This is a genomic window from Rhizobium sp. J15 (assembly GCF_002531825.1).
GTDB lineage: Bacteria > Pseudomonadota > Alphaproteobacteria > Rhizobiales > Rhizobiaceae > Rhizobium.
Genome location: NZ_NWSX01000022.1, coordinates 1 through 90,620, shown reverse-complemented (window position 1 = coordinate 90,620; position 90,620 = coordinate 1). Strand labels below are relative to the sequence as shown.

The following is a 90,620-nucleotide window of genomic DNA, read 5'->3' as shown; positions in this document are numbered from 1 at the left end:
AATCGAGCAGGATTCAAAAATCGCGCCCGACGCTCTAAAGCGGACACATCCTCTTTCTCAGCGGAGGCCGGAAAAACGGGATCACCAGAACCCAGCATTCGGCCGAACCGGCACCGTCACCGGCCGATCGTCGCGACGGAGCCGCGTATCACTAGGCTCGTTGCGACCTGCAGACGCTCGACGGCAAGAGGGGCTCGCTCGATGCGGGCGACCAGGCGCTCGCCGGCGAGCTTGCCCATCTCGTAGACGCGCTGGTCGACGATGGTGATCGGCGGAACGGTGACGCTGGTCCAGTCGGCATCCAGGAAGGAAATCATCGAGACGTCGTTCGGGATCGAAAGCCCAAGCGACTGCAGCGATTTGAAGATCCTGAGCCCGACGAGGCTGTCCGATGCCAGGAGCGCCGTCGGCGGTGACGCGTCCTGGAGCAGGCGTTCGATCACCGCGTCCGTCTGCCGCTGGTCCGTGGCGCCGAGCCTGACATAGTGAAGCGGGTTCGGCAGGTCCGCCTCAGTCAAAACGCCGACAAAACCCTCGACGCGTTCGCGTACCGCCGAATTCGAGATCCGTCCGATGTCGGTCAGCCCGCCGTCCTCCGCTTCCATGGCCGAGACATAAGCGAGCCGGCGATGTCCCTGCCCGATGAGGTATCGGGTTGCGGCGGTCGCGGCGTCGCGGTCGTCGCCGGTCACGGCGTCGACATCGAGTTCCGGGATGCTGCGGTCGAACAGCACCAGGGGCACGCCGGCGCGGCGGACCTGTTGCAGATGCTCCATGCTGTCGCAGCGGGCGGGTGTGACGATCAGCCCGTCGACGCGTTTGCCGATCAGCAGGTCGACCGCCGATTTTTCCGCTCCGAGTTCTTCGCCGGAATTGGCGATGATGACGTTGAAGCCGGCAAGGCGGGCCGCATCGGTGATGCCGCGCACGGCGAGGCTGAAGAAAGCATTCTCGATATCCCCGACCACCACCCCGATGATGCCGGACCGTCCGGTGCTCATGCTGCGGGCGAGTTCGTTCGGGCGGTATTCGAGCGCGGCGGCTGCCGCCATGACCTCGTCCCTGATCTTGTCGCTGACGACGCCATAGCCGCCGAGCACGCGGGCGGCCGTCGCCTTTGAGACGCGCGCCGCCTTCGCGACGTCGGCGACCGTGACTGAACGTTTCGGAGCAGCGGAATCTTCCATGGGGCAGCACTACAAGAGTTGTTGACGGCCGGTCAATTGACAGATATCAAATATGCTTTGAGACCGGTCTCTTTATAAAGGAGACCGGTATCTTGTCCAGACGCCTCTGCCGAGATCGGCAGGGCGGGGCAAATCCGAATGCCGACAAGAGCATCCTTCAGAGCGGAGAACGACCATGAAGCCTTTTCAATCTTTCGCAGCGATCGCGGCACCCGTGCGGGCCGGCCTTCTGACATGTCTGCTGGCAATGGGAGCCGGTTCCGTGGCCGCGGCGGAAAACCCCTATAATCTCATCGAGCCGGGGACGATCAGCGTCGGCACGATGGGCGACGCCAAGCCCTATACGTTCGCGACGGCGGACGGGCAGTTCACCGGTTTCGATATCGAACTGTTCCTCAACGTCGTCTCCCGTATCGGCTTTCCCAAGGACAAGGTGACGTTCACCGGCCAGGAATTTTCAGCCCTGCTGCCGTCGGTCGCAAACGAACGGTTCGACGTGGCCGTCGCGGCGATCGGAACCACCGAGGCCCGCAAGAAGACGGTGGATTTTTCCGATGGTTATCTCGCCGGCTACCTCTCCGTGCTGACGCCGGATGCGGCGATCAAGGATGCGGGCGGGCTGAAGGGCAAGCGCCTCGGCGTCGTCCAGGGAACCCTGCAGGAAGTCTATGCCGCCAAGAATTTCGGCGAGACCGATCTGGTGAAATTCCCCGACAACAATTCCGCCGTCGCCGCGCTCAACAACGGCACGATCGACGCGCATTTCCTCGACTACGAGGCCGCCAAGCAATATGGCGAGCGCTATCCGGCGCTGAAGGTCGCCGTCAACATCCCCTCCTTCGACGCGCCGGCGGGCTTCGTGATCCACAAGGGCAATGACGCCTTCCGCACGGCGCTGAACGGCGCGCTACACGAGGCGATGCAGGACGGCACCTGGAAGACCCTCTACGAAAAATGGTTCCCGGGCTCGCCGATGCCGGACCAGTATCTTCCCAAGAAGTGAGGCTGCTCGCCGTCCGCTGACGAACGGCTGACCCTTGCCGGCTGCATGTCCGGCAAGGGCTTCGATGGGGATTGCAATGAACTGGCTTGAAAATCTGCGCCGCAGCTTCCTCGACTGGGATGCGATGGCCGAGGTGCTGCCGAGCATGATCAGCGTCGGCCTGAAGAATACGCTGATCCTGGCGGCCGCCTCGACCGTGCTCGGCGTCGTCATCGGCATGGTGCTGGCGGTCATGGGCATCTCCCAATCCCGCTGGCTGCGGCTGCCGGCGCGCATCTATACCGATATCTTCCGCGGGCTGCCGGCGATCGTCACCATCCTGATCATCGGCCAGGGCTTTGCCCGGATCGGACGGGATATTTTCGGCCCGTCGCCGTTCCCGCTCGGCATCCTGGCGCTCAGCCTGATTGCCGGCGCCTATATCGGCGAAATCTTCCGCTCGGGCATCCAGAGCGTCGAGCGCGGCCAGATGGAGGCCTGCCGAGCGCTCAGCATGAGCTACGGGCAGGGCATGCGCCTGATCGTCATCCCGCAAGGCATCCGCCGCGTGCTGCCGGCGCTGGTCAATCAGTTCATCGGCAACGTCAAGGATTCGAGCCTCGTCTATTTCCTGGGTCTGCTCGCCTCCGAGCGGGAGATCTTCCGCGTCGGGCAGGATCAGGCCGTCGTCACCGGCAATCTGTCGCCGCTGCTGCTGGCGGGCGTGTTCTACCTCGTCATCACCGTGCCGCTGACCCACTTCGTCAATTTCATCGATGCGCGGCTGCGGCTGGGAAAACAGGGACATGGCTCTGGGGCTGCGAGCGGATTGGTCGAGGTGAGCGAGTTGCAGGCGGCCGCCGAACCCGCTGCCGCCGACAGGCCGCGCTTCAAGGGTGGGGCGCTCGGCATCCGCGATCTCAGCATGGCTTACGGCGAACTCGACGTGCTCAAGGGCATCGATCTCGACATCGCGCCGGGCAGCGTCACCTGCATCATCGGCCCGTCCGGCTCGGGCAAGTCGACGCTGCTGCGCTGCCTGAACAGGCTGGTCGAACCGAAGGGCGGCGACATCCTGCTCGACGGCGACAGCATCCTCGCCATGAAGCCGGAGAAGCTGCGCCGGCGCGTCGGCATGGTGTTCCAGCATTTCAACCTGTTTCCCGATCACACCGCGCTCGAAAACGTCATGCTGTCGCTGACGAAGATCAAGAAGATACCGAGACAGGAGGCGCGGCGCATCGCCGAGGCGCGCCTAGCCGAGGTCGGGCTCGCCGCGCGCAGGGATCACCGTCCGTCCGGCCTGTCGGGCGGGCAGCAGCAGCGCGTCGCCATCGCCCGCGCGCTCGCCATGGATCCCGAGATCATTCTCTTCGACGAAGTGACGAGCGCGCTCGACCCCGAGCTGGTGAAGGGCGTTCTCGATCTGATGGCGGCGCTCGGCCGCCAGGGCATGACGATGGCGGTCGTGACCCATGAGATGGGATTTGCCCGCCGCGTGGCTGACCAGGTGGTGTTCATGGACGAGGGACGGATCGTCGAGGCAGGTTCGCCACAAGAGATCTTCGACAATCCGAAAAGCGAGCGGCTGCAGCGCTTCCTCGCGGAAGTCCTCTGAGACGGCCCCCAGGCGCCTGATTTCGTTCCAGTGAAGCAAAAGCAGGAAACAAGGTTATCGACATGAATGCTTCCCCCAAACCTTCGAAGGTCGTCATCATCGGCGGCGGCATATTCGGCGTCTCGACAGCGGTCCATCTCGCCCGGCTGGGGATCGCCACCGTGCTCGTCAATGACGGGCCGCTTGCCAATGGCGCTTCCGGCCGCTCGCTCGCCTGGCTCAATTCGGCGCGCAAACGCTCCGATGCCTATCACCGGCTGCGTCTTGCCGGCATCGACCGCTATCGCACGCTCGCCGCCCGATATCCCGATGCGCCCTGGCTGCGCTTCGAAGGCGGCCTGACCTGGGATGCGGATGACGCCAGCAACGAGATCGCCGAAATCGTCGATTATGAGCACGCGCTCGGCTACCACGCGCAATGGCTCTCCCCTGATGAGATCGGCGGGGCCACACCGGGCGTCGACGCGAGCGCCGTGACGCCGCAAGGCGCGATCTTCAACCCGGGGGAGGGCTGGGTCGATCTTCCCTCGCTGATCAGCATTCTCGCAGAGGAATTCCGTGTCCTCGGCGGCGAGATCGTCACGGATGCCGGACGCGCGACGGTCGAAATCGAAGGTGCGCGCGTCTGCGGCGTGACCGCTGCGGATGGCCGGCGCTGGGAAGCTGAGTCCGTCTTGCTTGCTGCGGGCGGCGCCGTTCCCCAGATCGTGGCCGAGGTCGGCGAGACGATCGAGGACGCGACGCCGGTCGCCCTTCTCGTCAGGACCAAGCCGGTCCGCCACCCGCTGAAAGCTGTGCTCAACACGCCCCGCGTTGCCATCCGGCCGACACCCAATGGCGGTTTCGCGCTCGATTCCGCCTGGTCGGAGGAAGAGGTCGGCATCAAGGCGGACGGTAGCTATGAGGTCAGGCAATCGACGCTGGACGGGCTGCTGCGCGAGGCTTCGAAGGTTCTGGAAGGCAACCCCGCGCTCGAAATCGAGGATTACGGCGTCGGCCCGAAGCCGATCCCGGGCGATGGCGAGCCGGTTTTCGGCGAACTGCCGTCGATCTGGGGGTATTTCGTCGCCTTCAGCCATAGCGGCGCGACGCTCGGCCTGATTGCCGGCGAATTGCTCGCCGACGAGATCGCCACCGGACGCCGCCACCCGCTGCTGGCGGATTTCCGGCCGGAACGCTTCAGCCCGCCGGGGCAATGAAATCGTCTTCTGCCGGCGGAAGGGATCAATTTCGGCCATCGGGCGTTCTGCCGTGAGGAAACATGGGAGACGCATCATGTTCAAGAACGAACCCGCCGGCACGAACGACAGGCTCGACGATGCCGGCATTCCGCTGACAGATAGAGGAGAGGCCGAGATCAATCCTGACCTCGTCAGGCGCGAGGGTTTTGCGAGCGAGGCGGAATACCGTGCCTATCTCGCCACGCTCGGCCAGGATGTCCCGTTCGAAGCCTATGTCGTGGAAACCGTCGAGGTCTCCGAAGGGCATGCTCTCGAAGGCCGTCTGCGGGAGTTGCGGGAAGAGCTCGAAAATCTCCGGGCCAGGCTCCATGTGATCAGGGATCAGGCCGCAACCGTCGTGACGGAAAACGTCCGATGGGCCGATGCCAGCGCGCATGCGCAGCTCGGCGACCGGCCATGGCTCAAGCTGGCGGGCGCGATGGCGGCGGCATTCGTCGTCGCGCGCGGCATCCGGCGGCTGCCGCTCGGAACCGTGGCAACCACGGCCCTGCCGCTCGCTGCCGCCGCCCTGAACCGGAAATTGGCGAAAGCCTGATGCCGGGACATATGAGTTTTCGAGCGGGGTCATGTTCTGTTTCCCTTGATTTGAACCGGGATTCCGATTTAAGGCGACCAGGCCTAAAATCTGGGGATCCCGGTGAAAATCGATTAGGCTAGAATGTCGTTTCAAATCGCGGTGGCCGCACCATATCCTTGGTCTGGGTCAACAGCCGAGGATGCCTGATGAGTGCAACAGCCCACGAAGCCAGCAGCCACCATGGTTCGCGACAGTTCGCGGGGCTTCTGATCGGTGCGGTCGGCGTCGTCTATGGCGACATCGGCACCAGCCCGCTTTATGCCTTTCGTGAGGCGCTTCGGCCCTTTGCCCATGATGGCGCGGCTCCGCACGAGGTGATCGGGCTGATCTCGCTGATGATCTGGACGCTGACGATCATCGTCACCTTCAAATACGTGCTCTTCCTTCTCAGGGCCGACAATGACGGCGAGGGCGGCACGCTTTCGCTGCTCGCGCTTCTGATGAAGAAGACGAAAAGGCACGCGACGATCTTCTTCTTCGCGGGCATCATCGGTGCGGCCCTTTTCATCGGCGACGCCATGATCACGCCGGCACTCTCGGTTCTTTCGGCGCTCGAAGGCCTGAAGCTGGTGACGCCTGTTTTCACGCCCTATGTGCTGCCGATCGCAGTGGCGATCATGCTCATGGTCTTTCTGGTGCAATCGGTCGGAACCGCCGCCGTGTCCAAGCTGTTCGGGCCGATCACGCTCGTCTGGTTCGTGGTCATGGGCATTGCTGGCCTGCTTCACATCGCCGACGATACGTCGATTTTCGCCGCACTCAACCCGTTCTACGCCTTCGACTTCATCACCCATGCGGGCTTCGTCGGCCTCGTCATCCTCGGCGCGGTATTCCTGACCGTGACGGGCGCGGAAGCGCTCTATGCCGATCTCGGGCACTTCGGACGCAAGCCGATCCAGGTCGCCTGGTTCGCGGTGGTCTTCCCGTCGCTTGCTCTCAACTACCTCGGACAAGGCGCCCTCGTCCTCAAGAACCCGGCTGCCGCATCCGATCCGTTCTTCCTGCTGTTTCCGGAATGGGCGATGCTGCCCGCCGTACTCCTGGCGACCGCCGCGACGATCATCGCCAGCCAGGCTGTCATAACCGGCGCCTTCTCGCTCGCCCGCCAGGCCATTCACTTGGGCTTCCTGCCGCGTCTGGAAATCTGCTTCACCTCCGCGTCTAACACCGGCCAGATCTATGTGCCCGCGGTCAACATGGTGCTGCTGATCGGCGTGCTCGCCCTGATCTTCTCTTTCGGCAGCTCGGAATCGCTGGCAACGGCCTACGGGATCTCTGTCACGGGCGCCATGGTGGTCACCACCATCCTGTCGTTCCAGTTCCTTCGCGCCGTCTGGGGCTGGACGGTGCTCGCCGCCCTTGCCGTCCTGCTTCCGCTCTTCGTGCTGGAGAGCGTCTTCCTCAGCGCCAACCTCCTGAAGATCCACGACGGCGGCTATGTTCCGGTGCTGATCGCCGCCGTGCTGATCGCGATGATGTGGACTTGGAAGAAGGGAACGCTGCTCGTGCGGGACAAGGCCGCGCGCAACGACATTCCGCTTGCCCAGTTCGTCAGGTCGATCGAGCGCAAGTCGGAACATAGCCCGGTCGATGTCCCGGGAACGGCGATCTTCCTCTCGAGCGTTCCCGACATGGCGCCCAGCGTTCTGCTGCACAACATCAAGCACAACAGGGTCCTTCACGAGCAGAACGTCATCCTGAACATCAGGACGGCGTCGCGGCCCTATGTGCCGGAATCCCAGCGGGTGACGATCGAGCGGATCTCGCCCCGCTTCAGCAAGATCCAGCTGAATTTCGGCTTCATGGAAGATCAGAACGTCTCGGCGGCCATGCCGCTTTGCCGGCAGGCGGGATTCCAGTTCGAGATCATGTCGACCTCCTTCTATGTCGGGCGGCGCAAGCTGGTCGGCGATCCCAATACCGGTCTTCCCCGCTGGCAGGACCGCCTGTTCATCGCCATGGCCGGTTTCGCCATCGATCCCTCCGATTATTTCCAGCTGCCGAGCAACCGCGTCGTCGAGCTCGGCGAGCAGATGGTGATCTGACCGGCCGCCATCTTCTTGCCGAAGTGTGCGTGAAATCTTGCCTTTCCTGACGCGTGTCGCGCAAAAGTGTGGTGCGGTTTTGCGGCAACGACATGCGTGAAAGCAAAAGCCTAAAGCGCAATGAGCGGATCTGAAAGATCCCGACGCGCTTTAGAAGGAGGCAGGCATGGCTGGATATGACGACCGCTACGTCGAGATCACGACGCGCCTTCGCTCGGTGCAGTCGTTCTGCGACTTCCTCTCGCAGGGCGCAACCGTGCGCGTCGCCTTGTCGGAGGGCGCGCCCTACAAGGATGTGACATCGGCTCTCCTGGACCGGAACCGCAGGGAGGCCGAAGCGCTCGCCCGCACGCGCCGGCAGCTCTATCCCGAGCTTGCCGACGAAGACGTGATGCCGCCGCTCTATAGCCGTCACTGACGCGCCGTCGACGGCGCGTCGTGTTCGTCGAGGTTGGCTGAATTGATGAGCCTTCTAATGCTGGCGGTGTGACGGACTTCAATGGTGGGACTGTCCGCCGAAGTCTCTATCTGTGTCGTTAAAGCTCAGCCGAGAGCATGGTCGATACGATCGACGTGATGCTGAGGCACATTGTTGCCCGGCTCTTCGGCCGCGGCAATTTCATCAATTGTCAGTCCGGTCGCGATTGCAAGGTCTTCCAGACTGTAACCCTTTGCAAGCCGCGCCTGTTGAAGGCGCAGCGCAAGCATCGTATTGCTGCTGGCAAATTGATCCATATTCGTCTCCGATTAAATTGCGTCAATGAACTCGCGGGAAGGGCAATCTGTTCCTTGCGAGCCTTCGCTTAAAGAAGCGTATCAGCCTGCCAAAAAGGCAGGCTCGGGGTTTTCCCAAGCCTGCGCCCAGCTGAGCTGGCCGCAGCCGTTTCTATATGGGTCAGATGATGAAGCTTATCAACCTCTTGAGGCGGCCCCATTCATCCATCCTTAAGGGTAGGGCGCTCTCGGCAAAGCGTTCAGGCGCTCCGAGCCTGTTTCGAAACTTGCCGGCACGGTCCGCACCCCGTCCGCCATCGAACGCATCTTTCGGACATTTCGCGCGTTTGCAGCCTACCAACAACAAATCGCAGGCGTCGCGATGAAGGCATTGGCAGCCGGTTTGAACCCCGCATTTGGCGATCTCGCTCCTTCGGAACGGCAGGCGATGCTGGAGAAGCTGGCCGTGACACTGGAGCGGAATGCGAGGTGGGCGGCGCAGGAAGGTGATGACGCGCTTGGGACCGCGATGCTCTCGGTTGGAACGGCGATCCTGTCTGTCGCCGGAGATCTGGCTGCAACTGATGCCGTTCTGGCTGAAGATGTTGCGACACGCGCCCTCGGGCTTATCACCACTTTTCACTGCAGGCATCCGCAATATCCGCTAGGGCCGATGCTGCATTGATGAGATCCGCGCGATTCCGCCCAACGCCCGATGGTCAGGCGAAACCGATTTCCGCAAGCAGCGGGAGATGGTCCGAGGCGACCCTCGTCAGCCGGGTTTCCAGAACTTTTGCCTGTTTGACGACGAGATCGCCGGTCACGAAGATGTGGTCGAGGCGCATCAGCGGATAGCGGGAGGGAAAGGTGGCTTTCGGCGCACCCGGGCCGGCGAGCTGCGCATCCTTCAGCGAGCGGGCGACGAGCCGGTAGGTGGCGGAGGAGGGGATGGCGTTGAAATCGCCGCAGAGGACGGTGGGAAGAGGCGTTTCCGCCGTTCCGTGCAGCCAGCCGGAATTCAACAGCGTCGTCATCTGGCGGATGCGCTCGCGGCCGCGAAGGCCGAGATGGGTGTTGACGACGAGCAGTTTCCTGTCGCCAACCATGATCTCGACGGAAAGCGCGCCCCTGGCTTCGCCGATCGAGGGCAGCGGGCCGGCCTTGACCGCGCCTGTCGGCAGGGCGGTGATAATGGCATCGCCGTATTGTTCTTCGGCGACCGACAGCGCCGGATGGAAATGCGCCTGCATCTTCAGAAGCGAGGCGATCACATGCGCCTGGTCGATGCCGCCGGTCCTGCGCCTGCCGACGTCCACCTCCTGGAGCGCGATGATATCGGCCCCCGTCTCGGCAATGACGGAAGCGATGCGGCCGGGATCGAGCTTCCGGTCGCTGCCGATGCAGCTGTGCACGTTATAGGTCAGGAGTTTGATCGGTTTGTTCGGCATGGCCCACTGAAAGCTTGTTTCCCCGAGGGGGACACAGAACTCGTCCTCCCCGGGGGAACACAGAACTCGTTTGATCGTTCCAGAAGACGAGCCCCGCCGCCCGCACTTCGGAATGGATGATCGATGAGCCTGAAAAGCATAATCTTGAATGGACTGCTCGTTGCCGCGCTTTGTCTTGCGGTCTTTCTTCTCTACCGGATTTTTCAGCAATATAGCCTTGATGAGATCGTCCAGTCGGTTCGCAGCATTCCATTTTCGACCTTCTGCACGGCGCTTCTCTTTGCGGCTGCTTCCTATCTCTGCCTCAGTTGTTTCGATTTCCTGGCGATCCGTTCGCTCGGCAAATCCTTGCCCTATCGGAAGATCGTGCTCGCCTCCTTCATCAGTCTTTCGCTCGGCCACAATATCGGCTTTGCGGGGCTGAGCAGCGGCGCCTTCCGCTATCGCTTCTATTCGCGCTGGGGGCTGACGACGGAGGATGTGGCGAAGATCATCCTGTTTTGCGGCGTCACCGTGGGGCTTGGGCTCGTCACGCTCGGCGGGCTCGCGCTGACCATCAATCCCGATGACGCGGCACGCCTGCTGCGCGCCGATGCGGCAAGCACCCGCATCTTCGGGCTGCTGGCGCTGATCGTGCCGGTCGTCTATGCGGGCCTCGCGTTTTTCATTCGCGGACGGCTCAGGCTGTGGCGCTGGTCGTTTCAGCTGCCGCGCTTCCCGATCGCGGTGGCGCAGGTGGCTGTCGGGACGATCAATTTCATGCTGGTGTCCGCCTGCCTGCACCAGATGCTCTCGACCTCAGGCGACGTGGCCTTCTTCCGGTCGGTCACGGCTTACGTGCTCGCCAATTCGGCGATCCTCGCAACGCATATACCGGGCGGTCTCGGCGTGCTGGAGGCGACCGTTTCCTATGTCGTGCCGCAGGAAGCGTCGATCGGCGCGCTGATCGCGTTCCGTTGCGCCTATTTCTTCATCCCGCTGATGCTCGGCACGACGCTTCTTCTCGTCAGCGAAGTCGTCTTCCGCCGGTCAGGCGGTGGTGCGGGAGAAGAAGCGGAGGAGGGCGCCGAGGCCCAGTCTGTGTAGGAGCAGGAAGGGCCGGCCCGGATCGAAGATCGCAGTGCCTGTGACCGGCGAAACCCTGCCGGACAGCTCGACGGCAAATTCCCTGAGGCCCGGAGGACCATTGTTCAGCGCGTCGATCGCCGCGATCACCGAACCGCTCTGCGCGTAGGCCGCGGCAAAGGTCTCGGGGGCCTTTCCGAGATATTCCGCCAGCAGGCGATTGCGCAGATCCGCGATTGCGCGCCGATGCTCGCCGTTGCTGGCTTCAAGTAAAAGATCACATTCCGAATCAAGACCTTCCGAGCGATTGTTAAGGTTGGAGGAGCCGATGCGCAGAAGCTCGTCGTCGGCGATCATCAGTTTCGAATGGATGAGCACCTCCACCTCGCCCTCTTTCCCCGGCGCAGGCCCCGGTACGACTGGGTAGTAGACGCGCAGTCGGTTTGCGCGATCGGCGCGCTTGAGGCGGCGGATGACGCGGTCGCGATTGCTGCCCATGACGAGTTTTTCGATCAGCCCATGCGAGCTGCGCGTACAGATGACGACCACTTCAGGTCCGTCCTGCTCCTGCAGCCGCGCGGCGATGGCGTCGGCGACACGGAAGGAGGCGAGATATTGCGCCTCGATATAGAGCTGGCGCCGCGCCCGGGCGATGATATCGAGCGTCGAGGCGATGCCGTCGCAGATGCCGCAGCGCAAGGTGGTCGACGGCTCCGTCAGCACGAAGCGGACCGGGATGTCCCGCAGCGAAAAGGCAAGATCCTCAGGCCAGGAGAAGGGCGCGCGCTCGGCAAGCGGCGAGTGCTTTTCGCCGGTGGCGTTTTCCCAGCGCCGCCTGGCGATATCGCCGATCAGCCGGGCGGCGTCGCCGGTGACCATCGCCTGAACGTCATGCAGCGGATCGTAGGAAACGCCTTCGGGATCGCGGCGCAGCTTCTCTCTTGCGCGGTGGCGGCGGGTGTCCCATCGCCGCGACGTCAGGTCGATGCCGCCGATGAAGGAAACCGCATCGTCGATGCAGACGAGTTTCTGATGATGGCAGCCGCGAAAGGCGTCCGGGAGATCGAAGCGCAGGTCGATCCTGGCGTTCCTAGGGAAGTTCTTCTTGCGAAGCACCTGCAGCGATTTTTCCGAATAGATCGGCCCAAGCGCCCAGATGAGGATGCGAATTTCGAGCTCTGGATTTGCTTCCGCCAGCGAATGCAGCAGGTCGGCCAATGTTTCGTCGGATTTTCCCGGTTCCAGCAGGATGTCGGGATTGAAATCCCATCCGATGATCCAGACCCTGCGCCGCGCCTGTCGCAGCGCGCGAGAGACTTCGGCGAAATATTTGTTGCCGTTGATCAGGAAGGCAGCCTTCGCAGCACTGCCGTCGAGGCGCAAGGCGCTGCCCTGCTGTTTTTCGTGATCATCCCCATGCCTTGATTTTACCTGGGGCAAGCTCGGGTCATTGAACATGGTTTCGAATGCGGTCATGATTGCCTCGGCCTCTAACGGGTAGCAAACGCACGGAATTTTCCCGGGTTCCCGATGGCAGGCGAGGCGGCTGCGATCTGCGGCCGCCGGCCAAGCGAAATGCAAGGAAATGAGATGTCACAGCGAGCAGGCAGCGCCGATCTTCCCCTTCACGGGGGACGCGTGCCGCATTGGCTCGGCGACCGGATGACGCGGCTCGGCGCCCTGATCACCGAGGCGATCGTCCATCATTACGGCCGTGACGAATTCCTGCGCAGGCTCGCCCATCCCTTCTGGTTCCAGTCCTTCGGCGCGGTCATGGGCATGGACTGGCATTCCTCCGGCATCACGACCAGCGTTCTCGGCGCGCTGAAGCGCGGGCTGAAGCCCCGCGCCGGCGAACTCGGCCTGCATGTCTGCGGCGGCCGCGGCGCGCATTCGCGCAAGACCCCGCAGGAGCTCGTCTCGATCGGCGAACGTGTCGGTCTCGATGGCGAAGGGCTCGCGACCACGAGCCGTCTCATCGCCAAGGTCGACAGCGCCGCCCTGCAGGACGGCTTCGATCTCTACCTGCATGGCTTCATCGTCGCCGATGACGGCCATTGGGTGGTCGTGCAGCAGGGCATGAACGGCGACAAGCGGCAGGCCCGGCGCTACCACTGGCTCTCCGAAGGGCTCGAAAGCTTCCTCGACTCGCCGCATGCGGCAATCGAGGGACGCAGCCAGGGCGAGATCGTCAATCTTGCCGACAAACGCGCGGAACGCTCGCGGCGCGGCCAGCTCGATCTTCTGGCGACGCTCGGCCCCGACCGGATCGTCCGCGAGGCCGCCGCACTGCTGCGCGCCGAAGAACCGGCGGCCGAGCCCGCCGAGCAGCCGATGCTGCCGCATCTCATCATGCCCGCCCATCACGATGTGCGCGAGAGCGACGTCAACATGCGCCGCCTGCACGGAAATCTGGCCGCCGCGGCCGATCGCGGGCCGGCGGATTTCCAGCAACTGCTGCTCGTCCCCGGCGTCGGCGCACGCACGGTGAAGGCACTGGCGATGGTGGCGGAAGTCGTGCACGGCGCACCCTGCCGCTTTTCCGACCCGGCGCGCTTCTCGATCGCCCACGGCGGCAAGGACCGCCACCCCTTCCCGGTGCCGCTCAAGGTCTATGACGAGACGATCGGCGTGATGAAATCGGCGGTGATGAAGGGCAGGCTCGGACGCGAGGAAGAGCTGCAGGCGCTGAAGCGCCTGGACGAGCAATCCCGCCAGATGGAACGCTACGTCACCGGCCCCGACCTCAAGGAAATCATCGCCGGCGAATTCCGCCAATCCGCCGATTTCGGCGGCCGCAGCGTCTTCGGCTGGGAGCCGCCGGCGGCCGCGGACGATTGATCTCAGTGGCCGTCGGGCGGGACGGCTTCGGCCGGAACCGTCTCCTTCAAATTCTTCCGGTGGAAGATGAAAAGCCCGGCGAAGACGATGATCGCGGCGCCGATGACGATCTGCATGTCGGGAATGTCGTTGAAGAAGATGTAGCCGAGCACGATCGCCCAGAGCAGCAGCGTATATTGCATTGGCGCCAGCAGCGATGCCGGCGCGAGCTTCAGCGAGCGCGTAATCAGCAGATGCGCGCAGGTGGCGACGACACCGAGCAGCAGCATGCCGGACCAGTCGACGAGCGTCGCCGGCTGCCAGTTGCCGATGCTCAAGCCGATGCCGGTGACGAGGGCGGCGACCGTCTGCCATGTCACCAGCGTCGTGTCGCTGGTCGAGCGCAGATAGCGGCTCATGACGAGCGACAGCGCAAAGGAGAAGCTGCCGGCAAGACCGAAGAAGGACGGAAGCGACAGCATCGCGGTCGACGGACGAAGCGCGATGACGACGCCTGCGAAGCCGACGAGAACGGCGAGCCAGCGCCGCCAGCCGATCTTTTCTCCGAGAAAGAAGTGCGAGAGTGCGGCAATGTAGATCGGCCCGGCCATATAGAAGGTCATGACGTCGGCGAGCGGCAGATAGGCGACGGCCGCATAGAACAGGGCGACATCGCCGGTCGCCATGGCGACCCGCATGAACTGGAGGCCCTTCTGTTCGACGCGGAACAGGGCCATCGGCCCCTGCCGCAGGATCATCGGCCCGAGCACGATGAAGGCCCCGACCGAGCGGATCACCAGCACCTGGCCGACGGCAAAGCTCGTCATCAACCATTTGCCCATCGCATCGTTCAGCGCAAAGAGCAGATCGCCGAGCAGCATCAGCACGACGCCCGTCATGATCAGGTTTCCGGCACCGACGACGGCCGTCTTGGTCTTCATTCCTCGAATCCTCGCAAAAACGGCCGCGCATGCACGACCAAGTGCGGCTTCGGCCTTAACGCCGCCGATGTCAACCGTCCGTTTGAAAAGCCGGCATGCTGCGAGACGATGCTGCGTCGATGTACAGGCGTGCGGCGCTGCGGGCTGGTCCCTTTGCGGTAGGTCAATGAGCAATTTCAAGTCTTCTCTACAATGCAATCGGTGCAGAAGAGGGGTGCGATGATCGTTAACATCCTCAAGCGTCGGCAAGTCGTCGAAGCACGCGGTGAAGCTCAAGCGATCTACTATTCGCTTGCAAACTATCGCAGCGAGAAAGCGCTTCACGTCCTCAACAGCGCAGCCATCAGTGCGCGGCTTCAGGAGGATCTCGGTTGCAGCAGCGAGGCAAAGTCCAGATGCTGATGCGAGGCTGGCGTCAGGCCAAGGCGTGGATATTGCCATTGGTCGCACTGGCGCTGGCCACCGGCGGGGGTGCCAGATTGGCAGGGCAGCAGGACCTTGCTGGGCAGTTGTGGGCAGCCGGAACGGTTGTGGTCTTCATCATCCTCATCATCGATATCGGAAAAGGTCTGCTCAAAAAGGAATTCGGCCTGGATCTCATTGCGGCGCTGGCGATGGCGGGAGCCTTGTTCCTCGGGGAATATCTGGCCGGGATCGTGGTTGCACTCATGTTTACCGGCGGGCAGTTTCTGGAGAATTTCGCCCAAAACCGGGCTGGTCGGGAAATGACGGCGCTGCTCGGCCGCATGCCAACCAGCGCAGTCCGCTACGAAGAAGGAGGACTGCGCGAGGTTGCCCTGTCCAATATCGTGCCCGGCGATCGCATTCTGGTGCGCCGCGGCGAGGTTGTTCCTGTTGATGGCATCGTTTCCGGGACGGTCGCTGTTCTCGACGAGTCCGCGCTCACCGGCGAAGCGCTGCCTGTCCGACGAAAGCCCGGGCAGGCAGTGATGAGCGGCTCCACGAATGGTGGAGATGCTTTTGATCTTCAGGCGACCAGCGAGGCCGCCGACAGCACCTATGCCGGGGTCATCCGGCTGGTGGAAGCCGCGCAAAAGTCGAAGGCGCCGATGGTCCGGTTGGCCGCCCGGTTCGGCCTCGGATTCCTGGCCTTCACCTTGGTTATCGCCGGCTGGGCATGGGCGTCGACGGGCGATGCCTTTCGGGCTCTTGCCGTCATTGTCGTTGCGACGCCCTGTCCGCTGATCCTTGCGGTGCCGGTTGCCATCGTCTCCGGCATCTCGCGTTGCGCAAGGAAGGGCATCCTGGTCAAGGACGGAGGCGCTCTCGAAGCGCTCGCGGCCGCAAAGGCATTCCTGCTCGACAAGACCGGAACGTTAACCGATGGTCGCGCCCGGCTGATCGAGATGAAGGTGCGCGGCGATCTCGACCCTGCAGAGGTCCTGAGGCTGGCGGCATCGCTGGACCAGAGTTCTTCTCATGTGATGGCCCGGGCTCTCGTGGCCGCCGCCCGAGAACGAGGGCTGTTGCTCGATATGCCCACCGACGTTCGTGAAGCGCCCGGTTCGGGTTTGGTGGGGCGCATAGGCGGTCGAGAGATTGTCGTTGGAGGGTGGGGCTTTGTGCGCGCGAAAGTCGAAGACTCGGCTTTCACCCGGGAGGTCGAGGCTTGGATACGGCGCGAGGGAACAGTCGCGATCATCGTGGCGGTCGATGGCGCGCTTGCCGGAGCCATCCTGCTGGCGGATCAGATTCGATCCGAGGCAGGTTCCGTGCTGCGACATCTGCGCGAGGCCGGCGTCACGCGCATCGTCCTCGTTACCGGCGATCGTGCAGATCTTGCTGAAGCCGTTGCCGCGTTTGTGGGTGTCGACGACGTCATCAGCGACATGAAACCTGAGGACAAGACAAATGCTGTCGAGGCGGAGAAGGCGAGGGGCCTCCCCGTTGCGATGATCGGGGACGGCGTCAACGACGCGCCTGCGCTGGCGGCGGCCGATGTCGGCATAGCAATGGGCGCGCGCGGCGCTGCCGCCTCATCCGAGGCGGCAGATGTCGTAATCCTGGTCGACCGTCTCGACCGTATCGTCGATGCTCTGCGCATTGCACGCCGCTCGCGCGCGATCGCGCTGCAAAGCGTGTATGCCGGCATCGGCCTTTCGATTGTTGGCATGGTCGCGGCTGCATTTGGCTATCTGGCGCCGGTGGAAGGGGCGCTTCTGCAGGAAGCGATCGATGTCGTGGTCATTCTGAATGCACTTCGCGCACTGGGGCCGCCTCTCTCGTTCGGCGCCTCATCCGCCGGGCTGAGCGGCAAAGATCTCTTCGGACTGGAGGCTGAGCATACGGCGCTGGCGGACGTCATCGACGATATCCGCATCACGGCCGAGCGCATACATCGCCTTCCCAAGCCGCGGGCACGCGACGAGCTTGGACGGCTCGATCGCGAGCTATGCGAACGTCTCCTTCCGCATGAGAAACAGGATGAACAGGTCTACGCGCGTCTTCGGCGGCAAAGCGGGGCGCCCGATATTCTGGCTGGGATGAGCCGAACCCACATGGAGATCCGTCGGCAAGTCCATGAGCTGAGCGCCTTTTGCAAGGCCTTTGAAGGCGGAGTGCCGACGGAGACGCAGCTCTATGAAGTGCAACGGCTGCTGCATGGCCTCGAGGCCATCACGCGCCTGCATTTCGCACAGGAGGAAGAGATCTACCGGTCGCTGGAAGCCGAATGAGCTTCGCTGTTCTGCAACTACTGTGGTGTCGAGCGCAGTAGGGGCGCGTTCTGCTGATTGTGATCGATCATCGGCTTGACCAGCAGGATGCTGAAGATGGCGGCCAGCATCAGGATGACGACGATCAGCAGAAGATGATCGACGATAAGCCAACGCAGCCAGCGTCTGGCGGAAAAATGGTTCATGGCGGTTCCCTGGATATTGCCGACCCCGGAACGTCGTCGACCGCGATGCCTATTCCTGTCGCAGCGCGTGCTGAGTTTCGTGGGTGCGAGAGCTTGCCAATCGTTGATGCCTGCGTTGCAGAGCGTGAGCCCCATCGCAAGTTCAACGGCCCTCACCCGAAGCGTGAACGCTGCGACATCGATCAGAGATAAAACCCGGGAGGCGGCACCGGCATATCTGGGGGTGCGACGACCTGGACCCGGTCATCCACCCGTTTCACCCCGGTCGTGTTTTCCGCCGCAACGTGCAGAGCGGTCTTTTCCCGGGAGTCGAGCACCCGGCCCTCGAGGGTGACGACGCCATCGGCGACGGATAGACTGACGGAGTCTCCCCATTTTTGCTTCGCCAGTTCAGCTTCGAGCGCATTTCGAATGTCGCTGTCGGTTCGCGTCGAACAATGGCTGGTCATCTCGCGCACGAGCGCTGCCATGATGTCGAAGCGGGTGACGATCCCGATGACTTTATCGCCTTCGACGACAGGAAGGCGCTTGACGTTTTTCTCGGCCATGAGCTCGGCGGCGGTTTCGACGGATGCGTCCGGCTGAATGGTCACCGCCGGAGAGGACATCACTTCTGTGACGTCATTCCCGAAGCTTTTCGCATATTCTTCCGCAAGCAGGCCGCGAGACGAGAAAAATGCGCGCCAGAGGCCGTGATGAATCTCGGTGTGGATTTCCCCGCGCCGCAGGAAATCACTTTCGCTGATGATCCCCAGCAGGCGTCCCTCGCCGTCGACAACGGGCAGGCCGCTGATGCGGTGGTCCAGCATCGTGTTGGCGGCCTCCCAGATCTTGGTATTCGGCCCGATCGTCGTCGGACCGGGAGTCATGATCGATCGAACTTTCAGCATTTTTCTGCCTCCTTTATTGAAAGCAGGATACGGCCGCTCGAGCGGCGTTTCGTTGATCGCTGTCAATTGACGTCGCCGCAGTTTACGCAGCGGCATGTCACCTCAACGACCTGCGGAACTCGCGCAGCGAGAATGCGAACAGCAAGGCTGTGATCCCCGCGAAATGCCTGTTCGGTGCGGACTGCATGATCGTCTGTATCGCCTGAGGCATGCTTTCGCGCGGCGCAACGCCATTGATCCCGACCCGATGATCTCGACTGGTCTGTTGGGCCGATGAGGTCGCCTTGGCGGGATGCCCACATTGTCCGGCCGGGCTGGTCTGTTGACCCAGATCAAGGAGGCGTCTGGATCGCGACGATAAGCTTGAGGAGGATCAGAGGAGCTTGCGATGTTCGACGACGCAGTGGAGATGATGAACAGGACAATGCCTGCAGCAACAGGGCACTTTTTCCCGGCGGCCTGCAAATGGAACATCGAGGCATATAAGGCCATTGCGCGCTTCCAGGTCGAGCTGCTCACCTTTTACGGGCGCCGGCTCCAGCTATACCAGGCCTTCCTGGATGATTTGGTTGAGAGCGTCGAACTCCACGATACGTTCGAGGTCGTGGCTGACTTTACGCAGAATGCAATAGCCGAAGGCCCGCGGGAGTCAGCGCGATTGGCCAGGATCATATCAAGAATGGGATCGTCGACGACGAAGGTTATGCGCGAGCTGGCGGACGACACGATTGAAGACATGGGTGCCCAAACCTGCTCGTAGGATGCGCCGAAACCGCATCTTGCGAACCGTTTGATGCGCGTCCAGGGCGGAGCGTGACCCGTCCGGGCAGTCTTGGTTAGACGGCGGCTTGTGCGCTGTCCCTGCAACGGGAGGATACCGATGAAGAACGAAGAGACGGAAGCAAGGCTGAGAGCCTTGAAGGCGGATTTAGAGCGGCGGCTCTCGGCAATCGACGCCGATCTTTCCGCCGCCTTGGACCCGGATAGTGCTGATCGGATCACCCAGCTCGAGAATGATCAGGTGCTGACGGAAATGCGAAGGGAAGGGCGAGAGGAGATCGCATCGATTGATGCGGCGCTTGAGCGCCTGAAGCGCGGAACTTTCGGTCGCTGCGTCAGATGTCTCTCGCCGATCGAAGCCGCGCGGCTGGATGCCATCCCTTACACGCCCTACTGCGTGACCTGCGCGCGAGCGGCGGGCTAGGTGTGAAACGCGCCGGCATCGTCACGATCAAGGGGCATAAAGCGATCGCAGAGAGCGAGGTAGTCCCCACGTTTTTCTTCGCGATCATCTCCGTCGGAGGTCATGATTTGCGCCTCATCAATGCACCAAGCGGGTGTCCGCGTACTGTAACCTTACGAGCGAAGCGAAAGGAGCGGCCCATGTCACTGGGTTTAAGGGAGCTTACGCTGGCTGAATGCCATGCCGTGTTGGAACAGGCGCGATTTGGACATCTGGCGTGCTGCAAGGGTGATCAGCCATATGTCGTGCCAATTTACTTCTCCTATGGGAAGGGCGTCGCCTATTGTTTTTCGATGCCCGGCCGCAAGCTGGAATGGATGCGGGAAAACGACAAGATCTGCCTGCAGGTGGATCAGCGGCTGGGCGCGGGTTGGGCGAGCGTCATCGCTGAGGGAAGGTTCGAGGAATTTCCCGACACCGACCTCTGGCGCGACGAACGCCTTCATGCCTGGGAAATGCTGCAGAAGCACTCGGATTGGTGGGAAGTCGGGTCGCTGAAGCCGAAAGAGCTTCCGGTCCTTGCTGAATCCCCGCACATTTTCTTCGGAGTTTTTATCCGCGCCCTGTCGGGTCGCGCAGCTTTCGCAGCAGACTAGCCCTTTTGTCTCCATACGTCAGACGGGGCCAAATGACTGACGTTTTGCCAGCCTATGGACAATCACGCTCCAGCCGGCACCCTCCGCCAAGAATGAGGCGAAGGCTGATGCGCGTCGCCGAAACTTTAAAGCTCGCCGACACGCATGAACAGGGAAGGCAGCCGTCAGGGCCCGGCGCAGCGTGGTTGCCTCAATGAGCCATGAATATCGGCATCCTGCTTTTTTCGATCATGCTGCGGGTTACGCCGCCGAAAAGCGTTTGCTGCCAGCGCGGATGGTTGTAGGCGCCCATGACGATCAGGTCGGCTGATACATCGACAGCATGCTGCCGCAGGATCTGGTCGGCCGCTTGGCCGCCGCTCGCGATGCGATCGACCTGAACCCGGACGCCATGGCGTGCGAGAAAAGCGGCAATATCGGCGCCGGGTTCCTCGCCGTTCGAGCGCATTTTGGCGACAGGGTCGACCATGGTGACATAAACCGTATCCGCTTGCTTGAGCAGGTCGAGTGCCTGCCGGGCAGCACGGGAGGCTTCATCGCTCGAATCCCATGCCAGAAGCACCGATCTCGATGACGGGTTCATTGCCTTCATTCCGCGGTTTATCAGGATCGGGGTCGGCGATTGGAACAGCGCGCCGTCGATTATGCGTTTGCGGAGCTGGTCGTCTCGGGCGGCCTGCCGGCCAATCAGCACCACGTCGGCGTAAAGCGCCCTTTCGGCAATGTCTTCGTCGGCCCAGGCAAATTCCGTGTAGACGTCCTGGACCTCATGGGAGGTGTCACTCTGTGCGAGGATCTCCTTGATCTCCTCCGTCTTCTGGGAGAGCGCGTCGATTTCGCGCTGACGCTCTTCAATCCACACCGTAGAGACGGCATGGTAATCGCCGATCATCGGAGGCGCTCCCAGAGAGATCAGCATCGCATTGAGATGCGCGCCGTGAGCGCCGCAAAAGTCAATCGCGCTTTTGAGATCTTCCTCGAACTGATTGACACTGAGGATGCTGAGTACAGTCCTGATCGTCATGTCGATATACCTCGCTGGTTGGATACCATGAGGATATCAGGTGAGATGGCATCTTCCTTGACCTTCATCAAAGCGTTTCCGATTTTGACCTTGTAGGTTCCTTGCTGACCGGCAGGAGCGATTATGGACATCTCCATTCTAGAGTTTCACGGAGCTGCGGGCTCGGTCACGAACGGGAGACGGTAATGCTTTCGACGGAACGAGACTTCAGGCGGGGCGGCGAGCGTTTTTCCGTTCCTTCGCAAGGGGAAATCGAAGGCCGGCTTCTCATGTTCGAGGTGGTCGCCGTCACCTGTTTGCAGGAGCTTCTCGCGAAAACGGATTCGCGCATGGTTTCCAGACTGCGCCGAAGGCTGATCCGCAATCTGGAGGAGAAGTGCGCGCCGTTGAAACTGTGCGCCGCCGACGAAACGGCCGCAAAGGAATTCGCGCTTCAACTGCTGAAGGCCGCTTGTGAAGAGGCAGAAAACGAGAGGTAGGCCCGTCAGCCCACTCAACTTCAATGCCGAGTCGTCGCGCCGACGAGGCGCTGGCTGTCGTCAGCGGACACAGGCTCTGACGGTCGGGCCGCTGCGTGTGATGGCGAAGCAGAGCCCGAGCATCCGGATGCATGGACCGCTCTTCTATGGCCTTCGCCGGGCTCACCCGGGCGACGGCGACACCGCCATTGGTCGAGAATTCGAATCCCATCAAGGCGAGCGAATTTGAAACCTACCTTGAGGCGTATGGCTTCATACCGGGATCTGGCTGCCGTCATTGCGATAGACTGGCACAGCGAGGCGAGGTCGGAGGCTGGTATGGCGACCTCATGCTAGTCGTCTTCCAATATTCTCACCGGCCGATCCCATTGGATGAGCACGACGCAGCCGGTGTCGCTCCAGACCGAATGTTCGGTGCCGGGGGCGTTGACGATATAGCTGCCGCTGCGGTAATCGCCGGCCTCGTCGGATTGTACGCCATCGAGAACGAGAATGGTTTCCAGTCCCTCATGCCGGTGGCGAGGAACGCTGGCGCCGGCCTCGTATTTCAGAAGCGCCACGCCGGGCTGGTCACCCTCGAAGGGGCGGATCCAGTGGATCGTTACCTGATCGCGGAAAGGGCCGAATTCCAATTCCTTCCAGCCGCTTGACGTCAGAAGTTTGCGGGTCGTTTCAGGCATGGGCGATGCTTTCCAGGATATCGTCGACATGGGCGGTCCAGCCGACGATCGCGCCCTGGGCGCGGATCATGGCGATGGCGGCGGCCTTGAATTCGGGAAAATAGCTTTCCGTCGCCTCCTCCGCGAGCAGGCACTCATAGCCGCGATCGTTCGCCTCGCGCATGGTCGTCTGCACGCAGACCTCGGTGGTCACGCCGGCAAAGACCAGTTGCCTGATGCCCTTTCGCTGCAGCACGTCCCCGAGGCCGGTGGCATAGAAGGCGCCCTTGCCGGGCTTTTCGATGACCTCTTCGCCGTCGATCGGAGCAAGCTCCGGCAGGATCGCCGTTCCGGGCTCGCCCGCTATGAGGATGCGGCCCATGGGACCGTCGTCACCGATCCTGAGCATGGGATTGCCGCGGTCGCGTTTTGACGGCGGCAGGTCCGAAAGGTCGGCGCGGTGGCATTCCATCGTATGGATGACCGGCAGGCCGGCATTGCGGAAGCCCTGGATGAGACGTTTGACATCGGGCACGATCCTGCCGATGCGGCTGACGTCGTTGCCGAGGCTTGCGCCGAAGCCGCCGGGCTCGGCGAAATCGCGCTGCATATCGATGACGATAAGGGCGAGCTGGTCGTGCCTCACCGGAAAAGCAAAGGGTTCTGCCTTGATCTCGGCCATCAATGATGCCCCGCCATGTGGGCGCCGATGACGGCGATATCGGCCGCACGCGCCGGTGTCTCGTAAACCAGCCTGCCTTCGGAAATAACCATGATGCGGTCGGACATCTCGAGCAGCTCGTCGAGATCTTCGGACAGCAGCAGGACCGCCGTGCCGGAATTGCGGGCCTTCATGATGCGGGCCCGAATTTCGGCGACAGCCGAGAAGTCGAGGCCGAAACAGGGATTCGAGACGATCAGCAGGTCCACCTCGCCGGTCAGTTCGCGGGCGAGTACGGCGCGCTGCACGTTGCCGCCTGAAAGTGCCGCGATCGGCGAGGATGAGGAGGCCGTCTTCACCTTGAAATCCGAAATCAGCGCCGCCGCCCGCTTTTTCATCTTGCCCTTGTTCAGCCAGACCGCATCCTTGCCGTCGGCTTTCAGGTCGAAGGTCCGGAAGGCGAGATTCTCGCTGACCGTCATGCGTGGGGCGCAGGCGTTCTGCAACGGCTCCTCGGGGATGAAGCGGACGTTGTTTCTGCGGGTCTCGGGGCGCGTTGCGCCGTAGGTCTCGCCATTGACGCTCACGCGGCCGCTGTCGGCCGGCCGCTGGCCGGCGAGGATTTCCGTCAGCTCTTTCTGACCGTTGCCCGAAATGCCGGCAATGCCGACGATTTCGCCGGAGTGGACCATGAGATTGTCGATCGCGATGGTCTTGAGGCCAGAGCGGTCCGGCGCCTTGACCTGTTCCACCGCAAGGACGGGCCTGGCGTTTTCGGAGACGGGAACGCGGCTGTCGAGCTCGGCAAGCTTCATGTCGCCGATCATCATGGCTGCCATATCCGATGTCGAGAGGTCGCCGACCTTGCCGGTGCCGACCAGCCTGCCGCGCCGCAGGATCGAGACGGCATCGGCGAATTTCGTCACCTCGTGGAACTTGTGCGAAATCATCAGCACGGTCAGTTCGCCGCGCTCGGTCATTCCCCTGATGAGACCGAGCATCTCATCGGCTTCGGCAGGGGTCAGAACCGAGGTCGGTTCATCGAGGACGAGAAAGGAGCGGCCGAGATAGAGCTGCTTGAGGATCTCCAGCTTCTGCTTCTCGCCGGCGGCAAGCTCGCTCACGGGGCGGTCCAGCGGGATCCTGAAAGGCATGCGGTGCATGAAGGCGGCGAGGTCCTTCCGCTCCTTCGCCCAGTTGATGATGGCGGGCACTTCGGCGCGGCTGATGACGAGGTTTTCGGCGCCGGTCAGCGACGGGACGAGCGTAAAGTGCTGATAGACCATGCCGAGGCCATAGATGGCGGCGTCTTTGGGTGAGGCGATGGCCACTTCGCGGCCGTCGACGGAAAGTGCTCCCGCCGTGGCGTGGTAGAAGCCCATGATGCATTTGACGAGGGTCGATTTGCCGGCGCCGTTTTCGCCGAGCAAAGCATGGAAGCTGCCGGCGGGCACCTTGATCGAGACATGGTCGAGCGCCGTGAAACTGCCGAAGCGCATCGTCATGTCGAGCGTATCGATGCCGACGGCTTTGCCGGCCTGTGGGAGAGGCGTGTCGCGGACCGTGCTCATGGCAGCTGGCTCACAAGCGTTTGCGAATTGGAGACGGAACCGAAGACGCCACCCTGCATCTTCACCATCTTGATGGCGGCGAGATGGTTGCCGTAGTCGGTCGCGCCGCAGCAATCTTCCAGCAGCAGGCATTCGAAACCACGGTCGTTGGCCTCGCGCATCGTGGTGGAGACGCAGACATCGGTGGTGATGCCGGTCAGGATGATGTTTGCGATGCGCTTCTGGTTGAGGATCAGTTCAAGGTCGGTGGCGCAGAAGGAACCCTTGCCCGGCTTGTCGATGATCGTTTCGCCTTCGATCGGATAGAGTTCGGGGATGATGTCCCATCCGGGTTCGCCGCGGGTCAGGATACGCCCGCAAGGACCTGGATCGCCGATCCCTGCGCCGATCCGCTGCGAGCGCCATCGTTTGTTGGCCGGCAGGTCGGCAAGGTCGGGCCGATGGCCTTCGCGTGTGTGGATGATGTGATAGCCCTTGGCGCGCATGGTGGCCAGCACGCGTTTGATCGGCTCGATCGGCGCCTGGACGAGCGACAGGTCATAGCCCATGTGATCGACATAGCCGCCCTTGCCGCAGAAATCCGTCTGCATGTCGATGATGATGAGGGCGGTGTTCTCTGGCCTCAGATCGCCGTTATACGGCCAGGCATAGGGGTCGGCGTCGATATAATGTCCTTTGGTTTCGACCATGGCGTCCATCGTCTTCTTCTCCTATTCGCCTGCGAGTTTGAATGTGCCGCGGAGGTGGTGCGGGCGTTCCGATCCGTTCGATGTGCCGATGCGCCGTTCCTTCCTCATTTCGTCAGCGACAGCGCGCCCGGCGCACCTGATAGCGAGCGGGTGGGCGAGGAGGTGGCGATCATGATGACGAGGGTGAGCACGTAGGGTGTGGCGTAGAAGAGATAATAGCCCTCGGTCACGCCGACCGATTGCAGCGCCGGTCCGAGCGCGCCGGCGCCGCCGAAAAGCAGGGCGGCAAGGAAGCAGCCGATGGGATTCCATCTGGCGAAGATGACGAGGGCCACGGCCATCAGGCCCTGACCGGAGGAGATGCCCTCGTTCCAGGAGCCGGGATAATAGAGCGAGAGATAGGCGCCGCCGATCGCCGCCAGCGAGCCGCCTACGGCGGTGGCGAGCAGTCGCACGCGGTCCGGATCGATACCCATGGCCCGCGCAGCATCGGTACTGTCGCCGACGACGCGCAGGACGAGACCGATGCGGGTATTCTTGAACGCCCACCAGAGAAGGAAGGCGAGGGCGGCTCCGAGGAGGAACAGCACGTTGATGTTCAGCGCCGCCTGGATCTGCGGCAGACTGGACCAGAAGCCGAGCGGAATTGCCGGCAGATGCGGCGCAGCCGGCTGGATGAAAGGCTTGCCGAAGAAGAAGGCGAGACCCAGGCCGAACTGCATCATGGCGATGCCGATCGCGATATCGTTGACCTTCGGCCATTTGCAGATCCAGCCGTGCACGAGGCCGAAGATCGCGCCTGTCGCCATGGCCGCGAGCACGCCTAGCCAGGGGGAATCGCTCATGACGGCGACGGCATAGGCCGTCATCGCGCCGAAGACGAGCGTGCCTTCGAGGCCGAGGTTGATGCGGCCGGAGCGCTCGGTGATCGTCTCTCCCAGGCTGACGAAGATGAAGGGGGTGGACACGCGGATGGCGCCTGCGAGGATGGCGAGGGGCACGCCCCAGATGCCGATGCCGGTCTCTTCCATCAGAGGCTCCTTTTCCAGAGGTCGGGATTGAAGATCTTGAAGCGGCCGTAGAAGGTCTCGCAGAAGAGGATGACGAGGAAGAGCATGCCCTGCAGCACCAGCACGGTGGCATCGGGCAGGCCCATGCGGCGCTGGATCAGGCCGCCCGAGGCGTCGATGCCGCCGAGCAGGATCGCGACCGGAATGATCGCCAGCGGATTGTGGCGGGCCAGGAAGGCGACGAGGATGCCGGTATAGCCGTAGCCGGCGGCAAGAGAGGCATTGGCGCTGCCCTGCACGGCGGCGACCTCGATCATGCCGGCAAGCCCGGCGAAACTGCCGGCGATCGCGGTGAAGCCGGCGATCAGCCGGCCCACGGGCAGTCCTTGAATCTGGGCCGCGCGCACGTTGCCGCCGGCAATACGGGCGGCAAAGCCGTAACTCGTTACTTCGATCAGGATCCAGGAGAGAATGCAGGCGACAATGCCGATGACAAGGCCCCAATGCACATCCATGCCGGGGATGTTTCCGAGCATATAGTCGGCCGGCAGCGGTTTGGTCGAGGGCTTGTTGAGGCTGGCGGGATCTCGCAGCGGCCCTTCGACGAACTGGTTCATCAAGGCGATGGCGATATAGGAGAGCAGCAGCGACGAGATGGTCTCGTTGACGCCGCGATAGTGGCGCAGGAAACCGGCAAGGCCGATCCAGATGCCGCCGACCACCATGGCGGCGATTCCCATGAGAATGAGGGTCAGGAAGACCGGCGCCGAACCGGCGAGAGGCATGGCCATGGCAGCGGCAGCAACGCCGCCCAGCACGACCGCTCCTTCCCCGCCGATGATGACGAGGCCGAGGCGGGCGGGCAGGGCGACGCAGAGTGCCGTCAGGAGAAGGGGTGCGGCACGGCTTAAGCTGTTCTGCACCGAAAACCAGCTGCCGAAGCCGCCGGCATATATGAGCTCAAAAAGCACCGCCGGCGACTTGCCGATCGCCAGGATGAACAGGGAGAAGAGCGCAAGACCGATCAGGATGGCGGCAAGGCCGATGACAAGAGGTTCGGCTTTTCGCGCGATCCATTCGAGGATGGGGCGCAGCGAAACCGGTTTTTCCGCGATGGATATTGCGGGATCATTGGCCTGGACGGTCATGGCGCTTCTCCCTTTTCGGTTTACGCCGTGGACCCGACGACGCCCTCGACCAGATAGTTCATGCTTTCGAGCTCGATCGCGTCTTCGGCGTAGCTCTTGTCGGCGGTCACGACCGTGCTGCCCTTGTTGTCCTTGAGCGGGCCCTTGAAGACCGAGAAGCCGCCTCTCATCATCTCGGCATGGGTGGCCTCGAACACCTTGCGCCCGGCTTCGGAAACGCCGGGGCCGAGTGCGCTCATCTTGACGAAGCCGTCCTTCAAGCCGCCGCGCACGAAGTTCCCGAGCTTTTCGCCGGCCTGGGCCTTTTTGACGAAGTCGCTGTAGACGTTGCCCCAGGCCCATTCGGCGCCGGTCAGGTACTTCTCGGGCGCGAGCGGGCTCTGGTTGGCGTGATAGCCGCAGACGAAGGCGCCGCGGCCGGCCGCCGTTTCGACCACGACCTTCGGGCTGTCGACATGGCAGGTGATGACATCAGCGCCCTGGTCGACCAATGCGTTGGTGGCTTCGGCTTCCTTGACGGCGAGCGACCATTCGCCGGTGAAGATCACCTGGCAGGTAATGGTCGGATCGACGGAGCGTGCGCCGAGCAGGAAGGCATTGATGTTCTGCAGCACCTGCGGGATCGGCTTGGCGGCGACGAAGCCGATCTTCTTGCTTTTCGTCGCATGGCCGGCCGCGATGCCGTTCAGATACTGGCCCTGAAAGATGTAACCGAAATAAGAGCCGGTATTGGCCGGGTGCTTGCTTTCCTGCCAGAGGCCGCCGCAATGGCGGAACTGGGTATCGGGATATTTGGCGGCCATCGCCAGCATGTGCGGATCGAAGTAGCCGAAGGAGGTCGGGAAAAGCAGAGCCGCGCCATCGAGGTTGATCATCGATTCCATCGTCTTCTGGACGTCGACCGTCTCCGGCACGTTCTCTTCCTCGACGACGGTGACGCCGGGCAGCGCCTTGACGGCGGCTGCACCCTCGGCATGCGCCTGGTTGTAGCCATAGTCGTCCTTCGGACCGACATAGATGAATCCGACGGTAAGGGCGCTCTGGGCAAGGGCGCGCGAGGAGAGGAGGCCGGGCGCGGCGCCGGCGAGGGCAGCGGCGGCAGAAGCCTGAAGAAAATTGCGGCGGTTCATGGAAAGGAGTTTGGTCATTGGAATGCTCCCCTTATGGCGGTTCTGCCGGTTCATTGGTTACGGGGAAGTGTATGCAATGGCCGTGCCAGATATTAAGGGTTTGATTTTGCTACGGTAATTTTAAAGCGGTTCGACGGGTGTCATAAGTGTATGCAATTTCACCGGCTTAAAGTATAAAATTTATGCAAAGCCTATAAAATCAGCTGAAATTCAACGTTATAAAGAAAATGAGATTATTTCCCGTTGCGGATTAATTAAGTTTTTCAAATGAAAACAATGTATTGTTTCCATGTTTGACTTTGCTTCGCGGACAATGCATGTGTATGCAACATGACCAAGGATCAGAGTGACTCATTGAAGCAGATCCGGCGCCGGGAGATCATCCGGGCAGGAACGACCGTCGAGCAGATGGTGCGGGCAATCGCCGACATGATCGTGACCGGGCAGATGCTGCCGGGCGACAAGCTCGACGAAATTTCGCTGGCAGCCCGTTTCGAAGTGTCGCGCACCCCGGTGCGCGAGGCGCTCCGGGAACTCGGAGCGATGGGGCTTGTCGAGCGCGAACCGAACCGCAGCGCCGTCGTCACCAATGTGACGGAAACCTATCTGCATTCGATGTTCGAGGCGATGGCGGAGCTCGAGGGCATTTGCGCGCGGCTTTCCGCCGAGCGGATGACGATCGAGGAACGGCGCCTGTTGGAAATCGAGCACCGCGCCTCGGCCCGGCTCGTGCGTCAGGGTGCTGACGAAGAGTATGCTGCCTATAATACCGAATTTCATAGCCGGCTCTATCGCGGCGCGCACAACGAGCACATTTATGAACTGGTAACGCAGAGCAGGGCTCGGCTTGCGCCTTTTCGCCGCGCGCAGTTCCGGCTGTCCGGCCGGCTGGCGAAATCCTATGACGAGCATGACGTGATCGTGACGGCGATCATGCGGGCGGATGGCGCGGCGGCCGCGCGCGCGGCCTATGCCCATGTGGAAATCGTCAGCGATGCCAGCGCCGTCTTTGCGGCCGCTGCCGAGCGGAAAGAGCACGGCGCTTGAAGTCGGGCAGGGTTGCCCAGGAGTTGAGGGAAACCGCGCTATGCATCCTTTCCTATCCTTGTTATTCAACCGGATGGAACGATGCGTCGTGTTCCGCTTCAGCAGGAAGTGCCGATGAAGAAGATTTTCAATCCGCCGTCCGTCCATCGTCCATTTGGAAATTACAATCACGGGCTGCTGGTGCCGCCGGGCGCTGCACTGCTCGTTGTCTCGGGCCAGCTCGGCATCGGTCTCGACGAGGAGGTGCCGGAAGATATCAGCGCGCAGGCCGAGCTTTGTTTCGAAGCGATCAAGGCCATTCTTGCCGATGCGGAGATGAGTTTTGCGGACGTCATCCGCATTTCCGGATTCGTGACGAAGCGTGAGGATTTTCCGGCCTATATGGCGGTGCGCGATCGCTATACGCTCGATCCGAAGCCGGTCTCGACGTTGATCATCGTCGGCGGGTTCACCCGGCCGGAATTTCTCGTCGAAGTCGACGTCACCGCCGCCAAAATATTGTGATGACGCGTTTCAGAACCGTTCCATCGCCGTCTGCACCTTTTCCAGAAACCGCGCCCGCGTTTCAGGCGTGCAATTGTTCATGTCGTAATGAGCAAGGAAGGTGACCGGCCGCAGTGGATTGATCTGCGCTCGCAGCACGCGCTTGACGATCCTCTTCGGCGGATTGCCGGCCACGAAGGCGCGGAATGGGGTTGCTCCGTAGGTCAGTACGGCGGCGAGCTTGGTGATATGGCGTAGCCTAGATTCCACCTTGCCGTCGACGAGTTCGAAAGAGACGCCCGGGAGCCAGACGCGATCGAAATAGCCTTTGAGGATTGCCGGGAACCCAAAATTCCAGACAGGCGTCACCAGCACCAGCCCTTCGGCCTGTTTCAGCCGATCGACATAGGGCTTTACCAGTGCGGTATTGCCGGGATAGTCGTGATAGGCGAGCCGATCGTGGCGTGAGAGAACGGGATCGAATTTCTCGGCATAGAGATCGCAGGCATCCACCTCGTGACCGGCTTTGTGAAGGCTTTCCAGCGTCTGTTTGTAAAGCGCCTTGCCGTAGCTTTCCTCGACCGGATGCGAGTGAAGGACGAGAACTCTCATGAGGCCTCCATGACGCTCGCAAGCCCTGGGAAGAGATAGTTCTTGCCGGCATCGAAATCGAAATCCGGGTTCTCCCAGGCGATCATCTTGCCGGGATTCAGGAGCCCCCTCGGGTCGGTCTCGTGCTTGAAGGCGAGCTGCACCTTGTCGGTGCGTTTCATGCCGCCTTCCTCGAGCGTGTAGCGGTGCGGATTGAAGATCGGGCAGCCGTGGTCCTGGTGGATCCTGATGATCTCCTCGAGGCGTTCCTCCGAGGTATAGCGTACCAGCGGCAGGCCGGAGCACTGGATCTGCCCGTCGAACCTGATGAATTCGAGATGGCCCGGCACTTCGTCCCCGAAGATCTCGACCATCTTGGCGACCTTGGCCACGTGATCCGGCCCCGGATACTGAACCTGCAGATAGGTAAAGTTGGGATCGACCTTCAGGGCGCGCAGCGTCGTGTGATTCCAGGCAAGCTCATAGGCATGCGGAATGCCCTTCATGCTTTCGACCGTATCGGACCGGAAGACGACCTCGCCCTTGTGCGCGGCGGCGAAGGCCAGGAACGCGTCCATTGAATGCGGCGCGATCATCAGCACCACCACCGACTGGCCCTTGCGAATATAGGGTTTGTGGCGCGTGAAATAATCATGCGGAATGGGTGCGGCGATCGGCGCGATCTCCTTGACGAGGATACCGTTGCATTTGGCGAGCGCATCCGAGAAGCGCACGGCCGCCATGAAGTCGTCGTAACCGACGAGCACGTCGACCCAGTCATAGGCGGGCGCCAGCGGCATTTCGATCTCGGTGATGATACCATTGGTGCCATAGGCATGGCTGACCTTCTGCAGGTCCCAGCCGGTGAGGTCGAGCACGCGCGGTTCGGCTTCCATGGTGACGACGCGCAGGCGCAGAATATTGCCGAGATCGCGCAGGCCGCCCCAGGTGATCGAGCCGACGCCGCCGGAGCCGCCGGCAATAAAACCGCCGACGGTCGCCGTCTGCGCCGTCGACGGATGGAAGCGCAGCTCCTGGCCGGAATGGGCCTTGGTCTGCCTGTCAAGCTGGGCAATCACGATGCCCGGTTCGCAGATCACCCGGCCGGGATGGATTTCCTTGACCTTGTCCATGCCGGCAAGGTTCAGGACGATGCCGCCGGAAAGCGGCATGGCCTGGCCGTAATTGCCCGTGCCGGCGCCGCGCGGCGTTACCGGCACGCCATGGGCGAAAGCCACTTTCAGCGTGCGGATGACCTCTTCCTCGGTCTTCGGGGTGACCACGAGGTCGGCCGTCACATTGTCGAGCTGCGCCTTCAGGATCGGCGAATACCAGTAGAAATCCCGGCTCTTCTGGCGCACCAGCGCCGGATTGTCTTCGACGGCGATGCCTTCGAGTTCCTTCTTGATCGTCTGATAATCCGGCATGTCAGGCTCCAACGACGCTGTCGAGTTCACGATAGTCCGGCAGGCTGCGGTCGATCACCTTGCCGCGGCGAAGGACGACGCGGTCTGACTGCGGACGGGAAAGAAATTCGCTCCAGCGCCGGGCGCTGAAGAGTACGAGATCGGCCGGAGCTCCGATGGCGATGCGGCCCATATCGGAACGGCCGAGAATATCGGCGGGCGACGTGGTGACGATGCGCGCGGCCGTGTCCAATGGATGATCGAGATGCAGGATGCGCACCGCCTCGCGGAATACTTCCACCGGGTCCAGATCGCCGTAGGCGTAGAAGGGGTCGCGGGTATTGTCGGAGGCGACCGCCGTTGCCACGCCGGCGGCGGCCAGTTCCTTGAAAAGGGTAATGCCGCGCCAGCGCGGCGTGCGGCCGAGGTAGCGGTCCTGCAGATACATGTTGCACATCGGCAGCGAGACGATGGAAATGCCGGCCTTCGCAACGAGCTCGACCGTGCGCTTTGCGGCCTCCTCGTCCTGGCGGGCGAGCGAGCAGCAATGGCCGGCCGTTACCTGGCCTTCGAACCGGTTGCGCAGCACGGCCTCGGCAATCGCCTTCAAGGTCTCGGCAGCGGGATCGTCGGTCTCGTCGACGTGGAGGTCGACATCGAGGCCGTTGTCGGCGGCAGCCCTGAAAAGCACATCGAGCTGGCTGTCGAGATCGGCGGTCATCCGGGTGACGCCGCCGATCAGGCCGCCTTTCTCGCGCACGACAGCAACCAGGTCGGCGAAAAAGGCCGCATCCGCCATATTTTCCATCGGGAAGAGCGCCACTGCCTGCAGCGCGATCCGGTCCTTCCATGCCTCGCGCATCTCGGCAAAAACCTCGAAGGAAATGCGGTGCTGCGGCGCCAGCGAATCGAGATGCGTGCGGATCAGGCTGGTGCCGTGCGCATAGGCCGAGCGCAGCGAGAAGTCCATGCGTTTCCAGACATCTGCCGCGGACCAATTCGCTTCGCGGTCGGTGCGCACGGCCTCCAGCGCGCCCATGAAAGTGCCGTCCGCATTGGCGTTGCGCGGCCATATATGCCCCTTGTCGAGGTGCGTGTGCATGTCGGCGAAACACGGCCAGACCATGCCTTCCTTCAGGTCGGATCTCGCGAATTCCGCCGGCGTTTCGCCCGCCGGCAGCAGTGCGGAGATGATGCCATTGGTGATGACGATATCGGCCTTGACCAGACCTTCGACGGCAGGCGCGTCAAATCCGACGGTGGCGGCGGCGGGAAGCGTCGCGTTGCACAGTGCGAAGCGGCCGGCATTGGGCGGAGAGATGAAGGGATAGGTCATCAGTTTTCCCGTTTCAGGCTGCTCTCATGCCAGCGATGCAGGGCAAGCCAGGAAATGAACGATGTGACGGCAAAGATCGCGACGCCGAGAAGCGAAAGCATCAGCAGCGCGGCGAAGAGGCGGGGGATGTTGAGCCGGTACTGAGCTTCGAGAAGCCGGAAAGCTAGCCCGGAACCCGCACCCGCCGATCCTGCCGCAAACTCCGCGACGACGGCGGCAATCAGCGCCAGACCGCCGCCGATCCGGAGGCCTGTCATGAAATAGGGCTGGGCGGCGGGCAGCTTAAGATAGAGCAGTGTCTGCCAGCGGGAGGCGCCGTAGAGTTCGAAGAGGTTGATGAGATTGTGGTCGACGCTTTTCAGCCCCTGGACCATGTTCGACAGGATCGGAAAGAAGGCGACGAGGAAGGCGCAGATCAACAGCGCCACCTGCGTCGAGGGCGCATAGATCAGGATCAGCGGCGAGATCGCGACGATCGGCGTCACCTGCAGAATGACCGCGAGCGGATAGAAGGCGAGTTCGATCCAGCGCGATTGAACGAGGAAGATCGCAAAGCCGACGCCGCCGACAAGTGCCAGCATCAGCGATAGGAAGGTGATTTTGGTGGTGACCCAGAAGGCAGGGACAAGCGTGGCCGAGTCGGTCACGAAAGCGTTCGCCACAGCCGCCGGACCCGGCAGGATATAAGGCGGCACCCCTGACAGCTTCACATAGGCGTACCAGATCAGAATGAGGAGCGCGATGACGAGCAGTGGAACGGCGATGCGCAATGCGAGATCGCGGCGCCTGGCGCTCGCGGCATCCGGATGGGGCGATGCGTCGGTCTCGTCGCTCATCAATGATCTCCAGCCGAATTGATTGCGCCGATGAGCGAATGGGAGACCGTCTCGCAGGCCTTCCTGTATTCTTCGGAGCTGCGGTAATAGGCATCGCGCTCCAGGCTCGTGCTCAGCGGCACATCGGCGTGGACCCGGCCGGGCCTTGCCTTCATCACGACGATGCGGTTCGAGAGATAGGCCGACTCGAAGACGGAATGGGTGACGAAGATGACGGTGATGCCGGTCGTCTTCCAGAGCCGCAGCACGTCGTCGTTGAGCTTCTGGCGGGTGATTTCGTCGAGTGCGGCGAAGGGCTCGTCCATCAGCAGAAGTTTCGGTTTCGTCACCAGCGCGCGGCCGATCGAGACCCGCATCTTCATGCCGCCGGAAAGTTCGCGCGGATAGGCTTTGGCGAAATCCTGCAGACCGACCGTGGTCAGTACAGCCATGATGCGCTCGGAGGCTGCGGCTTTCGAAACACCCCTCAGCCTCAGCGGCAGGTGGACATTGTCGAATACGTTCTTCCAGGGCATCAGCGTCGGCTCCTGGAAGACGAAGCCGATGTCGCCCTCCGGCAGGCCTTTCGAATTGATGCGCGAACTCGGCCAGTCGATCTCCCCCGATGTCACGTCGCCGAGGCCGGCGATGATGCGCAGCGCCGTCGACTTGCCGCAGCCGGAAGGGCCGAGGAGGCTGACGAATTCGCCGCTTTCGACGGTGAGCGACATGTCCGAAAGTGCGACGGTTCCGCTGGAAAAGACCTTCGAAACCGAGCGCATGACGACCAATGGCCGCTTGCGCGTCTCTTGCGGGGATACGGCTTGGGCTTCTGCTAGCGGCATTGCCTGTCTCGTTCATGCGGGGAGATGCAATCCGCCGCAGCCGCGGCGGATCATCGGGATTGCGGCCGGCTTACTTCTTCATCGCCATGCCGGTGCTCTTGCAGACGAATTTCGTCGTGAACGCCTTGGTGTAATCCGTCTCCGGCTTGAAGACCTTGATCGCGACCATCTCTTCGAAGAACGCCTTGTAATGTGCATCGGTGATGCAGCCGATGCCCTTGTCCAGGCTGTCGCCGGACTCGATGATGCCGTATTCCTTCATCTTGGCGATCGAATAGGCGATCTGACCATCCGTCATTTCAGGATTGTCCTTCTTGATCAGTTCGTTCGCCTTGCTGTTGTCGCCGTAGAGATAGTTGTACCAGCCTTCGATGGAGGCATCGACGAAGCGCTGAACCACATCCGGCTTGCTGTCGATCATCGTCTGCGTCGTGGTGATCATCGTCGAATAGGGAGAGTAGCCGTTGTCGGCGAGCAGGAAGACCTTCGGTTCGAAGCCGGCCTGCTTCTCAATCTCATAGGGCTCCGAGGTGAGGTAGCCTTGCTGCGCGGACTCCTTGTCCGCGAGGAACGGAGCCGGGCTGAAATTGTAGGGCTTGTATTGCTCGTCCTTGAAGCCTTTGAAATTCGCCTTCATCCATTCGAAATAGGTGAGGTAGCCGTCCTTGCCGAGAAACAGCGTCTTCAGCTTGGCGAGGTCCTCGAATTTCTCGATGCCGGCGTCCGGGTGGGCGATCAGCACCTGCGGATCCTTCTGGAAGATCGCCGCGACATCGACGAGCGGAATGCCCTGTTCGACGGCTGAGATTTCGCCCTGTGGGCCGCCCATGTAGAAGTCGATCTTGCCCGAGATCAAAAGCGCGCTGTTTGCCGCGTTCGGGCCGCCCTGCACGATGGTCACGTCGAGGCCGTGTTTCGCATAGGTGCCATCGGCGACCGCCTGGTAAAATCCGCCGTGTTCGGCCTGGGCCAGCCAGTTCGTGCCGTAACTTACCTTGTCGGCCGCATGGGCGGAGGCCATGGCGGCAAGCGCGCCGCCAAGACCGGCAAGTGCGGAAAGGCCCCAGTTCTTCAGTGCATCGGCCATGATCAGCGTTCCCCTTCTGAGCGCGGAACGCCCATCGCGACGTTCCATTTTCTTCATAGGAGCGGTTGCGTTGCTCTTTGAAAAGCATCAAATTTCGTGCGCAACGATGCCTTTTCGGCATCTCAGGGAAAGCTTGTGCCTAATTTGTGCGTCTGCTTTATTTTTATGCAACGAGGTTGCAATGCTGCATTCCAGAAAGCTTATCTACATCAATGAGATCGCCCGCACGGGCTCGATCCGCAAGGCGGCGGCGCGGTTGAACGTGGCGTCGTCGGCGATCAACCGGCAAATTCTTGCGCTGGAGGAGGAGATGGGCGCGCCACTCTTCGAGCGCCTGCCGCGCGGTCTGCGGCTGACGGCCGCCGGCGAACTCTGCATCGAACATATTCGCGAGGTGCTGAAGAATTACGAGCGGCTGGAGGGGCGCATCCGCAGCCTGAAGATGCAGCAGGCCGGCAAGGTCCGCATCGTCACCACGGTTGGCCTGGCGGCAGGTCCGCTGCCCGACATCATTGCCCGGTTCCAGTCGGAGCATCCGCGTGTCTTCATGCAGTTGCGCAACGACGCCGGTACGATGACGGTCAACCCGGTGATCTCAGGCGAGGTGGATATCGGCCTTGGCTTCAATATTCCGGCAACGCCCGGCATCCGCACGCTCGGCAATTTCGATATCCCGATTGGCGTCGTCCTACCACCCGGCCATCATTTGATCGGGTCCGGCCCGATCAACCTGGCGGATATCGTCCAGGAGCGCCTGGTGCTGGCGCAGCAAGGCACCAGCCTGCGCGATGTGATCAATCTGGCGCTCGCGCGCCTCGACGTGCATGTCGAGCCGGTGCTCGAAACCAATGCCTCGGAGATGCTGAAGAAGCTGGTCAAGTCGGGGGCGGGGCTGACGATCCTCAATCCGCTCGACGTCATCACCGAATGCCGCCAGGGCGAACTGGTCTTCCGGCCAATCGCGGAGCCGCATGCCCGCCACCAGCCGATGAAGCTTTTTGCCCGCGCCCGCGCGCCGCTCGATTCCGCGACCAGCCTCTTCGTCGAATATCTCCTGGCTGAACTCGCCGGCCTGGTGGAGGAATTGCAGGCCAAAGGCCACATCGCGGCGGAAAAAGCCGCAGCGATATGAGCCGCGCCGCGGCGGAGACCTTATCTAGAATAGAGATTGGAAAGCGGGTAGCGCTTCAGGTCATGGAGCAGTTCGATGAACCCGCTGACCTGGTGGCGGCAGATCGCTTCGCCCTTTTCGGCCGTGCCGAGCGACGCGTCGCCGACGACGCCGTTGGGATTGAGGTCGTGGGCGATCCAGGCGAGAGAATGCGGCGGCAGCGGCTGGATGTATTTCGATTGCCCGCGCATCCACTCCGCCTTCGAGGTGAAGTTCTCCGCCTTGTCCATCCGCACCAGGTCAGGCCGGAAATGGAGCATGAGCGAAGTTTCCACCTCGCCGCCGTGGATGCCGTATTTCAGCTCGTGTTCGCCGATCATCCCCTCCGGGTGGCCGAAGCGGCCCCATTGCGTGGAGACGACGGCCATCTGGTGACGCACGCGCAGTTCGCGCGCGACGATGCTCATGATGTCGACGTTGCCGCCATGCGAATTGACGATCACCATCTTGCGGATGCCGGCTTCGGCCACCTTGGCGCCGATCGCCGTCCAGACCGGAATCAAGAGTTCCGCGCTGAGCGACAGCGTTCCCGGCCCATAAACATGTTCATTCGCCTTGCCGATCTCCTGCGTCGGCAGAACAAGGAAATCGAGATCGGCGGGCTTCTGCTTTCGAAGCTCCGCCAGCATGCCGTTGGCAATCGCAACATCGGTCGCGATCGGCAGGTGCGGACCGTGCTGTTCCGTAGAGGCGATCGGAAGGATGGCAATGGTCGTGTCGGGCGAAAGGCCGGCGAAATCGCCGGTATTGAGTTCGTTCCAGTAGAATGGCATCGCCATCGCCGCACCTCTCGTTGCTTTCAAGCAGTGAGTAGGGAAAATTATTGCGCGCGAAAAGCATCAATTTGCGGCCGGACCGATGCCTTTTTGAGGCTTGTTCGCCGAGATCGCGCAGGTTCTGGCGATGAGACCTCTTAGAAGGAGCTGCGCTGCCTTTGACAGAAATCCTTGCATTCTCTCTCCCTTCACGCCGCCGGACTGATTGAGCGAACATAGTTGCGCCAGCCGCCGAATTCGGTGATCTCCCGGCCGCCCGCGACCGCATGCGCCTCACACAAGAATCCCGTGATGCAACTCGCGTCGTCGAGCGTGATCTTGCCGACGCCGAGCGGCGCCGGAATGTTCTGGACAAACTGAGCGAATGCGGCCGGTGGCAGCGCCCAGACCTCGATCTCCACGCCATCGCCGGCAAAGCCCGGATCGCGCACCAGCCCGGGCTTGGGCGGGATCGTGCCGCTGAGGGCGAAGAGGCGGTAGCTGCCATCCGTTCGCCCTGTTCTCAACTTGTATCCACCCGTCCGCGTCAGCTCATGGTTCAGCGGCATGTCAGTCAGATGTGCACCGACGACGACGATCGGGACGAAGTCGTCGGCCGGGGTCGGAACGCGGCTTGATTCCGGCAGCGCGATGTTGCGGTCCTTGCCCATTCCGGCCTCCGCCGCGCGGTGCAGGGCGTCGGCAAAGGGCGCCAGCGCATCGTCGGTGAAGGCGGGTCCGACCAGCATCACGCCTGCGGGCAGATGACCGTCTGCGTCAAAGCCGGCGGGAATGGCGATCGCCGCGCAATCGAGCAGGTTGGCAAAATTGGTATAGCGGCCGAAATGGCTGTTCTTGACGATCGGGTCCGCCTGCATTTCTTCGACGCTGTAGGTCGTCGGGGATGTCGGCAGCATCAGGAAATCCACCTTCTCCCATTCGGCTCTTGTTTTCTGCCGCAATGCTTCCAGCTTGTAGCGGCCCTCGAAGGCGTCGACGGCATCGTAGGCCTTTGCCCCTTCGATGATGGCTCGCACCGTCGGGTCGAAGTCGCCTTCATTCGTTGCCAGGAATTCCTTGACCGCCGCCAGCCGCTCGGCAACCCAGGGGCCGTTGTAGAGCAGTTCGGCCGCCTGCCGGAATGGCGCGTAGTCGAAAGGCACGATCACCGCACCCAGCGACCGCGCCCTTTCGATTGCCGCGTCATAGAGAGCCTCCACGTCCCTGTTGCCGTAAAATTCCCGTTCCGCGCTGTCGAGGACGCCGATGCGCGGGCGCGTCGTGGGCAGGCTTGCGGGTGTGGCTTGCCGTGAAAACGGATCGCGGGCGTCGTAGCCTTCCATGATCTGGCGGATGGCGATGCCGTCGCCGACCGTCGCGGCGAAGACGGTGACGACGTCGACGCTGCGGCAGGCCGGCACCACGCCGACATTGGGCACCAGCCCCGGCGTCGGCTTGATGCCGACGAGATTGTTGAAAGCGGCCGGCACGCGGCCGGAACCGGCCGTGTCGGTTCCGAGCGAGAAGCTTGCCAGACCGGCCGCCACCGCGACGGCCGAACCCGAGCTGGAGCCGCCGGAGACATAGTTGCGGTCGAAAACCGAACGCGGCGCGCCATGCGGCGAGCGCGTGCCGTTCAGCCCCGTTGCGAACTGGTCGAGATTGGTCTTGCCGATTACCATGGCGCCGGCAGCCCGCAAGCGCGCGACCGTTGCCGCGTCCGCCTGCGGGTGATAGGCGAAAGCCGGGCAGGCAGCCGTCGTCGGCAGGCCGGCGACGTCGATATTGTCCTTGACGGCGAAGGGAATGCCCCAGAGCGGCAGGCTGTTCGGTTCGGGCGCGCGGGCCACCAGCTCGCGGGCACCGGCGCGCAATTCCTCTTCGGGCGTCATCGTGATGAAGATGGCCGGATCGTCTGACGCGCTGCATCTCGCGATGATCTCGTCCACCAGCTCGAGCGGGGAAAGGCCCGCCGCATAGGCGGACCGCAGCGAGGCAAGATCGAGAATGGTGGGGAGCATCAGATTTCCTCCAGAATGACCAGCACATCGCCGGCTTTGACATTGCGACCAGGGCCGGCGCGCAGATCGCGGACGCGGCCGCCGGCATGTGCGGTGACGTTTATTTCCATCTTCATGGATTCGATGATGGCCAATGTGTCGCCGGCGGCCACCGGCTGCCCCTCTTCGACGAGGATCTTCCAGACGTTGCCCGGCACGGCGCTTTCGACACCGAAGCAACCCTGCGGTATCTCGCCGGCAAGGCTGGCGCCGGCGCCTTCATCGACGGTGAAGCTGTCGAGGCCGAGTTCCTTCCAGCGTTGCCGCTCCGTTTCGAAGGCAGCCTGCTGCTTCGCTTTGAAGGCGCCTATGGCGGCTGCCTCGCGGGCAAGCCCGGCCTCATAGGCGGCATAGGAGAACTCGCTTTCGTCTATCCTGACCGGATATCCTCCGTGCGGAAAGGCGGCGCGGGCTTCGGTCAGCTCTTCGTGGCTGACGGGGAAGAAGCGGATCTGATCGAAGAAGTCGAGCAGCCACGGCTTGTCCTTGGCAAACACCGGCGTCTGCCTCCATGTGTTCCAGACCTGGATGGTACGCCCGAAAAGCTGATAACCGCCAGGGCCTTCCATGCCGTAGATGCACATGTAGGCCCCGCCGATGCCAACGGCATTTTCCGGCGTCCAGGTGCGGGCCGGATTGTATTTTGTCGTCACCAGCCGATGGCGCGGATCGACCGGTGTCGCGACCGGTGCGCCGAGATAGACATCGCCGAGCCCAAGCACGAGATAGCTGGCGTCGAAGACGATATCGCGCACCGCCTGTTCATCGGGCAGGCCGTTGATGCGGCGGATGAACTCGATGTTATCAGGGCACCAGGGCGCGTTTGGCCGCACCAGTTCCTGATATTTGCGCATGGCGAGCTCGGCATCCGGATCATTCCAGGAAAGCGGCAGATGGACGATGCGGCTCGGCACCTTGACGTCTTGCGCGGCCGGCAGGCCCGCCTCGATCTCCGCCAGGAGGCCGAGCAGGCGCTTGCGGGTCAGCGCCGTGCCGTCATAGTGTATCTGCAGCGAACGGATGCCGGGCGTGAGATCGATGATCCCGGGCAGCCGGGCCTGCGATACGGCTTGCATCAGCAGGTGCACCCTCAGCCGCAGGGCGATGTCGAGCGTCATCGGTCCATACTCAACGAGCAGATTGTCGTCGCCCTGGCGGCGATAGACGACGGAGACCGGGCCGTCGTCGCGCTTGCCGATGATCGGCGAGCCCGCCTCCTCCCTTGCCCGATGCACGACTGGCCCGGCGACAGGATCTTCGGGCCGCACGGCGGGATGAAAGCGGATTCGGTCGCCAGGCTTGAACTGCCCCATCTTCCATTGCTCGTCACGGGCAATCACCGCCGGGCAGACGAAGCCGCCGAGGCTTGGCCCGTCGGGCCCGAGGATGATCGGCATGTCGCCCGTGAAGTCGATTGCGCCGATGGCGTAGGCATTGTCATGCAGGTTGGAGGGATGAAGGCCAGCCTCGCCGCCGTCGCTGCGCGCCCAATTCGGCGCGGGGCCGATAAGGCGCACCCCGGTGCGGGCGCTGTTGAAATGCACCTCATAGCTCGTCGAAAACAGCGTTTCTATGTCGCTGTCCTGAAAGAAATCCGGCGACCCATGCGGACCGTAGACAACACCGACATCCCATTCGCGCGTCAGTTCCGCAGGCTCCGTCGCCGGCATCGGCGGCTCGGCCGCGGTCTTGCGGGCAAGATGCAGAACGTGGCCGGTCTTCAGCGTGCCGGTGGCGTTGCCGCCGAACTGGCCGAGGCCGAAGGTGGCGCGCGAGCCAAGGACGAGCGGGGCGGCGAAACCGCCTGCGACGGCGAGGTATGCGCGCTGCCCCGGTCCATCGATGCTGCCGATCGAGAGGATCTGACCGGCGCGGATCATCACGGCCACGTCATGCGACAGTGTCTCGCCGTCGACGCTCATCGCCATTCTGGCGCCGGCAAGCGCGACCACCATATCGGTGTGGAACTTCAGCACCGGGCCGGACACCGTCAGCTCCAGTGCTGCAAGCGTGTCGCCATTGCCGACGAGGCGATTGGCGTGGCGGAAGGAGCGCTCGTCCATCGGGCCGCTTGGCGGTACGCCGACATGCCAGAGGCCAAGCCGGCCCGGCAGTTCCTGAATGCTCGATTGGGCGCCGGGCGCGATCACCTCGATGACGTCAGGCACGAAGGAAAAATCGCGCAGCGCCGTCGTCGCCACCTTGCCGCCGGCGAGGAGTTCGGAGCCGGCAATGGCGCTAAGATAATCGAGATTGGTCTCGATCCCTGATATCGATGTTTCGGCAAGTGCCTTCTTCAGCTTTTCGATCGCCGTCGGGCGGTCTTCGGCGGAGACGATCACCTTGGCAAGCATCGGGTCGTAGAAGGGCGTCACCTCCGTGCCGGTTTCGATCCAGCCGTCGATGCGCGCGTCCTCGGGAAAGACGACCTCCGTGAGCAGCCCAGCGCTCGGGCGGAAGTCGGCATGCGGCATCTCGGCATAGACGCGCACTTCGATCGCTGCACCTTTCGTCTCTAGTGTTTTGGCGCCGGAGAGCACGTCTTCGCCCGCGGCCTGGCGGATCATCCATTCGACGAGGTCGATGCCGAACACGGCTTCCGTGACGGGATGCTCGACCTGAAGACGCGTGTTGACCTCCAGGAAATAGAATTCCTCGCGCAGCGGATCGTAGATGAATTCTACCGTGCCTGCCGATTCATAGGAAACCGAAGCGCCGAGATCGACGGCTGCCTTGTGCAGGCGGCCACGAGTTGCGGCTGAAAGACCGGGGGCAGGGGTCTCCTCGACCACCTTCTGGTTTCGCCGCTGCAGCGAGCAGTCCCGCTCGCCGAGCGCAATGACGCTGCCTCTGCCGTCGCCGAAGATCTGCACCTCGACATGCCGGGCCTCCGCCACGAAGCGCTCTATGTAGACGCGTGCGTCGCCGAAGCTTGCGCGCGCCGTACGCTGCACGCTCTCGAACGACGCCTTCAGGCTTGCCGGATCGGCGCAGAGCTGCATGCCGATGCCGCCGCCGCCGGCCGTGCTCTTCAGCATCACCGGGTAGCCGATCGCTTCCGCTGCGGAAAGCGCTTCCTCGGCGCTCGACAGCAGGCCCGTACCGGGCAGAAGCGGTACGCCGCTCGCCTTGGCGAGTTCGCGGGCCGTATGTTTCAAGCCGAAGGCCGATAAATGCTCCGGCCGAGGGCCGATGAAGGCGATGCGTTCGGCGGCAAGCCGCTCGGCAAAACCGATATTTTCGGAGAGGAAGCCATAGCCGGGATGGACGGCTTCCGCTCCCGTCGCCCTGCACGCGGCGATGACGGCATCGACATTCAGGTAACTTTCGCCGGCCGGCGGCGGGCCGAGACGGACGGCTTCGTCGGCCATCATCACCGCTTTGGCGAAACGGTCGGCATCGGAATAGACGGCGACCGAGGCAATGCCCATGCGCTGCAGCGTCTTGATGACCCGCACGGCGATTTCGCCGCGGTTCGCGATCAGGATTTTCTTGAACATGATCAGGCCTCGCCATCCCAGATCAGCACCCGGATCGGCGTCGGATCGAAGCCGTTGCACGGGTTGTTGATCTGCGGGCAATTGGAGATGACGCAGAGCACATCCATCTCGGCGACGAGTTCGACGTAATCCCCGGCTTCGGAAATACCGTCGACGATCGTCATCTCGCCGGTCGGCTGGATCGGCACGTTCATGAAGAAGTTGATGTTTGGCACGATATCGCGCTTACCCATGCCGTGCTTCGAAACTTCGAGCAGGAAGTTGTCGCGGCAGGCATGCAGGTATTTCGTGCCGTGGCCGAAGCGCACCGTATTGCTCTCGCAGGAGCAGGCGCCGGCCGAGGTGTCGTGGCGGCCGCAGCTGTCGGCCGTCATGGTCAGCATGACATTGCCTTCACTCGACATGATCTTCGTGCCGATGCCGACATAGGCGGCGCCCTGCATGCGCATCGTGTCCTGGTTGGAATAGCGCTCGGAGAAATTATCGGCGCGATAGAAAAGCGTGTCGATCGCCTGTTGGCCGTAGCTATCCTCGATGCGGATGATCTGGCCCTTGCGCACGATGCCGGACCACGGCGCTTCGGCTGCAATGAAGTGATCCTGCGCGGCATTTTCCGCGGCGCGGGCAGGGGAGGTCTGGATGAAATCGGACATCGTCTTCTCCTCAGGCCTGCATCAAGGCGTTGTTTTCGAAACCGCGCACCGCTTCGGCAGTTGCCGTGCGGCAAAGATCGTCCGCAGCCGGGACTGCAGCCTTGTAGCGTGTGATGACAACAGGTTTCGGTTGGTAGGTCGGATTCGGATCGAGCGGATGCGGGCAATTGGAAAAGCCGACCAGCATGTCCATCTCGGCGCGCAGTTCGACATAATCGCCGCTGTTGGAACGCTTGGCCTGCCAGCCGAAGCCGCGGGCCTCGGCAAGGCGCACGGGCGCGAAGAGATTGAGGATGCCGGGAATATCGCGACGGGTAAGACCGAGCTTGCCGGCGACGAGGACCAGGTTGTCGCGGGTGTTGCGCGTCTTCTCGCCCGGATATTTCGCCGCGTTCGAGGCAGCGGTCGAGCCGCCCATCAGGCAGTCATGAGCGCCGGAACTGTCCTCGATCATCGAGAACATGACGCGGCCCATGTCGGAGAAGATCACGCGGCCCTTGCCGAGCGCCGTCGTCCACTGGACCTTTGCGGTATCGACGAGATTGATCCGTTCACTGGTATCGGCGGCGCTCCAGGCGACGAGTGCGACGGTGGAATTGCCCTCCGCCTGATCGATGCGGATCGCCTCGCCGCGCGAGACTTTCGTCGACCAATACCAGCCACCGGGGACGGTTTCCTGGTGGATGACGGCGGCGGCGTCGATGGCCGGCGCCGGCAAGGGGCTGGGGCCGGGCAGCGCCTTGGGGGCGAATTCCAGCCCCTTCTTCTGATGCTCCTCATAGCGCGCGCGGTTGGCGGCGATTTCTTCGGGTGAGCGTCCCACATGCATCATTGCATCTCTCCTGACGGTGCCAGGTCGTCCCGGCTGTGCCCCAGGGAAGCGACCGGGCCGTCCCGGTCGGGGCTGAAGATCGACGGCTGGCCGGCAAGGCGCGGCGGCCAGATGGAAATATCCTTGGTGATGGTGGCGCCGTAGCGTTCCCGTTCCTCCGGCCGGTTGCGGCGGCGTTCGAAAGCCACGACGCGGTTGGCAAGCGTGAAGGCTTCGCGCATGTCATGCGTGACCATGACGACGGTCATCTGCGTTTCGTGCCAGAGCCGCTTCATCAGCGTGTGGATCTCGGCGCGAATGCCCGGATCGAGCGCGCCGAAGGGCTCGTCGAGCAGCAGCACTTTCGGTTTCATGATCAGCGCCTGGGCGAGCGCAAGGCGCTGCTGCATGCCGCCCGACAGCTGGGCCGGATATTTGCCTTCGGAACCGGCAAGGCCGACCTCGGCGATCAGCCGGCGCGCTTCCTCGAGCGCGTTGCGGCGGGCCGCGCCGAAGAGCCTGGCCCTGTAGCGCGCGGCGGAAAATTCCCTGCCGAGCAGCACATTGCCGAGCACGGTCAGATGCGGGAAGACGGAGTAACGCTGGAAGACGACACCGCGATCCGGCCCCGGCTCCGGCGGCAGAGGCGCGCCGTCGAGCAGGATCTTGCCCTTCGTCGGCTGCTCCTGGCCGAGCAGCATGCGCAGAAACGTCGTCTTGCCGCAGCCGGAGGGGCCGACGAGGGCGACGAAGGCGCGCGAAGCGACGGTGAGCGACACGTCTTCCAATACGATCTGGTCGCCATATTCCTTCCAGACCCGTTCGATCTTCAGTTCGCTCATGCCTGCTTCTCCAGCTCCGACCAAGGGAAGACGGCGATCCGCAAGCGGTCGAGCAGGGCGTTCATGACCACGGCAAGCAACGTGATCCAGATGACATAGGGAAAGATGATATCCATCGAGAGATAGCGGCGAACGAGGAAGATACGGTAGCCGAGGCCGGAATCCGACGAGATCGCTTCGGCGGCGATCAGGAACAGCCAGGCGGGGCCGAGCTGCAGCCGGAGGCATGTGATCAGCCGCGGCAGGATCTGCGGCAGCACGATACGCAGGCCGATCTGCCAGGAGGAGCCGCCAAGCGTTTCAGCCTTGACGATCTGTTCGCGGGGCAGCTCCAGCGCCTTCAATGCCAGGTCCCGGATCATCGTCGGCGCAACGCCGATAACGATGAGGGCGATCTTCGAGGTTTCGCCGAGCCCCATGACAATGAAGAGGATCGGCAAAAGCGCGAGTGGCGGCACCATGGAGATCACGGCGATGAAAGGGGCGAGCAGCGCGCGGAGATAAGGGAGCATGCCGATCAGCATGCCGATGAGAAGCGCGATCGCCGTCGAGATGCCGAGGCCGGAGAGCAGCCGGATCAGGCTTGCTCCGGTATCCGACCAGAGCAGATATTCACCCGTGCGCTGGTCGGCAACGAAAGCAAGACGGTTGATCGCATCGGCGAAGCCCGCGAGGCTCGGCAGAAGCTTGTCATTGGCGTTTTCCGCCAGTCGCGCTGCCGAGCCGAAGGCATAGGCAAAAGCGAGCAGCACGAAGGGCAGCAGCGTCAAGGCAAGCTGCGCACCTCGGCTCGGCCTCGTGTTGATCCAACGCATGGGAAAATGCTCCGCTGGGAAAGGGGAGGAGGCGCGGCCGAACCGCGCCCCGTTGTGATCAGAGCGAGGCGTCGGCCGCTGCCTTCATGTAGGTCTCGGTGAAGCGGAGCTTCACATTGGCGGCATCGCCCAGCACCTTGCCGTCCGGCATTTCGATGCCGATGACGTCGGCAGACGGCGCGCCATTGCCGAGCAGGCCCTTCTCGAAGAGGAAGCCGCGGACGAGATCCATGGTCTTCGGCAGGCTGGGCGAGGCGGTAAAGGCAACGGCTTCGGCCGGTTTGTCGAAGAGCTTAGTCGCGGCGAGCTGCGCCTCGAAGCCGGCAAGGTCGGTGCCGGATGCTGCGCCCATGGCTTCGCGGGCGGCTTTACCTTCGGCGGTATCGGCCCGCAGCAGCGCTGATGTCTCGTACCAGATGCCGGCGAGGGCCTTGCCGAAGTTCGGATTGTCCTTCAGCACATCGGTATTGGCGACCATCAGGTCGATGATCTCGCCCGGGACCTGCGAACTGTCGAAAACCTTCTTGGCGCTGGGATCCTCCAGAACGGTGGAGACGAGTGGATTCCAGGTGACGACGGCGCTGACATCGGGCGTCTTGTAGGCGGCGACCATGTCGGCATCTGATGTATTGACCACCTTCACGTCGCGCTCGCTCAGCTTGATGCTTTCAAGCGCACGGGCGAGCAGATAGTGCGAGACGGAAAACTCGACGAGATTGACGTTCTGGCCCTTGATGTCGCCAAGGCTCGCCTTGTCCTTCAGGATGACGGCGTCATTGCCGTTCGAAAAGTCGCCGACGATGACGGCCGTCGTGTCGACCCCGCCGGCGGCCGGGATCGAGAGGCCGTCCATATTGGTGAGCGTCACGGCATCGAAGGCGCCCGCCGTATACTGGTTCATCGACTCGACGTAGTCGTTGAACTGGGTGACTTCGATGTTGATGCCGTATTTATCGGCCCATTTCTTGACGATGCCGTGATCGGCGGCATAGCCCCACGGCATCCAGCCGACATAGATCGACCATGCGACCTTGAAGCTGGTTTTCGGCGCCGCGGCGACGGGAGAGCCGAACCCGAAAGCCAACGATACCGAAAGGGCCGCTACGGAAAGAATCTTCGAAAAAGTCTGCATAGAAATTCCCCTTTTTGCTTTTTCAAAAAGGGATCGGCAAAGACCATCGCGCCGCCAATCCCTTGGCTTACGAGGTCTCCCGGGCTTTTATCCCGCCGTGCATCCGGTGGGATTTCTCCCCCAGCCGGTGGTGGCTCTCGGACCAGCACGCTCCCGAAGAGGAACGCCGGAACCCTAGCCACCAACTCATAAATCACGAAGCAAGCCGTATGCCAGATCGTAAGCTATTGATTTATCTGGTACGATGATTGCCGGCATGCTTTCGAATTCGTTGGCAAATGCATTTGCGCGAAAATTGGGCAGTCTTTGATAAAGGGATCGCCAGGCGCAGCTATCCTTGAGGCGTCGTCCGATGTCTATGATTGGAACGCTCGCAAACCAAAGTAGCCCGGCTGTCAAAGGTCACGCAGATTGGACCAGAACCGCTCCTGAGCCGCCGAGCCGATGCCCTGCCGGCGGATGGCGAGGACGTTCAATCTGATTTGCGCGGGTTGCCTGTCGACGATGCGGAGTTCCTTTCGCTCGATCTTGCGGAGCGCGGTGCTTTCCGGATGCGCCGAACCCAAGAACGATCCGTCATCTCGATCATCATTTTTTTATGGTGGAAGCGGCGCGGGGAGGGCTGGGTGTTGCGCTCGCCCAGCGAGCGATCGTGGAGAGTGACGTGGCAAGCCATCGGCTGCAGGTGCCATTTGCCTTGACGTCGGATGGAACGGACTACGGTCTGATCCATCCGAAAGCATTGCCGCTTTCAAATGATCTTGTGGTATTGCGCGACTGGCTGCTCGCGACTTCGTATTCTGACGGCAGCTAGATCCGCTCTGGCGCGTGCACGGATCAGGTCCCTTTGAGACACCGCGAGCATTGCGAGGATGCGGAACACTGTTCGCCCCAAAGCCGCTACCTCGGGGCTTGCTGCTTTCCTGCCGCACGGCTTTCCGCATAGCTGGCGGCATGCCATCGGCCTATCAATGCGATCGAGGCTTTTTGTTCGCGATGAGCATGACGAGGTCTTCGGAGGCGTCTGCGAGCGCCAGCGCCAGTTCCTCTGCGAGCCAGCCGCGTTTCTGCAAATTCACGAGCATTTCCACCATGGCGATTTCGACTGCGCTTCTGCAGCTCGAAGCCGGGTTCAATTCGATCTGGTTCTCGTTGTTTATGGTGGTCATCTTAGCCTCCGTTCTGCCACATGAAATACGCCGAAGCGTGAAATAGGTAAGGGTTGCGTGCAAGCCGTGGCTCATTACGCATTGACACAGATGGCGCCCCAGCTGCGCGCAACCCCTTGCTCCACCGTCACCCGCCCATCCGGCATCAGGAGCGCCTTTCATAAAATGCGATCGGGCGAAACTCGCATTACTGGTGACAAGAATTCTTCTTCGGGTCTTGTCGAGAAGAATTCAATCGTAGGCCGAAAGTGGCCCGAAGTTCGCAGCAATATCCCTCGGATAGTCACGACTATCCTCTCGTGCTCGCCATGTTTTTTGAATTAGTGTCGCTTCACACTTGAAAGTGCTCTGCAACTACGTTGCGTCGCCACATGAGATATTGCGAAAGCTTCGAACTGCTCTGGCCTCAACCATTGCTTATTTAGATACAGGATCAGCACGCATTTGTCGTTATCCGCGCATCCCGTAAATTATCAATTCGTACATTTCTGCTCGGATTAGAATATGATAGATGATTTATACACGTAGCGTTGCGGCCGATTCAGATGGAACGGCGCGGAGGTTTCAGCCTCGCGAGAACGTTTGTTTTGCTCTCAATTTCAAAAGCCCGGATCGGCATACGCTGGAGGGATTGGATGAGTAAGGAGTCCGGATCTGGGGATGACCTTTCCGCGGGACAGGAATGGTCGGCCCAAAGCGAGCGGCGGCGGTGGCCACGCGAACCTGCCGTACAAAAGGAACAGCGCCTCGATGTTCCGCCTGCGCTGGAGCCCTTGCGTTTCTCGACGCAGGATCTGCCGCTGAAGGAGCAGTTCCAGGCCTGGCGCGCGCATATGGCGCCGCTCGTGGATGTCCGTCTACCGGGCACAAACTCCCCGGATGACGGCTTTCTTGCCGAACAGGTCGGTTGGCGTCTCGGCGACGTCCTCATCATTCAGCAGCGCGCGCCGGCATACAGTTTCATCCGCGATCAAACCATGCTGCGCTCGAGCCCCATCGACCACTGGAACGTCGGCCTGTTTCGCAGCGGCCGGGCCTGGACCGAGGTTAACCGTCGCGTCACGGAGGTCGGTCCCGGCGAGGCGCTTTTCACGTCTCTCGGTCATCCCTACCGCGGACGAATGATTGATTCCGTCGCCGTGCTTGTTTTCTTGCCCTATGAATTGCTGGCTGCGAATGCGAGCCTTCTCCAGGGGGCCAACAACACGGTTCTGTCCGGCAGCCTGGCCGAATTGCTCATAAGCTATATGACTGGCCTGGAGGCGAATCTGAGCAGTCTGACCGCCGGGGAGGTGCCGCGGGTCGTACAAACGATCTCCGATATGGTCGTCGCATGCGTCGCGTCGTCCACAAGGCCGGATACGGGTCAGATCCCGACCGGCATGGGCATGATGGAGCGGGCGCACCGCTACATTCATCTCAACCTCCATTCGGACGATTTGACGCCCGACGCGATGTGCCGTGCGTTGGGCATCTCGCGCACGCGGCTCTATCAATTGTTCGAAGCGAGCGGGGGCGTCTTCAACTACATTCGCAAACGCCGATTGCTGCAGGCATATGCGGATCTCAGCAACCCGGCCGACAACAGGCAAATCTCCGAGATCGCGGAGGCCGCCGGCTTCAACGCCGCTGCCAACTTTACGCGTGCTTTCAGCCACGAATTCGGGCTCAGCCCACGTGACATAAGAAAAACCGTCGCAACTGAGCGCCCGGTCGTCCCGGCTGCGCTTCCCACGCCTCGTCGTGGCACCACGATCGGCGATTGGCTATCGCTTGCGCACTGATCCGGCGTTATGGCCGAGGCCGTTGCTCAGGCGAGTCTCAGATCCACACCCGGATATAGCTTCTTCAAATTCGGCAGGGATTTCGACTGCCAGGGATATTCCGAGCTGCCGCGTACCGTGAATTGGACATTCGGCTTGTTGCGCACTTCGATCGTCAGCTTCGCGAGCAGGTTGATCCCGGAAGAATTGAGAAATTGCAAGCCTGTAAGGTCGACGGTGACGCGATCCGGCGCGGCCTCCAGAATATTCATGACAAGGGAAAAGATCGGCGCATAGGCCTCCGTATTGGGCAGCCGCATGATCCCGTCGAAATAGATTTCCGTACCTTCCGACCAGACCTGATATTCTTCTTCCTTGATTTCCATACCCACCCTCTCTCGTCAATTCGAGGCATCTGGAACTGTGATAGACGCATAGGTTTCGAGCGGAATTCTGCCGTCCGGTTCTTCGGCTCCAAAAACCCATGCAAAGTGGGCGCCGTAGTCACTCATGAGGGTCAGAAGTCCGAGACCTGAGATGGTCGAATCCGCGTCTCTTGCATTCGCCTCTATCTTCTCGATGAGGAGCTCGCCCGGATCGCTGATGGTGATCTGCGACAGCAGATGCTGGAATTTCCGCGAGGCTTCCTCATCGACAAGATTGGAGACCTTCGCGCGAAAGACATTGTTCTCAACCGAAGCCTCCACGACGATCTCGCCGGCTGCGCGGAATTTGACCGCATTCTCGACAAGCTCGTTGGTGAGATAACCGACATTATGCCGGACTTCCCTGTAGAGGCTATGGGATGTGCGGTAGCGCAAGGCGACGAACTCGGCGACGAAATCCGAGGTGATCGCGCAATGCTTCCAACCAAGATCGAGGGGTCCCTCGAAAAGGCGCAGCCTCGTGATGTTTTCACCTGTTCCGATCGCCAGATCTTCCAGTCCATATAGGATCGTCATCCCTTCACCTGTGCCTCATAACCACGAGCGTGATGTCGTCATGGATCTTCTGCGTGCCGATATGCGCCATCAAATCCTCGAGGATCCCGACCTTCATGTCCTCGGCGCTCAAGCCGTAGCGCCGGCCGGCACTTTCGCAAAGCCGCTCGATGCCGAAGAGTTCACCGTTGTGATCCTCGGCCTCGGTGACGCCGTCGGTGTGCAGAATGATGATATCGTCACGGTCGAAGGATACCTCGCGTGTCGCCACGAACGACGAAATATCCGGTTCCAGCCCGATCGGCAGGCCGAGGTCGAGCGTGTCGATCCGCTCGACTTTTCCGAACTTGCGAACGACGATCAGCTCTTCGTGCTGACCCGACAGCGTCAGGCGCCTTCCGTCATAGTCCAGGAAGGCGAGGGAAAGGTGCTTGTTGGTGCTGGTCCGGACGAGGTTTTTATAAATCGCCCGGTTCACGCTGTTCAGAAACTGTGAGGGCTCCATGTCGCCGGCCTCCTGCAATGCCCGCGCGATCGACTGGACCATCAGCATCAGCACGCCGCTTTCCAGGCCGTGTCCCGTGACGTCACCGATGCCGATCTTCAGCCGCTTTCCATCCCTCAGGACATCGTAGTAGTCCCCTCCCACCTCGTCGGCCGGCCGCATGTAAGCAGCGATTTCCAGATCCGGAATTTCTTCCAATTCACCGGTCTTGGGCAGAACCATCATCTGGATTCGGCGCGCAACCGCAAGCTCCGCGCCGAGGCGCAGGTTTTCGCTGCGCAATTGCCTGTTCAAGGTGGAGATCTGCTGGTTCGCTGCCTCGATCTCCTGCGTTCTGTCCTCCACGAGCTGTTCGAGGTTCTCCGTGTGAAAACTGATCTGCTCAGCCATGCGGTTGAAGGCCAATCCAGCTTCTCCGACCTCATCGCGTGTCGGGATGTCCACCCGCACGGAATAGTCCTTCGCCTGGATGCGTTTGGCGGCTTCGGCGAGCGAGCTGATGCCTCGGGTGATGCGCTTCGATATGGCGAAAACGGCTGCGATGACAAAGCACAGCGACACCAGAAGCGCCAGGATCTGGTAGATCAGAATCCGGTTTGTCGCCTGTGAAATTCCGGCTTGGGCGGCAAACAGCGAAGCGTAGATCTCCCGCTCCGGCACGACGATGCCGAGCAGCATGGCTTCGCGTCCGACAGGGCCGGAAACCCAAAGATTGGTCGGCTGCAGCTGTTTCAAGACAACGAGGTAAGGAACCTTTTCGCCATTTTCATCCAGGAGAATATGGCGTAGCAGCCCATCCTCGCCCAGCGGCAGCTGCGCCACTTCCGGCTGCGTACTCCCCTTCAGCGAACGGTTCAGGCCCGTGACGCCTTCGCCGCCCTGATTGTTCGATGTACGCAATCCGATGATTTTCTCGCCGGTCGGATTGATGGCGACCACGTTTCCATCCGACATGGCCAGGAATCCGAAGCCGTTGTCGGCAACTTTAACGTTCTCGACGATTCCGGCCAGCTGGTCGAGCGTGATATCCGTTCCGGCGGCGCCGGCGACTTTCCTGCGGTCGGGAGACCAGAGCGGCTGGAAGAAGCTGACGATGAGCTTGCCGGTGATCGCATCGGTGTAGGGCGCCGTCTGGGTAATCTCGCTGCCGGCCAGGCGTTTTTCCTCGCCTCTGCCCCAACCCTCCCACGACTCGTAAAGTCCGGGAAAGAAAAAGGTCCAGAACTCCGCTCTATTGTGGCCGGGATAGAGCTTGTCGAAAGTCTGGGCCTGCTCCGTGTAGGGCGCCGTCCGGAAGATCGGACGCTCTTTCGGGCCGATATAATACATCTGAAGCTTGGACAGGCCGTCCGACAGCAGGCTCGGCGCGACCAGGTCGAGAACGGCACTGTTATCGATGTCCCTCTGGACTTCAGGCAAGGGGCGGTGATCAGGTCCCAGGAGATAACCCCAGATGCTGACGACGGATGGCGAGCCCGGCAGGTTCTGAGCCCATCCTCCTTTTTCATCGTAGACCACCGTGGCGCTTTCCGGAGAAGCAAGGGCCATGGCCTGGCCGATCTGGGTTTCTCTGGCGGGACGATCGATCTGTTCCTGAAGAACCCCGGCTAATGTGCTGACATCGGAGTGGACCTGGCTGAGCAGCAGGTTGACATGTTCCGCGGTTGTTTCCGCGTAGGAGCGGATATAGCCCTGATTGGCCTCCTCCAGGCCCTGGCCGACCTCGGCGGTGGCATCACGAGAGAGCCTTTGCACGTTCCAAAGCGCGAGGCCCCCGGTCACCAGCAGGTCGAACAGCACGGCGCTGCCGACAACGAGGACGAACTTCGCGCGAAACGAGTTCAAGCCAAAACGTGCAATGTGTCGATCTGCCTTCATGATGGCTTGCGTCCGGACGCCGCCCAGATTGGCCAGCCAGCATAGCCTTTTGGATGAAGGGCCGCAAAAATATGGTCCCGGAAACCCTGGCGGAAACGTTCTATGAAATCGGATGAATCGCCGCGCCTGACAGCCATCTCTCCGGCATAAACATTTTCCCAGGCCGAGATGACGTCGGCAAAATCCTGCGGGTCGCCATCGAGATTGGTGACCATGAAAGACTCGACGAGAATATTGTCAAAGCCGGCGTCGGTGAGATATCGGCGGCTTTTCGGGCCGAGTTCCACGTCCATTTCGAAGTGGCTGAACAGCTTTGCCACCTCATTATAGGTCCATTGGATGCTCTGTGAGCGGGGTTCTCCGAGGCAGTGCGAATTTTTCTCGTTGGTGATGTATACCCGCCCGCCCGGCTTGCAGATCCGGAAGAGCTCTTTGAGAAGCATGTCCGGCCGATTGAATATCTGGAGCGAATGCCGGCAAGTCACCAGGTCGAACTGGTTGCCTTCGAGCAGCATTTCGGAGGCGTCGCCGTAGGTATATTCGATATCGGCCACATCGAAGCTGACGGCCATGTCGCGGGCATAGGCAAGGCTCGCTCTGGAATGGTCGAGGGCGACGATCCGGCTCGGCCGGAACTCCTTTTTGACAAGCATGGCGAAATCACCGATGCCGCAGCAGATATCGGCCATCGCAATCCCCGGCCGCATGCCGTGACGGGGTAGGATGGCGCGCTCGTGGCGCCAGGTCATCTTGGTTTGCGTGCGCAATATCGGGATGAAGCTCGGATCCTCGACGAAGCTCTGTCCGGGGTAAAATTCGGAATCATAGACCTCCACCGTGACCCGCGGCTCGATGCTGCCGAGGTGCTTGAACATGCGTTCGGTCCAGCCGACGACGCTTGACGTCACCACCACGAAACGAAGGTCGGTCCTTGTCCGGCAGGTGTCCAGCACGACGCGGGCAAAGGCCTGAAACGCGGTGTTATTCATCTGAACAAGACGTTTTATATTGATGTAGAGAACGCCCCGGACATCATCGATCGCGTTCCTGAAGATGCAGAGGCTGGAGCCTATCTCATCGACGGAACGCGGGCGGATCACACCCGCCAGGAAGAATTCCTGGCTATTGGAGTCGAATTCCGCAAGGAAGGGTGCCGTGCTCAAAGTGTGCTTCCTTCAAGCGGCAGGTCGACGACCAGGGTTATGGATGCGGGGGCAGGCTCCTCCAGACGCAGGCGCGCATCGAAGTTGATTGCCAGATCGAGAAGAATGACTTCCCTGTTTGGCGCCTGGTCCATTGAAATGGCGCTGAGATAACGCGCGAGCGCATCTTTTTGACGGGTTCGCGATACTGCCTCGCGATAGAATTCCCGCTGTTCGGCAGGGCACGTGAAACTGAGCCTCACGCGTTCCGTCGCGTCGCGCCGATAGACCGCGCAGTCTATCGAACCCTGCGGGGAAGCGCCGCGGAATGATACTTCCAGCAGTTCGTTGAGGGCAAACGAGAAGAAATTCGAATGCCGAATAGGATCGGTGCGATTATGGCTGATCATCCGCGCCACGAAGGTCGACAGCTGATCGCAATGCTGCCAGTCGGAAAGAAATGTCGCCATGTCCATCTCGAACCGCAGGAGAGGCTTGAAGGCCGCTTCCGCTGACATGTCGCTGCCTGCCTGCATACCGTTTCGTCCTTCCTGTACCCGTTCCGAGGGAATTCAAGAACCCGATGCTCAAGCTCGCCGAGGATCCAAAGGCGGCATTGATCTGGAAATCGGGAAGTTTTCGAAGGGGACGGGCTGCATGCGCTTGCCGAGGAAAGCGCCGATCTCTTCGGCGGGCATCGGTTTGCCGAGGAAATATCCCTGCAGCCGGTCACATTTCGCTTTTTTGAGCCAGGCGGCCTGTTCCGAGGTTTCCACACCCTCGGCCGTGACGCTCATGCCGAGCCCGTGGGCGAGCGCAATGACGGAACGAACGATCGCCTGACTTTTGCTGTCGCTCTCCAGATCCTTGATGAAATACTGGTCGATCTTGATCGTATCGAAGGGGAAGTTTTTCAGATAGCTGAGCGAGGAATAATAGGTGCCGAAATCGTCGAGCGAAATCTGCACTCCCAGCACGTTTAACGTATTGAGCGTGTCGAGATTGTTGATCGTGCGCTCCAGCAGCACGGACTCGGTGATCTCGAGTTCAAGGCGGTCGGGGCGGATGCCGACGAGGTCCAGGGTTTGCGCAATGCGGTCGGTAAGGCCTGCGTGCAGAAACTCCGCCGGTGAGAGGTTGACGGCAACCGTAAAATGCGACGGCCACGACATCGCATCGCGGCAAGCCTGTTCAAGCGTCCATTGACCGATTTCGCTCATCAAGCCGTCCGTCTCGGCCATGGGAATGAAGATATTGGGCGGAATGATGCCAACGACGGGATGGCGCCATCGCAACAGCGCTTCAAAGCCGACGATCGAAAAGGGTGGCTGTACGAGCGGCTGGTATTCGATGAAGAACTGACCGTCTTTCAGAGCGGTTCGCAAACTGCGGCGCAACGTTTCCCGCTGTTCCAGGACCATGAGCATGGCGCGGTTGAACTTCCTTGCTCTGTGCCTGCCTTCCTCCTTGGCCGCATAGAGGGCGATGTCCGCCGCCTTCATGAGCTGCTCGAATTCGTTTCCATCCGATGGGGCAACGGCAATCCCGACGCTTGCGCCGACAAAGACATTGATGCCCTCGACCGTGAACGGCGCCCTGAAAGCGCCGACGAGCGCTTCTGCCAGGCGCTCCGCCTCGCGCGGCTGGTCGTTTCTTCGCTGAATGACGGCGAACTCGTCACCGGCCAGTCGATAAGCGAATTCCTGCTCGCCAAGCACGTTCCGGATGCGCTCGGCGGCCATTTTCAGAACGGTGTCGCCGGCGCCGTGGCCCAATGTGTCATTGACCGGTTTGAAATCGTCGAGGTCGATTTGCATGAGGGCAAACCTTACCCCCTTTGACACCGGCAGGGCGCTGCGCAGTTGATCACTGAATTGCCGCCGGTTCGGCAGTCCGGTCAAAACGTCGTGGGTCGCCTGGTGAAAAAGAAGCGCACGGTCGTTTTCAGCCGGATTATAGGTCCCGCGCAAGCTCGGCTTGCCGTCCGCCTCGACAACGCCCAGGCCGCGAGGGCTGCGGAAAACCGTCAGCGTGCGCTGATCTCCCGTCTTTGCATTTGCCACCTCGATGTTTCGCGGCAATCCACTCGAAAGCACGAATTCGACCGCAGATTTCGTCGAAGGGGCCAGGAGTTCGGGATAGACATGCCACAATGTGGCCTCGACCAGAGAATCAACGTCATAAGTTTGCCGATGCTTTGCCGAGCGCTCGGTAAGATGAAAGCTCTCGTCATAAAGGGAAACGAGCTCGTCGGTACCGGCAAGGAGATGAGTTTCGACAGATGCAGACTGTGTCGCGTCGCCGCCCGGCATCCTTTCCTCTCCTTCCAAAGAGTCCCTGTGAGATACCTGCCAATCCATCTGCGCCTGCTTGGTTCCGATCTGATCCAAAGATGGCATCTAATTTAGATAATTCTGAATAATGATCGCACAACGTGTCGTGGTCAATGGCACTCGACCGAGGAGATAGTGGTTTTCCAGATTGCGATGACGTTGTCGTGTATATGTATGGATGTACTGAAGTTTCGGCTTCGTCCCCACGTTGTTACGCGCCGGGCTAAAAGGTGCGCGTTCGCCCGAATGACCGCAACAGCAGATTGAGAGAGACGGCAACCTTGTCGATGTCGCGAATATCCCGCGAATATTGACCGGTGTAGAGCTTTACAATCATGCTGTCGCGAGCAGAGCCGCTGAGTTCGAAATAGAGATGCAGATAATAGGCTTGCTTGTCGGCGCCGCGGCTTATGCTCCTTCTCCGTTGAGTGACCTGTCCGAGCTCGGCTTTGAACGGGGCGAAGCCGGGGAGTTTCAACATGACCGATTTGGACTGAAACCGGGCCATGCTGGGGACTGCAACGACCGCCTTGTCCAGCGCCAGACTGACGATTTGGCCGGAGACATCGTCTACGACAGCCGGTTCATCCAGCTTGAACGCATGAAACAGGCGCCGGGGTTTCTCAAAGCAGATGAGGGACGCAATCAGCAGGACGACGATATTGATACCCGACCACCAGGCCGCGACCGGCGAAAATTGGCCTTGTACATTCGACGTTTCCGGCACGACGTTGACCAGCAGACCAACGACGGTGACCGTGATCATGCTTGCGATCCAGGCGAAGCTGTAGCGGTCGAACTGGTTCGCCTCGTTGCCGCTGCCCTTCGGCGTCACCCTGAACGGCTTGCCAAACGGTTTCACCAGGCTGGAGACCACGGTCGGCAACATGCGGAATGTCGCAAAGGTCCCGACGGCGCTTGATATCACAGGCAGATAGCGCGTCGGCGTGATCCACAGCATCAGCAGAAAATACGCCGCCAGCAGCGGCACCTGATGAGAGACATAATCGGCGATATCGGTGAAATAGAGCGGGAGCAGGCCGAGCCAGAGATAGACGATGGGGACGAGCAATATCGTGAAGCGGACCAGATACTGCACCAGCCAGGATGCCGGCAGGAACATGATCCGTTGAAAGAGCGTCAATCCCGGGCCGCGAAGCGGGCCATTATAGAGGTAAAGGGTCTGAATACCCCCCTGACACCACCGTTCGCGCTGCACGAAATAACCGGTCAGGTTTTCGGCGGCCAGTCCCATCGACAGCCGCTCGTTCAGGTAGCGCGTCTTGTAGCCTTTGTTGAGCATCGAAAGGGTCGTCAGCAGGTCTTCCGTGATCGACTCCGTCGGAAACCCGCCGATTGCGTCGATGGCCTCGCGGCGGGCAATCGAGCATGACCCGCAGCAGAAACTGACGTCCCAGGCATCGCGACTGGGCGCGATCTCGTCGAAGAACAGGCGCTGCTCGTCCGGCCAGATATTCTCCAGGCCCAGGTTCGATTGCACCGGATCGACATTGAAGAAATGTTGCGGTGTCTGGACGATACCGATGCTTTCATCGATGAAGAAGGGCAGCGTCCGGCGAAGGAAATGCCGATAGGGAACAAAATCGGCGTCGAAGATCGCGATAAACTCGCCCGAGCTCACCTTCAGCCCGTTGTTCATATTGCCGGCTTTGGCATGGCTGTTGTCGCCGCGCGTGACGTGGATGGCGTTCTTTTCCTCGCAATAGGCCTTCAGCCAATCGCGGCGCTGATCGTCAAGCACATACACATTCAATTTGTCGGCTGGATAATCCAGCGACAGGGCGCCGATGATGGTTCGCTCGAGCACGTCGAGCGGCTCGTTATAGGTGGGAATGAAAACATCGACGGTCGGCAGTTCACGCTGCTCTCGCGCGAAGAAAACGCGAGCCAGCCTGTCGGCTTCGGCGCTCCGGTCGACGTAGCGGCTCATCAAGACCAGAAAAAGGATGACTTCGACGCAGGCCAGAACCTCGACGATAAAGAGGGTCCAGACCCAATAGAAACTCGGACCGTCGTTGGGATAGGGAAGCACCGTCTCTGTCAAACGCCAGAACATGTATCGCAGTGCGACCGCCGCGACGAACGCGCAGGTCACCGCCCGTGTCCAGGTGTGATGGCGCGACCAATTGAACGGCCCCAGGAAGAAGAAGGCCAGAACGGCAAGGGTCGGAACCAGCGCTACAAGATACTGAACCACAGACTTTTGACCCACTTGATTGCGCCGACGCCGTGCTTGGAAAACCGCACCTGCACTGAGCGCCCCACCTGGCAGAAATTTGCGAAGTCGTCGTTCATGAAGGACGGATCGAGGCGAACCCGGATGCGGGCGTTGCGCTGTGTCGACGGCGGCAAACTGGCAGCAAAGGAATCGGTCTCGACGGAAGCCGAACTGCCTCTGACGGAAATGACCGTACCCTTGAAGACATCGCTGCGGCCGAACAAGCGCACCTGCGCAACAAGCCCTGGATAGATCTCGTCATAATTGACCTCGGGAACGAGGATATCCACGAACAGCTCCCGGCAGTCGAGCAGGCGCACCAGCTCGTTGTTCAGCACGACGTTGGAACCGTCGACGATACTCCTGCTCCAGACAACGCCGTCGAACGGCGCTATTGCGGTTGCGGATTCCAAGCTGCTGACGCGGTTTCTCTCTTCTGCCAGCTGCTTTTGGACTTCGGTGGCCCGTGTCTCATTTTCCGCTATGCGCGAGTTCAGGTCGTTGATGCGAACGACGACTTCGTCCTCGCGCTGTCGCGAGTAAGGCACGTCGTTCTGTCCGTCGCCGAAGACAAAGATGCCCTGGCGGACCGCATTGAGCCTTTGCTGCAATTGATCGACGGTCAGATTGCTGATTTCGACCTCGCCGCCGGTCGCAGCTCCGGCGGCTCGCGCGGCCTCGACCAGCTTCTGCGTCAGGATGCCTTTCGACTCGAGCGCCATCCGGCGGTTCAGGTCGACCTGGGCGACCAGATCCTGAGCCTGCGACACCTCGACCTTCTTCCGCAGGATTTCGACTTCGCGTTCGAGATTGGCAATGGTGGTCTGCCTGTAGACTTCCAACCGGGTAGACAATTCGTCGCGAAGCGCCGAGAGCTCCTCCCGTTCCTTCTTCAGTGCCGCGACGCGGTCGAGCGCCGTGTTGCGATCTGCCTCGAGCGAAGCGAGGATTGCGCGATTGACGCGCGTATTTTTGATTTCCGCGAGGGGTTCTCCCCCTTTGACCGGGCTGCCGACCTTGAGGGGCTCTTCCGCAATCGTGCCGTCGATTGGAGCATTGACGATCGCGAACCGCGCATTGACCGTGCCATCAAGGCTCGTAAAGCCGGTAATCGCCGGCAATGAGACGACAGTCACCAGTGCCAGCAGCAGCAGGCCGACAACGATGCGTGTGATGCGATGATTCCAGATCATGTGGACATCCGAAGGTATCGCGTCAGCAGCCATCTGCCCCTATCGATCCGGCAGAATGGATGCAACTATATCTTGCATAACGTAGCGCACTGAAAGCCAGTCGACAAGTGATGGTCGCAAAATGAGGAATGCAGAACGAAAGACCGGAGTTGAGCGGCTCGGAGTGGAGCCAACGGGGCGAGATCGTCGCAAAGAAGGAAGGATTTGCTCAGCGCGGGTTTGCCCCTGGCGCCGTTGGGCATCTGCTTGACGCCTGATATAGTCGACATGACACTCGTAGTGTCGAAGGCGAGTCGGCCGTACCGCTTCACATCGTTGCTCGCCTCAGGGGAACGTGCCGCATAGGCTGATTGGCCGCGCGCCAGCCGATGCCGCCGGTCGCAAGGCTTGCGAGGTGACGCCGTGGTTAAAATGCTGTCAGCAGTCGGCCCGCCGCGCGGCAATTCACCTTGGAACTGGAAATTCCCGCTGCTGGGCGGCCGCCGCCGGCTCGTTTGGGCAGCGCTTTTGATCGCCGTTTTGCTTCTTGCGGGCATCGGTTTTTTTTACCGCGCGATCTACCATTCCGAGGCCCCGGTTAAGCAGTTTGAACATCTGGCTCTCGATAAGGCTGCCCGGTCGTCAGGCGTAGCCGCCAGCTCCTATCCGGCAACTCCTTCCGCTCTCCCGTCGATTTCCATATCGCGGCATCTGATCGAGTTCCCGAGGCTCGACCTGGCAAGTCAGTTTCTGCGGAGATGGCTGGTTTCGGGCGAGAACCTTTGCGGCGCCCTTCGTGAGGCCGGCATCGAGGTGAGCGAATGGAAAGCCGCATCGATGCGCAACCGCAATTATGAGTGTTATTTTCAGCGCATCCACGAACGGGACGAGGTGCGGCCGCTCAGTTCGACCTTCCTCAGGGTTCGTGGGAATGAGGTCGGCGATATTCTTGAAGTCCGCGCCAAGATCGTTGGGCCGAAGACGGATGCCGAGGGGCGTCTCGCCTCCGCTGCCCTGCGCATTTTCGAGATCATCGTGAAGCAGGCGTGCTGGCGTGATTTCGAGGATACGCTCGTGTCGATCCAAAGCCTGCGCGATGTCGAATACGAACGATTCGGCACCTATCTCAGCTTCACGCGCGACGCCGGCAGCGAAAACAGCTTCAATTTTGCTCTCGGTCTCAGGGCCGCTTCAGATCCGCAGGTAAAGACCAAGACGTATTTTTCGACAGATCGCTGGCTGCCCACGACAAATCCTCCCAGCGACCGCATCGACACGTCGACATCAGCCAATTGCGCCCATCGCGCCGCCGCTCCATAGCGGCCAACTTCATGCGCTCGGATGAGCGACCAAGTCGCGCGCGCGTGCACCGCATCCAATTTCAAGCCGAATATTGTAAATCAACCTCAGGTCGCTATGTTGCGTCGGCATAGTAACAACAATTTCAGGCCTATCGAATGTTGCGCGGCGTCATTTCAATTCTCTCAATTCTTGGACTGTTCACCCTGGTCATTCCCATCGACCTCGCTCTGGCCAACGACAACATTCAGTGGATCAAGTCCGACGATCCGGCCATGGCCAAAGCTCATGAGAAGTCCAAAAGCGAATTGGACGGCTTCCTCGAGAAACTGCGAAATCCACCGCCGGGAACCGAGAACTACAACATCAAGCTTGGTTTCACGGACAAGGCCGAGGGCGTGGCACTGGTCACTGAGCAGATGGCTTCGGATGCGGAGGTGGAATATATGTGGGTCTATCAGATCGAGGCATCGGGTGACCATTTCACCGCTCTTCTCGGCGATACGCCGGAATATCTCCACAACATCAAGCAGGAAGATCGCGTCGAGTTCGAGAAATCGGATATCTTCGACTGGATGTATATCGAGAATGGAAAAGTGAAGGGAAACTATACCGCTTGCCCGCTGCTGCTGGCCGGCCCGAAAGAGCAGTTGGAACAATATCGCGAAGTCTACGGCATCGTCTGCGATTGACCGCGCGGTCGCTTCCCGGTCGCCATCGACATAATCCCGACGATCTTGAGATATCGGCCAGGCTTTTTCGCGCCGCTGCTTTCGGGCGCACCGAGCCATGCTGATCGGATAGCTGCCGCGATCGGAGGAATGTTGCTGCTTGGGGGACGTGCGGCAGATGTTCAAGCTGGACACCTCTGAAGGGTTATGGCAACTTTTCCTAGCAACTCTGGGAGGACGTTGTGACCCAAATCTCGGATTCCGGTGAAGGGTTCAGGCGGAAGCGCAGGCGTGAGCTGTTGACTTTCGCCGTGCTCGCCTTCGGGATTTGGCCGGTGGTCGCTGTCGGGGTCGTCGGCGGCTACGGCTTCCTGGTCTGGATGTACCAGATCGCCTATGGACCGCCGGGACCTCACGATGTCAGGCCCGCGCCTCCAGGTTCGGCAGAGTGAGGATCGCCCATGGTTCTCTCAGCTCGCACCCGCCGCGGTTTTTTGACCGGCAGCTCATTGGAAGATCAGGACAGGATCCTCCCTCCCGGGGCGACTGAGACATCCATTCAAAACTGTTCGGGCTGCGGTGCTTGCGTCGATGCCTGTCCGACGAAGATCATTTCGATCCGTGCGGGCATTCCGCTCGTGAATTTCAGGCACGGAGAATGCACTTTTTGCGGCAAGTGCGCGGAACGATGTCCCGAGAACGTTTTCCCGGCCGGTCTTGCGGGGGGCTTTGCCCATTCTGCAGCAATCGGCGATGGGTGCCTCGCCCTTAACTATGTCGACTGTCAGGCCTGCCGCGACAGCTGTCCTGCCGGCGCCATCCGGTTTCGGCCGCGGCTCGGCGGACCGTTCGTGCCGGAACTCGATGCGCAGGCATGCACGGGATGCGGCGCCTGCATCGCGGTCTGTCCGGCCGATGCGATTGCGATGAAACCCCGCCATCGGGAGGCTGCCCATGTCTGATAGCCGGCATCACGTCTCCAGCGCCGTCGTCATCACCCGCCCGGAACTGACCGAAGATGTCGCGGCGCGGCTGGCTTTGATCGAAGGGGTCGAGGTTCATGCGACGGGACCGGGCAAGATCGTCGTCGTGATCGAAGGGCCAAATTCCGGCGTGCTCGGGGAGACGCTCATCGGCATTTCGGGGATGGACGGCGTGCTGGCCGCCCATATGGTTTTCGAACAGGCGTTGGACAGGGAGGAGACAATCGATGGCGACCGAACTCACGCGGCGTGATCTCCTGAAGGCGCAGGCGGCGGCGATCGCGGCGGCGACCGCCGGCATCGCCGCACCCGCTTCGGCACAGTCCGTACCCGGCGGGGTGGCTGCCCTTGAGATAAAATGGTCCAAGGCGCCTTGCCGTTTCTGCGGCACCGGCTGCGGCGTCATGGTGGGTGTGAAGGAAAACCAGGTCGTCGCGACCCATGGCGACATGGAAGCGGAGGTCAACCGCGGCCTCAACTGCGTCAAGGGCTACTTCCTCTCCAAGATCATGTACGGCAAGGACAGGCTGACGAGCCCGCTGCTGCGCAAGCGCGATGGCGTCTACGCCAAGGACGGCGAGTTCGAGCCCGTCACCTGGGAAGAAGCCTTCGACGTGATGGCGGCGCAGGCCAAGCGTGTGCTGAAGGAAAAGGGGCCGACGGCGCTCGGCATGTTCGGCTCCGGCCAGTGGACCATCTTCGAAGGATACGCCGCGACAAAGCTGATGCGGGCGGGCTTCCGCTCCAACAACCTCGATCCCAATGCGCGCCACTGCATGGCTTCGGCGGCGGTCGCCTTCATGCGCACCTTCGGCATGGACGAGCCGATGGGATGCTACGACGATTTCGAAAACGCGGACGCTTTCGTGCTCTGGGGTTCGAACATGGCCGAGATGCATCCGATCCTCTGGACGCGGGTGGCCGACAGGAGGCTCGGGCACGAGCATGTGAAGGTCGCGGTGCTTTCCACCTTCACGCATCGCAGCATGGACCTTGCCGACATACCGCTGATCTTCAAGCCCGGTTCGGACCTTGCGATCCTCAACTATATTGCCAACCACATCATCCAGACCGGCCGCGTCAACCAGGATTTCGTCGACAAGCATACGAAGTTCATGAAGGGCACGACCGATATCGGCTACGGCCTGCGTCCCGACAATCCGCTCGAATTGAAGGCCAAGGGTGTCGCCGACGCCGCCAAGATGGAGCCGATCGACTTCGAGGCCTTCAAGGCGATGGTCTCCGAATACACGCTCGAAAAGACGGTCGAGCTTTCGGGCGTCGACAGCGCCTTCCTGGAACAGCTCGCGGAACTCTATGCCGATCCCAAGACCAAGGTCATGTCGCTCTGGACCATGGGCTTCAACCAGCATGTACGCGGCGTGTGGGCCAACCAGATGGTCTATAACCTGCATCTGCTTACGGGCAAGATTTCCGAGCCGGGCAACAGCCCGTTTTCGCTGACGGGGCAGCCGTCGGCCTGCGGCACGGCCCGCGAGGTCGGCACCTTCGCCCATCGTCTGCCGGCCGACATGGTCGTCACCAACCCGGAGCATCGCAAGCATGCCGAGGAAATATGGAAGCTGCCGGACGGGCTGCTGCCGGACAAGCCCGGTTATCACGCCGTCGAGCAGGACCGCATGCTGCATGACGGCAAGCTGAACTTCTACTGGGTGCAGGTCAACAACAACGTCCAGGCCGCCCCCAACACCAGCAACGAAACCTATAAGGGATACCGCAATCCGGACAATTTCATCGTCGTCTCGGACGCCTATCCGACAGTCACCGCCATGAGCGCCGATCTGATATTGCCGGCGGCCATGTGGGTAGAGAAGGAGGGCGCTTACGGCAATGCCGAACGGCGCACGCATGTCTGGCATCAGCTGGTCAACGCGCCGGGCGAAGCCCGCTCGGACCTCTGGCAGATGGTGGAATTCTCCAAGCGCTTCACCACCGACGAGGTCTGGCCCGCCGATATTCTCGAAAAGAACCCGGACTACAGGGGAAAGACGCTCTACCAGGTGCTCTTCCAGAACGGGACGGTGGACGAATTCCCGCTGTCGGAGGTCTCGCCCGACTACGAGAATCGCGAGGCCAAAGCCTTCGGCTTCTACATCCAGAAGGGGCTGTTCGAGGAATATGCCCATTTCGGCCGCGGGCACGGGCATGATCTCGCGCCCTATGACACGTATCATCAGGTGCGCGGCCTGCGCTGGCCCGTCGTCGACGGCAAGGAGACGCGGTGGCGATACCGCGAAGGCTACGACCCCTATGTCAAGCCGGGCGAGGGGCTGAAGTTCTACGGGCAGAAGGACGGCCGGGCGGTCATCCTGGCGGTGCCCTATGAGCCGCCCGCCGAGTCGCCCGATGACGAGTTCAATTTCTGGCTGGTGACGGGCCGCGTCCTCGAACATTGGCATTCGGGCTCGATGACGATGCGCGTTCCCGAGCTTTACAGGGCGTTTCCCGGTGCGCGCTGTTTCATGAACGGCGACGACGCCCGGAAAATGGGCATCAATCAGGGGGCCGAGGTGCGCATCCAGTCGCGGCGCGGCGAAATCATCAGCCGCGTGGAAATTCGCGGGCGCAACCGGATGCCGCATGGCGTGATATTCGTCCCGTGGTTCGACGCCAGCCAGCTGATCAACAAGGTCACGCTCGACGCCACCGATCCCATCTCTAAGCAGACGGATTTCAAAAAATGCGCAGTCAAGCTTCTTCCCGTCGCCTGATCCAGAGGCGCGTCTGGGCGACCGCGGCCGTCGCCCTTCTGATGCTCACCGGCACCGTCACGCTGGCGCAGATGGTGCCCCCGCTGTCGGGCAACGAGAACCCGATGGAGAGCAAGGAGGCGAAGCCGGTTCCCAAATGGGTCACGGATGATGTCCGCAAGATGCGGAATTATCCGGACCAGCCTCCGATCATCCCGCATTCGATTGAGGGCTACCAGCTGACGGTGAATGCCAATCGCTGTCTTTCCTGCCATCGGCGCGAGCTGACCGAGGGCTCCGGGGCGCCGATGATCAGCGTTACCCACTACATGACCCGCGAAGGGCAGATGCTGGCCGACGTCTCGCCGCGGCGATATTTCTGCACCGCCTGCCATGTGCCCCAGGTGGATGCGAAGCCCCTGGTGCCGAACAGCTTCAAGGACATGAGCGAGCTGGGCTTCAAGCCTGCGGGAAGCGAGCAATGATCGGCAGGATAAAAGCGATAATCCTGTGGTGCTGGCGCTTGCTGAGCACGCCGGCAGCGACACTCAGCCTGGGTTTCCTGACGCTCGGCGGCTTCGTCGGCGGCGTCATGTTCTGGGGCGCGTTCAACACCGCGTTGGAGGTGACCAATACCGAGGCCTTCTGCACCGGCTGCCATGAAATGAAAACGAATGTCTACGAGGAGCTCAGCCGCACGGTTCATTTCTCCAACCGCTCGGGCGTTCGCGCCACCTGCCCGGATTGCCATGTGCCGCACCAGTGGACCGACAAGATCGCGCGCAAGATGCAGGCATCGAAGGAAGTCTGGGGCAAGATATTCGGCACGATCAACACACGCGAGAAGTTCCTCGACAAGCGGCTGGAACTCGCCCAGCACGAATGGGCGCGGCTGAAGGCCAATGACAGCCTGGAATGCCGCAACTGCCACTCGATGGGCGCCATGGATCTGACGAAACAGACCGTGCGCGCCGCCGATATCCACACGCGATACCTGCTGCCGGGCAAGGCGACCTGCATCGATTGCCATAAGGGCATCGCCCATGAACTGCCTGATATGAAGGGCGTCGATCCGGGCTGGAAAGTGCCGGCGGAGCTGATGGGCAAAACTGCCGATCTTGGATGGCATGACCGGGCCAAGCTCGCAGCCTATCTGAGCAAGGCCGAAACGGTCGCCCTGGATCAATGACGGCTGCCGCCTTCGAAACTCTTCGGCTCGTCCATTGAATTCGCGGGCGTTCAGCTGATCACGTCAGGAGCAGGCCGGCAGCGCCGGCAAGGGCCGCGATAGCGCTGACGAGACCCAGCCGAACTGCATAGCCGATGCTGCCTGCGCTTGCCGCAAGGCCGGCTTTCGCAAGAAGATTGGCGAAGGCGGCGACCGCTATCGCCAGCGCGGCCGCATCCGCAGGCAGGGACGCCGGTGAGAGCTTCGCAATGGAGAGCGTTATCGCATCGAGATCGCCTAATCCGGTGATAAAGGCGACCGCGATGAGCGACTGCGTTCCGAAGACGGCCAAGGTCGCTCGCGTCACGATGGTCACGGCGGCCAGCAGCAGCGCAAAGCGGAAGACGACCATCACTTCCAGCGGGTTGCGCGGTAAAAACTCGGATCCGTCCTCGGAATGCCGCGTCAATCCGGCGAGGCCGCCGCCTACGGCGAGAATTGCGGCAGCCGGGCCGAGCGCTGCCGCAAGTTCCGCCAGCACCGCAGGCGCAATGACGCCGCAGATCAGCAGCACGCGGCTCAAGGACACCGCTCCGGCCAGCATCGCGCCGGCCGAAAGCAATGGCGAGAGGGCAGGCATCTGGGTCGACTGACGGGCAAAGGAAAGCGTCAGCGCCGTGGAGGAGACGATGCCGCCGCAGGCCCCGGTCAGCAATATTCCCGCCCTAGCGTCGCTGAGCCTGATCATCACATAGCCGGCAAACGAAACGGCTCCCACCAGGATGGTCATCATCCAGAGTTCGAAAGGATTGATCGTCTGCCAGGGGTCGATCGCCTCGTTCGGAAGAATGGGAAGAATGATAACGGTCATCGTCAGCAGGATCAGCGCCGCCCGGAATTCGAGCCAGGTCAGCTTGCGGAGAAACCCATGCAGCGGCTCCCGCGCCGCCAGAAGCACCGTTACCGCGACGGCACTGGCAGCAGTCGTCGCCATGTCCGCGACGACAGCGCCGAAGCCGAGCGCGAAGACTGTGATCGCGGCGATGGCGCCGGTCGCGCTGTAATCTTCCTCGCGAACTGCCTGCATGCGGCTGAAGCCGAGGATCGTGATGCAGAAGAACGCGAAAATCGCGGTCGGCAGAACCGGCCCCGTGACCGGCTGCAGGAAACCGCAGAAACCACCGAGGAAACTCGATAGGCCATAGGTGCGAATGCCCGCCACTCTCTTGCCCGGCGCGGCCTCACGCTCGCGCCATCCGCGCTCGATCCCGACGAGAATGCCGATCGCGAGCGCGAGGCTGAGACGCTGGAACGCTTCCGTCATCATCAAGGACGTCATCATCCGATAAGCCAGGCATCGCCAGCCTGCTCACAACTGCGCGCGCACATTATGACACGACGACCGTGCATTTCGATCTCCTTGTTTGCTGGATTCAATCACGGCCAGGCCGTTCGTTCATTGAGACCGATCAACCTCTGCCCGCCATCCCTGTTTCAGGCGGCGGATCCGCTCATTGAGGCATGTCAATGCACGATCCCGGGGTGCGTGCGAGAGTAGGGAATATCAGGTCCCGGCTCCTACCATGGGCAATAAGATGAAACGGCATATCCTTCTTCCGCTCCTCACCTATCCGGATGCGACTTCGGAAACCATGATCGCCAATGCCGTCGCGCTTGCGCACCATATGCGGGCGACGCTGACGGTCTGTGCGGTGGAGATTTCCGTTCCCGATGTCTCCAACGCGCTGTCGTCTCTGATCATCGACGCGGCGAGGATGGCGCGCGAGGCCGAGGCGCTGAGCCGCAAGCGCGCCTCGGTCCTGACCGAGATCGCCGTCGATCAGGCAAAGGCGGCTTCGGTCGATGTGCGCAGCCGCCGGATCAAGATCGAGGAGCCCTTCGTCGTCGAAGCGCTGGCGGAAGCCTCGCGCGCCTATGATTTCGTGCTTCTGGAATCGGCCGACTTTTCCCGTCCGATCGTCGAGGCGGTGCTGTTCGGCTCCGGGCGGCCGCTCATCCTTTATCCTCCGGCGCCTTTCGGCGGCCGGATGGACCATGTCGCCATCGCCTGGGATGGCAGCCGCGCGGCGGCGCGGGCAGCCCATGATGCCTCAGCCTTCCTCGAACAGGCATCGAAGGTCCATCTGCTTTCGGTGATCGACGAGAAGCTGATCAAATTCGAGACAGGGGACTATCTGATCGAGAATCTGCTCAAGAGCGGCGTGATGGCGGAAGCGATGCAGGTGCGTGCGCATGGTGAGCCGGTTGGAGAGGTGCTGCAAAACAAGGCCTTCGAAGTGCGCGCCGATCTTCTCGTCATGGGCGGCTTCGGCCATTCGCGCCTGCGCGAATTCGTGCTCGGCGGCGCCACCCAGGCAGTGCTGACCAGCATCACTCTGCCGGTCCTGCTGTCGCATTGAGGACCGCAGCCGAAAGGGCTCCGCAATCCGCAAATTGCGATCCGGGCCAACAGTTCAATCCTGTTGTTGCTCGGGAGCCGTCGCGGACAAATGCGCGTAGGCCCATTCGAAGGCTTCGTCGATGGCGGCAAACTTCACGGCCTGCCAATGGCGATAATCGCGGATCAGCCCTTCCGCGAGCCAGAAATCACCACCCATGCCGGAGAGATCCCAGCCGCAGATTTCAAGCAGCTGGGCACGCTCGAAAAGGCGCCGCGCATGGGTTCGGGAAATCGCATAGCGCTTGAAGAATTCGGTGATGCGCAAAGGGCCGATGGACATCTGCGCCTCCAGTTCCTTTTCCGGGGGCAGGCGGGACATCAGATCGTGCAGGATGTTGCTGCCGGAAGCCGTTCGAACGAAACTATCCACCGTTGCCGGAGGGTTAGCCCAGTCGGGATCGCGGAAGAGGCGCTCGGACATCCTGGGCTGCGCATACCACAGCAATCGCCGATCGGCGGACGATCGTAGGAGGCGCGTGCCTTGATCGAGCATGTCGAGCGATTTCAAATGCCCGTCGAACCATTCGCGTATCAGGGATTCGGCAGTTTCGGAAATTTTGAGCGGACGAGAGCGCCCGTCGGCCCGTTCATGGGTATCGATCAGGAGGCCGTAATTGCGCATCTCCGCGAGATGCGCGAACGCAGTGTTCCTGGAGACAATGTCGCTGTCGGCGATGAAGGCGTTCAGATTGGCGGCCGTAAGCCTCGGATGCGACGGCGAGGTGACATGCCGAAAATGAAAGGCCAGAATCGACTGCGTCAGCAGCCATCGTTTCATATCCGCGGTGTAGCGGACGATGCGAGGCGCGGCATCGTGCATGGCAATGAGCTTCAGCGCGGCGTCCTTCAAGGCCGGCGCGTAAAGGCGATTTTCTACAATAGCTTCGACTGTCAGAACCTTGGGTGCATTCGTGGCGGGGTGCATTGCGGCGGATCTGAACGTCAACTTATATCTCCGGCAAGGTTGAATCGGGCAAATCACGGCCCGAGCGATTTGTTGTTGCATCGAATATGCCGCTGATGCGCTCGCAGGTTTCCGTGTTCATGCACTTCGCCCGGACGCCGAGCTTTTCGGTATCCTCAACTCTCAGCAGCCGGCATCCGCCTAATCTCCTGCTGCATCAGCTCCCTTAATATAGAATTACGAAATATAGCTTGCGATACTGTTGAGGCTGATTTTTCAGCGAGCGCGACCTGAAACGCCGCAACAGCCCGGAAGACTATGCCCGGCACCGAACGCGCAGAGCTACTGCCATTTATCGATGAGAAACTCCGACGCCCCTTGAACGGGATCGGTATCGGGCAAAGGTACGGACGAGATTTTCGACAGCATTTGGCTTGAAGCGGCCGCAGTCTGGATGTCGGCGTGCTGGCCCTTGGGATAGGCGCCGATCACTTGAAAATCGGCCGTGCAGCCGAGGTTTTGGTGCCCTGTCCCCGCGGGCAGCAACAGGCAATCCCCTGCCGCGACCTCCAGTGCCTGGCCGGCGGGGCCGCCGATCAGCAGGGTGGCGCTGCCGCGTGCAATTCCCAGCACTTCATGAGCGCCGGAATGATAATGCTGATAATCGAACACGCCGTTGGTCCAGATATCAGTCCACCCGTTCGCCGCGAAGCGAGTTTTGAAATCAGACCGTTCGCCCTCGGTGAAAACACCCCTGTAAAGCAGCACAGGAAGGCGCGGATTGTTCGGGACCCAATCGCTCGGCTCGAAAGTTATCGTCTCCAGGTGCATGTTGAATTCCTAAAATTGGCTTCGCCAGGGCGTCGATATTGTTCGCCCAGGTCTTTCGATGCTGGAACTCATCTCCGCTGGCAGGCTTCAAGAAGCTAAACTTTGGCGATCGCCAGCGGTTCCTCAATGCCCGATCCTGATGGGAACGTGCCCATGGCAGGCGGTCGACGCTAAGATCGGGCGTTAGTCCAGCCTAGCCGTGAAGACGTAGCCGACGCCGCGCACGGCCTTGATGAATTGCGGCTTCTTCGGGTCGGTTTCGATCTTGCGGCGCAGCCGGACGATCTGGGCGTCGATCGTCCGGTCGAAGGCCTCGAGGTTTCGGCCCCTGGTCAAGTCCATCAGCACGTCGCGGGTCAGAACCCGGCCGGCATGCCGCACGAAGGTCGTCAGCATATCGAATTCGCCGGTCGTCAGCTCGACCTCCGCGCCGGCCGGATCGAGAAGCTGGCGGCGGCTGAGGTTGAGCTTCCAATCCTCGAAGCCGATGATCTCTTCGCCGGCTGCTTCGGCAGTGCGCGGCGGAGATTGCCGGCGGCGCAGGATCGACTTCAGGCGGGCGTGGACCTCCCGGAGATGGAAGGGCTTGGCGATATAATCGTCGGCGCCGACTTCGAGGCCGACGATCCGGTCGACGACATCGTCGCGGCCCGTCAGCATCATGATCGGTACATCGGATTGGGCGCGGATCTCGCGGGCAAGATCAAGGCCATCGGTGCCGCCGGGAAGGACGAGGTCGAGCAGGATGGCATCGAAATTCTGCTGGCGCAGCCGTACCCGCATCTCGACGCCGTCGGCGGCGGAAGAGACCGAGTAGCCCTCCTCTTCGAAATAGCGGGTCAACATCTGGCGAATGCGCGGATCGTCGTCGACGACGAGAAGATGCGCGTCATGCTGAGCTGTTGCCATCATCCATCCGTCAAGCCGTTGCTCGTTACAGACCGTTTCCAATGACATCGTGTTTAACACGCCCGTCAATCCGGTGTCACCAGCAACCGGACGGTTGTCCTCAGCGAGAAAGATTGGAGAGATGCCGAAGGAGAAAAGTTCTCCGGCTGCATCAGGCGGGTAGGGGTTGGGATGCCGCTTGCAGCTCCGCTGGCCCTTCGGGTGACTGCCATGCGTGGCGCCATTTGCGGACGTCATTGGCAGTGATCAGAAGCGTGCCGTCCATCTCATTGGAACGGAGGCGATCCGCGGCGATTTCGCAGAAGGTGTCGATGTGCTGGAGGAGGCGGATCTCGGTTGCTCTCGGCGGCGAGGCTATCGACAGCAATGCGCGCCGTGAGACGACGACGGTCTTCAATTCGGCGCCGACGCGCATGTCGATACGGCCGGATTTGTCTTTCGCGTCCAAGCTTACTGTGACGACTTCGTACAGCATTCCATCGCTCCTGTCATAGGTTGCCGCCGCGTTCGTCTCCAACGTTACGATACCGGCGCCGGGAAGCTTTTGACCTCGATCAAGCGGCGTTAGCGGCCGCAGCCAAGGTAGTTCAGGCAAAGACAGCGACCGGACCAACTGCCGAGGCGATCGCTGGCGATCAGCAAACGGTCGCCGGGAGCCGGCGCGCGGAGCGGGGGGATGCCGCTCGGCGGGCGGCAGCGGCGGACATCGATACAGCGGACAAATATCCGGATGATTTCCCTGGCTAAGACATCATCATTGATCTGGGACAAGGAAGGCCTCGTGGCCGGCGGTCATAAAGCATCCTGCTTTTGAATGGGGATGTGACAATGTCCGATGATCTGGTCGCCAAATACGGCGATTCGCGGCTTCCGCGTTACACGAGTTACCCGACGGCGCCGGCTTTTTCTGCTGCTGTCGGGCCGGATGACTATGCAAGCGGCTTGGCCGATATCGGAAGGGCCGGGCCGGTTTCCGTCTATCTCCACGTGCCCTTCTGCCGTTCGATGTGCTGGTACTGCGGCTGTCACACGACCATCACCCGGCAGGACGCCCCAGTCGTCGACTATCTTGACGTGATGAAGGAGGAGATCGAGCTCGTCTCCTTCGCCGCCGGCAACGATGTGCCGGTCAGGAACGTGCATTTCGGCGGCGGCACGCCGACGATCATGAAGCCGCAGGAATTTTCCGACCTGATGGCAAAGCTCAGGAGCGCCTTCGCTTTCGAGGCCGATGCTAGCGTCGCAGTCGAGATCGACCCGCGCACATTAGCGGCGCCGATGATCGAGGCGCTCGGCGAAAACGGCGTCGATCGCGCAAGCCTCGGCGTCCAGAGCTTCGATCCGGTCGTGCAGGCGGCCATCAACCGGCTGCAATCCTTCGAGCAGACGGAAAGGGCGGTCGTCGGCCTGCGTTCGGCAGGTGTGACCAGCATCAATTTTGACCTGATTTACGGCCTTCCGAAACAGACCGTGCAATCCTGCGTCGAAACGGTCCGCCTGGCCGCGGAGCTGCGTCCCGAACGGTTCGCCGTTTTCGGATACGCCCACGTGCCCGCCTTCAAGAAGCATCAGCGCCTGATCGACGAAGCCTCGCTGCCGGATGCTAAACAGCGCAACGAACAGGCGGAAGCCATTGCCGAGGAGCTTCTGAAAGCCGGCTATCAGCGCGTCGGGCTCGATCATTTTGCGCTGCCGGAGGATCAGCTGGCGCTCGCCGCGCAGAGCGGCACGCTCAGAAGAAACTTTCAGGGCTATACCACGGATGACTGCGACAGCCTCATCGGCCTCGGCGCATCCGCGATCGGGCGGCTGCCGACCGGCTATATGCAGAACCACGTGCCTCTGGGCCTCTACGCCGAGCGGGTCGCCTCCGGCGTGCTGCCGACGGCCAAGGGGTATCTTTTCAGCGTAGAGGACAAGCTTCGGGCGAAGATCATCGAAAGGCTGATGTGCGATTTCGAAGTCGATCTCGGAAAGGTAAGCCGCGGCTCGGGTTTCGACGCGGGCTTCCTCGTCGAGCGCAACGACCGGCTGGGCGAACTCGTGGCCGACGGCGTCGTGACGGTCAGCGGCGAGCGGATCGTCGTATCCCAGGAGGCGCGCTTCATGGTCCGCGCCGTCGCGGCGGCATTCGACGCCTATTTCGGCTCGCATGGGCGCACGCACAGCAAGGCGGCCTGAAGCAATTCCGCCTCGCCGCCAGCCCGTTCATGCAGAGGTAATGTGATGAAGAAGCCGATCCCGATCGATTTCATCGAACTCGAACGCTGCTACGACCAGCTGATGTCGTGGTGCGACGTGCTCCAGGCAATCGCCGATTTTCTGCCATGTCACATAGACGAGGGCCTTTGCGGCCGTATTTCAAGCGGGCTGGTTCCGCTGCTGCTGACGGCGCATGAGCTGGAAGAACGGCTGATCCCGTCCGGGCTCGGCCTGATCATGGAGGCTGGGGAAAAAGCCGAGGCGGAAGAACGCCGGCGGGCAGGGCGGCTGTTCGATCATGGCGCCGCACGGGACGTGGTCGTCACGGTGGAAAGCCTGGGGGAGGGGCGCTGCCGGCTCTCCTCGGAAGCGGTCGGATACCAGCTGCGCTCGTTCTTCTGCTCGGTGCGCGGCCATGTCAGGTCGGAACGCGAAATCATCAGCCTGGTGCGGCGGACGATGGAGGCCGCAGCGCTTTTGGAGGCGGCGATCGAGCGGACGGAAGCGGCTTGAGAGCGCCGCGCTAGAAATTCGGCCGCAGGCTCGCGGGAAGCGCCCGCCGCTCGACGCGCCGGAAAAGGCTTTTCAATTCCGGCTCGTTCACCAGTGACGCAGCCTCGAGGGGCGGCATCCAGGCGAGCTTGCGCTCTCGGCGCTCCGGGAAATTGGCCTTGGTGCGGCGAACGATCAAGATGTGAACTGTCACGAAGGACGGCACCTGTCTGCCGTCCTGGAGCGTCTTGAGATAGGAGAAACAGCCGAAAGCGCGTTTCTTCGCCCGTCCCTTCACTCCTGCCTCTTCCCAGGCCTCGCGCTCGGCTACCTTACGCGGTGCAAGCCCCTTGATCGGCCAGCCCTTCGGGATGGTCCACCGCCCGGTTTCGCGCGTCGTGATGAGCAGAACCTCGAAACTGCCGCCTGGTCCTTCCCGCAGGCAAAGCGCACCGAATTGCTCCATGGCCTTGCCGAAGAGGATCGTCTCGGCATGGTCGGCAAGCTGGGACAGGAGCGTCGACGCCTTGTTCATAGGCAAGAAGATGTGTCGGTTGTCTCTTCTTGGCAAGGTGACGCTTTGGTTGAACCGGCCCTCGTCGTCATTCCGTCAGGCCGCCTTCCAATCATGCGGGATGGCGCGCAAGCGCGCCCGCCCGCACCGGCCGATCATTATTGGGTGATATGCGCGAGATCGGCATCGAGCCGCTTGCGCACCATGTTCGGCACTTTCGCGGTCTTGATCGCTTCGAGATTGGCCGGGCTGTCGCCGACCTGGATCAGGGCAATCATGCCCATGCCGACATGCGGCGTGCATTTCAGCACATAGGCGCCCGGGGCATCGAATTTCGCCTGATACTGTTCGTTCGGCTTGGATTTGAATTCGGCGACGCCATCCGGAATGAGGCCCTTGAAGGTCTCGACATTGTGGCTCTTGTCGGTGGGAACGAAAGTGACGGTGTCGCCGGGTGCAATCTTGAGGAAGCCGGGCTCGAACACCATCGCGCCGTCGGCACCCTTATTGAGCATCTGAACCTGGTGGTCGGCGGCCATCAGCGGCGCTGCCGAGGCAATCAAGGCTGCCGCTGCAGCGATCAGACCGAATTTCAGCATTTGCAATCTCCTGTTCTGCGAGGCTCGATCAGCCTCATGAACCTCTTTAGGAGATGCCGGATGCGGCTTCTTTGATGCCCGTCAAATTCGAAAGAAAAGCCGGCAATTCGGGTTTCTGCCGCTTGCGTGACGCTGAACGAGATACGCTGCCTCGCATGGGCAGCGTAACTTGGCTGAACGTCAGCGCGAAATACGAGATAGCTGTAAGGCAGGTTACATGGCGTCGAGAAGCTCGCGGATCTTCACTGCCAGGTCCCTTGCCGTATAGGGCTTGCACAGCCACTGTGCGCCGGGGACGATGCCCTTGCCCGCAACGCCCGGCTCGGAATATCCCGAAGTGAACAGGACCGCGATGTCGGGCCGCAAAAGCCGCACCTCGCGCGCGAGTTCGTCGCCGGTGATGCCGCCGGGCATGACGATGTCGGTGAACAGGAGTGCGATGTCGGGATTCTCCTTCAGGAGATCGAGAGCACGATGGCCGTTTTCGGCTTCGCGCACCGTATAGCCCATCGAAGCGAGCCTGGCGACGGCCACGCGGCGGACGCGAGCGTCGTCCTCGACGACGAGCACCGTTTCGTCCCCGCGCGGCAATTGGCTCTCGCCACTACCCTGATCCGGCGCCGACTCCGGAGGCTTCGCCCCATTGACAGCCGGCAGATAGATCCTGACCGTCGTGCCGCGTTCCACCTCGCTGTAAAGCTGGAGATGCCCGCCCGATTGCTTGACGAAACCATAGACCATGCTGAGGCCGAGCCCCGTGCCCGAGCCGACTTCCTTGGTGGTGAAAAACGGTTCGATCGCGCGCTTCTTGACCTCCTCGGTCATGCCCGTGCCGGTATCCGTCATGGTGACGAGCACGAAGTTGCCGCTACGCACCTCCGGGTACATTTTCGCATAATCGGCATCGAGATGGACCCGCGAAATCGTGGTCGTGAGACTGCCGCCCTTCGGCATGGCATCCCTTGCATTCAGGGCGATGTTCAGAATCGCGTTCTGAAGCTGCGAGCTGTCGACGAGGACATCGAGGCCCGATCCGTCGATGACGGTCGACAGCTTGATGTTCTCGCCGAGCGTGCGTCGGAGCAGGTCGGAGAAGCCGCCGAGGAGCTGGCCGAGATCCGCATGCTTCGGATTCAACGGCTGACGCCGGCCGAAGGCGAGCAGCTGGCCCGTCAGCACCGCGCCGTCCTGTGCTGCGGACTGGGCTTCCTTGAGTATGTCGCGGAGGCTGCCGGGCGGCAGCTTGTCCTCGATCATTTCCAGATTGCCGCTGATGACGGTCAGCAGATTGTTGAAGTCATGCGCGAGGCCTCCGGTCAGCTGGCCGATCGCCTCCATCTTCTGCGCCTGGCGAAGATCCTCTTCGATCCTGAAACGGCTCGTCAGATCCCGGACGAAACCGGTGAAGATCCGCTCGCCGTTGGCGGTCGCCTCGCCGACATGCAGTTCCATGGGAAATTGCGAGCCGTCGGCCCGCTGTCCCGTCACAACGCGTCCGTAGCCGATGATGCGTTTCTCGCCCGTGTCGAGATAATGGTCGATATAGCCGTCGTGAGCGTCGCGATAGGGATTCGGCATCAGATTGCTGACGTTGCGGCCGCAGATCTGCTCAGCAGGCATTCCGAAGAGTTTCTCGGCCGCCTTGCTGAATGACAGCACCATTCCCTTATGGTCGATCACCACCATCGCATCAGGGACGGTATCGAGGATCGAACTGAGATGAGCCTCGCGGGATTTGACCGCTTCCTGAGCCCGTCTCAGTGCTGAGACGTCGCTGTTCGTCTGGATGACGGCAAGTTCGCCGTCGGGCAGATTGACCAGCACGCAGCGGGAGGCGACATGAATGTCGTGTCCGCTCTTGTGGCGATGAATGATTTCGCCTTGCCAGAAGCCGCGCGATTTCAGCTGGTCGCGGATGTTTTCCGCCGGTTCGGGAAATTTCGTCGCCAGCAACTCGTAGACCTGCTCGCCGACCGCCTCTTCCCTAGCCCAGCCATACATGTTCTCGCAGCCGATGGACCAGTGCGTGATTGTTCCATCGAAGCGGTGGACGAGAATGTCGGCTCCATCGAGCACATGCACCATTGCATCCAGCTCCTGCTGCGATGCGGTTCTCGGCGAGACGAGGCGATGGGGCATGAACGTCGGTCCTGCGGCTTGTTGCATCAATGCAGGTTGACCCTATGACAGGTTTCCTTCGAAAAATCATCAGCGTCGCCGGACAGCTGCTTGAGGCGGGCGAGATTGACGATGCGCAGGTCGTGCCGGCCTTCCGGGCTGACGATGTTTCGCGATGCGAGCTTGGTGATGGTGCGAGACACGGTTTCGATGGTCAGCCCAAGATGGTCCGCAATGTCCTGCCGGTTCATCGGCACGCGCAGCAGGCCCGGTCGGGGCTGGGGATTGCGGCGAGAGGCAAGCTTGACGATGAAGCTGCACAGGCGCTCCTCGGCATTCTTCTTCGACAGGAGCACCATCTGTTCGTGGGCGGCGGCTGCCTCCTGGCAAAGCAGGGAGATATAGGCCGGCCCGAGAGCATCCGAGCGGGCGACCTCTTCGTGAAAGCTTTTCCGCGAAATGCGGCGGATCTTGCATTCGGTGACGGCTTCCGCGGTGAACAGGAAGTCGTTTTGCAGCGATGCGCCGATGAGATCGCCGGCGAAATGAAACGCCGTGATCACGCGCCGGCCTTCGCCGATGATTCGATGGAGGCGGACGACGCCTTCCTCAACCTGGAAGAGGTGCTGCGCGCTGTCGCCCTCCCAGCAGATCGCTTTTCCGGCGGGAACGATCTCCGTTGCCGACATCAGGAAAAGCGATGACAGGGATGGGCCGGCGTGGATCGCCTGGCTCGTCTTCTCGGCATTTTCGAACGCATGGTTGCTCTGCATCAGCATCGTCTTGTCCCTCGTTGCAGTGACTGCATAAGAAGGCCGCTGCGTCACATGGGAATGAGCGGACGGTGCCAAAGGGTGAAAGTTTGTAACAGTGTGTAACGGCGGCGATCCGCGCCCGCCTTGGAGCTCTCGTTTGATGTAGATCAAGGAGCCGATCCCGGCTTCATGACAGTCCTGCCCCGAAGTACGAAAGCCGGCCGCGAGGCGGTCGTCTGTGCACTGGGGACGACATCATGAATTACACGACGGAAACGATGGTGGTCGCGGTCGCGGCGTTTCTCGCGCTGCTGGGAGCCGCATTCGCGCACGATCATCTCTTTGCGGTCCATATGGGCATACTGAGCTTCTGCCTTTTGGTGGGAACGGTGCTGCTGGTCAGGAACGTCGATTTCGCGCCGGCGGATCGTCAGCGGAACTTGGACACCTCCGGCTATTTCGATGAGGTGATCCGCTACGGCCTGATCGCCACCGTGTTCTGGGGTGTGGTCGGCTTCCTCGTCGGCGTCGTGGTGGCGCTGCAGCTCGCCTTCCCCGACCTCAACATCGCGCCCTATCTCAATTTCGGCAGGCTGCGGCCAGTTCACACCTCCGCGGTCATCTTCGCCTTCGGCGGCAACGCGCTGATCATGACGTCGTTCTACGTGGTGCAGCGCACCTGTCGTGCCCGCCTCTTCGGCGGCAGCCTCGCCTGGTTCGTCTTCTGGGGCTACCAGCTCTTCATCGTCATGGCTGCGACCGGGTATGTCCTCGGCATCACCCAGGCCCGCGAATATGCCGAGCCCGAATGGTATGTCGACCTCTGGCTGACCGTTGTCTGGGTCGCCTATCTCGCCGTCTATCTCGGCACGATCCTGAAGCGCAAAGAACCGCATATCTATGTGGCGAACTGGTTCTATCTCGGCTTCATCGTCACCATCGCGATGCTGCACGTGGTCAACAACCTGGCAGTTCCCGCCTCTTTCCTCGGTTCGAAGAGCTATTCCCTCTTCTCGGGCGTCCAGGATGCGCTGACCCAATGGTGGTACGGCCACAACGCCGTCGGCTTTTTCCTGACCGCCGGCTTCCTGGGCATGATGTACTATTTCGTGCCGAAGCAGGCCAACCGGCCGGTCTATTCCTACCGGCTTTCGATCATCCACTTCTGGGCCCTGATCTTCATGTATATCTGGGCCGGCCCGCATCACCTGCACTATACCGCGCTGCCCGATTGGGCGCAGACGCTCGGCATGGTCTTCTCGGTCATGCTGTGGATGCCTTCCTGGGGCGGCATGATCAACGGCCTCATGACCCTTTCGGGCGCCTGGGACAAGATCCGCACCGATCCCATCATCCGCATGATGATCGTCGCCATCGCCTTCTACGGCATGTCGACCTTCGAAGGCCCGATGATGTCGGTGAAAGCCGTGAACTCGCTCAGCCATTATACCGAATGGACGATCGGCCACGTGCACTCGGGCGCGCTCGGCTGGGTGGGAATGATCACCTTCGGCGCGGTCTATTACCTGACGCCGAAGCTGTGGGGACGCGAGCGTCTCTATAGCCTGCGGATGGTCAACTGGCACTTCTGGCTCGCCACCCTCGGAATCGTCGTCTACGCCGCCGTGCTTTGGGTCGCCGGCATCCAGCAGGGGCTGATGTGGCGCGAATACAATTCCCAGGGCTTCCTCGTCTACTCCTTCGCGGAAACGGTCGCGGCGATGATTCCTTACTACGTGCTGCGCGCCGTCGGCGGAGCGCTCTACCTCGCAGGCGGCCTGGTCATGGCCTGGAACGTGTTCATGACGATCCGCGGCCGGCTGCGTGACGAAGCGGCAATCCCGACAACTTTCGTGCCCCAGGCACAGCCCGCCGAATGAGGTGAGACATGGCATCGATACTTGATAAACATCAGATCCTCGAAAAGAACGCGACGCTTCTGCTCGTCGGCTCGCTGCTCGTCGTCAGCATCGGCGGCATCGTCGAGATCGCCCCGCTGTTCTATCTGCAGAACACGATCGAGAAGGTGGAAGGCATGCGGCCCTATACGCCGCTGGAACTCGCCGGGCGCAACATCTACATCCGCGAAGGCTGCTATGTCTGCCACAGCCAGATGATCCGGCCTTTCCGCGACGAGGTGGAGCGTTACGGCCACTATTCGCTCGCAGCCGAGTCCATGTACGACCATCCGTTCCAGTGGGGATCTAAGCGCACCGGGCCGGACCTTGCCCGCGTCGGCGGCCGCTACTCGAACGAATGGCACGTTCAGCATCTTGCGGAGCCGCGGGCGGTGGTGCCGGAATCGATCATGCCGAGCTACGCCTTCCTCAGGGAGCACGAAGTGACGGTCAAGGATGTCGGCATGGACCTCAGGGCCAATGAGAACGTCGGCGTTCCCTATAACGACGACATGCTGGCCAATGCCGAGGCCGACATGAAGGCGCAGGCCGATCCCAACGCCGACACGACGGCCCTGCTTGCGCGCTATCCGAAGGCGAAGGTCGGCGATTTCGACGGCGATCCCGCCCGGCTGACCGAAATGGACGCTCTGGTGTCCTACCTTCAAATGCTCGGCACGCTGGTCGATTTCTCGACCTACGACGATGCGACCGGCTACCGCTGAGGTGATCCATGGAAACCTACACTGCAATGAGACACTTTGCCGACAGCTGGGGCCTTCTGGCCATGGCGGCCTTTTTCGTCGGCGCGGTGCTGTTCACGCTTCGCCCGGGCAGCAAGCAGACGGCCCAGGAGGCCGCCGATATTCCGTTGAAGGATGATTGAGATGTCGGAAAAACACATCGATGAAGTGAGCGGCGTCGAAACGACAGGACATGAATGGGACGGCATCCGCGAACTCAACAATCCCATGCCCCGCTGGTGGGTGTGGACCTTCTACGCCACCATCCTCTGGGCCGTGGGCTATGCGATCGCCTATCCCGCCATCCCGATGATCACCTCCGCCACGAAAGGCTATCTCGGCTACTCCACGCGCGCCGAATTGCAGCAGGACCTGGATCAGGCCAAGGCCTCCCAGATGAAGCTGCATGATCTGGTCGCGGCGAAGACGGTGCAGGAGATCGCCTCCGACCCCGCCCTTCGTGAATTCGCGATCGCCGGCGGCGCGTCCGCGTTCAAGGTGAACTGCGCCACCTGTCACGGTTCGGGAGCGAGCGGCGGCCCCGGCTTTCCCAATCTCAACGACGACGACTGGCTTTGGGGCGGGGACCTGGACGCGATCCAGACGACGATTGCACACGGTGTCCGCTTCGATTCCGATCCCGAGACGCACGCTTCGGAGATGCCGGCCTTCACCGATGTGCTGGAGCCGATCCAGATGAGGCAGGTCGCCGCCTATGTCTGGGGGCTGACCAACAAACCCTCCGATCCCGCTCTGGCGGAAGCCGGAAAGCAGGTCTTCCTCGACAACTGCGCCGCATGTCACGGCGAGGACGCCAAGGGGAAGATGGACATGGGCGCCCCGGATCTGGTGGATGCGATCTGGCTGAAGTCGCGCGGCGAAGACGCCATCCTGCGCCAGGTGGCCGCTCCCAAGCATGGCGTCATGCCGGCCTGGGCCGGGCGCCTGGGCGACGCGACGGTCAAGGAGCTGACGATCTTCGTCCATTCGCTCGGCGGCGGAACGTAAGGAGGAAGCCATGTCAGATCATGACCACAATCCGATCCTCGGTCTCTACGGCACGCCGCGCGCCATCATCCGATCGCGTATATCGGAGCGCGCAAAGACGATGCCCCCGTCGCCCGAGCAGGACGATCCGGCAAAGATCGGCAATTCGATCGTTAGTTTGACCTGCCTCAAAGATCACAAGCAGACGAGCCGCTAATCCTAGACTCGTCGAGGACGTCCCAGCGGTGTTTCTCCCCCGCAGTTCCTCCAGGCCACGCCCTTCTCTCTCCAGGGCGTGGCCTTTTCCTTCTCGGGAGAGCGCTTTCCGGCGAGATCGCCTTTTGGGCATTTCTTGATCTGCATCAAGGAACTGATGCCTCGCAGATGGGAGAAGGGCAGGGTGAACATCGGACAGAGCCATGAATCTCTATACTGCCCCAGATCCCAATGACATCGAGCGGGTCAGCGTCGAGCCTGTCAACGCCCGCCGCAACCGGCAGCCTCTCTACGCGCCGCGCAAGAAGATTTTTCCCAAACGCGCCGAGGGGCGGTTTCGCCGGTTCAAGTGGATCGTGATGCTGATCACGCTCGGCATCTACTATCTCGCGCCGTGGATTCGCTGGGATCGCGGTCCCTATGCGCCCGACCAGGCAATCCTCGTCGATCTCTCCTCGCGGCGTTTCTTCTTTTTCTTCATCGAAATCTGGCCGCAGGAGTTTTATTACGTCGCCGGTCTGCTCGTCATGGCGGGATTCGGCCTGTTTCTGGTCACCGCGGCGGTGGGCCGCGCATGGTGCGGTTACGCCTGTCCGCAGACCGTCTGGGTCGATCTCTTCCTCGTCGTCGAGCGCGCGATCGAAGGCGACAGGAACGCGCGGATGAAACTGGATGCCGCTCCCTTCGGCTTCGACAAGCTGAGAAAGCGCATTCTCAAACATTCGATCTGGATCCTGATCGGCATCGCGACGGGCGGCGCCTGGATCTTCTATTTCGCCGACGCGCCGAGCCTCGCTATCTCGCTTTTCACCGGCGCTGCTCCGGCCGCCGCTTACGCCACGGTCGCCATCCTGACCGCCACGACCTATCTGCTTGGCGGCCTGATGCGCGAGCAGGTCTGCACCTATATGTGCCCCTGGCCGCGCATTCAGGGCGCCATGCTCGACGAGAATTCCCTCGTCGTGACCTACAATGACTGGCGGGGCGAGCAGCGCTCGCGGCACACGAAGAAGGCGCAGGCCCAGGGCCTGCCGATCGGCGACTGCGTCGATTGCAACGCCTGCGTGGCCGTCTGTCCGATGGGAATCGACATACGCGACGGGCAGCAGATGGAGTGCATCACATGCGCGCTCTGCATCGACGCCTGCGACGGCGTGATGGACAAGCTCGGCAAGCCGCGCGGCCTGATCGCCTACGCCACACTCAGCGAATATTCGAGCAACATGTCGCTCGCGACGGACGGCGGGCGCACGGCCATCCAGCCGTCCAAGGTCCGGAACGAGGATGGAAGCTTCGTCCCGGCGGTCCGGCATTTCGACTGGCGCATCATCTTCCGTCCCAGAATCGTCTTTTACGCCGTTGTCTGGGTTTTGATCGGCGTCGCCATGGTCGTTCATCTTGCCTTCCGGGAGCGGCTGGAACTCAACGTCGTTCACGATCGGAACCCCCAATACGTGCTGGAGAGCGATGGTTCGATCCGCAACGGCTATACGCTCCGCGTCCTGAACATGGTGCCGGCGCCGAGAGAGGTGACGATCACGCTGGTCGGCCTGGACGGCGCGACCATGCGTATTCCCGAGTTCGGCAAGGAAGACGGCCGCAGCTTCACCGTCCATGCCGAACCCGACGCGGCCACGACGCTCAAGGTCTTCGTCACCCACAAGCCTGACGGAGCCGCAATCAATGAATTCCTGTTCGTCGCCGAAGATGCCGATCATGCCGATCGGGCAAGCTATCGTGCGGCGTTCAATGCACCGGGAGAGGTGAAATGAAGGCTTCGGCACGCGGTTTTACGGGCCTGCACATGCTGCTTGCGACCTCGGCATTCTTCGCCGTGGTGATCGCCGTCAACGTCACCATGGCCGTCTATGCCTCTTCCAGCTGGAGCGGCCTGGTCGTGCAAAACACCTATGTCGCCAGCCAGGAATTCAACGGCAAGGCGGCGGCGATGAAGGCGATGGCCGAGTCCGGCATAGGCGGCGCCCTGTCGATCGAGGGACGCGAGATCCGCTACGACCTCCATGACAAAAACGGCGCCCCGGCGGCCGTCGACGATGTCGTCGTGAATTTCAAAAGGCCGGTCGGAGACCACGAAGACTTTCATCTCACGCTGCGGAAGACAGGCGAGGGACGGTTCGAAGCAGAACACGAGATCGCCGCAGGCGACTGGATCGTCGAGATAACCTCGAAAAGAGGCGGCGCCGTCGTCATGCATGAGGCCAAGCGCATCGATACCGCGGAGTTCGGCCGATGACCTGCTGCTCCATGGACACCGAAAGCGTGCTCGCGCTGAGCGCGACATCATCCACCGCCGAGGAGGCCCGCCTCGCCAGCCATCCGCTCGGCGGAGGATTGCGCCAGCTCGACCTCAGCGTTCCCGACATTCACTGCGGCGCCTGCATCTCTGCCATCGAAAAGGCGCTCTCGGCGCTTGCTTTCGTCAGGAAGGCGCGGGTCAATCTGACCGCCAGAAGGGTGAGCTGCATCTATCAGGAGGAGATCGAGGATCGTGCGGCCGATCCATCGGAAATCCTCGCGGCGATCAATTCGGCGGGCTATCGCGCACACCTCTTCACCCCGGCAGCGCCCGAAAACGACAGGACCAGAAACCAGCTGCTGCTGGCGATCGGAGTCTCGGGTTTCGCAGCTGCCAATATCATGCTGCTTTCGGTATCGGTCTGGTCGGGCGCGGATGCCGCAACGCGCGACATGTTTCACTGGATCTCGGCGATGATCGCCGCGCCCGCGCTGATCTATGCCGGGCGCTTCTTCTTCAAGTCGGCCTGGAATGCGCTGAAGCGCGGGCGTACTAACATGGACGTTCCGATCTCGCTCGCCGTGACGCTCTCCTATGCCGTTTCCCTGTGGGAGACCGCATATCACGGTGAACATGCCTGGTTCGACGCTACGGTTTCCCTGCTGTTCTTCCTGCTGATCGGCAGGACGCTGGATCATGTCATGCGGGAAAAGGCGCGCGCGGCGATCAACGGGCTCGCAAGGCTCGCCCCGCGCGGGGCGCTGCTGATGATGCCTGACGGCTCGCGGCGCTATATCGCGGTGGAAGAGATCGCCGTCGGAGACGAACTCGCGATCGCGGCAGGCGAACGCATCCCGGTCGACGGCATCGTCGTCAGCGGCGAAAGCGATGTGGACCTTTCTATCGTCACCGGCGAAAGCAGCCCGGTCGCGATTGCCGCCGGCAGCGAGGTGAATTCCGGCGCGATGAACCTGACCGGCTCGCTGGTTTTCAGAGCGACGAAATCTGCCAGAAATTCGCTTCTCGCGGAAATCATCGGTCTCATGGAAGCCGCCGAAGGCGGAAGAGCGCGATACCGCCGGATCGCCGATCGTGCCGCAGCGCTCTATTCCCCGGTCGTGCATTTGCTGGCGCTGGTCTCCTTCCTGGCCTGGGGCTTTATCGGCGGCGACTGGAAACAGGCCATGCTGGTCGCAGTCGCGGTGCTGATCATCACTTGCCCCTGCGCATTGGGTCTTGCCGTACCGGTCGTCCAGGTGGTCGCGGCAGGCGAGCTTTTCCGCCGGGGCATCATGGTCAAGGACGGTTCGGCGCTCGAAAGACTGGCCGAGATCGACGCCGTCGCCTTTGACAAGACCGGTACGCTGACGATGGGCAGACCGCGCCTCGTCGGGATCGAGGCAGCCGAAGACGGCACCGCCGCCATTGCCCGCGGATTGGCCGCGCATTCGCGCCATCCTCTCTCTCAGGCCCTGGTGCGGGACACCGAACCTGCTTCGATACCATCCTTCGGCAGCGTCTCGGAAATTCCAGGCGGCGGGCTGGAGGCGCGGGACGGGACGGATGTCTATCGGCTGGGCAACGCGACGTTCGCCTGCGGAGCCGGTTCCGCGAATTCTCCAGCGGACAGTCCGTATTCGGAAGTGATCCTGTCCAGGAACGGCATCGATCTCGGCCGTTTCCTGTTCGACGACACGCTCCGCCCCGGTGCTGTCGAGACCATCCGCCAGCTCGATGCGGCCGGTCTTGAGACATCGATGGTCTCGGGCGACAGGCAGACCGTCGTTGACAATACCGCAAAGGCTCTCGGGATCGGCAGGGCTCTGGGTGCGCTGACGCCGAAGCAGAAGGTGGAGGAGTGCCAGCGGCTGAACGGCGAAAATCATCGCGTCCTCATGGTCGGCGACGGTATCAACGATGCTCCGGCGCTTGCCGCCGCGCATGTCTCGATGGCGCCCGCGACCGCGTCCGACATCGGCCGGCAGGCAGCCGACCTCGTCTTCTTCAACGACCGGCTCGACGCCGTTCCGGAGGCGATCGCCGTTGCGCGGCGATCGGCCAGCCTCATCCGCCAGAACTTCGCGCTGGCGATCGGCTACAACGTTCTGGCGGTGCCGATTGCGCTCGCCGGGCTGGCGACGCCTCTCATTGCGGCCGTGGCCATGTCGACCTCTTCGATCATCGTGGTGACGAACGCGCTCAGGCTGAACGCATTCGGCAAGCGCCCCGGCGCGCGGATCGAGGGCCGGGCCGGCGGACGCACGGAGGTGAAAGCCGCATGAACATGCTGATCTATCTCATACCGATCGCGCTGCTGATGGGAGGCATGGGTCTGCTGGCGTTCCTCTGGTCGCTGAAGAGCGGCCAGTATGACGACCTTCAGGGAGCCGCCTGGCGAATCCTTCTCGATGACGAAACCGATCGGAAAAAACCTGACCGCACTTGAGCCCTTACGAAAGGAAGGTCGATGCTCGCAAAAAATCCTCCACTTCTAGGGTCTGAACTGTTCGCCGGCCTGGACGAGGCGACCGCGGGGCGGCTCATTGCGACGGCTCAGTTCCGAAGTTTCGCACCCGACGAGCGGATCATTACCGAGGGGCAGCCGGCGTCGTTCGTCTACTGCGTCGTCAGCGGATTCGTTCGGCTCTCGAAATCGGAATCCGCCGGGCGCGAGGCGGATATCTGCGTCTGCGAGCCGGGCGATACTTTCGGCGAGTATCTTCTGTCGGGCGGCGCCGCCTACGCCTATAGCGCCTGGTCCGCCGATGGGGCGGAGGTCGTGTTGTTCGAACTTTCGGCCTTGCGCGCGCTTGCCGACCGGCACCCCGTCATGCACCGCAATGTCATGCGCATCATGGCCCGGCATCTGCTCGGCGCCATGGATTGCATTGCCGGAGACCGGCTGCACACCGCCGCGCAGCGGGTTGCGAATTACCTCGTGAGCCGATGCCCGGCCTCAGCCTCGCAGGTCACGTTTCGCCTGCCGTACCGGAAGAGAATTCTGGCCGGCAAACTGGGGCTTGCCCCCGAAGCCCTTTCGCGGGCCTTCGCCGCTCTCGCTCCTGCGGGGGTCGAAGTCAAAGGCAAGGTCGTCCTAGTCGACAGCGTCGATCTGCTGCGGAAGGCATGCTGACGCCGAGAGCTGCAGGAGATTCAAGATGACCCGCAAGCAGAAGCGCCTTGCCGTGATCGGTGGCGGGGGATGGGTTTCATCATTGCAGCGGTGCTGTTGGTGATGTTCGCCTTCAGCCAGTCTGTGGCCTATTTCTACATGCCGGCGGATCTGGCGAAGACGCCGGTGGCGCCGGAAACCCGCATCCGGCTCGGCGGCCTGGTCGGTGAAGGCAGCGTCGTGCGCGGCGCCGGCTCGACGGTGGAATTTGCTGTCACCGACGGCAGCGCCAATGCGGTGAAGGTCAAATATACCGGCATTCTTCCCGATCTCTTCCGCGAAGGCCAAGGCGTCGTCACCGAAGGCATGTTTTCATCGGGAACGAATGTCTTCGTCGCCGATGCCGTGCTCGCCAAGCATGACGAGACCTATATGCCCAAGGACGTCGCCGATCGGCTGAAGTCCCAGGGGCTGTGGGAGGAAGGCGAGGGCGCAGAACGGCAAGAGGCGAAGGCGGCGCAATGACGGGTCTCATCCGTGCCGGATCGAGATGTGCGGCGGTGCAGAGTTTGACGAAGATCAAAGCGGTATGGCCGGCCGGTCTCTAGCATGTTCCTCACGATAATCATGAACAGTGAGGCAGCGACCATGCAAGCAAGGGATATAATGACCGCGAAAGTGGTCTCGATCAGCCCTGATGTCAGCGTGCGCCATGCGGTCGCGATGATGTTGCAGAACCACGTCAGCGGCCTTCCCGTCGTTGACGATCACGGCCGCATCTGCGGCATGGTCACGGAAGGCGATCTGCTCCTGCGCCGGGAGGTTCGGTTTGCTCCCCGCGCGGCGCGCGCACCGGAACTGATCTCCGAGATCGATCTCGAACGTTATATCGGCAGCAACGGATGGTGCGTCGCGGACGTCATGTCCCAGGACGTCATCGTCGCGCGGCCGGACAGCGAAGTTTCCGATATCGCCGAAAGCCTGCAGGTCCACCGCATCAAACGGCTGCCGATCGTCGAAGACGAGCGCCTGGTCGGGATCGTCAGCCGCAGGGATATCCTGCGTGTCATCGCCGAGGCGCCGGCGACCGTCCTGCCGCGCGGCGACGAGGCGATCCGGCTCGCGGTGCGCACCCGCCTGAGATCCGATCTCGGCCTCACGCCGCAAAAGGTGCAGGTATCGGTCCGGAACGGGCAGGTGACGGTTGACGGCCAGGTGGAGTCGGAACTCAAGCGCAGGGCGATCAAGGTTCTCGTCGAAGGTCTTGGCGGGATTGCCGGCTATAAGGATCGCCTGCTCGTATCGCCTGTTCCTAGCCAGGATTGAAGACGTTGTCGCATTGACGCGCTGTCATCGCGGCGGAATGGCGAGGAGGCTTGCTTGATCCGCCAGGGCCGAGCAAGCCATCTGTCAACTTCCCTGTTTGACACGGAAACCCCGACCCGTCCGAGGAGGTTAGCCTACCCGGCGGCCGGCGATCTTGTTTTTGAGGTGGAGAAGCGTGTCCATGAGGCCGGCTTACCGCAAAACAATCCATCGCGGATTGATCCTTGTCAACGAGTCCGAAGGCACGACTTGCCTCGAACTTGACGAAGATCAAATACCGGCGCGCTGCCCCGATGTATCGCTTGGCCGTGCAACGAGGAGCATATGATGGATTTCGAAGCATTTTTCAAAAAC

General features: G+C 61.7%; 90 protein-coding genes, 1 pseudogene and 1 riboswitch. Of the genes and pseudogenes, 43 read left to right on the top strand and 48 right to left on the bottom strand.

Annotated elements, in window-relative coordinates; genetic code table 11:
* Positions 1-116 precede the first annotated feature (116 nt).
* A complete protein-coding gene (locus CO670_RS19495; protein WP_097591752.1) occupies positions 117-1,187 on the bottom strand; it encodes a LacI family DNA-binding transcriptional regulator in 1,071 nt (356 codons plus the stop codon).
* A 175-nt stretch (positions 1,188-1,362) separates the two neighbouring features.
* Here CO670_RS19495 and CO670_RS19490 point away from each other — a divergent pair, with 175 nt between their 5' ends.
* From CO670_RS19490 to CO670_RS19465, 6 genes are all read left to right on the top strand, one after another.
* A complete protein-coding gene (locus CO670_RS19490) occupies positions 1,363-2,190 on the top strand; it encodes an ABC transporter substrate-binding protein (RefSeq protein ID WP_097591751.1) in 828 nt (275 codons plus the stop codon).
* A 76-nt stretch (positions 2,191-2,266) separates the two neighbouring features.
* Positions 2,267-3,787 carry an amino acid ABC transporter permease/ATP-binding protein gene (locus CO670_RS33675; RefSeq protein ID WP_097591764.1) on the top strand — a complete coding sequence of 507 codons (1,521 nt, stop codon included), beginning with the start codon at positions 2,267-2,269 and terminating at the stop codon, positions 3,785-3,787.
* Positions 3,788-3,849: 62 nt separating this feature from the next.
* Positions 3,850-4,986, top strand: coding sequence for an FAD-binding oxidoreductase (locus tag CO670_RS19480; protein WP_097591750.1), 1,137 nt, complete (start codon positions 3,850-3,852; stop codon positions 4,984-4,986).
* Between the two features lie 76 nt (positions 4,987-5,062).
* Complete coding sequence (locus tag CO670_RS19475; RefSeq protein WP_097591749.1) at positions 5,063-5,563, top strand: hypothetical protein; 501 nt, start codon at positions 5,063-5,065, stop codon at positions 5,561-5,563.
* A 188-nt stretch (positions 5,564-5,751) separates the two neighbouring features.
* Positions 5,752-7,650 (top strand): potassium transporter Kup, encoded by a 1,899-nt coding sequence (locus CO670_RS19470; protein WP_097591748.1) that lies wholly within the window; start codon positions 5,752-5,754, stop codon positions 7,648-7,650.
* Positions 7,651-7,816: 166 nt separating this feature from the next.
* Positions 7,817-8,068: a hypothetical protein gene (locus CO670_RS19465; RefSeq protein WP_097591747.1), complete on the top strand. Its 252-nt coding sequence runs from the start codon at positions 7,817-7,819 to the stop codon at positions 8,066-8,068.
* A gap of 125 nt (positions 8,069-8,193) precedes the next feature.
* On the opposite strand, the gene CO670_RS19460 is transcribed toward CO670_RS19465, so the two are convergent.
* Positions 8,194-8,385: a helix-turn-helix transcriptional regulator gene (locus tag CO670_RS19460; protein ID WP_097591746.1), complete on the bottom strand. Its 192-nt coding sequence runs from the start codon at positions 8,383-8,385 to the stop codon at positions 8,194-8,196.
* A gap of 361 nt (positions 8,386-8,746) precedes the next feature.
* Here CO670_RS19460 and CO670_RS19455 point away from each other — a divergent pair, with 361 nt between their 5' ends.
* Entirely contained in the window at positions 8,747-9,049 is a 303-nt protein-coding gene (locus CO670_RS19455; protein WP_097591745.1) for a hypothetical protein, read from the top strand.
* Positions 9,050-9,083: 34 nt separating this feature from the next.
* Here CO670_RS19455 and CO670_RS19450 read toward each other — a convergent pair whose 3' ends face one another.
* Positions 9,084-9,812: an endonuclease/exonuclease/phosphatase family protein gene (locus CO670_RS19450; protein WP_097591744.1), complete on the bottom strand. Its 729-nt coding sequence runs from the start codon at positions 9,810-9,812 to the stop codon at positions 9,084-9,086.
* Between the two features lie 123 nt (positions 9,813-9,935).
* Between CO670_RS19450 and CO670_RS19445 the strand changes: the two genes are divergently transcribed.
* Positions 9,936-10,898 carry a lysylphosphatidylglycerol synthase domain-containing protein gene (locus tag CO670_RS19445; RefSeq protein ID WP_097591743.1) on the top strand — a complete coding sequence of 321 codons (963 nt, stop codon included), beginning with the start codon at positions 9,936-9,938 and terminating at the stop codon, positions 10,896-10,898.
* On the opposite strand, the gene CO670_RS19440 is transcribed toward CO670_RS19445, so the two are convergent.
* Entirely contained in the window at positions 10,842-12,353 is a 1,512-nt protein-coding gene (locus CO670_RS19440; protein WP_097591742.1) for a phospholipase D-like domain-containing protein, read from the bottom strand. The genes CO670_RS19445 and CO670_RS19440 overlap by 57 nt on opposite strands.
* Before the next feature lie 114 nt (positions 12,354-12,467).
* Between CO670_RS19440 and CO670_RS19435 the strand changes: the two genes are divergently transcribed.
* Positions 12,468-13,718: a DUF763 domain-containing protein gene (locus CO670_RS19435; RefSeq protein WP_097591763.1), complete on the top strand. Its 1,251-nt coding sequence runs from the start codon at positions 12,468-12,470 to the stop codon at positions 13,716-13,718.
* 2 nt (positions 13,719-13,720) lie between these two features.
* Here CO670_RS19435 and CO670_RS19430 read toward each other — a convergent pair whose 3' ends face one another.
* On the bottom strand, positions 13,721-14,638 hold the full coding sequence (locus tag CO670_RS19430; RefSeq protein WP_097591741.1) for a DMT family transporter: 918 nt from the start codon (positions 14,636-14,638) through the stop codon (positions 13,721-13,723).
* A 219-nt stretch (positions 14,639-14,857) separates the two neighbouring features.
* Between CO670_RS19430 and CO670_RS19425 the strand changes: the two genes are divergently transcribed.
* Both CO670_RS19425 and CO670_RS19420 read left to right on the top strand, forming a co-directional pair.
* The gene (locus tag CO670_RS19425; protein WP_097591740.1) at positions 14,858-15,040 is read left to right on the top strand and encodes a hypothetical protein; all 183 of its coding nucleotides are present in this window, start codon (positions 14,858-14,860) and stop codon (positions 15,038-15,040) included.
* On the top strand, positions 15,034-17,334 hold the full coding sequence (locus tag CO670_RS19420) for a heavy metal translocating P-type ATPase (protein ID WP_210202689.1): 2,301 nt from the start codon (positions 15,034-15,036) through the stop codon (positions 17,332-17,334). The genes CO670_RS19425 and CO670_RS19420 overlap by 7 nt, the downstream gene beginning before the upstream one ends.
* Before the next feature lie 17 nt (positions 17,335-17,351).
* Here CO670_RS19420 and CO670_RS33035 read toward each other — a convergent pair whose 3' ends face one another.
* Positions 17,352-17,519 carry a hypothetical protein gene (locus CO670_RS33035; RefSeq protein ID WP_176538982.1) on the bottom strand — a complete coding sequence of 56 codons (168 nt, stop codon included), beginning with the start codon at positions 17,517-17,519 and terminating at the stop codon, positions 17,352-17,354.
* Between the two features lie 182 nt (positions 17,520-17,701).
* Positions 17,702-18,505 (bottom strand): CBS domain-containing protein, encoded by an 804-nt coding sequence (locus CO670_RS19415; protein ID WP_097591739.1) that lies wholly within the window; start codon positions 18,503-18,505, stop codon positions 17,702-17,704.
* Positions 18,506-18,797: 292 nt separating this feature from the next.
* Between CO670_RS19415 and CO670_RS19410 the strand changes: the two genes are divergently transcribed.
* The 3 genes from CO670_RS19410 to CO670_RS19400 all read left to right on the top strand — a co-directional run bounded on the left by CO670_RS19410 (position 18,798) and on the right by CO670_RS19400 (position 20,248).
* Complete coding sequence (locus tag CO670_RS19410) at positions 18,798-19,169, top strand: hypothetical protein (RefSeq protein WP_097591738.1); 372 nt, start codon at positions 18,798-18,800, stop codon at positions 19,167-19,169.
* Positions 19,170-19,289: 120 nt separating this feature from the next.
* Positions 19,290-19,613, top strand: a complete 324-nt coding sequence (locus CO670_RS19405) for a TraR/DksA C4-type zinc finger protein (RefSeq protein WP_097591737.1) — start codon at positions 19,290-19,292, stop codon at positions 19,611-19,613.
* A gap of 179 nt (positions 19,614-19,792) precedes the next feature.
* Positions 19,793-20,248 (top strand): pyridoxamine 5'-phosphate oxidase family protein, encoded by a 456-nt coding sequence (locus tag CO670_RS19400; protein ID WP_097591761.1) that lies wholly within the window; start codon positions 19,793-19,795, stop codon positions 20,246-20,248.
* 190 nt (positions 20,249-20,438) lie between these two features.
* Here the strand turns inward: CO670_RS19400 and CO670_RS19395 are convergent, their stop codons facing one another.
* Positions 20,439-21,272: a universal stress protein gene (locus tag CO670_RS19395; protein ID WP_097591736.1), complete on the bottom strand. Its 834-nt coding sequence runs from the start codon at positions 21,270-21,272 to the stop codon at positions 20,439-20,441.
* 185 nt (positions 21,273-21,457) lie between these two features.
* Here CO670_RS19395 and CO670_RS19390 point away from each other — a divergent pair, with 185 nt between their 5' ends.
* Positions 21,458-21,751: a hypothetical protein gene (locus CO670_RS19390; RefSeq protein WP_097591735.1), complete on the top strand. Its 294-nt coding sequence runs from the start codon at positions 21,458-21,460 to the stop codon at positions 21,749-21,751.
* 332 nt (positions 21,752-22,083) lie between these two features.
* Here the strand turns inward: CO670_RS19390 and CO670_RS19385 are convergent, their stop codons facing one another.
* The 7 genes from CO670_RS19385 to CO670_RS19355 all read right to left on the bottom strand — a co-directional run bounded on the left by CO670_RS19385 (position 22,084) and on the right by CO670_RS19355 (position 28,637).
* A complete protein-coding gene (locus CO670_RS19385; RefSeq protein WP_097591734.1) occupies positions 22,084-22,431 on the bottom strand; it encodes a cupin domain-containing protein in 348 nt (115 codons plus the stop codon).
* The gene (locus tag CO670_RS19380) at positions 22,424-23,092 is read right to left on the bottom strand and encodes an isochorismatase family cysteine hydrolase (RefSeq protein ID WP_097591733.1); all 669 of its coding nucleotides are present in this window, start codon (positions 23,090-23,092) and stop codon (positions 22,424-22,426) included. Before CO670_RS19380 ends, CO670_RS19385 begins: the two co-directional genes overlap by 8 nt.
* On the bottom strand, positions 23,092-24,642 hold the full coding sequence (locus tag CO670_RS19375) for an ABC transporter ATP-binding protein (protein WP_097591732.1): 1,551 nt from the start codon (positions 24,640-24,642) through the stop codon (positions 23,092-23,094). Before CO670_RS19375 ends, CO670_RS19380 begins: the two co-directional genes overlap by 1 nt.
* Positions 24,639-25,340 (bottom strand): isochorismatase family cysteine hydrolase, encoded by a 702-nt coding sequence (locus CO670_RS19370; RefSeq protein ID WP_097591731.1) that lies wholly within the window; start codon positions 25,338-25,340, stop codon positions 24,639-24,641. The genes CO670_RS19375 and CO670_RS19370 overlap by 4 nt, the downstream gene beginning before the upstream one ends.
* A gap of 95 nt (positions 25,341-25,435) precedes the next feature.
* On the bottom strand, positions 25,436-26,362 hold the full coding sequence (locus CO670_RS19365; protein WP_097591730.1) for an ABC transporter permease: 927 nt from the start codon (positions 26,360-26,362) through the stop codon (positions 25,436-25,438).
* Positions 26,362-27,489, bottom strand: a complete 1,128-nt coding sequence (locus CO670_RS19360) for an ABC transporter permease (RefSeq protein WP_097591729.1) — start codon at positions 27,487-27,489, stop codon at positions 26,362-26,364. The genes CO670_RS19365 and CO670_RS19360 overlap by 1 nt, the downstream gene beginning before the upstream one ends.
* A 20-nt stretch (positions 27,490-27,509) precedes the next feature.
* Complete coding sequence (locus CO670_RS19355; RefSeq protein WP_097591728.1) at positions 27,510-28,637, bottom strand: BMP family ABC transporter substrate-binding protein; 1,128 nt, start codon at positions 28,635-28,637, stop codon at positions 27,510-27,512.
* A 312-nt stretch (positions 28,638-28,949) separates the two neighbouring features.
* Between CO670_RS19355 and CO670_RS19350 the strand changes: the two genes are divergently transcribed.
* Positions 28,950-29,666: a GntR family transcriptional regulator gene (locus tag CO670_RS19350; RefSeq protein WP_097591727.1), complete on the top strand. Its 717-nt coding sequence runs from the start codon at positions 28,950-28,952 to the stop codon at positions 29,664-29,666.
* A gap of 114 nt (positions 29,667-29,780) precedes the next feature.
* Positions 29,781-30,170, top strand: a complete 390-nt coding sequence (locus CO670_RS19345) for a Rid family hydrolase (RefSeq protein ID WP_097591726.1) — start codon at positions 29,781-29,783, stop codon at positions 30,168-30,170.
* Positions 30,171-30,179: 9 nt separating this feature from the next.
* On the opposite strand, the gene CO670_RS19340 is transcribed toward CO670_RS19345, so the two are convergent.
* The 6 genes from CO670_RS19340 to CO670_RS19315 all read right to left on the bottom strand — a co-directional run bounded on the left by CO670_RS19340 (position 30,180) and on the right by CO670_RS19315 (position 36,163).
* Entirely contained in the window at positions 30,180-30,761 is a 582-nt protein-coding gene (locus CO670_RS19340) for an NAD(P)H-dependent oxidoreductase (RefSeq protein ID WP_097591725.1), read from the bottom strand.
* A complete protein-coding gene (locus CO670_RS19335) occupies positions 30,758-32,167 on the bottom strand; it encodes an FAD-binding oxidoreductase (RefSeq protein WP_097591724.1) in 1,410 nt (469 codons plus the stop codon). The genes CO670_RS19340 and CO670_RS19335 overlap by 4 nt, the downstream gene beginning before the upstream one ends.
* A 1-nt stretch (position 32,168) precedes the next feature.
* Positions 32,169-33,482 (bottom strand): cytosine deaminase, encoded by a 1,314-nt coding sequence (locus CO670_RS19330; RefSeq protein WP_097591723.1) that lies wholly within the window; start codon positions 33,480-33,482, stop codon positions 32,169-32,171.
* Entirely contained in the window at positions 33,482-34,318 is an 837-nt protein-coding gene (locus CO670_RS19325) for an ABC transporter permease (protein ID WP_097591722.1), read from the bottom strand. Before CO670_RS19325 ends, CO670_RS19330 begins: the two co-directional genes overlap by 1 nt.
* On the bottom strand, positions 34,318-35,142 hold the full coding sequence (locus CO670_RS19320) for an ABC transporter ATP-binding protein (RefSeq protein WP_097591721.1): 825 nt from the start codon (positions 35,140-35,142) through the stop codon (positions 34,318-34,320). Before CO670_RS19320 ends, CO670_RS19325 begins: the two co-directional genes overlap by 1 nt.
* A gap of 70 nt (positions 35,143-35,212) precedes the next feature.
* Complete coding sequence (locus CO670_RS19315) at positions 35,213-36,163, bottom strand: ABC transporter substrate-binding protein (protein ID WP_245425897.1); 951 nt, start codon at positions 36,161-36,163, stop codon at positions 35,213-35,215.
* A 247-nt stretch (positions 36,164-36,410) separates the two neighbouring features.
* Between CO670_RS19315 and CO670_RS19310 the strand changes: the two genes are divergently transcribed.
* Positions 36,411-37,361: a LysR family transcriptional regulator gene (locus CO670_RS19310; protein ID WP_097591720.1), complete on the top strand. Its 951-nt coding sequence runs from the start codon at positions 36,411-36,413 to the stop codon at positions 37,359-37,361.
* A 20-nt stretch (positions 37,362-37,381) separates the two neighbouring features.
* Here the strand turns inward: CO670_RS19310 and CO670_RS19305 are convergent, their stop codons facing one another.
* The 9 genes from CO670_RS19305 to CO670_RS33030 form a co-directional block, all read right to left on the bottom strand.
* Positions 37,382-38,179, bottom strand: coding sequence for a creatininase family protein (locus CO670_RS19305; protein WP_097591719.1), 798 nt, complete (start codon positions 38,177-38,179; stop codon positions 37,382-37,384).
* A 185-nt stretch (positions 38,180-38,364) separates the two neighbouring features.
* Entirely contained in the window at positions 38,365-40,176 is a 1,812-nt protein-coding gene (gene atzF, locus CO670_RS19300) for an allophanate hydrolase (RefSeq protein WP_097591718.1), read from the bottom strand.
* Positions 40,176-43,715, bottom strand: coding sequence for an urea carboxylase (gene uca / locus CO670_RS19295; RefSeq protein ID WP_097591717.1), 3,540 nt, complete (start codon positions 43,713-43,715; stop codon positions 40,176-40,178). The genes atzF and uca overlap by 1 nt, the downstream gene beginning before the upstream one ends.
* 2 nt (positions 43,716-43,717) lie before the next feature.
* Positions 43,718-44,368 (bottom strand): urea amidolyase associated protein UAAP2, encoded by a 651-nt coding sequence (locus CO670_RS19290; protein WP_097591716.1) that lies wholly within the window; start codon positions 44,366-44,368, stop codon positions 43,718-43,720.
* A 10-nt stretch (positions 44,369-44,378) separates the two neighbouring features.
* Positions 44,379-45,200 carry an urea amidolyase associated protein UAAP1 gene (locus CO670_RS19285; protein WP_097591715.1) on the bottom strand — a complete coding sequence of 274 codons (822 nt, stop codon included), beginning with the start codon at positions 45,198-45,200 and terminating at the stop codon, positions 44,379-44,381.
* A complete protein-coding gene (locus tag CO670_RS19280) occupies positions 45,197-46,021 on the bottom strand; it encodes an ABC transporter ATP-binding protein (RefSeq protein WP_097591714.1) in 825 nt (274 codons plus the stop codon). The genes CO670_RS19285 and CO670_RS19280 overlap by 4 nt, the downstream gene beginning before the upstream one ends.
* A complete protein-coding gene (locus CO670_RS19275) occupies positions 46,018-46,836 on the bottom strand; it encodes an ABC transporter permease subunit (RefSeq protein ID WP_097591713.1) in 819 nt (272 codons plus the stop codon). Before CO670_RS19275 ends, CO670_RS19280 begins: the two co-directional genes overlap by 4 nt.
* 58 nt (positions 46,837-46,894) lie before the next feature.
* Positions 46,895-47,968 (bottom strand): putative urea ABC transporter substrate-binding protein, encoded by a 1,074-nt coding sequence (locus CO670_RS19270; RefSeq protein WP_097591712.1) that lies wholly within the window; start codon positions 47,966-47,968, stop codon positions 46,895-46,897.
* Between the two features lie 74 nt (positions 47,969-48,042).
* A riboswitch (guanidine-I (ykkC/yxkD leader) is annotated at positions 48,043-48,157 on the bottom strand.
* A gap of 206 nt (positions 48,158-48,363) precedes the next feature.
* Positions 48,364-48,534, bottom strand: a complete 171-nt coding sequence (locus CO670_RS33030) for a hypothetical protein (protein ID WP_176538981.1) — start codon at positions 48,532-48,534, stop codon at positions 48,364-48,366.
* A gap of 32 nt (positions 48,535-48,566) precedes the next feature.
* Between CO670_RS33030 and CO670_RS19265 the strand changes: the two genes are divergently transcribed.
* Positions 48,567-48,782 (top strand): LysR substrate-binding domain-containing protein, encoded by a 216-nt coding sequence (locus CO670_RS19265; RefSeq protein ID WP_097591711.1) that lies wholly within the window; start codon positions 48,567-48,569, stop codon positions 48,780-48,782.
* Positions 48,783-48,936: 154 nt separating this feature from the next.
* Here CO670_RS19265 and CO670_RS19260 read toward each other — a convergent pair whose 3' ends face one another.
* Positions 48,937-49,137: a hypothetical protein gene (locus CO670_RS19260; protein ID WP_097591710.1), complete on the bottom strand. Its 201-nt coding sequence runs from the start codon at positions 49,135-49,137 to the stop codon at positions 48,937-48,939.
* A 635-nt stretch (positions 49,138-49,772) separates the two neighbouring features.
* Between CO670_RS19260 and CO670_RS19255 the strand changes: the two genes are divergently transcribed.
* Complete coding sequence (locus tag CO670_RS19255) at positions 49,773-50,921, top strand: AraC family transcriptional regulator (protein ID WP_097591709.1); 1,149 nt, start codon at positions 49,773-49,775, stop codon at positions 50,919-50,921.
* 26 nt (positions 50,922-50,947) lie between these two features.
* Here the strand turns inward: CO670_RS19255 and CO670_RS19250 are convergent, their stop codons facing one another.
* The 8 genes from CO670_RS19250 to CO670_RS19215 form a co-directional block, all read right to left on the bottom strand.
* A complete protein-coding gene (locus tag CO670_RS19250) occupies positions 50,948-51,286 on the bottom strand; it encodes a hypothetical protein (protein ID WP_097591708.1) in 339 nt (112 codons plus the stop codon).
* A gap of 15 nt (positions 51,287-51,301) precedes the next feature.
* Positions 51,302-51,862: an ATP-binding protein gene (locus tag CO670_RS19245; RefSeq protein WP_097591707.1), complete on the bottom strand. Its 561-nt coding sequence runs from the start codon at positions 51,860-51,862 to the stop codon at positions 51,302-51,304.
* Between the two features lie 4 nt (positions 51,863-51,866).
* Positions 51,867-54,224: a SpoIIE family protein phosphatase gene (locus CO670_RS19240; protein WP_097591706.1), complete on the bottom strand. Its 2,358-nt coding sequence runs from the start codon at positions 54,222-54,224 to the stop codon at positions 51,867-51,869.
* Positions 54,221-55,387 carry a class I SAM-dependent methyltransferase gene (locus tag CO670_RS19235; RefSeq protein WP_097591705.1) on the bottom strand — a complete coding sequence of 389 codons (1,167 nt, stop codon included), beginning with the start codon at positions 55,385-55,387 and terminating at the stop codon, positions 54,221-54,223. The genes CO670_RS19240 and CO670_RS19235 overlap by 4 nt, the downstream gene beginning before the upstream one ends.
* Positions 55,384-55,902, bottom strand: a complete 519-nt coding sequence (locus CO670_RS19230; RefSeq protein WP_245425896.1) for a ubiquinone biosynthesis methyltransferase UbiE — start codon at positions 55,900-55,902, stop codon at positions 55,384-55,386. Before CO670_RS19230 ends, CO670_RS19235 begins: the two co-directional genes overlap by 4 nt.
* 51 nt (positions 55,903-55,953) lie before the next feature.
* Complete coding sequence (locus CO670_RS19225) at positions 55,954-57,678, bottom strand: EAL domain-containing protein (RefSeq protein WP_097591704.1); 1,725 nt, start codon at positions 57,676-57,678, stop codon at positions 55,954-55,956.
* A 244-nt stretch (positions 57,679-57,922) separates the two neighbouring features.
* Complete coding sequence (locus tag CO670_RS19220) at positions 57,923-59,917, bottom strand: glycosyltransferase (RefSeq protein WP_097591703.1); 1,995 nt, start codon at positions 59,915-59,917, stop codon at positions 57,923-57,925.
* A complete protein-coding gene (locus CO670_RS19215) occupies positions 59,899-61,131 on the bottom strand; it encodes an HlyD family efflux transporter periplasmic adaptor subunit (RefSeq protein ID WP_097591702.1) in 1,233 nt (410 codons plus the stop codon). The genes CO670_RS19220 and CO670_RS19215 overlap by 19 nt, the downstream gene beginning before the upstream one ends.
* A 468-nt stretch (positions 61,132-61,599) precedes the next feature.
* Here CO670_RS19215 and CO670_RS19210 point away from each other — a divergent pair, with 468 nt between their 5' ends.
* From CO670_RS19210 to CO670_RS19175, 8 genes are all read left to right on the top strand, one after another.
* On the top strand, positions 61,600-62,430 hold the full coding sequence (locus CO670_RS19210; RefSeq protein ID WP_097591758.1) for a DUF6030 family protein: 831 nt from the start codon (positions 61,600-61,602) through the stop codon (positions 62,428-62,430).
* A gap of 137 nt (positions 62,431-62,567) precedes the next feature.
* Entirely contained in the window at positions 62,568-63,101 is a 534-nt protein-coding gene (locus CO670_RS19205; protein ID WP_097591701.1) for a DUF2314 domain-containing protein, read from the top strand.
* A 221-nt stretch (positions 63,102-63,322) separates the two neighbouring features.
* Positions 63,323-63,532 carry a periplasmic nitrate reductase, NapE protein gene (gene napE, locus CO670_RS19200; protein WP_097591700.1) on the top strand — a complete coding sequence of 70 codons (210 nt, stop codon included), beginning with the start codon at positions 63,323-63,325 and terminating at the stop codon, positions 63,530-63,532.
* Positions 63,533-63,541: 9 nt separating this feature from the next.
* Positions 63,542-64,042: a ferredoxin-type protein NapF gene (napF, locus tag CO670_RS19195; RefSeq protein WP_097591699.1), complete on the top strand. Its 501-nt coding sequence runs from the start codon at positions 63,542-63,544 to the stop codon at positions 64,040-64,042.
* A complete protein-coding gene (locus CO670_RS19190) occupies positions 64,035-64,316 on the top strand; it encodes a chaperone NapD (protein WP_097591698.1) in 282 nt (93 codons plus the stop codon). Before napF ends, CO670_RS19190 begins: the two co-directional genes overlap by 8 nt.
* Positions 64,291-66,795, top strand: coding sequence for a periplasmic nitrate reductase subunit alpha (gene napA, locus CO670_RS19185; RefSeq protein ID WP_097591697.1), 2,505 nt, complete (start codon positions 64,291-64,293; stop codon positions 66,793-66,795). Before CO670_RS19190 ends, napA begins: the two co-directional genes overlap by 26 nt.
* Positions 66,765-67,259 (top strand): nitrate reductase cytochrome c-type subunit, encoded by a 495-nt coding sequence (locus CO670_RS19180; protein WP_176538980.1) that lies wholly within the window; start codon positions 66,765-66,767, stop codon positions 67,257-67,259. The genes napA and CO670_RS19180 overlap by 31 nt, the downstream gene beginning before the upstream one ends.
* The gene (locus tag CO670_RS19175) at positions 67,259-67,963 is read left to right on the top strand and encodes a cytochrome c3 family protein (RefSeq protein WP_280951363.1); all 705 of its coding nucleotides are present in this window, start codon (positions 67,259-67,261) and stop codon (positions 67,961-67,963) included. The genes CO670_RS19180 and CO670_RS19175 overlap by 1 nt, the downstream gene beginning before the upstream one ends.
* Positions 67,964-68,021: 58 nt before the next feature.
* Here CO670_RS19175 and CO670_RS19170 read toward each other — a convergent pair whose 3' ends face one another.
* The gene (locus CO670_RS19170) at positions 68,022-69,284 is read right to left on the bottom strand and encodes a DUF4010 domain-containing protein (RefSeq protein ID WP_097591695.1); all 1,263 of its coding nucleotides are present in this window, start codon (positions 69,282-69,284) and stop codon (positions 68,022-68,024) included.
* 253 nt (positions 69,285-69,537) lie between these two features.
* Between CO670_RS19170 and CO670_RS19165 the strand changes: the two genes are divergently transcribed.
* Positions 69,538-70,362 (top strand): universal stress protein, encoded by an 825-nt coding sequence (locus tag CO670_RS19165; protein ID WP_097591756.1) that lies wholly within the window; start codon positions 69,538-69,540, stop codon positions 70,360-70,362.
* A gap of 54 nt (positions 70,363-70,416) precedes the next feature.
* Here the strand turns inward: CO670_RS19165 and CO670_RS19160 are convergent, their stop codons facing one another.
* The 4 genes from CO670_RS19160 to CO670_RS19145 form a co-directional block, all read right to left on the bottom strand.
* Complete coding sequence (locus CO670_RS19160) at positions 70,417-71,349, bottom strand: hypothetical protein (RefSeq protein ID WP_245425894.1); 933 nt, start codon at positions 71,347-71,349, stop codon at positions 70,417-70,419.
* Positions 71,350-71,649: 300 nt separating this feature from the next.
* Positions 71,650-72,138, bottom strand: coding sequence for a cupin (locus CO670_RS19155; RefSeq protein WP_097591693.1), 489 nt, complete (start codon positions 72,136-72,138; stop codon positions 71,650-71,652).
* 183 nt (positions 72,139-72,321) lie between these two features.
* Entirely contained in the window at positions 72,322-73,047 is a 726-nt protein-coding gene (locus CO670_RS19150) for a response regulator (RefSeq protein ID WP_097591755.1), read from the bottom strand.
* 151 nt (positions 73,048-73,198) lie between these two features.
* The gene (locus CO670_RS19145) at positions 73,199-73,522 is read right to left on the bottom strand and encodes a hypothetical protein (protein WP_097591692.1); all 324 of its coding nucleotides are present in this window, start codon (positions 73,520-73,522) and stop codon (positions 73,199-73,201) included.
* A 353-nt stretch (positions 73,523-73,875) separates the two neighbouring features.
* On the opposite strand from CO670_RS19145, the gene hemN reads away from it, so the two are divergent.
* Both hemN and CO670_RS19135 read left to right on the top strand, forming a co-directional pair.
* Positions 73,876-75,228 (top strand): oxygen-independent coproporphyrinogen III oxidase, encoded by a 1,353-nt coding sequence (hemN, locus tag CO670_RS19140; protein ID WP_097591691.1) that lies wholly within the window; start codon positions 73,876-73,878, stop codon positions 75,226-75,228.
* 45 nt (positions 75,229-75,273) lie between these two features.
* Positions 75,274-75,762, top strand: a complete 489-nt coding sequence (locus tag CO670_RS19135; RefSeq protein WP_097591690.1) for a hypothetical protein — start codon at positions 75,274-75,276, stop codon at positions 75,760-75,762.
* Positions 75,763-75,772: 10 nt separating this feature from the next.
* Here CO670_RS19135 and CO670_RS19130 read toward each other — a convergent pair whose 3' ends face one another.
* The 4 genes from CO670_RS19130 to CO670_RS19115 all read right to left on the bottom strand — a co-directional run bounded on the left by CO670_RS19130 (position 75,773) and on the right by CO670_RS19115 (position 79,751).
* On the bottom strand, positions 75,773-76,276 hold the full coding sequence (locus tag CO670_RS19130; protein WP_097591689.1) for an NUDIX hydrolase: 504 nt from the start codon (positions 76,274-76,276) through the stop codon (positions 75,773-75,775).
* A 137-nt stretch (positions 76,277-76,413) separates the two neighbouring features.
* A complete protein-coding gene (locus tag CO670_RS19125) occupies positions 76,414-76,854 on the bottom strand; it encodes a pseudoazurin (RefSeq protein ID WP_097591688.1) in 441 nt (146 codons plus the stop codon).
* A 213-nt stretch (positions 76,855-77,067) separates the two neighbouring features.
* Positions 77,068-78,993, bottom strand: coding sequence for a PAS domain S-box protein (locus CO670_RS19120; RefSeq protein WP_097591754.1), 1,926 nt, complete (start codon positions 78,991-78,993; stop codon positions 77,068-77,070).
* A 26-nt stretch (positions 78,994-79,019) separates the two neighbouring features.
* Entirely contained in the window at positions 79,020-79,751 is a 732-nt protein-coding gene (locus CO670_RS19115; protein WP_097591687.1) for a helix-turn-helix domain-containing protein, read from the bottom strand.
* Between the two features lie 233 nt (positions 79,752-79,984).
* Between CO670_RS19115 and ccoN the strand changes: the two genes are divergently transcribed.
* The 12 genes and pseudogenes from ccoN (at position 79,985) to CO670_RS19055 (ending at position 90,266) form a co-directional block, all read left to right on the top strand.
* Positions 79,985-81,607, top strand: coding sequence for a cytochrome-c oxidase, cbb3-type subunit I (ccoN, locus tag CO670_RS19110; protein ID WP_097591686.1), 1,623 nt, complete (start codon positions 79,985-79,987; stop codon positions 81,605-81,607).
* Between the two features lie 8 nt (positions 81,608-81,615).
* Positions 81,616-82,350: a cytochrome-c oxidase, cbb3-type subunit II gene (ccoO, locus tag CO670_RS19105; protein WP_097591685.1), complete on the top strand. Its 735-nt coding sequence runs from the start codon at positions 81,616-81,618 to the stop codon at positions 82,348-82,350.
* Positions 82,351-82,358: 8 nt separating this feature from the next.
* Complete coding sequence (locus CO670_RS19100; protein ID WP_077976361.1) at positions 82,359-82,511, top strand: cbb3-type cytochrome c oxidase subunit 3; 153 nt, start codon at positions 82,359-82,361, stop codon at positions 82,509-82,511.
* A gap of 1 nt (position 82,512) precedes the next feature.
* Positions 82,513-83,376 carry a cytochrome-c oxidase, cbb3-type subunit III gene (gene ccoP, locus CO670_RS19095; protein WP_097591684.1) on the top strand — a complete coding sequence of 288 codons (864 nt, stop codon included), beginning with the start codon at positions 82,513-82,515 and terminating at the stop codon, positions 83,374-83,376.
* Between the two features lie 10 nt (positions 83,377-83,386).
* Positions 83,387-83,572 carry a hypothetical protein gene (locus CO670_RS19090; protein ID WP_097591683.1) on the top strand — a complete coding sequence of 62 codons (186 nt, stop codon included), beginning with the start codon at positions 83,387-83,389 and terminating at the stop codon, positions 83,570-83,572.
* 202 nt (positions 83,573-83,774) lie between these two features.
* Positions 83,775-85,343, top strand: coding sequence for a cytochrome c oxidase accessory protein CcoG (gene ccoG / locus CO670_RS19085; RefSeq protein ID WP_097591682.1), 1,569 nt, complete (start codon positions 83,775-83,777; stop codon positions 85,341-85,343).
* Entirely contained in the window at positions 85,340-85,825 is a 486-nt protein-coding gene (locus tag CO670_RS19080) for a FixH family protein (RefSeq protein ID WP_097591681.1), read from the top strand. Before ccoG ends, CO670_RS19080 begins: the two co-directional genes overlap by 4 nt.
* Positions 85,822-88,110: a cation-translocating P-type ATPase gene (locus CO670_RS19075; RefSeq protein WP_097591680.1), complete on the top strand. Its 2,289-nt coding sequence runs from the start codon at positions 85,822-85,824 to the stop codon at positions 88,108-88,110. Before CO670_RS19080 ends, CO670_RS19075 begins: the two co-directional genes overlap by 4 nt.
* Complete coding sequence (ccoS, locus tag CO670_RS19070) at positions 88,107-88,274, top strand: cbb3-type cytochrome oxidase assembly protein CcoS (RefSeq protein WP_097591679.1); 168 nt, start codon at positions 88,107-88,109, stop codon at positions 88,272-88,274. The genes CO670_RS19075 and ccoS overlap by 4 nt, the downstream gene beginning before the upstream one ends.
* 21 nt (positions 88,275-88,295) lie before the next feature.
* Complete coding sequence (locus CO670_RS19065) at positions 88,296-88,961, top strand: cyclic nucleotide-binding domain-containing protein (protein ID WP_097591678.1); 666 nt, start codon at positions 88,296-88,298, stop codon at positions 88,959-88,961.
* 25 nt (positions 88,962-88,986) lie between these two features.
* Positions 88,987-89,465, top strand: a pseudogene (gene ccmE, locus CO670_RS19060) (cytochrome c maturation protein CcmE).
* A 123-nt stretch (positions 89,466-89,588) separates the two neighbouring features.
* Positions 89,589-90,266 (top strand): CBS domain-containing protein, encoded by a 678-nt coding sequence (locus CO670_RS19055; RefSeq protein WP_097591753.1) that lies wholly within the window; start codon positions 89,589-89,591, stop codon positions 90,264-90,266.
* Positions 90,267-90,620: the final 354 nt, after the last annotated feature.

Excerpts from the sequence above, each read along its gene's own strand:
- CO670_RS19495 (WP_097591752.1), bottom strand. The coding sequence starts at position 1,187 with ATGGAAGATTCCGCTGCTCCGAAACGTTCAGTCACGGTCGCCGACGTC.
- CO670_RS19490 (WP_097591751.1), top strand. The coding sequence starts at position 1,363 with ATGAAGCCTTTTCAATCTTTCGCAGCGATCGCGGCACCCGTGCGGGCC.
- CO670_RS33675 (WP_097591764.1), top strand. The coding sequence starts at position 2,267 with ATGAACTGGCTTGAAAATCTGCGCCGCAGCTTCCTCGACTGGGATGCG.
- CO670_RS19480 (WP_097591750.1), top strand. The coding sequence starts at position 3,850 with ATGAATGCTTCCCCCAAACCTTCGAAGGTCGTCATCATCGGCGGCGGC.
- CO670_RS19475 (WP_097591749.1), top strand. The coding sequence starts at position 5,063 with ATGTTCAAGAACGAACCCGCCGGCACGAACGACAGGCTCGACGATGCC.
- CO670_RS19470 (WP_097591748.1), top strand. The coding sequence starts at position 5,752 with ATGAGTGCAACAGCCCACGAAGCCAGCAGCCACCATGGTTCGCGACAG.
- CO670_RS19465 (WP_097591747.1), top strand. The coding sequence starts at position 7,817 with ATGGCTGGATATGACGACCGCTACGTCGAGATCACGACGCGCCTTCGC.
- CO670_RS19460 (WP_097591746.1), bottom strand. The coding sequence starts at position 8,385 with ATGGATCAATTTGCCAGCAGCAATACGATGCTTGCGCTGCGCCTTCAA.
- CO670_RS19455 (WP_097591745.1), top strand. The coding sequence starts at position 8,747 with ATGAAGGCATTGGCAGCCGGTTTGAACCCCGCATTTGGCGATCTCGCT.
- CO670_RS19450 (WP_097591744.1), bottom strand. The coding sequence starts at position 9,812 with ATGCCGAACAAACCGATCAAACTCCTGACCTATAACGTGCACAGCTGC.
- CO670_RS19445 (WP_097591743.1), top strand. The coding sequence starts at position 9,936 with ATGAGCCTGAAAAGCATAATCTTGAATGGACTGCTCGTTGCCGCGCTT.
- CO670_RS19440 (WP_097591742.1), bottom strand. The coding sequence starts at position 12,353 with ATGACCGCATTCGAAACCATGTTCAATGACCCGAGCTTGCCCCAGGTA.
- CO670_RS19435 (WP_097591763.1), top strand. The coding sequence starts at position 12,468 with ATGTCACAGCGAGCAGGCAGCGCCGATCTTCCCCTTCACGGGGGACGC.
- CO670_RS19430 (WP_097591741.1), bottom strand. The coding sequence starts at position 14,638 with ATGAAGACCAAGACGGCCGTCGTCGGTGCCGGAAACCTGATCATGACG.
- CO670_RS19425 (WP_097591740.1), top strand. The coding sequence starts at position 14,858 with ATGATCGTTAACATCCTCAAGCGTCGGCAAGTCGTCGAAGCACGCGGT.
- CO670_RS19420 (WP_210202689.1), top strand. The coding sequence starts at position 15,034 with ATGCTGATGCGAGGCTGGCGTCAGGCCAAGGCGTGGATATTGCCATTG.
- CO670_RS33035 (WP_176538982.1), bottom strand. The coding sequence starts at position 17,519 with ATGAACCATTTTTCCGCCAGACGCTGGCTGCGTTGGCTTATCGTCGAT.
- CO670_RS19415 (WP_097591739.1), bottom strand. The coding sequence starts at position 18,505 with ATGCCGCTGCGTAAACTGCGGCGACGTCAATTGACAGCGATCAACGAA.
- CO670_RS19410 (WP_097591738.1), top strand. The coding sequence starts at position 18,798 with ATGTTCGACGACGCAGTGGAGATGATGAACAGGACAATGCCTGCAGCA.
- CO670_RS19405 (WP_097591737.1), top strand. The coding sequence starts at position 19,290 with ATGAAGAACGAAGAGACGGAAGCAAGGCTGAGAGCCTTGAAGGCGGAT.
- CO670_RS19400 (WP_097591761.1), top strand. The coding sequence starts at position 19,793 with ATGTCACTGGGTTTAAGGGAGCTTACGCTGGCTGAATGCCATGCCGTG.
- CO670_RS19395 (WP_097591736.1), bottom strand. The coding sequence starts at position 21,272 with ATGACGATCAGGACTGTACTCAGCATCCTCAGTGTCAATCAGTTCGAG.
- CO670_RS19390 (WP_097591735.1), top strand. The coding sequence starts at position 21,458 with ATGCTTTCGACGGAACGAGACTTCAGGCGGGGCGGCGAGCGTTTTTCC.
- CO670_RS19385 (WP_097591734.1), bottom strand. The coding sequence starts at position 22,431 with ATGCCTGAAACGACCCGCAAACTTCTGACGTCAAGCGGCTGGAAGGAA.
- CO670_RS19380 (WP_097591733.1), bottom strand. The coding sequence starts at position 23,092 with ATGGCCGAGATCAAGGCAGAACCCTTTGCTTTTCCGGTGAGGCACGAC.
- CO670_RS19375 (WP_097591732.1), bottom strand. The coding sequence starts at position 24,642 with ATGAGCACGGTCCGCGACACGCCTCTCCCACAGGCCGGCAAAGCCGTC.
- CO670_RS19370 (WP_097591731.1), bottom strand. The coding sequence starts at position 25,340 with ATGGACGCCATGGTCGAAACCAAAGGACATTATATCGACGCCGACCCC.
- CO670_RS19365 (WP_097591730.1), bottom strand. The coding sequence starts at position 26,362 with ATGGAAGAGACCGGCATCGGCATCTGGGGCGTGCCCCTCGCCATCCTC.
- CO670_RS19360 (WP_097591729.1), bottom strand. The coding sequence starts at position 27,489 with ATGACCGTCCAGGCCAATGATCCCGCAATATCCATCGCGGAAAAACCG.
- CO670_RS19355 (WP_097591728.1), bottom strand. The coding sequence starts at position 28,637 with ATGACCAAACTCCTTTCCATGAACCGCCGCAATTTTCTTCAGGCTTCT.
- CO670_RS19350 (WP_097591727.1), top strand. The coding sequence starts at position 28,950 with ATGACCAAGGATCAGAGTGACTCATTGAAGCAGATCCGGCGCCGGGAG.
- CO670_RS19345 (WP_097591726.1), top strand. The coding sequence starts at position 29,781 with ATGAAGAAGATTTTCAATCCGCCGTCCGTCCATCGTCCATTTGGAAAT.
- CO670_RS19340 (WP_097591725.1), bottom strand. The coding sequence starts at position 30,761 with ATGAGAGTTCTCGTCCTTCACTCGCATCCGGTCGAGGAAAGCTACGGC.
- CO670_RS19335 (WP_097591724.1), bottom strand. The coding sequence starts at position 32,167 with ATGCCGGATTATCAGACGATCAAGAAGGAACTCGAAGGCATCGCCGTC.
- CO670_RS19330 (WP_097591723.1), bottom strand. The coding sequence starts at position 33,482 with ATGACCTATCCCTTCATCTCTCCGCCCAATGCCGGCCGCTTCGCACTG.
- CO670_RS19325 (WP_097591722.1), bottom strand. The coding sequence starts at position 34,318 with ATGAGCGACGAGACCGACGCATCGCCCCATCCGGATGCCGCGAGCGCC.
- CO670_RS19320 (WP_097591721.1), bottom strand. The coding sequence starts at position 35,142 with ATGCCGCTAGCAGAAGCCCAAGCCGTATCCCCGCAAGAGACGCGCAAG.
- CO670_RS19315 (WP_245425897.1), bottom strand. The coding sequence starts at position 36,163 with ATGGCCTCCGCCCATGCGGCCGACAAGGTAAGTTACGGCACGAACTGG.
- CO670_RS19310 (WP_097591720.1), top strand. The coding sequence starts at position 36,411 with ATGCTGCATTCCAGAAAGCTTATCTACATCAATGAGATCGCCCGCACG.
- CO670_RS19305 (WP_097591719.1), bottom strand. The coding sequence starts at position 38,179 with ATGGCGATGCCATTCTACTGGAACGAACTCAATACCGGCGATTTCGCC.
- atzF (WP_097591718.1), bottom strand. The coding sequence starts at position 40,176 with ATGCTCCCCACCATTCTCGATCTTGCCTCGCTGCGGTCCGCCTATGCG.
- uca (WP_097591717.1), bottom strand. The coding sequence starts at position 43,715 with ATGTTCAAGAAAATCCTGATCGCGAACCGCGGCGAAATCGCCGTGCGG.
- CO670_RS19290 (WP_097591716.1), bottom strand. The coding sequence starts at position 44,368 with ATGTCCGATTTCATCCAGACCTCCCCTGCCCGCGCCGCGGAAAATGCC.
- CO670_RS19285 (WP_097591715.1), bottom strand. The coding sequence starts at position 45,200 with ATGATGCATGTGGGACGCTCACCCGAAGAAATCGCCGCCAACCGCGCG.
- CO670_RS19280 (WP_097591714.1), bottom strand. The coding sequence starts at position 46,021 with ATGAGCGAACTGAAGATCGAACGGGTCTGGAAGGAATATGGCGACCAG.
- CO670_RS19275 (WP_097591713.1), bottom strand. The coding sequence starts at position 46,836 with ATGCGTTGGATCAACACGAGGCCGAGCCGAGGTGCGCAGCTTGCCTTG.
- CO670_RS19270 (WP_097591712.1), bottom strand. The coding sequence starts at position 47,968 with ATGCAGACTTTTTCGAAGATTCTTTCCGTAGCGGCCCTTTCGGTATCG.
- CO670_RS19265 (WP_097591711.1), top strand. The coding sequence starts at position 48,567 with ATGGTGGAAGCGGCGCGGGGAGGGCTGGGTGTTGCGCTCGCCCAGCGA.
- CO670_RS19260 (WP_097591710.1), bottom strand. The coding sequence starts at position 49,137 with ATGACCACCATAAACAACGAGAACCAGATCGAATTGAACCCGGCTTCG.
- CO670_RS19255 (WP_097591709.1), top strand. The coding sequence starts at position 49,773 with ATGAGTAAGGAGTCCGGATCTGGGGATGACCTTTCCGCGGGACAGGAA.
- CO670_RS19250 (WP_097591708.1), bottom strand. The coding sequence starts at position 51,286 with ATGGAAATCAAGGAAGAAGAATATCAGGTCTGGTCGGAAGGTACGGAA.
- CO670_RS19245 (WP_097591707.1), bottom strand. The coding sequence starts at position 51,862 with ATGACGATCCTATATGGACTGGAAGATCTGGCGATCGGAACAGGTGAA.
- CO670_RS19240 (WP_097591706.1), bottom strand. The coding sequence starts at position 54,224 with ATGAAGGCAGATCGACACATTGCACGTTTTGGCTTGAACTCGTTTCGC.
- CO670_RS19230 (WP_245425896.1), bottom strand. The coding sequence starts at position 55,902 with ATGCAGGCAGGCAGCGACATGTCAGCGGAAGCGGCCTTCAAGCCTCTC.
- CO670_RS19225 (WP_097591704.1), bottom strand. The coding sequence starts at position 57,678 with ATGCCGGGCGGCGACGCGACACAGTCTGCATCTGTCGAAACTCATCTC.
- CO670_RS19215 (WP_097591702.1), bottom strand. The coding sequence starts at position 61,131 with ATGATCTGGAATCATCGCATCACACGCATCGTTGTCGGCCTGCTGCTG.
- CO670_RS19205 (WP_097591701.1), top strand. The coding sequence starts at position 62,568 with ATGTTGCGCGGCGTCATTTCAATTCTCTCAATTCTTGGACTGTTCACC.
- napF (WP_097591699.1), top strand. The coding sequence starts at position 63,542 with ATGGTTCTCTCAGCTCGCACCCGCCGCGGTTTTTTGACCGGCAGCTCA.
- CO670_RS19190 (WP_097591698.1), top strand. The coding sequence starts at position 64,035 with ATGTCTGATAGCCGGCATCACGTCTCCAGCGCCGTCGTCATCACCCGC.
- napA (WP_097591697.1), top strand. The coding sequence starts at position 64,291 with ATGGCGACCGAACTCACGCGGCGTGATCTCCTGAAGGCGCAGGCGGCG.
- CO670_RS19180 (WP_176538980.1), top strand. The coding sequence starts at position 66,765 with ATGCGCAGTCAAGCTTCTTCCCGTCGCCTGATCCAGAGGCGCGTCTGG.
- CO670_RS19170 (WP_097591695.1), bottom strand. The coding sequence starts at position 69,284 with ATGATGACGTCCTTGATGATGACGGAAGCGTTCCAGCGTCTCAGCCTC.
- CO670_RS19165 (WP_097591756.1), top strand. The coding sequence starts at position 69,538 with ATGAAACGGCATATCCTTCTTCCGCTCCTCACCTATCCGGATGCGACT.
- CO670_RS19155 (WP_097591693.1), bottom strand. The coding sequence starts at position 72,138 with ATGCACCTGGAGACGATAACTTTCGAGCCGAGCGATTGGGTCCCGAAC.
- CO670_RS19150 (WP_097591755.1), bottom strand. The coding sequence starts at position 73,047 with ATGGCAACAGCTCAGCATGACGCGCATCTTCTCGTCGTCGACGACGAT.
- CO670_RS19145 (WP_097591692.1), bottom strand. The coding sequence starts at position 73,522 with ATGCTGTACGAAGTCGTCACAGTAAGCTTGGACGCGAAAGACAAATCC.
- hemN (WP_097591691.1), top strand. The coding sequence starts at position 73,876 with ATGTCCGATGATCTGGTCGCCAAATACGGCGATTCGCGGCTTCCGCGT.
- CO670_RS19135 (WP_097591690.1), top strand. The coding sequence starts at position 75,274 with ATGAAGAAGCCGATCCCGATCGATTTCATCGAACTCGAACGCTGCTAC.
- CO670_RS19130 (WP_097591689.1), bottom strand. The coding sequence starts at position 76,276 with ATGAACAAGGCGTCGACGCTCCTGTCCCAGCTTGCCGACCATGCCGAG.
- CO670_RS19125 (WP_097591688.1), bottom strand. The coding sequence starts at position 76,854 with ATGCTGAAATTCGGTCTGATCGCTGCAGCGGCAGCCTTGATTGCCTCG.
- CO670_RS19120 (WP_097591754.1), bottom strand. The coding sequence starts at position 78,993 with ATGCCCCATCGCCTCGTCTCGCCGAGAACCGCATCGCAGCAGGAGCTG.
- CO670_RS19115 (WP_097591687.1), bottom strand. The coding sequence starts at position 79,751 with ATGCTGATGCAGAGCAACCATGCGTTCGAAAATGCCGAGAAGACGAGC.
- ccoN (WP_097591686.1), top strand. The coding sequence starts at position 79,985 with ATGAATTACACGACGGAAACGATGGTGGTCGCGGTCGCGGCGTTTCTC.
- ccoO (WP_097591685.1), top strand. The coding sequence starts at position 81,616 with ATGGCATCGATACTTGATAAACATCAGATCCTCGAAAAGAACGCGACG.
- CO670_RS19100 (WP_077976361.1), top strand. The coding sequence starts at position 82,359 with ATGGAAACCTACACTGCAATGAGACACTTTGCCGACAGCTGGGGCCTT.
- ccoP (WP_097591684.1), top strand. The coding sequence starts at position 82,513 with ATGTCGGAAAAACACATCGATGAAGTGAGCGGCGTCGAAACGACAGGA.
- CO670_RS19090 (WP_097591683.1), top strand. The coding sequence starts at position 83,387 with ATGTCAGATCATGACCACAATCCGATCCTCGGTCTCTACGGCACGCCG.
- ccoG (WP_097591682.1), top strand. The coding sequence starts at position 83,775 with ATGAATCTCTATACTGCCCCAGATCCCAATGACATCGAGCGGGTCAGC.
- CO670_RS19080 (WP_097591681.1), top strand. The coding sequence starts at position 85,340 with ATGAAGGCTTCGGCACGCGGTTTTACGGGCCTGCACATGCTGCTTGCG.
- CO670_RS19075 (WP_097591680.1), top strand. The coding sequence starts at position 85,822 with ATGACCTGCTGCTCCATGGACACCGAAAGCGTGCTCGCGCTGAGCGCG.
- ccoS (WP_097591679.1), top strand. The coding sequence starts at position 88,107 with ATGAACATGCTGATCTATCTCATACCGATCGCGCTGCTGATGGGAGGC.
- CO670_RS19065 (WP_097591678.1), top strand. The coding sequence starts at position 88,296 with ATGCTCGCAAAAAATCCTCCACTTCTAGGGTCTGAACTGTTCGCCGGC.
- CO670_RS19055 (WP_097591753.1), top strand. The coding sequence starts at position 89,589 with ATGCAAGCAAGGGATATAATGACCGCGAAAGTGGTCTCGATCAGCCCT.